The 112771-nt window shown below is 72.6% G+C and carries 105 protein-coding genes and 1 riboswitch (2 of these 106 running past the window's edge); of the genes, 57 read left to right on the forward strand and 48 right to left on the reverse strand.

Going from position 1 to position 112771, the window contains the following annotated elements; translation table 11 throughout:
• Nucleotides 1-162, reverse strand: partial view of a CHAP domain-containing protein gene (locus SHK17_RS04510; protein ID WP_322921200.1) — the 5' end (the start) only. It extends 1506 nt beyond the left edge of the window; 162 of the gene's 1668 nt are visible here — the first part of the coding sequence; the start codon lies at nt 160-162; the stop codon falls past the left edge of the window.
• A 182-nt stretch (nt 163-344) separates the two neighbouring features.
• Here SHK17_RS04510 and SHK17_RS04515 point away from each other — a divergent pair, with 182 nt between their 5' ends.
• The 4 genes from SHK17_RS04515 to guaA all read left to right on the forward strand — a co-directional run bounded on the left by SHK17_RS04515 (nt 345) and on the right by guaA (nt 6625).
• On the forward strand, nt 345-1454 hold the full coding sequence (locus tag SHK17_RS04515) for a GuaB3 family IMP dehydrogenase-related protein (RefSeq protein WP_322921201.1): 1110 nt from the start codon (nt 345-347) through the stop codon (nt 1452-1454).
• Nucleotides 1455-1486: 32 nt separating this feature from the next.
• The gene (locus SHK17_RS04520; protein ID WP_172270079.1) at nt 1487-3199 is read left to right on the forward strand and encodes a glycerol-3-phosphate dehydrogenase/oxidase; all 1713 of its coding nucleotides are present in this window, start codon (nt 1487-1489) and stop codon (nt 3197-3199) included.
• Nucleotides 3200-3213: 14 nt separating this feature from the next.
• Nucleotides 3214-4836 carry a succinic semialdehyde dehydrogenase gene (locus SHK17_RS04525; protein ID WP_322921202.1) on the forward strand — a complete coding sequence of 541 codons (1623 nt, stop codon included), beginning with the start codon at nt 3214-3216 and terminating at the stop codon, nt 4834-4836.
• A gap of 211 nt (nt 4837-5047) precedes the next feature.
• Entirely contained in the window at nt 5048-6625 is a 1578-nt protein-coding gene (gene guaA / locus SHK17_RS04530) for a glutamine-hydrolyzing GMP synthase (protein WP_322921203.1), read from the forward strand.
• 7 nt (nt 6626-6632) lie between these two features.
• On the opposite strand, the gene SHK17_RS04535 is transcribed toward guaA, so the two are convergent.
• Nucleotides 6633-7256 carry a GrpB family protein gene (locus tag SHK17_RS04535; protein ID WP_322921204.1) on the reverse strand — a complete coding sequence of 208 codons (624 nt, stop codon included), beginning with the start codon at nt 7254-7256 and terminating at the stop codon, nt 6633-6635.
• A 110-nt stretch (nt 7257-7366) separates the two neighbouring features.
• Here SHK17_RS04535 and SHK17_RS04540 point away from each other — a divergent pair, with 110 nt between their 5' ends.
• The 6 genes from SHK17_RS04540 to SHK17_RS04565 all read left to right on the forward strand — a co-directional run bounded on the left by SHK17_RS04540 (nt 7367) and on the right by SHK17_RS04565 (nt 14142).
• Nucleotides 7367-9079 (forward strand): sodium:solute symporter family protein, encoded by a 1713-nt coding sequence (locus tag SHK17_RS04540; protein ID WP_322921205.1) that lies wholly within the window; start codon nt 7367-7369, stop codon nt 9077-9079.
• Nucleotides 9080-9092: 13 nt separating this feature from the next.
• A complete protein-coding gene (locus SHK17_RS04545) occupies nt 9093-9413 on the forward strand; it encodes a hypothetical protein (protein ID WP_172270089.1) in 321 nt (106 codons plus the stop codon).
• 185 nt (nt 9414-9598) lie between these two features.
• Nucleotides 9599-10699: a sugar ABC transporter substrate-binding protein gene (locus tag SHK17_RS04550; protein ID WP_172270091.1), complete on the forward strand. Its 1101-nt coding sequence runs from the start codon at nt 9599-9601 to the stop codon at nt 10697-10699.
• Between the two features lie 96 nt (nt 10700-10795).
• Complete coding sequence (locus SHK17_RS04555) at nt 10796-11572, forward strand: ATP-binding cassette domain-containing protein (protein WP_172270093.1); 777 nt, start codon at nt 10796-10798, stop codon at nt 11570-11572.
• 20 nt (nt 11573-11592) lie between these two features.
• The gene (locus SHK17_RS04560) at nt 11593-12903 is read left to right on the forward strand and encodes a sugar ABC transporter permease (protein ID WP_322425775.1); all 1311 of its coding nucleotides are present in this window, start codon (nt 11593-11595) and stop codon (nt 12901-12903) included.
• Between the two features lie 9 nt (nt 12904-12912).
• Nucleotides 12913-14142 carry an ROK family transcriptional regulator gene (locus tag SHK17_RS04565; RefSeq protein WP_322921206.1) on the forward strand — a complete coding sequence of 410 codons (1230 nt, stop codon included), beginning with the start codon at nt 12913-12915 and terminating at the stop codon, nt 14140-14142.
• Nucleotides 14143-14201: 59 nt separating this feature from the next.
• On the opposite strand, the gene SHK17_RS04570 is transcribed toward SHK17_RS04565, so the two are convergent.
• Genes SHK17_RS04570 through xylB form a run of 3 tightly spaced genes read right to left on the reverse strand, consistent with a single transcriptional unit; the run spans nt 14202 to nt 17933 of the window.
• Nucleotides 14202-15311, reverse strand: coding sequence for an ROK family transcriptional regulator (locus tag SHK17_RS04570; RefSeq protein WP_322921207.1), 1110 nt, complete (start codon nt 15309-15311; stop codon nt 14202-14204).
• 59 nt (nt 15312-15370) lie between these two features.
• Nucleotides 15371-16537, reverse strand: coding sequence for a xylose isomerase (xylA, locus tag SHK17_RS04575; protein ID WP_322921208.1), 1167 nt, complete (start codon nt 16535-16537; stop codon nt 15371-15373).
• Between the two features lie 10 nt (nt 16538-16547).
• Entirely contained in the window at nt 16548-17933 is a 1386-nt protein-coding gene (gene xylB / locus SHK17_RS04580) for a xylulokinase (RefSeq protein ID WP_322921209.1), read from the reverse strand.
• 104 nt (nt 17934-18037) lie between these two features.
• Here xylB and SHK17_RS04585 point away from each other — a divergent pair, with 104 nt between their 5' ends.
• Nucleotides 18038-18733 carry a type 1 periplasmic-binding domain-containing protein gene (locus tag SHK17_RS04585; protein WP_322921210.1) on the forward strand — a complete coding sequence of 232 codons (696 nt, stop codon included), beginning with the start codon at nt 18038-18040 and terminating at the stop codon, nt 18731-18733.
• 38 nt (nt 18734-18771) lie between these two features.
• A complete protein-coding gene (gene map, locus SHK17_RS04590; protein WP_172270107.1) occupies nt 18772-19545 on the forward strand; it encodes a type I methionyl aminopeptidase in 774 nt (257 codons plus the stop codon).
• A gap of 19 nt (nt 19546-19564) precedes the next feature.
• Here map and SHK17_RS04595 read toward each other — a convergent pair whose 3' ends face one another.
• The 3 genes from SHK17_RS04595 to SHK17_RS04605 form a co-directional block, all read right to left on the reverse strand.
• Nucleotides 19565-21715, reverse strand: coding sequence for an MMPL family transporter (locus SHK17_RS04595; RefSeq protein ID WP_322921211.1), 2151 nt, complete (start codon nt 21713-21715; stop codon nt 19565-19567).
• A gap of 110 nt (nt 21716-21825) precedes the next feature.
• Nucleotides 21826-22863, reverse strand: a complete 1038-nt coding sequence (locus tag SHK17_RS04600; protein ID WP_322921212.1) for a hypothetical protein — start codon at nt 22861-22863, stop codon at nt 21826-21828.
• The gene (locus SHK17_RS04605) at nt 22860-24713 is read right to left on the reverse strand and encodes an AMP-dependent synthetase/ligase (RefSeq protein ID WP_322921213.1); all 1854 of its coding nucleotides are present in this window, start codon (nt 24711-24713) and stop codon (nt 22860-22862) included. The genes SHK17_RS04600 and SHK17_RS04605 overlap by 4 nt, the downstream gene beginning before the upstream one ends.
• A gap of 90 nt (nt 24714-24803) precedes the next feature.
• Here SHK17_RS04605 and SHK17_RS04610 point away from each other — a divergent pair, with 90 nt between their 5' ends.
• Nucleotides 24804-25004 (forward strand): hypothetical protein, encoded by a 201-nt coding sequence (locus SHK17_RS04610; protein WP_172270115.1) that lies wholly within the window; start codon nt 24804-24806, stop codon nt 25002-25004.
• Nucleotides 25005-25049: 45 nt separating this feature from the next.
• Entirely contained in the window at nt 25050-25577 is a 528-nt protein-coding gene (locus tag SHK17_RS04615; protein WP_322921214.1) for a DUF2243 domain-containing protein, read from the forward strand.
• Here the strand turns inward: SHK17_RS04615 and SHK17_RS04620 are convergent.
• Nucleotides 25546-26055 (reverse strand): metallophosphoesterase family protein, encoded by a 510-nt coding sequence (locus SHK17_RS04620; protein WP_322921215.1) that lies wholly within the window; start codon nt 26053-26055, stop codon nt 25546-25548. The two genes, SHK17_RS04615 and SHK17_RS04620, sit on opposite strands and share 32 nt — an antisense overlap.
• A 39-nt stretch (nt 26056-26094) precedes the next feature.
• Here SHK17_RS04620 and SHK17_RS04625 point away from each other — a divergent pair, with 39 nt between their 5' ends.
• Nucleotides 26095-26370 (forward strand): hypothetical protein, encoded by a 276-nt coding sequence (locus SHK17_RS04625; RefSeq protein WP_322425780.1) that lies wholly within the window; start codon nt 26095-26097, stop codon nt 26368-26370.
• Here SHK17_RS04625 and SHK17_RS04630 read toward each other — a convergent pair.
• The 3 genes from SHK17_RS04630 to SHK17_RS04640 are packed head-to-tail and all read right to left on the reverse strand — an operon-like array spanning nt 26330 to nt 27446.
• The gene (locus SHK17_RS04630) at nt 26330-26725 is read right to left on the reverse strand and encodes an HNH endonuclease (RefSeq protein WP_322921216.1); all 396 of its coding nucleotides are present in this window, start codon (nt 26723-26725) and stop codon (nt 26330-26332) included. The genes SHK17_RS04625 and SHK17_RS04630 overlap by 41 nt on opposite strands.
• A 30-nt stretch (nt 26726-26755) precedes the next feature.
• Nucleotides 26756-27046: a DUF1905 domain-containing protein gene (locus SHK17_RS04635; protein ID WP_322425782.1), complete on the reverse strand. Its 291-nt coding sequence runs from the start codon at nt 27044-27046 to the stop codon at nt 26756-26758.
• 28 nt (nt 27047-27074) lie between these two features.
• Entirely contained in the window at nt 27075-27446 is a 372-nt protein-coding gene (locus SHK17_RS04640) for a DUF1761 family protein (protein WP_172270127.1), read from the reverse strand.
• Between the two features lie 84 nt (nt 27447-27530).
• Here SHK17_RS04640 and SHK17_RS04645 point away from each other — a divergent pair, with 84 nt between their 5' ends.
• Both SHK17_RS04645 and SHK17_RS04650 read left to right on the forward strand, forming a co-directional pair.
• The gene (locus SHK17_RS04645; protein ID WP_322921218.1) at nt 27531-28184 is read left to right on the forward strand and encodes a TetR/AcrR family transcriptional regulator; all 654 of its coding nucleotides are present in this window, start codon (nt 27531-27533) and stop codon (nt 28182-28184) included.
• Nucleotides 28185-28241: 57 nt separating this feature from the next.
• Nucleotides 28242-28544 (forward strand): hypothetical protein, encoded by a 303-nt coding sequence (locus SHK17_RS04650; RefSeq protein WP_172270131.1) that lies wholly within the window; start codon nt 28242-28244, stop codon nt 28542-28544.
• Nucleotides 28545-28569: 25 nt separating this feature from the next.
• On the opposite strand, the gene SHK17_RS04655 is transcribed toward SHK17_RS04650, so the two are convergent.
• Nucleotides 28570-29031: a GyrI-like domain-containing protein gene (locus SHK17_RS04655; RefSeq protein WP_322921219.1), complete on the reverse strand. Its 462-nt coding sequence runs from the start codon at nt 29029-29031 to the stop codon at nt 28570-28572.
• Between the two features lie 140 nt (nt 29032-29171).
• Here SHK17_RS04655 and SHK17_RS04660 point away from each other — a divergent pair, with 140 nt between their 5' ends.
• Nucleotides 29172-30140, forward strand: coding sequence for an NAD(P)/FAD-dependent oxidoreductase (locus SHK17_RS04660; RefSeq protein ID WP_322921220.1), 969 nt, complete (start codon nt 29172-29174; stop codon nt 30138-30140).
• Here SHK17_RS04660 and SHK17_RS04665 read toward each other — a convergent pair.
• Together SHK17_RS04665 and SHK17_RS04670 are read right to left on the reverse strand one after the other, a co-directional pair.
• Nucleotides 30120-30500, reverse strand: coding sequence for a nuclear transport factor 2 family protein (locus tag SHK17_RS04665; RefSeq protein ID WP_172270135.1), 381 nt, complete (start codon nt 30498-30500; stop codon nt 30120-30122). The genes SHK17_RS04660 and SHK17_RS04665 overlap by 21 nt on opposite strands.
• 39 nt (nt 30501-30539) lie before the next feature.
• On the reverse strand, nt 30540-32174 hold the full coding sequence (locus SHK17_RS04670; RefSeq protein ID WP_322921221.1) for a RecQ family ATP-dependent DNA helicase: 1635 nt from the start codon (nt 32172-32174) through the stop codon (nt 30540-30542).
• A 129-nt stretch (nt 32175-32303) separates the two neighbouring features.
• Here SHK17_RS04670 and SHK17_RS04675 point away from each other — a divergent pair, with 129 nt between their 5' ends.
• Nucleotides 32304-33194, forward strand: a complete 891-nt coding sequence (locus SHK17_RS04675; protein ID WP_322921222.1) for an alpha/beta fold hydrolase — start codon at nt 32304-32306, stop codon at nt 33192-33194.
• Here the strand turns inward: SHK17_RS04675 and SHK17_RS04680 are convergent.
• Both SHK17_RS04680 and SHK17_RS04685 read right to left on the reverse strand, forming a co-directional pair.
• On the reverse strand, nt 33184-33399 hold the full coding sequence (locus SHK17_RS04680) for an amphi-Trp domain-containing protein (RefSeq protein ID WP_172270141.1): 216 nt from the start codon (nt 33397-33399) through the stop codon (nt 33184-33186). The genes SHK17_RS04675 and SHK17_RS04680 overlap by 11 nt on opposite strands.
• A 27-nt stretch (nt 33400-33426) precedes the next feature.
• Nucleotides 33427-34575, reverse strand: a complete 1149-nt coding sequence (locus SHK17_RS04685; protein WP_322921223.1) for an acyl-CoA dehydrogenase family protein — start codon at nt 34573-34575, stop codon at nt 33427-33429.
• A gap of 82 nt (nt 34576-34657) precedes the next feature.
• On the opposite strand from SHK17_RS04685, the gene SHK17_RS04690 reads away from it, so the two are divergent.
• A complete protein-coding gene (locus SHK17_RS04690; protein ID WP_322921224.1) occupies nt 34658-35170 on the forward strand; it encodes a hypothetical protein in 513 nt (170 codons plus the stop codon).
• Nucleotides 35171-35179: 9 nt separating this feature from the next.
• Here the strand turns inward: SHK17_RS04690 and SHK17_RS04695 are convergent, their stop codons facing one another.
• Nucleotides 35180-36220, reverse strand: coding sequence for an LLM class F420-dependent oxidoreductase (locus SHK17_RS04695; RefSeq protein ID WP_322921225.1), 1041 nt, complete (start codon nt 36218-36220; stop codon nt 35180-35182).
• 51 nt (nt 36221-36271) lie between these two features.
• Between SHK17_RS04695 and SHK17_RS04700 the strand changes: the two genes are divergently transcribed.
• Nucleotides 36272-36784: a Gmad2 immunoglobulin-like domain-containing protein gene (locus tag SHK17_RS04700; protein WP_322921226.1), complete on the forward strand. Its 513-nt coding sequence runs from the start codon at nt 36272-36274 to the stop codon at nt 36782-36784.
• A gap of 89 nt (nt 36785-36873) precedes the next feature.
• Here the strand turns inward: SHK17_RS04700 and SHK17_RS04705 are convergent, their stop codons facing one another.
• Both SHK17_RS04705 and SHK17_RS04710 read right to left on the reverse strand, forming a co-directional pair.
• Nucleotides 36874-37431 (reverse strand): hypothetical protein, encoded by a 558-nt coding sequence (locus SHK17_RS04705; RefSeq protein ID WP_322425790.1) that lies wholly within the window; start codon nt 37429-37431, stop codon nt 36874-36876.
• Nucleotides 37432-37535: 104 nt separating this feature from the next.
• Nucleotides 37536-38078, reverse strand: coding sequence for a YbaK/EbsC family protein (locus SHK17_RS04710; RefSeq protein WP_322921228.1), 543 nt, complete (start codon nt 38076-38078; stop codon nt 37536-37538).
• 66 nt (nt 38079-38144) lie between these two features.
• On the opposite strand from SHK17_RS04710, the gene SHK17_RS04715 reads away from it, so the two are divergent.
• Nucleotides 38145-39251 carry a glycerophosphodiester phosphodiesterase family protein gene (locus SHK17_RS04715; protein ID WP_322921230.1) on the forward strand — a complete coding sequence of 369 codons (1107 nt, stop codon included), beginning with the start codon at nt 38145-38147 and terminating at the stop codon, nt 39249-39251.
• A 3-nt stretch (nt 39252-39254) separates the two neighbouring features.
• Here the strand turns inward: SHK17_RS04715 and SHK17_RS04720 are convergent, their stop codons facing one another.
• Nucleotides 39255-39524, reverse strand: coding sequence for a hypothetical protein (locus SHK17_RS04720; RefSeq protein WP_172270157.1), 270 nt, complete (start codon nt 39522-39524; stop codon nt 39255-39257).
• Between the two features lie 20 nt (nt 39525-39544).
• Nucleotides 39545-40807 carry a PspC domain-containing protein gene (locus tag SHK17_RS04725; protein WP_322921231.1) on the reverse strand — a complete coding sequence of 421 codons (1263 nt, stop codon included), beginning with the start codon at nt 40805-40807 and terminating at the stop codon, nt 39545-39547.
• Nucleotides 40808-40974: 167 nt separating this feature from the next.
• Here SHK17_RS04725 and SHK17_RS04730 point away from each other — a divergent pair, with 167 nt between their 5' ends.
• From SHK17_RS04730 to pcrA, 6 genes are all read left to right on the forward strand, one after another.
• Nucleotides 40975-42309, forward strand: coding sequence for a PspC domain-containing protein (locus SHK17_RS04730; protein WP_322921233.1), 1335 nt, complete (start codon nt 40975-40977; stop codon nt 42307-42309).
• On the forward strand, nt 42306-42971 hold the full coding sequence (locus tag SHK17_RS04735) for a LuxR C-terminal-related transcriptional regulator (protein ID WP_172270163.1): 666 nt from the start codon (nt 42306-42308) through the stop codon (nt 42969-42971). Before SHK17_RS04730 ends, SHK17_RS04735 begins: the two co-directional genes overlap by 4 nt.
• Before the next feature lie 99 nt (nt 42972-43070).
• Nucleotides 43071-44495 carry an APC family permease gene (locus tag SHK17_RS04740; RefSeq protein ID WP_216652115.1) on the forward strand — a complete coding sequence of 475 codons (1425 nt, stop codon included), beginning with the start codon at nt 43071-43073 and terminating at the stop codon, nt 44493-44495.
• Between the two features lies 1 nt (nt 44496).
• Nucleotides 44497-44952 (forward strand): universal stress protein, encoded by a 456-nt coding sequence (locus SHK17_RS04745; RefSeq protein WP_172270167.1) that lies wholly within the window; start codon nt 44497-44499, stop codon nt 44950-44952.
• Nucleotides 44953-44970: 18 nt separating this feature from the next.
• Nucleotides 44971-45327, forward strand: coding sequence for a hypothetical protein (locus SHK17_RS04750; protein WP_322921234.1), 357 nt, complete (start codon nt 44971-44973; stop codon nt 45325-45327).
• A 47-nt stretch (nt 45328-45374) separates the two neighbouring features.
• Nucleotides 45375-47768: a DNA helicase PcrA gene (gene pcrA / locus SHK17_RS04755; protein WP_322921235.1), complete on the forward strand. Its 2394-nt coding sequence runs from the start codon at nt 45375-45377 to the stop codon at nt 47766-47768.
• A 160-nt stretch (nt 47769-47928) separates the two neighbouring features.
• On the opposite strand, the gene SHK17_RS04760 is transcribed toward pcrA, so the two are convergent.
• On the reverse strand, nt 47929-48624 hold the full coding sequence (locus SHK17_RS04760) for a M23 family metallopeptidase (protein WP_216652116.1): 696 nt from the start codon (nt 48622-48624) through the stop codon (nt 47929-47931).
• Between the two features lie 299 nt (nt 48625-48923).
• Complete coding sequence (locus SHK17_RS04765; RefSeq protein ID WP_322921236.1) at nt 48924-50246, reverse strand: cryptochrome/photolyase family protein; 1323 nt, start codon at nt 50244-50246, stop codon at nt 48924-48926.
• Between the two features lie 153 nt (nt 50247-50399).
• Here SHK17_RS04765 and sucC point away from each other — a divergent pair, with 153 nt between their 5' ends.
• Entirely contained in the window at nt 50400-51569 is a 1170-nt protein-coding gene (gene sucC, locus SHK17_RS04770) for an ADP-forming succinate--CoA ligase subunit beta (RefSeq protein WP_172270173.1), read from the forward strand.
• 17 nt (nt 51570-51586) lie between these two features.
• Nucleotides 51587-52468: a succinate--CoA ligase subunit alpha gene (sucD, locus tag SHK17_RS04775; RefSeq protein WP_322921237.1), complete on the forward strand. Its 882-nt coding sequence runs from the start codon at nt 51587-51589 to the stop codon at nt 52466-52468.
• 238 nt (nt 52469-52706) lie between these two features.
• Here sucD and SHK17_RS04780 read toward each other — a convergent pair whose 3' ends face one another.
• Both SHK17_RS04780 and SHK17_RS04785 read right to left on the reverse strand, forming a co-directional pair.
• Entirely contained in the window at nt 52707-54023 is a 1317-nt protein-coding gene (locus tag SHK17_RS04780) for a hypothetical protein (RefSeq protein ID WP_322921238.1), read from the reverse strand.
• A 75-nt stretch (nt 54024-54098) separates the two neighbouring features.
• Nucleotides 54099-55991, reverse strand: a complete 1893-nt coding sequence (locus SHK17_RS04785; protein WP_322921239.1) for a SigE family RNA polymerase sigma factor — start codon at nt 55989-55991, stop codon at nt 54099-54101.
• A 122-nt stretch (nt 55992-56113) separates the two neighbouring features.
• On the opposite strand from SHK17_RS04785, the gene SHK17_RS04790 reads away from it, so the two are divergent.
• From SHK17_RS04790 to SHK17_RS04815, 6 genes are all read left to right on the forward strand, one after another.
• The gene (locus SHK17_RS04790) at nt 56114-57433 is read left to right on the forward strand and encodes a cell division protein PerM (RefSeq protein ID WP_322921240.1); all 1320 of its coding nucleotides are present in this window, start codon (nt 56114-56116) and stop codon (nt 57431-57433) included.
• A gap of 1 nt (nt 57434) precedes the next feature.
• Nucleotides 57435-58631 (forward strand): YibE/F family protein, encoded by a 1197-nt coding sequence (locus SHK17_RS04795; RefSeq protein ID WP_172270177.1) that lies wholly within the window; start codon nt 57435-57437, stop codon nt 58629-58631.
• Between the two features lie 9 nt (nt 58632-58640).
• Entirely contained in the window at nt 58641-59258 is a 618-nt protein-coding gene (purN, locus tag SHK17_RS04800) for a phosphoribosylglycinamide formyltransferase (RefSeq protein WP_322921241.1), read from the forward strand.
• A 2-nt stretch (nt 59259-59260) separates the two neighbouring features.
• A riboswitch (ZMP/ZTP riboswitch) is annotated at nt 59261-59337 on the forward strand.
• 24 nt (nt 59338-59361) lie between these two features.
• A complete protein-coding gene (purH, locus tag SHK17_RS04805) occupies nt 59362-60954 on the forward strand; it encodes a bifunctional phosphoribosylaminoimidazolecarboxamide formyltransferase/IMP cyclohydrolase (protein WP_322921243.1) in 1593 nt (530 codons plus the stop codon).
• A 26-nt stretch (nt 60955-60980) separates the two neighbouring features.
• Nucleotides 60981-61829: a bifunctional methylenetetrahydrofolate dehydrogenase/methenyltetrahydrofolate cyclohydrolase gene (locus SHK17_RS04810; protein WP_172270183.1), complete on the forward strand. Its 849-nt coding sequence runs from the start codon at nt 60981-60983 to the stop codon at nt 61827-61829.
• A gap of 1 nt (nt 61830) precedes the next feature.
• Nucleotides 61831-62154, forward strand: coding sequence for a DUF3017 domain-containing protein (locus SHK17_RS04815; protein WP_322921244.1), 324 nt, complete (start codon nt 61831-61833; stop codon nt 62152-62154).
• Between the two features lie 64 nt (nt 62155-62218).
• On the opposite strand, the gene SHK17_RS04820 is transcribed toward SHK17_RS04815, so the two are convergent.
• On the reverse strand, nt 62219-63208 hold the full coding sequence (locus SHK17_RS04820) for a malate dehydrogenase (protein ID WP_322921245.1): 990 nt from the start codon (nt 63206-63208) through the stop codon (nt 62219-62221).
• 71 nt (nt 63209-63279) lie between these two features.
• Here SHK17_RS04820 and SHK17_RS04825 point away from each other — a divergent pair, with 71 nt between their 5' ends.
• Nucleotides 63280-63978: a hypothetical protein gene (locus SHK17_RS04825; RefSeq protein WP_322921246.1), complete on the forward strand. Its 699-nt coding sequence runs from the start codon at nt 63280-63282 to the stop codon at nt 63976-63978.
• On the opposite strand, the gene SHK17_RS04830 is transcribed toward SHK17_RS04825, so the two are convergent.
• Nucleotides 63975-65102, reverse strand: a complete 1128-nt coding sequence (locus tag SHK17_RS04830; protein ID WP_322921247.1) for an aquaporin — start codon at nt 65100-65102, stop codon at nt 63975-63977. The genes SHK17_RS04825 and SHK17_RS04830 overlap by 4 nt on opposite strands.
• 178 nt (nt 65103-65280) lie before the next feature.
• On the opposite strand from SHK17_RS04830, the gene SHK17_RS04835 reads away from it, so the two are divergent.
• The 3 genes from SHK17_RS04835 to SHK17_RS04845 all read left to right on the forward strand — a co-directional run bounded on the left by SHK17_RS04835 (nt 65281) and on the right by SHK17_RS04845 (nt 69077).
• The gene (locus SHK17_RS04835; RefSeq protein WP_322921248.1) at nt 65281-67488 is read left to right on the forward strand and encodes an NADP-dependent isocitrate dehydrogenase; all 2208 of its coding nucleotides are present in this window, start codon (nt 65281-65283) and stop codon (nt 67486-67488) included.
• A gap of 73 nt (nt 67489-67561) precedes the next feature.
• Nucleotides 67562-68812: an MFS transporter gene (locus SHK17_RS04840; protein ID WP_322425810.1), complete on the forward strand. Its 1251-nt coding sequence runs from the start codon at nt 67562-67564 to the stop codon at nt 68810-68812.
• Nucleotides 68813-68918: 106 nt separating this feature from the next.
• On the forward strand, nt 68919-69077 hold the full coding sequence (locus tag SHK17_RS04845) for a hypothetical protein (protein WP_172270193.1): 159 nt from the start codon (nt 68919-68921) through the stop codon (nt 69075-69077).
• Nucleotides 69078-69085: 8 nt separating this feature from the next.
• Here the strand turns inward: SHK17_RS04845 and SHK17_RS04850 are convergent, their stop codons facing one another.
• From SHK17_RS04850 to trpS, 3 genes are all read right to left on the reverse strand, one after another.
• The gene (locus SHK17_RS04850; RefSeq protein WP_322921249.1) at nt 69086-70288 is read right to left on the reverse strand and encodes a hypothetical protein; all 1203 of its coding nucleotides are present in this window, start codon (nt 70286-70288) and stop codon (nt 69086-69088) included.
• Nucleotides 70285-70794 carry a sigma-70 family RNA polymerase sigma factor gene (locus tag SHK17_RS04855; RefSeq protein ID WP_322921250.1) on the reverse strand — a complete coding sequence of 170 codons (510 nt, stop codon included), beginning with the start codon at nt 70792-70794 and terminating at the stop codon, nt 70285-70287. The genes SHK17_RS04850 and SHK17_RS04855 overlap by 4 nt, the downstream gene beginning before the upstream one ends.
• 103 nt (nt 70795-70897) lie before the next feature.
• Entirely contained in the window at nt 70898-71956 is a 1059-nt protein-coding gene (gene trpS / locus SHK17_RS04860; RefSeq protein ID WP_405030404.1) for a tryptophan--tRNA ligase, read from the reverse strand.
• A 51-nt stretch (nt 71957-72007) separates the two neighbouring features.
• Between trpS and SHK17_RS04865 the strand changes: the two genes are divergently transcribed.
• The 3 genes from SHK17_RS04865 (at nt 72008) to SHK17_RS04875 (ending at nt 74787) form a co-directional block, all read left to right on the forward strand.
• Complete coding sequence (locus SHK17_RS04865; protein WP_322921251.1) at nt 72008-72517, forward strand: 2'-5' RNA ligase family protein; 510 nt, start codon at nt 72008-72010, stop codon at nt 72515-72517.
• A 3-nt stretch (nt 72518-72520) separates the two neighbouring features.
• The gene (locus SHK17_RS04870) at nt 72521-73570 is read left to right on the forward strand and encodes a YihY/virulence factor BrkB family protein (protein ID WP_322921252.1); all 1050 of its coding nucleotides are present in this window, start codon (nt 72521-72523) and stop codon (nt 73568-73570) included.
• A gap of 269 nt (nt 73571-73839) precedes the next feature.
• Entirely contained in the window at nt 73840-74787 is a 948-nt protein-coding gene (locus SHK17_RS04875; RefSeq protein ID WP_322921253.1) for a hypothetical protein, read from the forward strand.
• Between the two features lie 188 nt (nt 74788-74975).
• On the opposite strand, the gene SHK17_RS04880 is transcribed toward SHK17_RS04875, so the two are convergent.
• The 3 genes from SHK17_RS04880 to SHK17_RS04890 form a co-directional block, all read right to left on the reverse strand.
• Nucleotides 74976-75719, reverse strand: coding sequence for a succinate dehydrogenase/fumarate reductase iron-sulfur subunit (locus tag SHK17_RS04880; RefSeq protein ID WP_172270199.1), 744 nt, complete (start codon nt 75717-75719; stop codon nt 74976-74978).
• Nucleotides 75716-77668 (reverse strand): fumarate reductase/succinate dehydrogenase flavoprotein subunit, encoded by a 1953-nt coding sequence (locus SHK17_RS04885; protein WP_216652404.1) that lies wholly within the window; start codon nt 77666-77668, stop codon nt 75716-75718. Before SHK17_RS04885 ends, SHK17_RS04880 begins: the two co-directional genes overlap by 4 nt.
• A gap of 100 nt (nt 77669-77768) precedes the next feature.
• Nucleotides 77769-78497 (reverse strand): succinate dehydrogenase cytochrome b subunit, encoded by a 729-nt coding sequence (locus tag SHK17_RS04890; protein WP_322921254.1) that lies wholly within the window; start codon nt 78495-78497, stop codon nt 77769-77771.
• Between the two features lie 145 nt (nt 78498-78642).
• Between SHK17_RS04890 and SHK17_RS04895 the strand changes: the two genes are divergently transcribed.
• The 3 genes from SHK17_RS04895 to SHK17_RS04905 are packed head-to-tail and all read left to right on the forward strand — an operon-like array spanning nt 78643 to nt 82133.
• Nucleotides 78643-79464 carry a hypothetical protein gene (locus SHK17_RS04895; protein ID WP_322921255.1) on the forward strand — a complete coding sequence of 274 codons (822 nt, stop codon included), beginning with the start codon at nt 78643-78645 and terminating at the stop codon, nt 79462-79464.
• Between the two features lies 1 nt (nt 79465).
• Nucleotides 79466-81346: a fumarate reductase/succinate dehydrogenase flavoprotein subunit gene (locus tag SHK17_RS04900; protein ID WP_322921256.1), complete on the forward strand. Its 1881-nt coding sequence runs from the start codon at nt 79466-79468 to the stop codon at nt 81344-81346.
• A 10-nt stretch (nt 81347-81356) separates the two neighbouring features.
• On the forward strand, nt 81357-82133 hold the full coding sequence (locus SHK17_RS04905; protein WP_172270203.1) for a succinate dehydrogenase/fumarate reductase iron-sulfur subunit: 777 nt from the start codon (nt 81357-81359) through the stop codon (nt 82131-82133).
• Between the two features lie 15 nt (nt 82134-82148).
• On the opposite strand, the gene SHK17_RS04910 is transcribed toward SHK17_RS04905, so the two are convergent.
• The 5 genes from SHK17_RS04910 to SHK17_RS04930 all read right to left on the reverse strand — a co-directional run bounded on the left by SHK17_RS04910 (nt 82149) and on the right by SHK17_RS04930 (nt 89669).
• Nucleotides 82149-82652, reverse strand: a complete 504-nt coding sequence (locus tag SHK17_RS04910) for an Hsp20/alpha crystallin family protein (protein ID WP_172270205.1) — start codon at nt 82650-82652, stop codon at nt 82149-82151.
• 45 nt (nt 82653-82697) lie between these two features.
• On the reverse strand, nt 82698-83639 hold the full coding sequence (locus SHK17_RS04915) for an ABC transporter substrate-binding protein (protein ID WP_322921257.1): 942 nt from the start codon (nt 83637-83639) through the stop codon (nt 82698-82700).
• Nucleotides 83636-85180: a BCCT family transporter gene (locus tag SHK17_RS04920; protein ID WP_322424831.1), complete on the reverse strand. Its 1545-nt coding sequence runs from the start codon at nt 85178-85180 to the stop codon at nt 83636-83638. Before SHK17_RS04920 ends, SHK17_RS04915 begins: the two co-directional genes overlap by 4 nt.
• A 114-nt stretch (nt 85181-85294) precedes the next feature.
• Nucleotides 85295-88435 (reverse strand): DUF3604 domain-containing protein, encoded by a 3141-nt coding sequence (locus SHK17_RS04925; protein WP_322921258.1) that lies wholly within the window; start codon nt 88433-88435, stop codon nt 85295-85297.
• 10 nt (nt 88436-88445) lie between these two features.
• Complete coding sequence (locus SHK17_RS04930; RefSeq protein WP_322921259.1) at nt 88446-89669, reverse strand: hypothetical protein; 1224 nt, start codon at nt 89667-89669, stop codon at nt 88446-88448.
• Between the two features lie 141 nt (nt 89670-89810).
• Between SHK17_RS04930 and SHK17_RS04935 the strand changes: the two genes are divergently transcribed.
• From SHK17_RS04935 to SHK17_RS04950, 4 genes are read left to right on the forward strand one after another with little or no spacing between them, the layout of a single operon-like run.
• Nucleotides 89811-91610, forward strand: coding sequence for a methylmalonyl-CoA mutase family protein (locus tag SHK17_RS04935; RefSeq protein ID WP_322921260.1), 1800 nt, complete (start codon nt 89811-89813; stop codon nt 91608-91610).
• Complete coding sequence (scpA, locus tag SHK17_RS04940) at nt 91607-93766, forward strand: methylmalonyl-CoA mutase (RefSeq protein WP_322921261.1); 2160 nt, start codon at nt 91607-91609, stop codon at nt 93764-93766. The genes SHK17_RS04935 and scpA overlap by 4 nt, the downstream gene beginning before the upstream one ends.
• A 7-nt stretch (nt 93767-93773) precedes the next feature.
• Entirely contained in the window at nt 93774-94808 is a 1035-nt protein-coding gene (gene meaB, locus SHK17_RS04945) for a methylmalonyl Co-A mutase-associated GTPase MeaB (protein ID WP_322922011.1), read from the forward strand.
• Between the two features lie 5 nt (nt 94809-94813).
• Nucleotides 94814-96007 carry an amidohydrolase gene (locus SHK17_RS04950; protein WP_322921262.1) on the forward strand — a complete coding sequence of 398 codons (1194 nt, stop codon included), beginning with the start codon at nt 94814-94816 and terminating at the stop codon, nt 96005-96007.
• Here SHK17_RS04950 and SHK17_RS04955 read toward each other — a convergent pair.
• Entirely contained in the window at nt 95993-97201 is a 1209-nt protein-coding gene (locus SHK17_RS04955; RefSeq protein WP_172270221.1) for a sensor histidine kinase, read from the reverse strand. The genes SHK17_RS04950 and SHK17_RS04955 overlap by 15 nt on opposite strands.
• A 127-nt stretch (nt 97202-97328) precedes the next feature.
• On the opposite strand from SHK17_RS04955, the gene SHK17_RS04960 reads away from it, so the two are divergent.
• On the forward strand, nt 97329-98126 hold the full coding sequence (locus SHK17_RS04960) for a class I SAM-dependent methyltransferase (protein ID WP_322921263.1): 798 nt from the start codon (nt 97329-97331) through the stop codon (nt 98124-98126).
• A gap of 5 nt (nt 98127-98131) precedes the next feature.
• Here the strand turns inward: SHK17_RS04960 and SHK17_RS04965 are convergent, their stop codons facing one another.
• From SHK17_RS04965 to SHK17_RS04980, 4 genes are all read right to left on the reverse strand, one after another.
• Nucleotides 98132-99436 carry an ABC transporter permease gene (locus SHK17_RS04965; protein ID WP_322921265.1) on the reverse strand — a complete coding sequence of 435 codons (1305 nt, stop codon included), beginning with the start codon at nt 99434-99436 and terminating at the stop codon, nt 98132-98134.
• Nucleotides 99433-100698: an ABC transporter permease gene (locus tag SHK17_RS04970; RefSeq protein WP_322921266.1), complete on the reverse strand. Its 1266-nt coding sequence runs from the start codon at nt 100696-100698 to the stop codon at nt 99433-99435. The genes SHK17_RS04965 and SHK17_RS04970 overlap by 4 nt, the downstream gene beginning before the upstream one ends.
• Nucleotides 100695-102218, reverse strand: coding sequence for an ABC transporter ATP-binding protein (locus SHK17_RS04975; protein ID WP_322921267.1), 1524 nt, complete (start codon nt 102216-102218; stop codon nt 100695-100697). Before SHK17_RS04975 ends, SHK17_RS04970 begins: the two co-directional genes overlap by 4 nt.
• Before the next feature lie 87 nt (nt 102219-102305).
• Nucleotides 102306-103424 carry a BMP family ABC transporter substrate-binding protein gene (locus tag SHK17_RS04980; RefSeq protein ID WP_172270227.1) on the reverse strand — a complete coding sequence of 373 codons (1119 nt, stop codon included), beginning with the start codon at nt 103422-103424 and terminating at the stop codon, nt 102306-102308.
• A 167-nt stretch (nt 103425-103591) separates the two neighbouring features.
• Between SHK17_RS04980 and SHK17_RS04985 the strand changes: the two genes are divergently transcribed.
• The 3 genes from SHK17_RS04985 (at nt 103592) to SHK17_RS04995 (ending at nt 107015) form a co-directional block, all read left to right on the forward strand.
• The gene (locus tag SHK17_RS04985; protein ID WP_405030397.1) at nt 103592-104029 is read left to right on the forward strand and encodes a cytidine deaminase; all 438 of its coding nucleotides are present in this window, start codon (nt 103592-103594) and stop codon (nt 104027-104029) included.
• On the forward strand, nt 104029-105324 hold the full coding sequence (locus SHK17_RS04990) for a thymidine phosphorylase (protein WP_322921269.1): 1296 nt from the start codon (nt 104029-104031) through the stop codon (nt 105322-105324). Before SHK17_RS04985 ends, SHK17_RS04990 begins: the two co-directional genes overlap by 1 nt.
• Nucleotides 105325-105422: 98 nt before the next feature.
• Entirely contained in the window at nt 105423-107015 is a 1593-nt protein-coding gene (locus tag SHK17_RS04995) for a VWA domain-containing protein (RefSeq protein WP_322921270.1), read from the forward strand.
• 18 nt (nt 107016-107033) lie between these two features.
• On the opposite strand, the gene SHK17_RS05000 is transcribed toward SHK17_RS04995, so the two are convergent.
• Nucleotides 107034-107600, reverse strand: coding sequence for a TetR family transcriptional regulator (locus SHK17_RS05000; RefSeq protein ID WP_322921271.1), 567 nt, complete (start codon nt 107598-107600; stop codon nt 107034-107036).
• Between the two features lie 69 nt (nt 107601-107669).
• Here SHK17_RS05000 and SHK17_RS05005 point away from each other — a divergent pair, with 69 nt between their 5' ends.
• Nucleotides 107670-108716 carry an NAD(P)-dependent alcohol dehydrogenase gene (locus SHK17_RS05005; RefSeq protein ID WP_322921272.1) on the forward strand — a complete coding sequence of 349 codons (1047 nt, stop codon included), beginning with the start codon at nt 107670-107672 and terminating at the stop codon, nt 108714-108716.
• A 21-nt stretch (nt 108717-108737) separates the two neighbouring features.
• Here the strand turns inward: SHK17_RS05005 and SHK17_RS05010 are convergent, their stop codons facing one another.
• Complete coding sequence (locus SHK17_RS05010) at nt 108738-109190, reverse strand: MaoC family dehydratase (RefSeq protein ID WP_322921273.1); 453 nt, start codon at nt 109188-109190, stop codon at nt 108738-108740.
• A 35-nt stretch (nt 109191-109225) separates the two neighbouring features.
• Between SHK17_RS05010 and SHK17_RS05015 the strand changes: the two genes are divergently transcribed.
• Complete coding sequence (locus SHK17_RS05015) at nt 109226-110305, forward strand: adenosine deaminase (protein ID WP_322921274.1); 1080 nt, start codon at nt 109226-109228, stop codon at nt 110303-110305.
• Here the strand turns inward: SHK17_RS05015 and SHK17_RS05020 are convergent, their stop codons facing one another.
• A complete protein-coding gene (locus tag SHK17_RS05020; protein ID WP_322921275.1) occupies nt 110306-110896 on the reverse strand; it encodes an ATP-binding protein in 591 nt (196 codons plus the stop codon).
• 95 nt (nt 110897-110991) lie between these two features.
• Between SHK17_RS05020 and SHK17_RS05025 the strand changes: the two genes are divergently transcribed.
• Complete coding sequence (locus tag SHK17_RS05025; RefSeq protein ID WP_172270246.1) at nt 110992-112659, forward strand: substrate-binding domain-containing protein; 1668 nt, start codon at nt 110992-110994, stop codon at nt 112657-112659.
• 42 nt (nt 112660-112701) lie between these two features.
• Here SHK17_RS05025 and SHK17_RS05030 read toward each other — a convergent pair whose 3' ends face one another.
• On the reverse strand, nt 112702-112771 hold the 3' portion of the coding sequence (locus tag SHK17_RS05030; protein ID WP_322921276.1) for a maleylpyruvate isomerase family mycothiol-dependent enzyme. Its footprint extends 593 nt past the window's final position; the window shows 70 of its 663 coding nt (coding positions 594-663); its start codon lies beyond the right edge, outside the window; it ends in the stop codon at nt 112702-112704.

Raw genomic sequence — 112771 nt, forward strand, 5'->3', positions numbered from 1 at the left:
GGGCTGGCCGGGCTGGCCGGGCGTCGGCGACGGGGTGGGCGCCGGGGTGGGCGCCGGGTCCTCGATGGGCTCCTGCGGCGCGATCGGGCACTGACCCTGCCAGGCCCACGGGTAGTCGTCGGCCGCCTCGGCGCTCGGGGCGACGCCCAGCAGCCCGCCCACCGCGCACGCTGTCGCGAGTGCGCGTGCCACTGTTCGCCGCGGCCCGCGAACGGGTCGCTCCCCCTTGTTCCCCACGTCGTCGACGCTAGGGACGCATGCCGGACACCGTCGGCGTTTGGCCGAGTTGTGCACGAGCCGTTGACGTGGCGGGCATGCCGCCGGGCCGCCGATAGGCTGCTGCCGTGACCGAGATCGAGATCGGCCGTGCCAAGCGCGGTCGCCGTGCCTACTCCTTCGACGACATCGCCATCGTGCCCTCGCGGCGCACGCGCGACCCCGAGGAGGTCAGCACGGCCTGGCAGATCGACGCCTACCGCTTCGACATCCCGGTCCTCGCCGCCCCGATGGACTCCGTGATGTCGCCGTCCACCGCCATCGCCCTCGGCCAGATGGGCGGGCTCGGCGTGCTCGACCTCGAGGGCCTGTGGACCCGCTACGACGACCCGACCGGCCTGCTCGAGGAGGTCGCCGGGCTCCAGGGCCCCGAGGCGACGCGGCGGATGCAGGAGATCTACACCGAGCCGATCAAGCCCGAGCTGATCACCGCCCGGCTGCGCGAGGTCCGCGCGGCCGGCGTCACCGTGGCGGGGTCCCTGTCGCCGCAGCGCACCAAGCAGCACGTCAAGGCGGTCGTCGACGCCGGCGTCGACATGTTCGTCATCCGCGGCACCACGGTGAGCGCCGAGCACGTCAGCAGCCGCGCGGAGCCGCTGAACCTCAAGGAGTTCATCTACGAGCTCGACGTCCCGGTGATCGTCGGCGGCTGCGCGACCTACCAGGCCGCCCTCCACCTGATGCGCACCGGCGCCGCGGGGGTCCTGGTCGGCTTCGGCGGCGGTGCCGCCCACACCACCCGCACCGTGCTGGGCGTCGCGGTGCCGATGGCCAGCGCGCTGGCCGACGTGGCCGCCGCCCGCCGCGACTACCTCGACGAGTCGGGCGGCCGCTACGTCCACGTCATCGCCGACGGCTCGATCGGCAGCTCCGGCGACATCGCCAAGGCGGTCGCGTGCGGCGCCGACGCGGTGATGATCGGCTCGCCGCTCGCCCGGGCGACCGAGGCACCTGGCCGGGGCTTCCACTGGGGCAGCGAGGCCACCCACGCCGACCTGCCGCGCGGCCAGCGGGTCGAGTTCGCCCCCGTCGGGTCGCTGGAGGAGATCATGTTCGGCCCCTCCCGCACCGCCGACGGGACGATGAACCTCATCGGCGCGCTACGCCGCGCGATGGCCACCACCGGCTACACCGAGCTCAAGGAGTTCCAGCGGATCGAGGTCGTCGTCCACCGCTGAGCCGGTCAGGCGGTGCCTGAGAGACTGGGGCCATGACCCTCGCGAAGGCCCTGGACGCCGACCAGCGGGCCGACGCCCTCGAGCAGCTCGGGTCGGGCGAGCTCGACGTGCTGGTCGTGGGCGGCGGGATCGTCGGGGTCGGGGCCGCGCTCGACGCGGTGACCCGCGGGCTCAAGGTCGGCCTCGTCGAGCAGCGCGACCTCGCCTCCGGCACGTCGTCGCGCTCGTCCAAGCTGGTCCACGGCGGCCTGCGCTACCTCGAGATGCTCGACTTCGCGCTGGTCAAGGAGGCCCTGGAGGAGCGCGGCCTGCTGCTCACCCGGCTCGCGCCCCACCTGGTGCGCCCCGTGCCGTTCCTCTACCCGCTCGAGCACGCCTGGGAGCGGCCCTACGTCGGCGCCGGCGTCGCGCTCTACGACGGCATGGCGATGGCCGGCAGGTACGACATGGGCGTGCCCAAGCACAAGCACGTGTTCCGCAAGCAGCTCGCGCGGATGGCCCCCGACATCAGGACCGACAACCTCCACGGCGCGATCCGCTACTACGACTGCCAGGTCGACGACGCCCGGCTGGTCATGACGATCGCCCGCACCGCGGCCAACAACGGCGCCCACGTGGCCACCCGCACCCAGGTCACCGGCTTCCTCCGCGAGGGCGAGGCGGTGGTCGGGGTCACCGCCCGCGACCTGGAGGGCCAGCGCGACCTCGAGATCCGGGCCCGGGTCGTCATCAACGCCGCGGGGGTGTGGACCGACGAGGTGCAGGACCTCGTCGGCGGCCGCGCACAGCTCGACGTCGACGCCAGCAAGGGCATCCACGTCGTCGTCCCCAAGGACCGGATCCGCTCGGAGTGCGGCTTCATCACCAAGACCGCCAAGTCGGTCCTGTTCGTGATCCCGTGGGACCAGTTCTGGATCATCGGCACCACCGACACCGCCTGGGACCTCGACCTCGCGCACCCCGCGGCCAGCAAGGCCGACATCGACTACGTCCTGGAGCAGGTCAACCGGCTGCTCAAGGACCCCCTCGACCAGCGCGACGTGGTCGGCGTCTACGCCGGGCTGCGCCCGCTGCTCAAGCCGATGCGCAAGGAGGGCGACATGGGGGAGACCACCAAGCTCTCCCGCGAGCACACCGTCGCCAACCCGGTGCCCGGGCTCGTGCTGGTCGCCGGCGGCAAGCTCACGACGTACCGCGTGATGGCCAAGGACGCCGTCGACCACGCGATCCGCGACTTCGACACCACGCCCGCCTCGATCACCGACCGGGTGCCGCTGATGGGAGCGTGGGGGCACGAGGCGCGCACCAACCAGCGGGTGGCGCTGAGCCGCTCCTCGGGCCTCGACATCGGGGTCGTCGACCACCTGCTCGGCCGCTACGGCGGCCTCGTCGACGAGCTGCTCGCGCTGATCCACCGGCGGCCCGAGCTGGCCGAGCCGCTGCCCGGCGCCGAGCACTACCTGCGCGCCGAGGTCCTCTACGCCGTCACCCACGAGGGGGCGCGGCACCTCGACGACGTGCTCGCGCGGCGCACGCGCGTGTCCATCGAGACCTTCGACCGGGGGATCGCCGCCGCTCGCCCGGCCGCCGAGCTGATGGCCGAGGCGCTGGGCTGGGACCGGACGCAGCTCGAGGACGAGGTCGACCACTACCTGCGCCGGGTCGAGGCGGAGCGGCAGAGCCAGCTCATGCCGACCGACCAGGAGGCCGACGAGGCGCGCGTCCGGGCTCCCGACATCGTCTGACCTACGCTGCACGGATGACCGAGCAGAGCCCCGCCCCGAGCCCCGACGACCTCAGCGCCGGCCCCGCGGACCCCGAGCACGACAGCACCGCCACCTACGGCCTCGACCGCTCGTACGTCGACCGCCTGACGCGGCGCGTGGTCAGCACCACCGGCTCGACCGACGCCGTCTTCTCGCCGATCGGCGGGACCCCGCTCGCGCACGTGCCCCAGTCGAGCGCCGCCGACGTCACCGAGGCGTTCGCCCGGGCCCGCCGGGCCCAGGCGTCGTGGGCGGACACCCCGCTCGACGATCGCGCCGCCGCGCTGCTCCGGCTCCACGACCTGGTGCTCGACCGCCAGGAGGAGCTGATCGACCTCGTCGTGTGGGAGTCGGGCAAGGCCCGCAAGGACGGCTACCTCGAGGTCGCCCACGTCGCGCTGACCGCGCGCTACTACGCCCGCACGGCGCACCAGCACCTCGACACCCGGCGCGTCGGCGGCATGTTCCCCGTCCTCACGCGCGCGGAGGTCCACCGCGTGCCCAAGGGCGTCGTCGGCATCATCTCCCCCTGGAACTACCCCCTCACCATGGCGCTCTGCGACGGGCTGCCGGCGCTGCTCGCCGGCAACGCGGTGGTCTCGAAGCCGGACGCGCAGACGATGCTCACCGCGCTCCTCGGCGCGGAGCTGCTCGAGGAGGCCGGCCTCCCGTCGGGGCTGTGGCAGGTCGTGGCCGGTCCCGGCCCCGAGGTCGGCGGTGCGGTCGTCGCGGCCGCCGACTACGTCTGCTTCACCGGCTCGACCGCGACCGGGCGGGTCATCGCGAGGCAGTGCGCCGAGCGGCTCGTCGGCTGCTCGCTGGAGCTCGGCGGCAAGAACCCGATGCTCGTGCTGCGCGACGCCGACGTCCACCGCGCGGCGGAGGGCGCCACCCGGGCGGTCTTCTCCAACGCGGGCCAGCTCTGCGTCTCGATGGAGCGGCTCTTCGTCGCCGACCAGGTCTACGACCGCTTCGTCGACGCGTTCGTGTCGCGCACGCAGGCGATGACGCTCGGCGCCAGCCAGGACTGGTCGGTCGACATGGGGTCGCTCATCTCGCAGGCGCAGCTCGACACGGTGACCCGCCACGTCGAGGACGCCGTCGCCAAGGGCGCGCGCGTGCTCACCGGCGGTCGTGCGCGGCCCGACCTCGGCCCCTTCGTCTTCGAGCCGACCGTCCTCGAGGGGGTGTCGGCCGACATGGAGTGCTTCGGCAAGGAGACCTTCGGGCCGGTCGTCTCGCTCTACCGCTTCCACGGCGAGGACGAGGCGGTCGATCGCGCCAACGACGGGCTCTACGGCCTCAACGCCTCGGTGTGGACGCGCGACGCCGCCCGCGGCCGGGCGCTCGCGCGCCGCATCAGGTGCGGCACGGTCAACGTCAACGAGGCCTACGGCGCGACGTTCGGCTCGCTCGGGGCGCCGATGGGCGGCATGCGGGAGTCCGGCCTCGGCCGGCGCCAGGGCGCGGAGGGCATCCACCGCTACACCGAGGCGCAGTCCGTCGCCACCCAGCGGCTGGTGCCGATCGCGCCGGTGCTGGGGATGTCGGAGGAGGTCAACGCGAGGGTGATGACGTCCGCGCTGCGGCTGCTCCGCAGGCTGGGCCGCGCCTGATCGTCGGCGTCGCCGAATTCCTCGCCCGGGCCGTAACCCCCTCCCGCAGGCGTCGTTGGGCGGGTAAGGGGTCCGGCAGTCATGCTCCCTCCCAAGGGTCGGGCCCCTGGTTCTCGGCGCTGCTGCAGCACTGGGAAGCCAAGTCCCAGGGTCCGGTCACCCTCCCTCCCCGATCGGGCCCTGGGACGAGCCGTCTCGATAGACTCCGTCCGTGACGCAGCCTGCAGAGCACGACCTGGTCCTCGTCGTCGACTTCGGGGCGCAGTACGCCCAGCTCATCGCGCGGCGCGTCCGCGAGGCGCGGGTCTACTCCGAGATCGTGCCGCACACGATGCCGGTCTCCGACATGCTCGCCCGCAAGCCCAAGGCGATCATCCTGTCCGGCGGCCCCTCGAGCGTCTACGCCGATGGAGCGCCGGGCATCGACGACACCGTCTTCACGGCCGGGGTGCCGGTCTTCGGGATGTGCTACGGCTTCCAGCTGATGGCCCAGGGCCTCGGCGGCGAGGTCGCGCACACCGGCGTGCGGGAGTACGGACGTACGCCCGTCTCGGTCAGCGAGCCGGGCACCCTGCTCGAGGGGATCCCGGTCGAGCACAAGGTGTGGATGTCCCACGGCGACTCGGTCGCCGCAGCCCCCGACGGGTTCACCGTGCTCGCCTCCACCGAGGGTACGCCGGTGGCGGCCTTCGAGGACGTGGGTCGCGGGCTCGCGGGGGTGCAGTGGCACCCGGAGGTCCTCCACTCCGAGCACGGCCAGAAGGTCCTCGAGCACTTCCTGCACCACATCGCCGGGGCGCGCCAGACCTGGACGATGCTCAACATCGCCGAGGAGCAGATCGAGCGGGTGCGCGAGCAGGTCGGCGACACCGGCCTCGCGATCTGCGGCCTCTCCGGTGGCGTCGACTCGGCCGTGGCCGCCGCCATCGTGCAGCGCGCCATCGGCGACCGGCTGCACTGCGTCTTCGTCGACCACGGCCTGCTCCGCGAGGGCGAGGCCGAGCAGGTCGAGCGCGACTTCGTGGCCGCGACCGGCGTCAACCTCCACGTCCACGACGCGCGCGAGGCGTTCCTCGCCGCGCTCGCCGGGGTGACCGACCCGGAGGAGAAGCGCAAGATCATCGGCCGCGAGTTCATCCGCGCCTTCGAGGCCGCCGAGGTCCAGGTGCTCGGCGAGGCCGCCGAGCAGGGCGAGAAGGTCGGCTTCCTGGTGCAGGGCACGCTCTACCCCGACGTCGTCGAGTCGGGCGGCGGTGCCGGCACCTCCAACATCAAGTCCCACCACAACGTCGGCGGGCTGCCCGAGGACCTCGAGTTCGCCCTCGTCGAGCCGCTGCGCACCCTCTTCAAGGACGAGGTCCGCCTCGTCGGCGAGCAGCTCGGCCTGCCCGCGGAGATGGTGTGGCGCCAGCCGTTCCCCGGTCCGGGCCTCGGCATCCGGATCATCGGCGAGGTGACCGCCGACCGGCTCGACATCCTGCGCCGCGCCGACGCGATCGCCCGCCAGGAGCTCACCCGCGCCGGCCTGGACCGCGACATCTGGCAGATGCCGGTCGTGCTCCTCGCCGACGTCCGCTCCGTCGGCGTGCAGGGTGACGGCCGCACCTACGGCCACCCCGTCGTCATCCGCCCGGTGACGTCCGAGGACGCCATGACCGCCGACTGGGCCCGGCTGCCCTACGAGGTGATGGAGCGGATCTCGACCCGCATCACCAACGAGGTGGCCGAGGTCAACCGGGTCACCCTCGACATCACCTCGAAGCCGCCGGGCACCATCGAGTGGGAGTAGGCGGGTCTCACAGGAGGCCGTGGGCGCGGAACATCCGGTCGTAGATCTCCCGCACCACGGGTTCCTTGACGGCGTTGTAGCGCATCCCGAAGCCGAGTGCTCCGTGGTCGGCGTCGGGTGCGTCCACCCGGGCGAGCGCGGCGCGCTTCGCTGCGGCGTAGCGCTCGCGGTCCTCGGGGTGGTCGGTCAGCCAGTCGCGAAACATCCGGTGCCGGACGATCTCAGGGCAGTCGGGCCCGAAGACGTGCACGTGGACCCGTGGCTCGCCCAGCAGCTTGAGCAGCCGATGCTGGTGCCAGGACGGCTCGGTGAGCCAGTGGACCAGCCCCAGCGACTCGAGCGGAGGGACGTACGCGGCCTCGTCGGCGGGGTCCGCCACGGCGACGTCGACGTCGATGATCGGCTTGGCCGGCAGCCCCGGCACCGACGTGGAGCCGATGTGCTGGATGGCGAGCAGCCGCTCGCCGAGCACCGTCGTGATCTGCTGCTCGATCTCGGCGTAGCGCTCGGGCCAGGTCGGGTCGGGCTCCTCGATCCGCACGACGTACGCCGTCGGGTGCGCCCCCACGTGGACGACCTCGCCCTCGTCGTGGTGGCGGGTGATCTGCTCCGGCGTCGGCACGTGCCCCATCAGACCACGATCCGGGGTGACGGAGACCGACACACGGAGGGGTGGTCGCACGGAGCACCGCCCGGGTCTAGGTTGCTGGGTGGCCCAACCTGATCCCGGGAGGTAACTCCGTGTCCGACACCCTGATCGACGCGAACTGGCTGGACTACCTGCTGGTCGCGATCTACTTCGCCTTCGTCCTGGGCATCGGGGTGATGGCGCGCCGCTCAGTCTCCGACTCGATCGACTTCTTCCTCTCGGGCCGCTCGCTGCCCGCCTGGGTCACCGGTCTCGCGTTCATCTCGGCCAACCTCGGTGCGGTCGAGATCATGGGCATGTCGGCGAACGGCGCCGAGCTGGGCCTGCCGACGTTCCACTACTTCTGGGTCGGCGCGGTCCCCGCGATGCTGTTCCTCGGTGTCGTGATGATGCCGTTCTACTACGGCTCCAAGGTGCGCTCCGTGCCGGAGTTCATGTTCCGCCGCTTCGGCACCGGGGCCCACCTGGTCAACGCGATCAGCTTCGCCGTGGCCCAGCTGCTCATCGCCGGCGTCAACCTCGCGCTGCTGGCCGGGATCGTCCGCGCCCTGCTGGGCTGGCCGATCTGGGTCTCGCTCATCGTGGCGGGCGCCGTCGTGCTGTCCTACATCACGCTGGGCGGCCTGAGCGCGGCGATCTACAACGAGGTCCTGCAGTTCTTCGTGATCGTCGCCTCCCTGCTCCCGCTGACCCTGATCGGCCTGCACCGGGTCGGCGGCTGGGACGGCATGACCGAGAAGATCACCGCGGCCGCCGACGGCGCGTCGTCCGCGTCGGACGCGCCACCGGCGTCGCAACAGCTCAATGCCTGGCCGGGGGAGGCGCTCTCCGGCTTCGACTCGCCACTCCTGTCCGTCATCGGGATCGTCTTCGGCCTCGGGTTCGTGCTGTCCTTCGGCTACTGGACGACCAACTTCGTCGAGGTGCAGCGCGCGATGGCGTCGGACTCCATCTCCGCCGCCCGGAAGACCCCGATCATCGGCGCCTTCCCCAAGATGTTCGTGCCGTTCATCGTGATCGTGCCCGGCATGGTCTCCGCCGTCCTCGTCGCGGAGATGATCGAGCTCAAGAACGGCGGCAGCCCCGAGGGCGGCGCGTCCGGGGAGGGCGTCGCCTACAACGACGCGCTGCTGCTCCTGATGCGCGACGTCCTGCCCAACGGGCTCCTGGGGCTGGCGATCGCCGGACTGCTGGCGGCCTTCATGGCGGGCATGGCGGCCAACATCTCCGCCTTCAACACGGTCTTCTCCTACGACCTGTGGCAGCGCTACATCCGCAAGAACCACTCCGACGACTACTACCTGCGGATCGGCCGGCTGGCCACCGTCGGCGCGACGGTCATCGCGATCTTCACCGCCCAGATCGCGCTCGGCTACGACAACGTCATGAACTACCTCCAGACGCTGTTCGGCTTCTTCAACGCGCCGCTGTTCGCGACGTTCATCCTCGGCATGTTCTGGAAGCGGATGACGCCCACGGCCGGCTGGGTGGGGCTGGTCGCCGGCACCCTGTCGGCGATCGCGGTCGACCGGACGGCGGCGGCCGGTGTCTTCGAGCTGTCCGGCCAAGGCGTGGCGTTCCTCGCCGCGTCGGTGGCCTTCGTGGTCGACATCGTGCTCAGCGTCGTGGTGTCGCTGGTGACCAAGCCCAAGCCGGCCAGCGAGCTGCGCGGCCTGGTCTACTCCGAGACCCCGCGCGAGGACCTCGTCGACCCGGCCGAGGCCGCCCGACCGTGGTACCAGCGCACGCTCCCGCTCGCCGGCATCGCGCTCGCGATGGTCATCGCCCTCAACTTCGCCTTCTGAGAGAGGTCCCACCATGTCCCACGCGACCGACTCCGACGAGTCGACCGGCACGCCGCACAAGGCCGGCCTCTTCGACATCCGCAACATCATCGGTGCCCTGCTGGGCATCTACGGCGTGATCCTGGCGCTCGCGGGACTCCTCGGCGAGCACGAGCCCGAGAAGACGGGCGGCGTCAACGCCAACCTGTGGACGGGGCTGGCCCTGCTGGCCGTCGGTGCCGGCTTTCTGCTGTGGGCGAAGGTGCGTCCCATCGTCGTGCCCGCCGACGTGCACGCTCCCGACGACGACCCCACCCGACCGGCTCCGCAGCGCAAGCGCCCGCCGGCACACTGACGCCGGCACCGCGGCCCACCCCTCGGATCCAGGTGGTCTGAACCGGTCGGTAACGAACCGGCAACGGCTGGGGGAACCGCCTTTACGTGACGGTCCTCACTCCATATGTTGTCCCGGACAACATATGTGCGGCGGCTGCAGAGGGTGCGCGCCGACGCGCTGGAGATCGCTAGGAGGCGGTTCGTGTGAAGCGGAAGCACAATTTGGTCGTCGTACCCCTGATCGGTGCCGCTATGGCCCTCACTGCCTGTGGCAGTGACGACGGTGGCAGCTCGGGCGAGGACACCGGCAGCAGCGGCGAGAGCCAGGCCGCGGAGGGCAAGATCGGCGTCATCCTCCCCGACACCGAGTCCTCGGTGCGCTGGGAGAGCGCGGACCGCCCGGCGCTCGAGAGCGCCTTCGAGGAGGCCGGCGTCGAGTACGACATCCAGAACGCCGAGGGCGACGCCGAGCGGATGACCCAGATCGCCGACACCATGATCGGTGACGGCGTGACCGTCCTCGCGATCGTCAACCTCGACTCCGAGTCGGGCGCGGCCATCCAGGAGAAGGCCAAGTCCCAGGGCGTCGCGACGATCGACTACGACCGGCTCACCCTCGGTGGCTCGGCGGAGTACTACGTGTCCTTCGACAACACCGTCGTGGGCGAGCTGCAGGGCCAGGGCCTCGCGGACTGCCTCGGCGACAAGGACGCCAACATCGTCTACCTCAACGGCTCTCCCACCGACAACAACGCGACGCTGTTCGCCGAGGGCGCCCACAGCGTGCTCGACGAGATGAGCAACTACACCGTCGTCGGTGAGCAGGCCGTCCCGGACTGGGACAACGAGGAGGCCGCCACGATCTTCCAGCAGCTCTACACCGCTGCCGACGGCAAGGTCGACGGCGTGCTCGCCGCGAACGACGGCCTGGGTGGCGCTGCGATCAGCATCCTCGAGGCCAACGGCCAGGACGGCAAGGTCCCGGTCACCGGCCAGGACGCCACCGTCGAGGGCCTGCAGAACGTCCTCGCCGGCACGCAGTGCATGACGGTCTACAAGTCCGCCACGCAGGAGGCCGGCGCGCTCGCCGACGTCGCCATCGCGCTCGCCACGGGCGGGGAGGCCGAGACCACCGGCACGACGGTCGACTCCTCGGACGACAGCGAGGTGCCCTCGATCCTGCTCGAGCCGCAGTCCATCACCAAGGACAACGTGGGCGACGTGATCGAGGACGGTGGCCAGAAGGCCGCGGACGTCTGCACCGCGGACTTCGCCGACCTGTGCGCCGAGGCCGGGATCTCCTGATCCCCTGAACCGCACGGAGTGACGCCCGGGCCACACCTGGCCCGGGCGTCACTCCGTTGGCTCGCACAACAAATTCTGCTGATCGGAGTGAGGAACATGGTCCAACCGCTGCTCGAGCTGCGCGGGGTCAACAAGAGCTTCGGCGTGGTGCACGTGCTGCATGACGTCGACTTCGCCGTCTACCCGGGGCAGGTCACCGCCCTGGTCGGCGACAACGGCGCCGGCAAGTCCACGCTCGTGAAGATCATCGCCGGCATCTACGGCCGCGACAGCGGCGACTTCCACTTCGACGGCCAGAAGGTCGACGTCCACGGTCCCCGTGACGTCGCCGCCCTCGGCGTCGAGGTCGTCTACCAGGACCTCGCGCTGTGCGACAACCTCGACATCGTCGAGAACATGTTCCTCGGCCGCGAGGAGACCACCCGCCTCGGCCTCGACGAGATCACGATGGAGTCGCGCGCGCGCGAGACCCTGGCGTCGCTCTCGGTGCGCACCGTGAAGTCGGTGCGCCAGAGCGTCGCCAGCCTCTCCGGCGGCCAGCGCCAGACCGTGGCCATCGCCAAGGCCGTGCTGTGGAACTCCAAGGTCGTCCTGCTCGACGAGCCCACCGCGGCGCTCGGTGTCGCGCAGACGCGCCAGGTGCTCGACCTCGTGCGCCGCCTCGCCGACCGCGGGCTCGGCGTGGTGCTGATCTCGCACAACATGGGCGACGTCTTCGAGGTCGCCGACCGGATCACCGCGCTCTACCTCGGCCGCGTGGCGGCCGACGTCCCCACCAAGGACGTCACGCACAGCCAGGTCGTCGAGCTCATCACCGCCGGACGATCCGGCAACCTCGGCATCGCCGAGAACCCCGCGACCGCGACCGTCTGAGAAGGACCGGAGACCTCACCATGACCGACGCCTCACCCGACGTCTCCTCGGACGTCTCGACGCACCCCACCTCGAGTGGTGCCTCGGCCGCCGACGGCGGCTTCGACAACGACAACGTCCAGGCCACCTCGATCGCCGACTCGGCCCGCGACTACGTCAACCGCCTGCGCGGCGGCGACATGGGATCCCTGCCCGCCATCCTCGGCCTGGTCTTCCTCGTCATCGTCTTCGCCTCGCTCAACGACCGCTTCCTGACGACCTACAACATGGCGAACCTCGTCGTGCAGGCCAGCTCGATCATCGTCCTGGCCATGGGCCTGGTGTTCGTGCTGCTCCTCGGCGAGATCGACCTGTCGGCCGGCGTCGCCGGCGGCGCCTCGGCGACGATCATCGCGCTGATGCTCATCGACTACGACTGGACCTGGTGGCTGGCCACGCTCGCCGGGCTCGCCACGGGAGCCGTCATCGGCCTCGCGATCGGCGCCCTGGTCTCGTTCCTCGGGATCCCGTCCTTCGTCGTGACGCTCGCCTTCTTCCTCGCCCTGCAGGCGGTCCCGCTCCGGCTCATCGGCTCCGGCGGCTCGCTGCGCTTCAACGACGAGGTCCTGCGCGGGCTCTCGATCAAGAACGTCCCGGTCACCGCCGGCTGGATCGCGGCGGTGCTTATCGTGGCCGTCTTCGCCGGGCTGTCGCTGTGGCGCTACCGCTCGCTGTCGTCCCGGGGCCTGGTCCACCAGCCGCTCGGGCTCGTGGTCCTCAAGATCGCCGTGCTGGCCGTGATCGTGCTCGGGCTCACCGCCCTGCTGAGCGCCAACCGCGCGCCCAACCCCAACCTGTTCGACATCAGCGGTGTCCCGTGGGTGGCGCCGGTCGTCATCGCGCTGCTGCTGTTCTGGACGTTCGTCCTCACCAAGACCCGCTTCGGGCGCCACCTCTACGCCGTCGGCGGCAACGCCGAGGCCGCCCGCCGTGCCGGCATCAACGTGCGCCGGATGCGGATCTCCGCCTTCGTGATCTGCTCCTCGATGGCCGCCATCAGCGGGCTGCTGTCGGCGTCCTACACCGGCAAGGTCTCGCCGGGGTCCGGTGGCGGCAACGTGCTGCTCTACGCCGTCGCGGCCGCCGTCATCGGCGGCACCAGCCTCTTCGGTGGGCGCGGTCGCGCGATCGACGCGGTCATCGGCGGCCTGGTCATCGCCACGATCCCCAACGGCCTCGGCCTGCTCAACCAGGCGGCCTACATCAACTTCGTGGTCACCGGTGGCGTCCTGCTGCTCGCGGCGAGCGTCGACGCGATCTCGCGGCGGCGCCGGTCCTCGGCCGGCGTGTAGGTCGAGCACGTGAGCCCGCAGCGGCGCTCGGGCCTCGGCACCAACCAGGAGGCCATCCGGCGCCACAACCTCGGCACGGTGCTGCGGCACGTCCACGGCGCCGGCCAGATCTCGCGGGCCGAGCTCACCAGCCGCACCGGTCTCAACCGCAGCACCATCGCGGGGCTGGTCGGCGAGCTGGAGTCGCTGGGGCTGTCCGAGCGGACCTCGCCCGTGGAGGGCGTACGCCAGGGCGCGGGTCGCCCCTCCGCGGGTGTCCGGATCGCCGCCGACGGGCCCTACGTCATCGCGGTGGACCTGGGCGTGGACCGGGCCGTCGTGGCCCGCACCGGGCTCGGCGGCCGGGTCCTGCAGCGGGCCCACGCCGCGGTCGACAGCGACGGCGAGGCGTGGCAGGTCGGCGCTGCGGTGGCGGCGCTGATCCGCACCGTCGTCGAGGACGCGCCGGCCTCGGCGCCGCTCGTCGGGATCGGCATCAGCGTGCCGGGCCTGGTGCGGCGCAGCGACGGGCTGATCCGGCTCGCCCCCAACCTGGAGTGGCACGACGTGTCCTTCGGGGGCATCGTGCTGGCCGCCCTGGGCCTCGACGTCCCGGTCTGCCTCGCCAACGACGCCGACCTGGGTGCCCTCGCCGAGCACACCCGCGGCGCCGGGGTCGGCACCGGCGAGCTGATCTACGTCTCCGGCAACGTCGGCGTCGGCGCCGGGATCATCACCGGCGGGCAACGCCTCGAGGGCGCGGGCGGCTACGCCGGCGAGGTCGGCCACCTGCGGTTCAACCCCGACGGCCGCCCCTGCCACTGCGGCAGCCGCGGGTGCTGGGAGACCGAGGTCGGCGCGCACGCCATCGCCGCGGCGATCCAGTGCCCGCCGGACAAGGTGGCCCAACTCGACGAGGTGCTCGACGGCTTCGACACGCCGTCGGCCGCGCTGCGCTCCACCGGCACCGCCCTCGGGCAGGGCCTGGCGAGCCTGGTCAACATGTTCAACCCGCAGATGGTCGTCCTGGGCGGCTACTTCCGCTCGCTCTACCGGCTGGTGGCGGCGGAGGTCGACGCCGGGCTCGCCGACCGCGCCCTGCCCGCACCGCTCGAGTCGGTGACGCTCTCGCTCCCGGGCCTCGGCTCCGACTCGCCCCTGCTCGGCGCGGCGGAGATCGCCCTCGAGCCGTTGTTCACCGACCCGGTCGCCGCGCTCGGCACCGCCCTCGTCGACGTGCAGGGCCGGCTCGCCGGCTGACCCGCCGGGCCGACCCCGCGGCTGACCCGCCGGGCCGACCCCGCGGCTGACCCCTTGGGTCAGCCGGGCAGCTCGGCGTCGCCCGCGAAGACGGCGTCGAAGGACTGCTCCGCAGCCCCGAGGGCCGCGGCCCGGATGCCGAGCGTGCTCGGTCGCAGGTCGGGGCGCACCTGCACCTCCGAGGCCAAGCGCTCGTCGAGCGTGCGCCGGGCGGGCTCGAGCACCAGGTCGCCCAGCGGGGCGAAGTAGCCGCCCATCACCACCACCTCGGGGTCGAGCACGCTGCTGAGCATGGCGATCCCCAGACCGACGTCGCGCCCCACCCGCTCCAGGACGGCGCGGACGCCGGCGTCGGTGCGTGCGCGCGCGGCCACCGACTCGGCCGTGCGCAGCGGGGTGTCGAGCTCCGGCATCCCGACGGCGGCCAGCATCGCGTGGAGGCCGATGGACGCCTCCCAGCAGCCGCGGCGCCCGCACCCGCAGGGCGCGGTCGAGTCGCCGACCGGCATGTGGCCGACCTCGCCGGCGAAGCCGGCACCGCCGCGCATCACCTCGCCGTCCTGCACGATGCCGGCGCCGATGCCGACGGTCCCGGTGAGGTAGAGCGCGTGGGCGGCGCCCCGGGCAGCGCCGTGGTGCGACTCGGCGTACGCCGCGCAGTTGGCGTCGTTGCTCACCTGCACGCGCAAGCCCGGGAGCAGGCGGCCGAGGGCGTCGGCCAACCCGGCGCCCTCGACCGCGAGGTTGGGCGCCCACGCCACCGTCCGGTCGTCGCCCCGCACCAGCGCGGGCACGGCCAGGGTCGCGCCGACGGTCGGCCGCTCCAGCCCGGTGTGCCGGCGGACCACGTCGCGGGCGAGGTCGAGCAGCGCGGCACCGGTCGGGGCCGGCCGGACCTCGCTGTGGAGCACGTCGCCGGCCAGGTCGACCACGACGGCCGAGACGTAGTCGACGTTGAGCTCGAGCCCGAGGGCCACGAAGCGGTCACCGCGCAGCCCCACCGGGCGGCCGGGGCGCCCACGCGCCCCGGACCGCGCGTCCTCCTCGGCCACCGCGCCCTTGGCCTCCAGGTCGGCGACGATGACGCCGACGGTCGCCTTGGCCAGCCCGGTGTGCTTGGCCAGCTCCGCGCGCGTCGCCGGACCGTGCCGGCGCAGCGCGCGGAGCACGGCTGCGGTGTTGTGCCGGCGCAGCCCCTCGGTGGCGCTGGCCTGACGGGTGGGCCCGCTCAGCGGACGCCGTAGAGGTGCTCGAGCGCGAGCTGGTCGAGCAGCTCGAAGCCGCCGCCACGCGTGGCGAGGGCCTCGGGGTCCGCGAGCTCGGCGTCGAGCAGGCCCTTCCAGCCCTCGGCGGCGTCGACGGTCGGCACGGCGAGCTCGGTGACCTTCGCGGCCTCCAGCGCGGCCTGCACCTCGGGGTCGGCGCGGAACGCCTTCACCTTCTCGCGCAGGATGAGGTAGTTGCGCATGTTGGCCTCGGCCGAGACCCACACGCCGTCCTCGTCCTCGGTGCGCGCCGGCTTGTAGTCGAAGTGCACCGGGCCGTCGTAGCCGCCCTCGAGGAGCGCGTCGACCACCCAGAAGGCGCCGCGCACGTTGCCCGCGCCGAAGCGGAGGTCCTGGTCGTACTTGGGACCGTTCTGGCCGTTGAGGTCGATGTGGAACAGCTTGCCGGCCCACATGGCCTGCGCGTAGCCGGCCGCGGCGTTCATGCCGGCCATCTCCTCGTGCCCGATCTCCGGGTTCACGCCGACGAGCTCGGGGCGCTCGAGGCGCTCGATGAACGCCAGCGCGTGGCCGATGGTCGGCAGCAGGATGTCGCCGCGCGGCTCGTTGGGCTTGGGCTCGATCGCGAAGCGGAGGTCGTAGCCCTGCTCGGTGACGTAGTCGCCCAGGAGGTCGAAGGCCTCCTTCATCCGGTCCAGCGCCACGCGGGTGTCCTGCGAGGCGCCGTACTCGGCACCCTCGCGACCGCCCCAAGCGACGTAGGTCTTGGCGCCCAGCTCTGCGGCGAGGTCGACGTTGCGCATCACCTTGCGCAGCGCGAAGCGGCGGATGTCGCGGTCGTTGTTGGTGAACCCGCCGGACTTGAAGACCGGGTGGCTGAAGAGGTTGGTCGTGGCCGTGGTGACGACCAGGCCGGTGTCCTCGAGGCCCTTCTTGAAGCGGGCGATGATGCTGTCGCGGGTGGCGTCGTCGCTGCCGAAGGGGATGACGTCGTCGTCGTGGAAGTTCACGCCGTAGGCCCCGAGGGCGGCGAGCTTCTCGAGCGCGTGGACGGTGTCCATCGGCGGGCGGGTGGCGCCGCCGAAGGGGTCGACGCCCTGCCAGCCCACGGTCCAGAGGCCGAAGGAGAACTTGTCCTCGGGGGTCGGGGTGGGGATCTGCGTGCTCATGGGATGCCTTTCAGTCGGTCCAGGGGGTGGTGCGGTCGCGCAGGTCGGCGTAGGCCTCGCGCACGTGCGGGGTGGGCTCGGCCTCGAGGACCGTGGTGCCGGGCGCCGGCCACTGCGGCGGCTCGGCGGTGCCGGCCAGCGCCCAGGCGGCCTGCCGCGCGGCGCCGAGGGCGACGTACTCGCCGGGGGGCGGGAGGGTGACGGCCGTGCCGAGGACGGCCGGCGCGAGCGCGCGGACGGCCTCGCTCCGGGTGGCGCCGCCGACCACGAGCAGGCGCCGCGGTGGCTGGCCGGTGGCCGCCACCAGCCGGTCGACTGCTTCGGCGAGCGAGCAGAGCAGGCCCTCGTACGCCGCCCGCGCGAGGTCGGCGCGGGTCGTGGCGGGGGTCAGCCCGGTCCACGTGCCGACGGCGTCGGGCCGGTTGGGGGTGCGCTCGCCGCCGTAGTAGGGGAGCAGGGTCACCCCGCCGGCGCCGGGTGCGGACTCCAGCGCCAGGGCGGCGAGGCCGTCGTGGTCGACGCCGAGCCACCGGGCCTGCAGGTCGAGGATGCCCGCGGCGTTCATCGTGGTGACCATCGGCAAGAAGCCGCCGCTCGCGTCGGCGAAGCCGGTCACCGTCCCGGTGCCGTCGGCCACGGCCGTCGCGCTCACCGTGGACGCCACTCCGGACGTCCCGATGGAGACGAGGACGTCGCCGGGGGCCAGCGCCATCCCGAGCGCGGCGCCCATGTTGTCGCCGGTGCCCCCGGCGACGAGCGCGCCACCGGACGTCTCGGCGGCGAACGTGCCCGGCGCGACGACGCGCGGGAGGACGGCGTCGTGGCCGAGCGCCTGCTCGAGGAGGTCGTGGCGCCAGGAGCCGGCGGTCGCGAAGTAGCCCGTGCCCGACGCGTCGCCGCGGTCGGTGAACGGCTCGGTCCCGGGGGCGCTGAGGTGGCGTGACACGAAGTCGTGGGGGAGCAGGACGCTGCGCACCCTGGCGGCCCGGTCCGGCTCGTGGTCGCACAGCCAGCGCAGCTTGGTGGAGGTGAAGGAGGCGACGAGCACGCTGCCGATCGCGTCGGCGCAGGCCTGCGGACCACCCATCTCGGCGATCAGGTCGCGCGCGGCGGAGGCCGAGCGGGTGTCGTTCCACAGCAGCGCGTCACGGACCGGGGCGCCGGTCTCGTCGAGGGCGACCATGCCGTGCTGCTGCCCGGCGACCGCGACGGCGGAGGCCTGCTCGAGCAGCCCCTCGGTCGCGGTGTCGACGGCGCGCAGCCAGGCGGCGGGGTCGACCTCGGTGCCGGGCGGGTGGGGCGCGGTCCGCTTGGCGACGACGGTGCCGTCGTCGGCGTCGACGAGCAGCGCCTTGGTCGACTGGGTCGAGGAGTCGATGCCGAGGACGAGGGTCACCCCGCTATTAAGTACGAGTCTCGAACTAAAGTCAACAGGTCCGGCACAGGTCGTGCGCGCCGCGGGTGCCACGGCGCGGTCCGTCATGTCATAACCTCGACCCGATGCTCCGCGCCCGCCTCCCACTCGCCGCCCTCGCGCTCCTCGCCGCACCGCTGCTGTCCGCGTGCGCAAGCGACGAGCCGACCGTCGCCCTGCTGGTCGCCGACGGCACCGACTCCTCGTCGCGCGCGGTCGACGTCGAGGCGTTCACCGACCGGGTCGAGGCGACCTGTGACGAGTGTCGGGTCGAGGTCTACGACGCCGAGGGAGACGCGGCCACCCAGAAGAGCCAGGTCCGCCAGGCCGCGGCGACCTCCGCCGACGTCGTCGTGGTGGTGCCGGTCGACCCCGACGACCTCGGCACCCTCACCGGGGGCGAGCTGCCCGTGGTCTCGCTCGGTGAGCTGGTGCCGGGCTCCGACCGCTTCGTCGGCCTCGAGGGCGGCGCCGTGCCCACCCAGTCCGGCACGGACCTCGAGGCCGCGCGCGACGTGCTGCTCGGCGAGGAGCGGTCGATGACCTACGTCCCGACCCGGGCGATGAGCGAGCAGGCGGCCGACATCGCAGTGTCCTACCTCGCGGGGGACCCCGCCACGGGCGGCGAGGACGTCGACGGGGTCGAGTCGTGGCTGCACCGCGACCAGGACGTGACCGTGGACAGCCTCACCTCGGTGCTCGTCGCCCAGGGCGTGCTCACCCTCGACGACCTGTGCAGCGGCGCCACCGAGAAGCGGTGCACGAGGCTGGGCCTGAGATGACGAGCCTGGGATGACGAGCCTGAGATGATGGTGCCGCGATGATCGAGATCCTCACCCCCGCCCAGGTCGACCGAGCGCGCAGGACCGGCGCCCTCGTCGCCGACATCCTCCAGTCGCTCAAGCAGCGCAGCACGGTCGGCACCAACCTCCTCGACCTCGACCGCTGGACCGCGGAGATGATCCGCGAGGCCGGCGCCGAGTCCTGCTACGTCGACTACGCGCCGTCCTTCGGTCGCGGACCGTTCGGCCACTACGTCTGCACGGCGGTCAACGACGCGGTCCTCCACGGCCGCCCGCGCGACCAGCGCCTGCGTGACGGCGACCTGCTGACCCTCGACCTCGCCGTGCGGCTCGACGGTGTCGCCGCCGACTCCGCGATCAGCTTCGTGGTGGGGGACAGCCGCCCCGCCGGGGCCTCGGACCTGATCGAGGTCACCCAGGTGGCGCTGGCCGCCGGCATCGCCGCGGCCGGGCCGGGCGCCCGCATCGGGGACCTGTCGCACGCCATCGGCTCGGTGCTCGGCGGCGCCGGCTATCCCATCAACATGCAGTTCGGCGGCCACGGCATCGGTACGACGATGCACCAGGACCCGCACGTGTCCAACGACGGACGACCCGGCCGGGGCTACCAGCTCCGACCGGGCCTGCTGCTCGCGCTCGAGCCGTGGGTGATGGCCGACACCGACGTCCTCGTCACCGACGAGGACGGCTGGACGCTGCGCAGCGAGACCGGCTGCCTCACCGCGCACAGCGAGCACACCATCGCGATCACCGACGACGGCGCCGAGATCCTCACGCTGCCCAGCAGCTGATCCCGGCGCCGACGGGCGGTCAGTGCACCGTCTCCAGGGGCCGTTCGGCCTCGGCCTGGGTGAGGGGCGCGTCCTCCGCGTCGAGCTTGCTGGGCCACCACATCTTGCCGCCCAGGTCGAGGTTGAGCGCGGTGACCAGCACCGACCGCACGACGAGGGTGTCGAGCATGACCCCCAACGCGACGGCCACGCCCAGCTCGGCCAGGAAGACCAGCGGCAGCGAGCCGAGGACGAGGAACGTCGCGGCCAGCACGATGCCCGCCGAGGTGATCACGCCTCCGGTGGAGGCGAGGGCGATGAGCGAGCCCCTGCGGGTGCCGTGGGTCGCCGTCTCCTCCCTGACCCGGGTCATCAGGAAGATGTTGTAGTCGATCCCCAGCGCCACCAGGAAAACGAAGGCGAAGAGCGGGAACCCCGGATCGGACCCGGCGAAGCCGAAGACGTACTCGAACAGCAGCGCGGAGATCCCCAGCGCGGCGCCGAAGGACAGCACCACGGTGGCCATCAGGATCACCGGCGCCACGATCGAGCGCAGCAGCCCGATGAGGATCAGCAGCACCACCAGCAGCACCAGGGGCATGATCACCCAGCTGTCCCGCTCGGAGGCGATCTTGGTGTCGAGGTAGAACGCCGAGCCGCCGCCGACCAGTGCGTCGGCTCCGTCGACGTCGTGGGCCGCGTCGCGCGAGTCCTCGACGATGCCGGCGGCCGTGCTGGAGGAGATGTCGGCGTTGATGGTGGCCTCGAACCAGGACCGGCCGTCGGCCAGCGGCTGGACCTCGCCGGGCTCGCCGAGCCCGTCGATGCCCTCCAGGGACGCGATCACGTCCGAGGCCGCGTCGGTGTTGGTCACGACCTGGAGGGTGTTGGAGTTGTCGGCCAGGCCGTGGTCGGTGAGCAGCCGCTGGCCCTTGATGGAGTCGAACTCCTGCGTGTAGGTGTCCTCGGTCGACAGGCCGGAGGCGTCGAGCCGGAACAGGCCCAGGCAGGCGAGCAGCAGCAGGCCGGTCGTGGTGACCCAGACCCGGCGCGGGCGGTGGCTGATGGCCCGGCCGACCCGCGCCCAGATGCCGCTGGAGGTGGGCTCGGGGCTGCCGAAGGCCGGCCGCTTGGGCCAGAACACCCAGCGCCCGCAGATGACCAGCAGGGCCGGCAGGAGGGTGACCATGACGAGGAACGTCACCGCGACGCCGATGGCGTTGACCGGTCCCAGGCCCGCCGTCGAGTTCAGCTCGGCGAAGGACAGGCACAGCATCCCGACCGCCACGGTGGCGGCGCTGGCGAAGATCGCGGGCGCGGCACGGTGCAGCGCGAAGGCCATCGCCTCGTGCCGGTCGGCGTGGCGGCGCAGCTCCTCGCGGTAGCGGGCGACCAGCAGCAGGGCGTAGTCGGTCCCGGCGCCGATCACCAGGATGCTCAGGATCGCCTGGCTCTGGCCGTTGACGGTCAGCCCGGCGTACTTGGCGAGCAGGTAGACGAGCCCGGTCGCGATCGTGTTGGCCACGACCGCGCAGATGATCGGGAGCAGCCACAGGACCGGGCTGCGGTAGGTGAAGAGCAGGATCACGATCACCACGGCCAGCGTGGCGAGGATGAGGTTGGTGTCGATGCCCTCGAAGGCCGCGGCGGAGTCGGCCGCCTGGCCGCCGTAGCCGGCCAGGTGCACGTCGCCGCCGTCGATCTCGGCGATGCCCCGGATCTCCTCCGCGGCGTCCGGGATCGCGTTCCAGCCGTCGTCACCGAAGTTGAGGACGAAGTAGAGGTAGGCGACCTCGCCGTCCTCGGCCACGAGCGTGGGCACCGGCGCGCCCTGGGCGGCCGCCTGCTCGGCGGCGGCGGGGGTCAGGACACCGGTGTCGGTCACGCCCTCGAGGCCGGCGATCTCCTCGCCGTGCGACTCCATGGCGGCGAGGTCGTCCTCGGTCAGGCCACCGTCGCGGTGGTAGACCACGAGCGTCGGGATGTCGTTGGGGTCGACGGACTCGGACAGCTCGTCGAGCACCTTGGTGGACTCCGCCGACGCCGGCAGCCACGAGGACGCCTCGTTGTTCTGCACCGAGGTGAGCTTGGTCGAGAACACCCCCATGATGGCCGTGATGGCCAGCACGGCGGCGAGGACGATCCACTTCGTGACGGGGCCGGTCAGTGACCCGGCGATCTGACGGTGCATGCGTCCAGTGGAGCAGCCCCGCCGGGTCGCCCGCATCGGTAAAAACCCTGAGGTCTAGACAGGGTCACTCGTCCGGCACGGACCCGGTCACTCGTCCGCCACGGACCGGGTCACCTCGTCTGGAGCTGGAACGGCGGGGCCAGGTCCGGCGCGCGGCGGGGTGCGACGGCGTACTCCATCGAGCCGTCCACGCCGAGGCGCACCACGGCCCACCTCCCGGCCTGGAACGTCACCACGAGCACGTGCGTGCGGTCCTCCCACACCTCGTCGAAGTAGACCGCCGAGCGTCCTCCGCGGTCCGCTGTGAAGGACCGGACGACCGAGCCGTCCCTCGTCGCGAGCAGGTCGAGGGTCGTCGGGCCGAACCCGTCGCCGTACGCCGGCAGGCCGAGGACGTGGCGGTTGTCCGGGCTCACGTCCGAGAACCGGTTGTCGCAGGTGCGCCAGCGCACCCTCCAGTCGCGCAGCATCGCGCTGCACGACCCGGTGTCGCTGACCGAGGTGATGCCGCCGAGCCACGGCCCGCGGCCGGTCGAGACGTGGCGCAGGTGCGGGGGACGGTCGACGATGCCGTGGGAGGAGGTGTAAAAGCCGCGGGCCACGCCGTTGACGTAGACCGTGCAGCCGGTGCTCGACCCGTCCTCCTTGCAGTCCTCGCCGCGCAGCGCCACCGCGCGGCCCTTGCCGGTGACCGGGACGGGGTTGAAGGAGAGCACCCGGTCGCCCTCCTCGTCGATCGACCAGACCCGTCCGCGGCTGCCCGAGAACGCGACGGCCCCGCCCCGCGCCGACACGGCGAGCCCGTCGCCGGTGCGCCACGCGCGTCGTCCCGGGGTGCCGTCCGCGGCGTACCAGCGGGTGGTCGTGGGGCGCTCGCCCGCCGTCTGCACGACGTGGCCCGAGCCCATCGGGGCGATCTCGGTGACCCCGTCGGGCACCGGTGTGGTCGTGCCGCCGGCACCGTGCACCACGGTCCTGCCGGCGCGGCGCTCGCTCCAGGCGATCGCCGGGGCGGCTCCCTGCTCGAGGTCGCGGACGTCGAGCACGGTGCGCGGGGCGTCCTGGGTCGAGCCCGCCGACCCGGGTGCGAGCCCCGCCGCCAGCGCGAGCGTCGTCGCGAGGGCGGCACCGCGGAGCACGGTCCTCATGAGTAGAGGCCCTCCACCACGTCGGCGTACTTCGTCTTCACGATGCGGCGCTTGAGCTTGAGCGTCGGGGTGAGCTCCTCGGACTCGGCGGTCCACTCGTCGGGCAGCAGCTCCCACGCCTTGACCTGCTCGGGGCGGGAGAGCCGCTCGTTGGCCTTGTCGACGGCCGCCTGCGCCATCGCGCGGATCTCCGGCTTGGTGGACAGGTCCGCCAGGTCGGTGAACTCGACGCCCATCTTGGCGGCCACCAGGGGAGCGATCTCACCGTCGAGGGTGAGGATCGCGACGACGTAGGACCGGTCGTCGCCCAGGGCCATCGCGTGACCGACGACGGGCGACTCCTTCAGGTAGTTCTCGATGTTGGAGGGCGCGATGTTCTTGCCCGCCGAGGTGATGATGAGCTCCTTCTTGCGGTCCACGACCGAGTAGAAGCCGTCCTCGTCGACGGTGCCGATGTCGCCGGTGTGGATCCAGCCGTCCTCGTCGACGAGGTTGCGGGTGGCCGCCTCCTGCAGGTGGTAGCCGGGGGTGTTCACCGGGCCGCGGCACAGGATCTCGCCGTCGTCGGCCAGCCGCACCTCGATGCCGGGGTTGGGCCGGCCGACCGTCCCGAGCTTGAAGGCACCGGGTCCGTTGGAGGTGAAGGCGCCCGTCGTCTCGGTCATGCCGTAGACGTCGTAGACGTGCAGGCCGAGGCCGCCCATGAACTTCGCCACCTCGAGCGGCATCGGCGCGGCGGCGCTGGCCGCCCACTGCACCTGGTCGAGCCCCAGGAGCAGGCGCAGGAAGGCGAGGATCGCCTCGTCGGCCTCCTTGTAGGCGGTCTCGACCTCGGGCGTGAGCTCGTTGCCGTACTCGTGGGCCTGGGTCCAGGCGAGCCCGGCGGCCATCGCGTCGGTGACCATCTTCTGGTTGGCCGGGTCGGGGTCCTCGGCGAGCTTGGCCGAGATGCCGGTCTTGATCTTCTCCCACACGCGCGGGACCCCGAAGAACGCGGTGGGGTGCACCTCGCCGAGCGCCCCGAGCAGCCCGGCCGGGTCGGGGATGGCGTGCACGTGGCTGCCGAGGAACGGGGGAGCGTACGTCGCCAGCACCCGCTCGGCGATGTGGGCGAGGGGGAGATAGCTGATCCCGCGCTGCGGACCGGCGAGCCCGGCGTGGTCCAGCGTCGAGACCGCCTCGTACATGACGTTGTGGTGCGTCAGCACGACGCCCTTGGGGTTGCCGGTGGTCCCGGAGGTGTAGAGGTAGGTCGCCGGGAGGTCGGGGGTGATGCGCTCCATCCGCTCCTCGACGCCGCTGGTGTCGTCGCCGTGCGCCAGGAAGTCGGCCCAGGTCATCACGCGCGGGTCGTCGACACGTTCGGCGTCCGACAGCATCACCACGTGGCGGACCGAGTCGACCTCGGCGAGCGCACGCTCCCAGCGCTGGTAGCGGTCGTGGTCCTCGAGGACGACCACCACGGGCCGCGACTCGCCGGCGATGAAGACGACCTGGTCCTGCGCCAAGGTGTTGTAGATCGACATCGGCACCGCCGCGGCCGTCATCGCGCCGTAGTCGGCGAGCGTGTGGGCGGTGCGGTTGGCCGCCATGATCGCCACGGGCTCGCCGGTCGCCACGCCCAGGCTGACGAGTGCCGCGGCGACCCGCTGGGTCTGCTCCCACGTCTCGGCCCAGCTGATGGTGGACCACGTCTCGCCCTCCGGCACGTCGAACCGGTCCGAGAAGGCCGGTTGGTCGCCGAACCGCTCGGCCGCCTGCCGGACGGTGGCCGGCACGTGGAGGCCGAGGATGCGGGCCTCGTACTCCGCCCGGGCCGCCGCGACGTCGGCGGGGATCTCGTGGGCCATGGGTCCTCCTCGAGGCACGGGGTCCGCGCCACGGGTGTGGCGGGGGTCACATCATGGTGCCCGGCCCGCCGGGCTGGCTAGGGTCGAGCCGTGTACTCCGACTACGACGCGTGCTCCGTCTGCGGCTCCGAGGTCCGCCTGCTCGCCCACCCCGGCACGGCCGGCGACGACGCCGGGCGACCGGCAGGTCCGGACGACGGCGTGGTGGGTGCCGGCGACGACCCGGTCGACGTACGGGAGTGCACCAACCCGGACTGCCCGTCGCACCGCGACGGCGGGCCCACGCCCTGACCGGTCCGGCCCGGTAGGCCCGGGCCCGCTGGGTACCGGGGCGCCATGACGACACACGTCGGGGAGCCCCCGTCGGCCGCGGCAGGCCTCATGTACGGCATCGGGCTGGGCGGGTTCGTGGACGGGATCGTGCTGCACCAGATCCTCCAGTGGCACCACATGGTGAGCGCGACCGCCGACCACCCGGTGACCACGGTCGCGGGCCTCGAGGTCAACACGCTGGCCGACGGCTTCTTCCACCTCTTCTCGTGGTTCGTGGTGCTGGGCGCCTCGATCGTCACGCTGGCCCAGTGGCGCCAGGGCCGGCTGCCGCCGAGCTGGCGGTTCCACCTCGGCGGCGTGCTGGCCGGCTGGGGCGCGTTCAACCTCGTCGAGGGCCTCGTCGACCACCAGCTGCTCGGCGTCCACCACGTGCGCGACGACCTCGGCGGGCCGCTGTCGTGGGACCTGGGGTTCCTGGCGTTCGGGGCCGCCCTGGTCGTGGCCGGCTGGCTCCTCGCGCGCTCCGGCGCGCGGTCGCTGGCCGACCGGTCGTGGGCGCCTACGCCCGTGTCGGGAGCCGGTGCAGCGTGACGTCGTGCAGCTCGCCGTCGCGTGCCGTCGCCGTCAGGTAGGTGCAGTGCGGCTGCCGGCGCCGGTCGGTGGGTGAGCCCGGGTTGAGCAGCCGCAGCCCCGTCGCGCTCGTGGTGTCCCACGGGATGTGGCTGTGGCCGAAGACGAGCACGTCCGTGTCGGCGTACTGCGCGCTCATCCGCTCCTCGCGCCCTGTCGCCTGCCCCGTCTCGTGGACGACCGCGAACCGGATCCCCTCGATCTCGACCCGCGCCACCTCCGGCAGCCGCTCGCGCAGCGCGCCGTGGTCGTTGTTGCCGTGCACCCCGACCAGGCGCCGGGACCGCTCCTCGAGCTCGTCCAGCAGGTGTACGTCGACCCAGTCGCCGGCGTGGACCACCACGTCCGCCTCCTCGACGGCGCGCCACACCTCGGCGGGAAGGTCGCGGGCACGCTTCGGCAGGTGGGTGTCGGCGATCAGGAGGAGTCGGGTGGACATGGGTCCAGTCAACTGCGAGCCGCCGCGTACGGTCGAGCCATGGCCGAGAACACCATCGACGACATGGTCGCCGAGTCCGCGCTCCAGCTGTGGTCGGCGGCGCAGACCGACTTCGACCCCTTCGAGGTCCCGTCCGAGGAGTGGCCGGCGACCACGGTGCCGGTCCGCGACGCCGACATCGCGGTCGACACCCGCCTCGACGAGGACGACGTCCGCGCCGCCCTCGAGCGGCTCGACGGGGTGAAGGTCGTGCTGGGCCGGGAGGCGGGGACGGTCAGCGTGCTGCGGGTGGTGCCGGAGGACACTCCGCTCTGACCTCGGCCCGCAGCTGGGCCTGCAGCTGGGCCTGCACCTCGGCGTGGCGCACCAGGAAGGCGCGCTCGTCGAGCCGCTTGCGGCGCAGCCAGCCCGTCACCTCGTCGTTGCACTTGCTGGCATTGCAGGAGCGGCACGCCGGGGCGATGTTGGGCAGCGTGTAGCGCCCGCCGCGGGACAGCGGCAGGACGCAGTCCTTCTGCAGGGGCTGCCCGGTCGCACCGCAGTAGGCGCAGCCAGCCCACGCCTCCAGCAGGGCGGACCACTCGGTCTCGGTCAGGTCGTGCTCGACCGCCGACATCCGCCGCTGCCGTCGACGCGCGGCCCGGGCCTGTCGGGATCGGTTCACCGCCACCGGGGCAGCGTAGGCGCTCGGGACAGCCGCTCAGGACAGGCGCTCGGTCAGGTGGACCGTGACCTCGTCGCCGTCGTCCTTCCCGATGCGGTCGCGGACCTTCCGGGCGACGGGGAGCTTGTGGGTGCCGTCGCCGAGGGCCATGAACGCGCCGCGGAACGGCTCGCCGTCGACCGTCCCGGCCACCTTGACCAGGCCGCGGGTGCCGAAGGCTTCGGCCGACCCCGGCAGCTGGACGCAGGTCCAGGTGTCGCCCGGGCGCACCTTCCCGAGGGTGGCGGTGAACGTGATGTCGATCGGTCCTGCGGTGCTCGCGGACATGCGGGGCTCCTGACAGTGGGTGGTGGTCTCAGCGGAAGGCGCCGACGATCGCGCCGAGGGCGACGAGCTTGAGGAGCCAGTCGGCGGCGTGGACGGTCGCCCTCCGGGTGCTGGCGCCTTCGTGGAACACGGACCCGGCCAGGAGGACGAGCGGCACCACGACCAGCAGCAGGCCGAGCAGCGCGCCGTCGCCGGCGCCGGCCAGGTCGCCGAACGCCATCACGCCGGCGAGCATGGCGGCCACGGCGGCGCTGCGGGCGAGCTCGACCACCGCGGTGAGCCCTCCCGTGCGGGCCGGCGCCGGGACCGGCTCGAGGTCCGGCATCGGGACGAGCGCGTAGACGACCCCGCCGATGACGAGTCCGGCGACGGCGGCGAGGGCGATGCCGAGTGCAGTCATGTCGTGCCTCCCGGGCGAGTACCATGCGGTACTGAAAACGTACGCCCAATGTCGGGTACCGTCAAGTACTGAAAGGGGGTGACGGTGGAGGCCAGCACGCGACGTCGAGGTCGCCCCTCGGGCAGCCAGGGCGACGACCTCCTGTCCGTCGCGCGCGCGGTGATGCTCGAGCGCGGCCTCGACGGCGCCACCGTGAGCGAGGTCGCCGCCCGGGCCAGGATCTCCAAGTCCTCGCTCTACCGCGAGCACGCGTCCAAGGACGAGCTCTACTCCGCGGTGGTGCGGGACTGGGCCGCCCGGGGCAGGGGAGCGATGCGACCGGCGCTCGACGCGCTGCTCGCCGCCGACGACGTGCGGGCCGGGCTGCTCGCGCTGGCGCGCACGGTGCAGGCCGGCGTCCTCGCCCCCGACGTCGTCCGCATGCGCCGCCTCGTCGCCGCGGAGTCGCTGCGGTTCCCCGAGGTGGCAGCGGGCTACGTCGCGGACAGCTGGGACGCCAACATCGCGGACCTCGCCGAGGCCCTGCGCGAGCTGGACCGGCGCGGTGCCCTCTCGATCGACGATCCCGCGACGGCCGCCCACCAGATCACCTGGCTGGCGGTGGGCGAGCACCTCAACGCCCGGACCCTGCAGGCTGGTGCCACGGAGGTGGATCCCGCCGACCTCGCCGCCGTCGCGGTGAGCGCCGTGGACACGTTCCTGGCGCGCTACGCACCCGGACCGGGAGCCGGCGCCTGACCTAGGGTTGCCGCGGACGGTCGCGGAGGGTCTCCGCGCCCAGGGCGGAGGAACGACATGGTGGCGAGCCGTTCGGCGCGCGAGCGCAAGGCCGCGCGGGAGGCCGGACCGCTCGCCCGGGTGAGGATCGACCTCGACGGCGAGCAGCAGTTCCTCTACCGGATCAGCTGCACGTCCTGCACGGCACGCGGCGACCGGGCGTGGTCGACGCACCGCGCCGGTGGCGACAACGGCTACCTCGCTGCCATGGACCGCTGGTCGTTCCACCTCGTCGAGAAGCACCCCGGCGAGGATGCGCCGTGCCTGGCCTACCTCGCGGAGGCGCAGCAGCGGCTGCACGAGAAGCGCGGCGGGGACTGACGCCCGCCGCGCGGCGGGTCGTGGCTCATGCCGGGGCGACCCGGAAGACCGGCCACCCGATCTCGGTGCGCCAGGCGGCCGGGTCGGCGGTGTCCCGCGGCCCGACGACGTACGTCTCGCGCACCGGGCCGGCGACCGCGAGCGCGTTGGCGACCACCCAGGCGCCGACCTCGCCGTAGGTCACCTCGAGGTCGTCGTGCGCCCCGACGTGGGTGGCCACGGCCAGCCCCACGGCAGGCAGCGTGACCGGGTGCACGCGACCGCGGCGCGGCGGCCGCTCCGGAGGGCGGTGGACGAGCGCGTGCCCGCGGTCGACCTCGAAGAGCGCGTTGTCGTACAGCCCTCCCGGCGGGCCCGTCGGCTCGTCGAGCACCGCGTCGAGCTCGGCCATCGCCCCGGCGTACCAGGTCAGGAGGTCGTCGCGACCCACCTCGCCCTCGATCGCCGCCACCGTGGTGGCCGGCACCGAGCGCAGCTCGACGTGCACCGGCGCGGGGTCCGGTCGCAGCAGCCGGCGCAGCGACGCGACCGCCGACCGGGTGCGCTCCAGCTCGGCCTCGAGGTGAGGAGGGCTCGCTCCGGCGCTCGTCCGACTGTCGGTGGGTCCTGCTTGGCTAGGGTCGGCCCATGTCAGCGGACGTGGTGGTGGTGGGTGCGGGCCTGGCCGGAGTGGCGTGCGCGTGCGAGCTGCGCAGGGCGGGTGTCGGCGTGAGCGTGGTGGACCGCGGCCACCGCCCCGGCGGTCGGATGGCCTCGCGCCGCCTGTGGGACCGGCCGGTCGATCTCGGCGCCTCCTACTTCACCGTCTCCGACGGCGGTTTCGAGGACGCGGTCGACGACTGGTCCCGGCGCGGCCTCGCCACACCGTGGACCGAGACGTTCTGCGTCCTCGAGGACGGTGAGGTGCGGGTCTCGAGCGGTCCCGCCCGGTTGGGCGCACCCCGCGGGCTGCGGTCGCTGGTCGAGGACCTCGCCGCCGGGCTCGAGGTCGAGAGTCGGCCGGTCGAGGACGTGGCCGATCTCGACGCGGCCGCGGTCGTCCTCGCCATGCCGGACCCGCAGGCCCGTCGCCTCGTGAGGGATCACCCCCTTGCGGCGAGCCTCGACCGCGACTGGGAGCCCGTCATCGCCGTGGCCGCTCGCTGGCCCGAGCGGACCTGGGACGACGTGAGCCCGAGCGGTCGCTTCGACGGCGCCTTCGTCAACGGCGACCCGGCGCTCGGCTGGGTGGCGGACGACGGTCGGCGCCGCGGCGACGACGCCCCCGTCCTGGTCCTCCACTCGACCTCCGACCTCGCCGGCCGACACCTCGAGGACCCCGCCTCGGCGGTCCCGGCCATGGTCGGGTCCGTGCGCCGCCTGCTGGGACTGCCGGAGCCGGCGGACACCTACGCGCACCGCTGGACCTTCGCCCGGCCGGTCGGCGAGCGGGAGGACCCGTACGCCCTCGTCGGCGGGCCCGCCGGACTGGTGGGGGTGTGCGGTGACGGGTGGGGCGCAAAGCCCCGGGTCGAGGCCGCCTGGCTCTCGGGTGTCGCGCTGGCGCGCGAGCTGGTGGACCGGCTGGAGCCCTCCTCAGCGCGGCCGGAAGCCTGAGCACATGATCCGCAGGTGCTCGATCCGCTCCGCGCCGCGGTAGTAGGCCTGCTGCTCCGCGACGTAGGCGCCCGACGGGTTGGTCAGGTCGAAGCGGTAGCCGACGCGTGAGGTGTCGGCGACCTCGTCGCCCTCGGTGACCTCGACGACACGGTCGACGTGGTCGGACTCCTCGAACCAGGAGCCGAAGACCGCCTCGACGACGGCGTCCGGTCCGGCGCCCTCCCACAGGCGGCCCGGTGTCAGGCCCTTGAAGTCGACGTCGTCGGCGAGGAGCGCCCGCAGCGCTGCTTCGTCCCGGTCGGCGACGGCCTGCGCGAAGCGGACGCCCAGGCTCTGCCCCACCCCGGTCTCGGTCACCGGGACAGTGTGGCCCGCGGAGCGCGGCCCGGGAAGGCCCTACGCCTCCTCGAGCAGGCCGCGGTCCTCGACCACCTCGAGGGCGAGCGTCCGGTAGCCCACCTCTTCGAAGAGCACCGTGAGCCGGTCCTCCTCGACGTCGGTCACGGTCCCGGGCCCGAACTCCACGTGCCGGACCGTGCTCTGCACGGCGTACGGCTGGTCGGCGTCCGGCTCCTCGTCGGGGGCGGTGCCCGCGACGCAGTTGTCGCAGGCGCCGCACCGGGTGCGGGTGTCGGCGCCGAAGTAGCCGAGCAGGAAGGCGCTGCGACAGCGGTCGGTCTCGGCGTAGGCCCGCATCATCTCCACGCGCGACGCCTCGAGCCTGCGCTGCGCCTCGGCCCGGGCCACCACGGCCTCGACGAGCCTGCCCACCGGGGCGTCATCGGGCAGGTCGCCGGACGCGCGCGCCAGGCCCACCAGGTTCACGAGCCGGCCCGTCTTGCGCGGCCCGAAGTCGACGTGCTGGCTCACCTCCCGCGGGTCGTCGCTGCCGGCGGCCTCCAGGGCGGCGACGACGGCGCGGACGTCGGCCGGCTTCGGCACGGGCGTGGCGAAGAACCGCCCCAGCGAGAGGTCCTCGGGGCGGTAGGCGAGGACCGCCCGCGCCGGCTCGCGGTCACGACCGGCGCGGCCCACCTCCTGGTAGTAGGTGTCCGGCGACTCGGGCACGTCGGCGTGGACGACGAAGCGGATGTCGGGCTTGTCGATGCCCATGCCGAAGGCGGACGTCGCGGCGACGAGGTCCAGTCCGCCGTCGGGACCGTCGTCCATGAACGCCTCGTGCACCTCGGCGCGGCGCCGCTGGGGGAGCCCCGCGTGGTACGCCGCCGCGCGGTGTCCGCGCTCGCGCAGCGCGTCGGCGTACATCTCGGCCCCCTTGCGGGTCCGGCAGTAGACGATGCCGCTCCCGCCGCCCGGACCGACCAGCTCCGCGGACAGCTCGTCGACGAGCTCGAGGACGCGGTCCCGCTGCTCGTGGCCGTCGGCGAACCGCTCCACGGTCAGCGCGATGTTGTCCCGCTCGAAGCCGGTGACCACGACGAAGTGCCGGCGCAGGCGGAGCTGCTCGACGATGTCCTCCTGCGTCGGGAGTGCCGCCGTCGCGGTCATCGCGACCACCCGCGGCGACCCGAGCCGCTCGACGAGCTCACCGAGACGCAGGTAGTCCGGTCGGAAGTCGTGGCCCCAGGAGGAGACGCAGTGGGCCTCGTCGACCGCGACGAGCGTCGGCTCGAGGGAGGCGACCTCGGCGAGGACGTCCGGGTTGGCCAGCTGCTCGGGTGAGAGCAGCAGGAACCGCACGTCACCCGCGCGGGCGGCGCGCAGCGCCTCCTCGCGGTCCCCCGCGGACTCCGCGGAGCTGAGCCGGGCGGCGCCGATGCCGGCCTCGGTCAGCCCGTCGACCTGGTCCTGCTGCAGCGCGAGGAGCGGGGAGACCACGACGGTGCACCCACCGAGCAGCAGCCCGGCGAGCTGGTAGGTCAGCGACTTCCCGGCACCCGTCGGCGCCACCAGCAGGACGTCGTGCCCGTCGAGCAGCGCGCTGACCGCCTCCTCCTGCCCCGGCAGCAGGGACTCGTGGCCGAAGTGGTGCGCTGCTGCCTCCCGCACGCGGGCCGACCGTGTCGCCAACGCCTGTTCCTCCCCACCCGGCCGCCGGCCGGTCCTGTCCGCGGAGGGTGGGGGTACCCCCGCTCGACCCGGCCCATGCGGGGCCGGGACGTGGTTGCGAGCCGTCGACGACCGCTCGATGATGGCCCCATGACCGCACCCTGGACGCCCGGCACGGTGGCCGTGCCCGGCGCCGTGCTCGCCTTCTCCGTGCTCGGCGACCTGGCCACGGCCACGCCCGACGCGCCGCCGCTCGTGCTGGCCGGGTCACCCATGGACAGCACCGGGTTCGGCAGCCTCGCCGCCGCGCTCGGCACCGATCGGGTGCTCGTGCTGACCGACCCGCGCAACACCGGCCGGAGCACGCGCGAGGACGACACCGCCGCCGTCACGCCCGAGGAGCACGCCGAGGACCTGCACGCCCTCGTCCGGACCCTCGGTGCTGGCCCCGTCGACGTCCTCGCCTCGTCCGGGGCGGCCGTCAACTTCCTGCACCTCGTCGCCGCCCACCCCGACGACGTACGCGTCCTGGTGGCGCACGAGCCGCCGATGACCGCGCTGCTGCCCGACGCGGACGCGATCGCGCGGGTGTGCGCCGACATGGTCGCCACCTACGACGCCTCCGGCCTCGGTCCGGCCATGGCCCGGTTCATCGGGCTGGTGGTGCATCGGGGCGAGGTGACCGGCGACGAGCCGGCCCCGGACCCCGCGATGTTCGGCCTGCCGACCGACGACGACGGCTCGCGCAACGACCCGTTGATGGCCAACATGCGCGGCGAGGGCGTCACCCGCGTGCCGGACCTCGAGGCGGTGCGCCGCGCACCGACGCGGGTCGTCGTGGCGGTGGGGGAGGAGTCGGGCGGACCCACCGACGGCGAGGTCGCCGGCCGGTCGGCGTACGCGCTGGCGGCAGCGCTCGGGCAGGAGCCGGTGGTGTTCCCCGGCGGCCACAACGGCTTCCTGGGCGGGGAGCTCGGTCAGACCGGCAAGCCGCAGGAGTTCGCGGCGCGGCTGACCGAGGTGCTCGCGGCTACCAGGTGAGCTCGATCTCCACCTCGTTGGACTCGCCGAGCTCCACCTCCACCTTGAGGTTCACCTGCTCGGGCACGGAGACCGTGATGCGACCACCGTCGCGCAGGAACTCCACCGAGTTGTGCTTGGCGAGGGAGTCGGCGAGGGCGCGCAGCCTGGTCGCGGCCTCCTCGCGGGTCATCGTCCGGGTCTCGTCCATCTCGAAGAGGTCCATGGGGCCCAACCTAGCCCTCGCTCGACGTCACAGCCCCAGCATGCGCCCGATGATCTCCTTCTGGATCTCCGTGGTGCCGCCGTAGATCGTCTGGATCCGCGAGTCGGTGTAGGACTTGGAGATCGGGTACTCGTCCATGTAGCCGTAGCCGCCGTGCAGCTGCACGCCCGCGTCCACGACCCGCTTCTGCAGCTCGGTGGTCCACCACTTCGCCATCGAGGCGAGGGAGGTGTCGACCTCGCCGGCGTTGAGGCGCAGCACGCAGTCGTTGATGAAGACCCGGGCGATGTGGGCCTCGGTGGCCATCTCGGCGAGCACGAACCGGTTGTGCTGGAACGACCCGATCGGCTTGCCGAAGGCCTCCCGCTCCCGGGCGTAGGCCAGGCACAGGTCGAGGACGTGCTCGATGGCGGCCACCGCGATGCACCCGATCGAGATGCGCTCCTGCGGCAGGTTCTCCATCAGCGCGACGAAGCCGGACCCCTCGGCGCCGAGCAGGTTCTCCTTCGGCACGCGTACGTCGGTGAACGACAGCTCGGCGGTGTCCTGGGCGTGCAGGCCCATCTTGGCGAGGTTGCGGCCGCGCTCGAAGCCGTCCATGCCCCGCTCGACGACGAGCAGCGAGATGCCCTGGTGCCCGGCGTCGGGGTCGGTGCGGCACACGACGACCACCAGGTCGGCCAGGATGCCGTTGGAGATGAACGTCTTCGAGCCGTTGAGGACGTAGTGGTCGCCGGCGTCGACGCCGGTCGTACGGATGCCCTGCAGGTCCGAGCCCGCACCCGGCTCGGTCATCGCGATGGCGGTCACGAGGTCGCCGGAGACGCAGCCGGGCAGCCACCGCCGCTTCTGCTCCTCGGTGCCCAGCGAGGAGAGGTAGGGGACGATGATGTCGGTGTGCACGGCGAAGCCGGGGCCGGAGGCGCCGGCGCGGGCGGACTCCTCGGCGAGCACCATGTTGTAGCGGAAGTCGCGTATCCCCGGTCCGCCGTGGGCCTCGTCCACGTCGAAGCACAGCAGCCCGCGCTCACCGGCGCGGCGCCACACCTCGCGGTCGACGATGCCGTCACGCTCCCACTGCGCGTGGAACGGCACCACCTCCTTGTCGAAGAAGGCGCGCGCGACGGCGCGGAAGTCCTCGTGCTCCTGCTCGAGGATGCTGGGGCGCTCAGGCATGGCGACGACTCCTGTCGGCGGGGTGGTCCCGCGGGGTGAGGTGGTGCGGCGGGGCCGCACCTACGGTGGCGGGATGGGTCTGGTGAGCACGTCGATACGCGCAACGCACCTCGTCACCAACGCCGCCTGGTTCGGTGGCTCGCTCTTCGGTGCGGTGGGCCTCAACCCGGCCGCGCGCGAGCCCGACACCCGGCGCGAGCAGGTCGAGGTCTCCGGCACCGGGTGGGAGCGCTGGGGACCGGTGCAGGGGGCGGCGATCGCGCTGCACCTGCTGAGCGGCATCGCGATCACCGCCGACAACCGCAACCGGGTCGCCGGACACGCGACGACGACCGTCACCACCGTCGCCAAGGCGCTGCTCACCGGCGCGGCGGTCGCCTCCACGGCTGCCTCGTACGTCCACGGCGAGCGCCTCGGACGCGCCGAGGGCGAGGACGGCCACCCGCGCGACCTGCGCGCCGCCGAGCACGCGCGGCGCAGACTGTCGTGGCTGCAGTGGGCCACGCCGGCGCTCACCGGCGCCCTGCTGGTGCTCGACGCCGAGCTCGGTGAGCAGCAGCGTGGGGCGGCGGGTCTGCTGGACCGGCGCTGGTGAGCGCACGGGTCAGGACACCCATTCCTTGACCCGGGCGACCGTGGCCGCGGGGTCGTCGGAGACCGGCGTGATGTTGAGGTCGGTGACGCCCGCCTCGCCGAACGCGGCGATGCGCTCCTTGACGTAGGACTCCGGGCCCACGAGGTTCGCCGCCTCGAGCCACTCGGCCGGGACCAGCGCCTCGGCCTCCTTCTTCTTGCCCGAGAGATAGAGGTCCTGGATCTCCTCGGCCTCCTGCTCGTAGCCGTAGGCGCGGGCGACGTCGTTGTAGAAGTTCTTGCCCTTGGCGCCCATGCCGCCGACGTAGAGGGCGAAGATCGGTCGCGCGAGGTCGAGCAGCGCCTTGGTGTCCGGGCCCTCGCCGATGGCGACCATCCCGCCCGCCATCACCCGCAGCGGGGCGAGGCCCTCCTGCCGCTCGGCGTTGCCTGCGGCGAGCGCGTCGCCCCAGACGAGGTGCGACTTCTCGGGGTGGAAGAGGTGGGGGATCCAGCCGTCGGCGATCTGCGCGGTCTGCTCGACGTTCCTGGGCCCGAGGGCGGCGATCCAGATGGGGATGGTGTCGCGCTCCGGCCGCGTCAGCAGCTTGAGCGGCTTGCCGAGCCCGGTGACGGCGCCGTCGTCCTTGGTCAGCGGCAGGTGGAACTCGCCGTCGGCGGTGAGCGGCTCACGCCGGAGGCCGCTGCGGATGATCTCGACGACCTCGGCCGTGCGGGCCATCGGCCGGCGGTAGGGCACCCCGTGGAAGCCCTCGATCACCTGCGGTCCGCTGACCCCGATGCCGAGGATCGCGCGCCCGCCGCTGACGTTGTCGAGCCCGGCCGCCGTCTGGAGCAGGGCGCCGGGCGTGCGCGAGTAGATGTTGAGGATCCCGGAGCCGATCTGCACCGTCTCGGTCTTCGCCGCGAGGTAGCCCATGAGCGTGGGGGAGTCGAAGCCGTAGGCCTCCGCGACCCACACGCTGTCGAGGCCGGCCTTCTCCAGCGCGACCACCCGGTCGGCCGCGGTGCGGGGGTTGCCGTCGTACATCAGCAGGGTCGCGAGGCGCATGCCGCAATCGTGACAGTGGAACTGTCACGATGGCAAGGTCGATACTCGGGCATGGGCCTCATCACTGACGTACGGGTGCGCCAGCCCGCCCGGCACGACCTCGTCGCACGCACGTTCCTCGTCGCCGGCGTCGGCAACGGGTTCGAGGGCACCATCGGCATCCGGGTGCTCGATCCCCGTGGCCGGGTGCTGGCCGAGGAGTCCGCACAGTCGGAGGGCGGGATGGCCGGCGTCGGCGCCTTCTCGGCACGGGTCACCGTGGCGAGTCCGCCGCGCGACGGCACCCGCCTGACGGTGCAGGTCTTCGGCGACAACCCGGGCCTGCCCGACGAGGGGCCCAGCCCGGGGTTCCACACCCGCGAGGTCGAGGTCGTGATGTTCGCCGACCTCCGCGGCTGGCTGCTCTACCGCGTGGAGACCGGCGACACGCTGACCTCGATCGTGCGGAAGCTGCGCGACTTCACGCGTACGACGGTCGCGCAGGTGGTCGCGGCCAACCCGGCGATCACCGACCCCGACGCGATCCGCGTCGGCCAGCGGCTGCGGATCCCCCAGAAGGACTGACGAGGCTTGTCACCGAACCGTGATCGCGGAAGATCCGAGCCACCAGGTGACTCGGATCTTCCACGATCAGGGTTCGGGTCGAGAAGACGTCAGCTGGGCAGGCCCGTGATCCTGGCGGCGATGCCCTCGAGGACGTTGGACGGGCGCTGCTCCTCGCCGGCCTGGGCGCTGACGACGACCAGGGCGCCGGTGAGGACGGGGACCGCCCACTGGAGCAGCTTGAGCTGACGCTGCGCGGCGGCGACGTCGGCGGGGGTGGTGCTGGCCGGCTCCGTGCCCGACTCGGCGGGCACGGCGGTCTCGGCCGAGACCCGCTTGCCGAGGACGCGGCTGTAGGCGGTGACGCCGAGGGCGGCCGCGGTGAGGCCGGTCTTGATCAGCACGGTGCGGGTGGCGCCCTTCTGGGCCTTCGCGCGACCGGCGTCGCTGCCGAGCATGCCGATGCTGCCGATGACGTGGGCAGCGATGGCCGCGGCGTTGACCGGGGTCCACCGGTCCCAGCCGACGTTGGCCACGGCCCCGACGCGGCCGGGAGAGCCCGCCTCGGCGGCAGCGGGGTTGAGGGCCGTCGCGTTGGCGAGCGTGCCGCCGAACCAGGCGGCCAGGCCGACGTCGTGGAGCGAGCGGGACAGGGTGTTCGTGGACATGGGTCCTCCGGGGGTGGACGGGTCGGTGCGGAACTCGGTTCGTACCCGCCACCCCTCGATCCATGCCCGGCGCACCACCCGGAGGGGGGCCACCCCCGTGGGGCTCACCGACCGAGGTCGGGCACCACCTCGGCGCCCGGCAGGTCGACGAGCAGCCGACCCGGCAGCAGCAGCTTGGAGCGTCGCACGCCGCTGCCGAGGACGACGACGGGCTCGTCGAGGAGCGCCTCGTGCACCAGCACCCGCCAGCCCTCCGGCAGCCCCACCGGCGTGATCCCGCCGTGCTCCATGCCGGTCTCGGCGACCGCCCGGTCCATCGGCAGGAACGACGCCTTGCGCACGTCGAGCAGCTTGCGCACCAGCGTGTTGACGTCCGCGCGGGTGTCGGCGCGGACCACGCAGGCGGCGACCCGCTCCTCGCCCGCTCGCGCCCCGGCGACGACCACGCAGTTGCCGCTGGCGGTCATCGCGACGTCGTACGCCTCGCTCATCGCGGCCGTGTCGGCGAGGTCCGGGTCGATCTCCACGACGGCGACCTCCGCCGCCCCCGGCCACGCCGCCAGCGCCGCCGCGACGGGTGCCGCCAGCAGGTCGGGCCGGTCGGTGGCGGGCAGGCTGGTGAGGGCGGCCAGGGAGGGGAGCGTCACGCGGTCATCATGCGCCATTCACCTCGGGGTCATCGCTCGGCAGCACGGGGCCCCCACGCTGGGCCCATGACGGTGACCCGCGAGGCGCCCCTCGACCGGCCGGTCGAGGTGGCCCCGTCGTCGGCCGCGTCGCTCGTGCTCACGCCGGCCGTGGTCGCCCACCGGGGCGCGAGCGGGCACCGGCCCGAGCACACCCTCGAGGCCTACCGCACCGCCATCCGCATGGGGGTCGACGACATCGAGCTCGACCTGGTCGCCACCCGCGACGGCGTCCTCGTCGCCCGCCACGACCTCGAGCTCAGCGCCACCACCGACGTCGCCGACCGTCCCGAGCTGGCCCACCTGCGCCGCACCCTCTCCGTCGACGGCGAGGTGCAGCACGGCTGGTTCGTGCAGGACCTGACCCTGGCGCAGCTCAAGACGCTGGCCGCCCGCGAGCGGATGCCGCTCACCCGGCCGGGCAACACGGCCTACGACGGCGCGGAGGGCGTGCCCACGCTCAACGAGGTGCTGGCGATGGTCGGCGCGGAGTCGGCCCGCCGCGGCCGCACGGTCGGGGTGCTGCTCGAGCTCAAGCACGCCACCCACCACGACCTCGCCGGGCTGCCGCTGGACACCCCGCTGCTGCGCGACCTGGCCCGCCACGGCCTCGACCACCCGTGGGCGCGGGTGGGCATCATGTCGTTCGAGACGACGGTCCTGCGCCGGCTGGCCGGGCGCACGCGGCTGCCGATCATCCAGCTGGTGGAGCCGTCGTCGTGCCGTCCCGCCGACCTGCTGGCGGCGGGGGACCCGCGCACCTACGGCGACCTGCTCACCCCCGAGGGCCTGGCGTGGATCGACGACTACGCCGACGGCATCGGGCCGCACAAGTCGATGGTGCTGCCGTGCGACGCCGGTGGTGCGATCGGCGCCCCGTCGTCCCTGGTCCGCGACGCGCACCGCCACGGGCTCACCGTGCACGTGTGGACCGTGCGCGCCGAGAACCGGTTCCTGCCGAGCAACCTGCGCCGGGGCACGGCTCCCGACGCTCCGGGCGACATGGGCGCCGAGGTCCGGGCGCTGCTCGCCGCGGGTGTCGACGGCGTGATCACCGACCACCCGGAGGCCGCTCTCGCGGCGCTCCGCGAGAGCGTCGCGCCGCGCTCGCACCGGCGTACGCTCGGCGCCTGACGCTCACCTGCGTGAGGGCCACACGGTCGCGGCGAGGCCTGCGGCCCCGGCGGCGATCCACGGGATCGGCATCAGCCAGCGCATCTCGCCGGTGTCGACCACGTCGCCCTGGACCAGCGCCCAGACCAGCACCATCCCGGCGAAGGCGACGCCCATGACGAGGTGGGCGATGTTGACCGGGTGCCGGCCGGACGGCTTCTCGGGAGCGTCGAGGGGACCCACCATCGGCTCGTCGTAGCCGTAGATGTCGGCGTCGTAGCTGTTCTCGCTCATGACTGCTTCGTTCCTCTGCGTCAGGCCGCTTCGCGGACGATGATCTCGCCGCCGAGCAGGTCGATGGTGATGGACATGTCGGGCACCTGGTCGCCGCCGTCGAGGAAGGCGTCGAGGGTGATGTCGAAGCCGTCCTGGCGCTGGTCGAAGACCCGGACGTCGCCGCCCACGACCTGAGCCCGCACGTCGACGTCCACGCCCTCGGGCACGATCACCTCGACGCGGCCGCCGACGCCGTCGACGGTGATGTCGCGTCCGTCGAGCTCGTCGACGTCGGACACGTCGGACAGGTCCAGGACGAGCTCGCCGCCGCCGAACTCGTAGCTGTCCTGCACCGCGGCGGCGCTGACGGGGGTGTAGAGGCGGTCCTCGTCCTCGACGGTGCTGCCGATGGTCGCCGCGGCCGTGGCCAGGGCGGCCACCAGGCCGAGGGCGATGAGGCCGCCCGCGCGGCCCCAGAAGGAGCCGACCAGCAGCATCGCGGCGATGATGCCGAGGGCGAGCGCCGGGTAGGCGCTGTCGGTGACGTCTGCCCCGGCCAGGTCGACCACGCCGAGGACCCCCTCGGCGAGTGCGACCAGGGCGAGGGTGAAGAAGAAGAGGATGGGTCCGCGCCGGCGCGGGTTGCGGAACTGTCGGGGCCCGCGCGGGCGGGCGTACCGCTCCCACTGCGGCTCGGTGCCGGGCCCCGCTGAGTACGGGTCGGCGTACGGGTCGGCGTACGGGTCGGCGTACGGATCGACGTACGGATCGGCGGAGGTGCCGTCGGTGGCACCGGGGGGAGTGGCGTAGGTCGGTGCCGCGTAGCCGTACCCGCTGCGCGAGCCGCCCTTGTCCTTGCGGTGCAGGAACCACACGACCAGCGCCGCGATGATCGCCAGCGGCCAGGGGAACCAGAACGCGCCGGCCCAGTCGCCCACGGCGCACAGCACGGCGAGCACGCCGATGCCGCCGAGCGCGAGCGTGCGGCTGCGCGGGTCGAGGCCGAGCGGCTCGTCGTCGGTGCCCTCCTCGGGCACCAGGATCCAGGCGCCGACGTAGGCCAGCAGGCCCGCGCCGCCGAAGAAGACCGCCACGACGAGGGCGACCCGCACGATGACGGCGTCGACGTCGAGGTGCCGGGCGAGGCCGCCGGCGACACCGGCGATGTGCCGGTCGGTGACGCTGCGGCGCAGCCGGCCCAGGTCCTTCATCTCCTCGCGGCTGACGCGGGGACCGGAGGGCCGGCCCGGCCCGCCGGGAGGCGGGGTGGGGTGCTCGGTGGTGGGGCTTGCTTCGTCCATGGCTCAACTCTCGTCGGCGGGGGCGGGTCGCACCATCGGGGACAGCCCTGATTCGCGGCCCCGATCCCGCGCGCCACCCCCGGGGACGACTCAGGGTCGGCTCGGGGTCGGTCCTCGGGTCGATCCTCATGGTCGCGCACGCGCGTGCCTGCGACGATGGAGCCACGATGACCCACACCTACCCCGTCCGGCCCGGCGCTCCCCGCCGTGCCTACCGCGACATGACCGCGCCGCTCGCCGGCGGTGTCGCGTCCGGCCTGGCCGAGCACCTGGCCCTGCCCGTGCTGTGGGTGCGGGGGTTCTTCGTGGCCACCGCCTTCCTCGGCGGGTTCGGCCTGATGCTCTACGCCGGCCTGTGGGTGTTCCTGCCCGCCGACCAGCGCTTCGAGCACAGTGCGCCGGGGCTGGAGAGCGCCACCCGCACCGGCAAGCGCCCGGGTCGCCGCTCGCGCCTGCGCGACGCCGGTCCGGCCATCGCGCTGGGTGCGCTGTTCTTCGGGGTGGTCCTCGGCGTCGAGCAGATCTTCGGCCAGGGCGTGCTGTTCTGGCCGGTCGTGCTCGGCATCGCCGGCATCGGCCTGCTGTGGCGGCAGGCCGACGAGGCCCAGCGCGAGCGATGGATGGACTCCTCCGGTCGCATCGACCCGTTCCGGGCGATCTTCGGCAGCGGCGGCTGGGCCGCCTACGGCCGCATCGGTGCGGGGCTCGGGCTGATCGTGACCGCCCTCATCGTCTTCGCCGTCGCCGCCGGCCAGGCGACCTTCGCCGTGCCGGTGCTGGTGGCCGGGCTGCTGGGCCTGCTGGGGCTCGCGATCGTCGTCGGTCCCTGGGCGATGCGGCTCATCGACGACCTCAGCGCCGAGCGGGCCGAGCGCGTGCGGACCCAGGAGCGGGCCGACATGGCCGCGCACCTGCACGACTCGGTCCTCCAGACGCTCGCGCTGATCCAGAAGAACTCGCACGACTCGACGGCGGTCGCCCGGCTGGCGCGCTCGCAGGAGCGCGACCTGCGCCAGTGGCTGTTCGAGGCGGAGACCGCCGACGCCACCACCCTCGCCGGCGCGCTCAAGGAGATGGCCGCCGAGGTGGAGACGCAGCACAACGTCGTCGTGGACGTCGTGACCGTCGGCGACTGCCCCCTCGGCGACGAGCTCCGGCCGGTGGTCCACGCCGCCCGAGAGGCCGTGGTCAACGTCGCCAAGCACGCCGGCACCCAGCGCGCCGACGTCTACGCCGAGACCTCGCCGTCCGCGGTGGACGTCTTCGTCCGCGACCGCGGCACCGGCTTCGACGTCGACGGCGTCGCCGGCGACCGGCACGGGGTCCGCAGCAGCATCGTCGACCGGATGTCGCGCCACGGCGGGCGGGCGGACGTACGCTCGGCCCCCGGCGAGGGCACCGAGGTGCGGCTGCACATGCCGCGCGACCGCGCGCACGCCCAGACCGATACCCACCCCCAGAACCACCCCCAGACCCACCCCCAAGACGAGGAGAACCGATGAACCAGGCCAGCCCAGGTGGAGCCGTGCGCGTCGTCCTCGTCGACGACCACGCGATGTTCCGCGCCGGCGTCCGCGCCGAGCTGGCCGCGACGGGCGCGGGGGTCGTCGAGGTCGTCGGCGAGGCCGCCGACGCCGACGCCGCGGTCGCCGTCGTGCGCGACCTCCGCCCGCAGGTCGTGCTTCTCGACGTGCACCTGCCCGGCGGCGGCGGGGTCGAGGTGATGCGGCGCCAGCCCTCGCCCGACACCTGCTACCTCGCGCTGTCGGTCTCGGACGCGGCCGAGGACGTCATCGGCACCATCCGCGGCGGCGCCCGCGGCTACGTCACCAAGACGATCACCGGTCCGGAGCTCGTCGACGCGATCACCCGGGTGGCGGGCGGCGACGCGGTGTTCTCACCCCGGCTGGCCGGCTTCGTGCTCGACGCCTTCGCCGGCTCGATCGACGTCGCGGCCGTCGACGAGGACCTCGACCGGCTCACCGAGCGCGAGCGCGAAGTGATGCGCCTCATCGCCCGCGGCTACGCCTACAAGGAGGTGGCCAAGGAGCTCTACATCTCGGTGAAGACGGTGGAGACCCACATGTCCTCGGTGCTCCGCAAGCTGCAGCTCTCCAGCCGCCACGAGCTGACCAAGTGGGCCTCGGACCGCCGCCTGCTCTGATCGCCGCACGACGCCCGTCGGGGTGGTGACGATTGACAGAACGGCGCCGACGCGGTGGGGTCGGAGGATTCCCCTTCCCACTCGGAAATCGAGGCGCCCGTGGCCGACTCCGCCACCATCCCCCGTCCCGACGAGGACGACAGTGAGCTCAAGCGCTCCATCACCGGCCGCCTCCTCTTCTTCTACACGCTCGGCGACGTGCTCGGCTCGGGCATCTACGTCCTCATCGGACTGGTCGCCGCAGCCGTCGGCGGCGCGTTCTGGATCGCCTTCGCCCTCGGCGTGACCATCGCGGCGATCACCGGGTCGGCCTACGCCGAGCTGGTGACGAAGTACCCCCAGGCCGCCGGCGCCTCCCTCTACGTCAACAAGGCCTTCGGCAACCGGCCGCTCACCTTCCTGATCACCGTGTCGTTCCTCGCCGCGAGCATGGCGGCGTCGGGCTCGCTCGCCGTCGGCTTCGCGTCCTACTTCGAGACCCTGTGGTCCGGTCCGCCCGCCCTGCTCATCTCGCTGGTCTTCGTGGCGCTGCTGGTGGTCGTGAACTTCATCGGCATCACCGAGTCGGTGTGGATGAACATGCTGATGACCTTCGTCGAGGTCGCCGGCCTGCTCATCGTGCTGGTCATCGCGGTCGTCCACATCGCCGAGGGCAACGCCGACTTCGGCGTGCTCACCGAGATCGACACCTCGGGCGACTACGGCAGCCCGGCCCTGGCCGTGCTTGCCGGCATCTCGTTCTCCTTCTTCGCCATGACCGGCTTCGAGAACACGGCCAACGTCGCCGAGGAGACCATCGACCCCTACAAGGCCTTCCCGCGCTCGCTGGTCGGCGGCATGGTCGTGGCCGGCCTGGTCTACGTCCTGGTGTCGATGGCTGCCGCCCTGACGGTGCCGACCGAGACGCTGGCCACCTCGGACGCCGCGCTGCTCGAGGTCGTCAAGGCAGGCATCCTGCCGATCTCGACCGACTTCATGACCACGCTGTTCTCCATCATCGCCCTCGTCGCGATCACCAACACCACGCTGGTCACGATCGTCACCCAGCCGCGCGTCCTCTACGGCATGGCCCGCGAGGACGTGGTGCCCGCCGTCTTCGCCAAGATCCACCCGGTCCGCCGCAGTCCCTGGGTCGGCCTGATCTTCTCCGGTGCCGTGGTGGCGTCGCTGCTCGTCATCGGCACCCTCGTCACCGAGGCCGGTGGCGGCATCGACCTCGTCGGGCGCCTCGCCACCGTCACCGTCGTGCTCCTCCTGGCCATCTACGCGATCGTCATCGTGGCGTGCCTCAAGCTGCGTGGGCGCGACGAGGACCACCCGTTCTTCCGGGCCAACACGCCGCTGCTCTTCGTCGGCCTGGTCGGCAACCTCGCGATCCTCTACTTCACGATCTACGACGACCCGCACTCGCTGATCTGGTGCGCGGGCCTGCTCGGCGTCGGGTTCGTGCTCTTCCTCGCCGAGTACTTCTTCGGCAGCAAGGGCACCGGCTCGTCGACTCCGCCACTCGACCAGGAGGTCTGACATGCACGTCATCGTCGCCACGGACGGATCGCGGCAGTCGCTCGCCGCGGCCAAGCACCTCAAGTCCTTCGCGGACCCGGGGAAGGTCACCGACATCTCCGTGGTGGCGGTGATCCGCCCGCTGGCCTCGGTCGCGTTCGCCGACGACCTCTCCGAGGAGAACAAGTGGCCGGCCGGCTCGTTCCGCGACGCCGCCGAGAGCGCGGTCGCGACGATCGCGAAGGTCTTCGACGGCTGGGGACCCAAGGTGCACAAGCGCATCCGGAGCGGCTCCGCGGCCAACGAGATCATCAAGGCCGCCAAGCAGTACGACGCCGGCCTGGTCGTGGTCGCCGCCGGTGGCCGCGGGCTGAGCGACGCGGTCCTGCTGGGCAGCACCGCGCAGCGCGTGCAGCACTACGCACCCTGCCCGGTGCTCGTCGTGCGCCCCGCTCCCCGCAAGCCGCGCAAGCGCTGAGCCGCCTAGGGTGTCCGCATGGAGACCCTGCGGCTGGTGCTGCTCCTCATCCACGTCCTCGGCTTCGCCGCGCTGCTCGGCGGCCTCCTGGTGCAGGTGCGCGAGCCGCACAAGGTCGTCAACCCGCCGATGCGCGACGGAGCCGGTACGGCGTTCCTGGCCGGGCTGCTGCTCGTCGGCGTGCTCGAGGCGGGCGACACGGACGTGGACCACGCCAAGATCGGCGTGAAGTTCGGCATCGGCCTGGTCATCCTGGTCCTGGTGATGGTCAACATGCGCAAGCCGCGCATCCCGCAGGGGCTCTACCTCGGTCTGCTCGTGCTGACGGTCGCCAACATCGCGGTCGCCATCTTCTGGTCGCCCGTGCACACCTGAGGTCGGCGACCGGGGCTGTCCCACCCGCCGCCTAGGCTGGGGACGACATGAGCCCCACCGACACCTCCCTCGATCAGGCCGCGACGGACCACCCCCTCCTCGAGGGCCTCAACGAGCCCCAGCGTGCGGCCGTGACGCACGCCGGCGCGCCCCTGCTCGTCGTCGCCGGCGCCGGCTCGGGCAAGACCCGGGTGCTGACGCGTCGGATCGCCTGGCTCATCGACGAGCGCAAGGCCCACCCGGGCTCGATCCTGGCGATCACCTTCACCAACAAGGCCGCGGCCGAGATGAAGGAGCGGGTCGAGGATCTCGTCGGCCGGCGCGCCCGGATCATGTGGGTCTCGACGTTCCACTCCTCGTGCGTGCGCATCCTGCGCAAGGAGATCGACCGGGTCGGGTTCAAGTCCAACTTCTCGATCTACGACGCCGCGGACTCCAAGCGGCTGATGACGCTCGTGCTGCGCGACCTCGAGCTCGACCCCAAGCGCTACCAGCCCAACGCCGTGCTGCACTGGGTCTCGGACCAGAAGAACGAGCTGCGCGACGCCGAGGACGCCGCCAAGGAGGCCCGCAACTCGTTCGAGGAGGCCTACGCCTCGGCCTACACCCACTACCAGCGCCGCCTGCGCGAGGCCAACGCCCTCGACTTCGACGACCTCATCATGACGACGGTGCACCTGCTCCAGGCGTTCCCCGACGTGCGCGAGAACTACCGCCGCCGGTTCCGCCACGTCCTCGTCGACGAGTACCAGGACACCAACCACGCGCAGTACAGCCTCATCCAGCAGCTGTGCGGGCAGTCCTTCGAGGAGACCGGGACGGCCGACGCCGAGGAAGCAGGGGAGCGGGTCGGCCCGAGCGAGCTGATGGTCGTCGGCGACGCCGACCAGTCGATCTACGCCTTCCGCGGGGCCGACATCCGCAACATCCTCGACTTCGAGCAGGACTTCCCCGACGCGTCGACCATTCTCCTCGAGCAGAACTACCGCTCCACGCAGACGATCCTGACCGCCGCGAACTCGGTCATCGGCAACAACCGCGGGCGCAAGCCCAAGCGGCTGTGGACCGACGCGGGCGACGGCGAGCGGATCGTCGGCTACGTCTCCGACGACGAGCACGACGAGGCGCGCTTCGTCAGCGAGGAGATCGACAAGCTCGTCGACGACGCGGGGGTCCGGCCCGCCGACGTCGCGGTGTTCTACCGCACCAACGCCCAGTCCCGGGTGTTCGAGGAGGTGTTCATCCGCACCGGCCAGCCCTACAAGGTCGTGGGCGGGGTGCGCTTCTACGAGCGCCGCGAGGTCCGCGACGCGCTGGCCTACCTGCGCATGCTGGTCAACACCGCCGACGAGATCTCGCTCCGACGGGTGCTCAACACCCCCAAGCGCGGCATCGGCGACCGGGCTGAGGCCTGCATCGCCGCCCTCGCCGAGCGGGACCGGACCACCTTCTGGGAGGCGCTCACCCGCGCCGCCGAGGCGCCGGGCCTGGCGACCCGCAGCCTCAAGAACATCGAGGCGTTCGTCGCGATGGTGCAGGAGATCCAGTCGATGGTCGAGGCCGACGAGCGCCCCGACGTCATCCTCGAGTCCGTCCTGGAGCGCTCGGGCTACCTCAGCGAGCTCGAGGCGAGCGACGACCCCCAGGACGCCACCCGGGTGGAGAACCTCGCCGAGCTCGTCGCGGTCGCCCGCGAGTTCGCCGAGGACCCGCAGCCGGGTCCGAGCGCCGACCCTGCCGACATCGAGGCCGGGACCGTGGCGGTCGGCCTCGGTGACTTCCTCGAGCGGGTGGCCCTCGTGGCCGACGCCGACCAGATCCCCGACTCGCCCGACGGCGACGACTCCGGGGTCGTGACGCTGATGACGCTGCACACCGCGAAGGGGCTCGAGTTCCCCGTCGTCTTCCTCACCGGGCTGGAGGACGGCGTCTTCCCCCACCAGCGCTCGCTCGGTGACCAGCCCGAGCTGGAGGAGGAGCGCCGCCTCGCCTACGTCGGCCTCACCCGGGCCCAGCAGCGGCTCTACGTCTCCCGGGCGCTGGTCAGGTCGGCCTGGGGAGCGCCCAGCCACAACCCGGCCAGCCGCTTCCTCGACGAGCTGCCTGTCGACCTCGTCGACTGGCGCCGCACGGCCGTCGAGCAGACGCGCTGGGGGCGACCCGACCTCACCGGCGGCTCGACGCGCCTCGGCACGCCGACCGACGCCGGCCGGCGCAACTTCTCCTCAGCGGCGATGCGCGCCGACGTCGCCGCCAAGTCCAAGCCGGCCCGGCCGATCCCGAGCCTCGAGCCGGGCGACCGGGTCGTGCACGACTCGTTCGGCATGGGCACGGTCGTGGCGGTCGACGGCGTCGCGGAGAAGTCGGTCGCCTCGATCGACTTCGGCTCCGAGGGCGTCAAGCGCCTGCTGCTGCGCTACGCGCCGGTGGAGAAGCTCTAGCGGCGGGCTCCCGCCGGTCGGGACCGATGCTCGGCGTACGTCATGGGTGCTGGTCGCCGGGGCGACCGTCGGCGATGACGCTGCTGCCGTACGTCATGGGTGCTGGTCGCCGGGGCGACCGCCGGCCATGACGCTGTCGTACGTCATGGCCCGGCCTCGGTCACGGAACGATGCCGTGCTCGACGAAGGCCTGGAACGGGTCGACGGGGTCGCCGCCGCCGGGCCGCACCTCGAGGTGGAGGTGGGAGCCGGTCACGTTGCCGGTGGTGCCGACGGTGCCGATGACCTCGCCGCCGTTGACGCGGTCGCCGACCGAGACGTAGGTCGACGTCTGGTGGCAGAACCAGATCTCGGTGCCGTCGTCGAGGGTGATGACCGTCTTGTTGCCGTAGGCCCCGTCGTAGCCGGTCTCGGTGACCGTGCCGTTGGCGACCGCGATGATCGGGTCACCGCTGTTGGCGTTGAAGTCCAGGCCGGTGTGGTAGCTGGCCCAGAGGCCGTACTGCCCGAACGTCGCGGTGATGCCGTAGCTCTCGAGGGGGAGAACCCACTTGTTCTCCTTGATCTTCGCCGCCTGCTGCTCGGCGGCCCGGCGCATCTCCTCGAGCTTGGCCGCACGCTCGGCCATCTGCTTCTCGGCCAGGGCGAGGAGCTCGGGATCGGTCTCCTCGCCGGCCTCGCGGGTGGCGCTGCGGCTCGCGATGGCACCGCGGCGCGCGAGCGCCTGGCCGCTGATCGAGCCGACGGCGCCGCTGGCCTCGAGGGAGGAGCCCGTGGGGGTCAGGTTCGAGACGCCGGCACCGGACGCGGTGACGGCTCCACCGGCGGAGATGGCCAGGACGGCGACACCTGCCACGAGGGGCAGGGAAGGCAGGCTGCGGACCGCCGAGCGGCGGGGCGGCGTCGATGCGCGCCGCTTGCCGGTCACGGGTGCAGCCGGTGCCGAGGTGCGACGCTTGGGAGCGCGCTCCGCTCGGTGGTTGCCCATAGGGGTATTTACCAATCTGCCGGGTCAGGGGGGTCGGGTCGGCAAGACCGCGCACGACTGTAACGGAAAGATCACGGGAAAGTGCAACCCTCGACCAAATCGGTGGAGGTACCCGCCTCACCGGCCGCTATGCGGACGCCCGAGCAGCCGCCGGCTCGGCCGCCCGATCAGACGCGGGCCGCCTGGTAGCGCTCCAGCGCCTCCGCGCGCTCCGCGGCGTGGTCGACGATCCGGGGCGGGTAGCCATGCTCGTAGCCGACGTCGGACTTCCACGGCTCGTGCGCGGCCTTGCCGGGCAGGTGCGCGAGCTCGGGGACCCAGCGGCGTACGTAGTCGCCCTGCGGGTCGAACTTGAGGCCCTGCGTCACGGGGTTGAAGACCCGGAAGTAGGGCGAGGCGTCCGTGCCGGTGCCGGCCACCCACTGCCAGCCGTGGTTGTTGGACGCCACGTCGCCGTCGATCAGCAGGTCGAGGAAGTGGCGCGCCCCGACCCCCCACCACACGTGGAGGTCCTTGGTGAGGAACGAGGCGGTGATCATCCGCAGCCGGTTGTGCATCCAGCCCACCTGCATCATCTGGCGCATCCCCGCGTCCACGATGGGATAGCCGGTCGTGCCGCTCTTCCACGCCTCGATCGCGTCAACCGGGTCGTCGTAGCGCATCCCGCGCAGTGCCGGCTTGAGGTCGGCCCAGGCGGAGGCGGGGTGGTGCCACAGCACGTCGGCGTAGAACTCGCGCCAGGCGATCTCGTTGGCGTACGTCGAGCGGGTGTCCATCTCGGCCAGCAGGGACCGCGGGTGCAGGACCCCGAGGTGGAGGTAGGGCGACAGGCGCGACGTGCCGTCGTGGTCGGGCCGGTTGCGCTCGGTCTTGTAGTGGCGCAGGCCGTCGTCGCGGAAGGCGCGCCACCGGCGCCATGCGGCGTCCTCGCCGGCCCCGGGCAGGTCGAGCGGTGCGTCGGCCACGGCCTGCTCGAGGAGGCGGACCGCCTTCGGGTCCGAGTCGGCCGGCACGAGGTCGGGGGACCGGGGCGCGGCCGCGGGCTCGGGCCACCCGCGCTCGCGCCAGGCCCGCGCGTAGGCGCTGAAGACCTGGTAGGGCCCGCCGCTGCCGTTGCGCACCAGGCCGGGCCCGACGGCGTACGGCGAGCCGGTGGGCACGAGCTCGACGCGTCCGCCGACCGCGTCGTCGCGGCGGCGGCCGTAGGGCGTGGTCTCGGCCGAGACGTGCACGCGGCGTCCGTCCGCGAGCCGCGGCACGACCTCGCGCGGGTCGCCGTGGTGGATGGCGAGCGGGATGCGCTCGGCGAGCGAGAGGACGTTGGCGGCGAGCCAGGCGCGGCGCGCGGCCCCGGCGCCGTCCCACACGGCCGGGTCGACGACGAACAGCGCCGCCGCCGGCCCCTCGTCGAGCGCCGCGAGGAGCGCGGGGTTGTCGCGCAGCCGCAGGTCGCGCCGGAACCACATCACCGAGGTGCTCGAGGTGGACATGTCCTCCAACGTAGCCCGACCGTGTAGCCCGACGGTGTGCTCCGACGGTGACGACCACCACGCGCACCCGACCTCGTGCGACCCACCGGACAGGACTAGGGTGCCGAGAGGAAATCCCGCGCACTGTTGCAGACGAAAAGGACTGGGTACGCCGTGGATCTGATGGAGTTTCAGGCGAAGGAGCTCTTCGCCAAGCATGGAGTGGTGACCACCCTGGGTGTCGTCGCCGAGACCCCGGAGGCCGCCCGAGCAGCCGCCGAGGAGATGGGCGGGGTCACGGTCGTCAAGGCGCAGGTCAAGGCCGGCGGCCGCGGCAAGGCCGGTGGCGTGAAGATCGCCAAGACCGCCGACGAGGCCGAGTCCTACGCCCGCGACATCATCGGGATGGAGATCAAGGGCCTGCGCGTCAACCGCGTCCTGGTCACCCCGGCGACGCCGCCGGTGGAGGAGTACTACTTCTCCTTCCTGCTCGACCGCTCCAACCGCTCGCACCTGTGCATCGCATCGGTCGAGGGCGGCGTGGAGATCGAGGAGGTCGCCAAGACCAACCCCGACGCCGTGAAGCAGATCCGGATCGACGCCCTCGAGGGCGTCACGCCGGAGAAGGCCGCCGCGATCGTCGACGAGGCGAAGTTCCCCGCCGAGCTGCGCGACCAGGCCATCGAGATGGTCCAGAAGCTGTGGCAGGTCTACGTCGAGGAGGACGCCACCCTCGTCGAGGTCAACCCGCTCGCCCGCCTCGAAGGCGACAAGCTCGAGGCGCTGGACGGCAAGGTGTCCCTCGACGACAACGCCTCGGAGGTCCGCCACCCCGACCACGAGCAGTTCGAGATCCGCGAGGAGGCCGACCCCCTCGAGGCGAAGGCCAAGGACAAGGGCCTCAACTACGTCAAGCTCGACGGCCAGGTCGGCATCATCGGCAACGGCGCGGGGCTCGTGATGAGCACCCTCGACGTCGTCGCGTACGCCGGTGAGGCCCACGGCGGCGTGAAGCCCGCCAACTTCCTCGACATCGGCGGCGGCGCCAACGCCCAGGTGATGGCCGACGGCCTCGACGTGATCCTCAACGACGAGCAGGTCAAGAGCGTCTTCGTCAACGTCTTCGGCGGCATCACGGCGTGCGACGAGGTCGCCAACGGCATCAAGGGTGCCCTGGAGATCCTCGGCGACAGCGCCACCAAGCCGCTCGTCGTGCGCCTCGACGGCAACAACGTCGACAAGGGCCGCGCGATCCTCGACGAGCTCAACCACCCGCTGGTCACCCAGGTCGACACGATGGACGGCGCGGCCGACAAGGCCGCCGAGCTCGCCCACCAGGCCTGAGAGAGAGAACTGAACCGATGAGCATCTACCTCAACAAGGACAGCAAGATCATCGTCCAGGGCATGACGGGCGGCATGGGTGCCAAGCACACCACGCTGATGGTCGAGTCCGGCGCCAACATCGTCGGCGGCGTCAACGCACGCAAGGCCGGCACCACCGTCGAGCTCGGCGGCAAGGAGCTCCCCGTCTACGGCTCGGTCGCCGAGGCGATGAAGGAGACCGGCGCCGACGTGTCCGTCGCCTTCGTCCCGCCGGCGTTCACCAAGGACGCCTGCATCGAGGCCATCGACGCCGAGATCCCGCTCCTGGTCGTCATCACCGAGGGCGTGCCGGTGCTCGACACCGCCGAGGTCGTGCAGTACCTCGAGGGCAGGTCCACCCGCATGATCGGCCCGAACTGCCCGGGCATCATCACGCCGGAGGAGTCGCTGGCCGGCATCACCCCGCACACGATCGCGGGCAAGGGCCCCGTCGGCCTGGTCTCCAAGTCGGGCACGCTGACCTACCAGATGATGTTCGAGCTCAAGGACTTCGGCTTCACGACCGCCATCGGCATCGGCGGCGACCCGATCATCGGCACCACCCACATCGACGCGCTCGAGGCCTTCGAGAACGACCCGGAGACCAAGGCGATCGTGATGATCGGCGAGATCGGCGGCGACGCCGAGGAGCGCGCGGCGGCCTACATCAAGGAGCACGTCACCAAGCCGGTCGTCGGCTACGTGGCCGGGTTCACCGCCCCCGAGGGCAAGACCATGGGCCACGCCGGCGCCATCGTGTCCGGCTCCTCGGGCACCGCGCAGGCCAAGAAGGAGGCCCTCGAGGCCGCCGGAGTCAAGGTCGGCAAGACGCCGTCCGAGACCGCGGCCCTGATGCGCGAGGTCCTTCAGAACCTCTGATCGGCACCCGCGCCCGGGCGATCCGGACGGCTCCCCTCCAGACGGCTCCGCAGGTCATCCTGCGGGGCCGTCCGGCCGTCGTGGCGGATCTCGTGCCGGGTCGGCCGCCTCGCCTCCCAGAGCACGCGCCAGACGACGTGGGCGCCGAGCAGACGGACCGGCGCCACCGGAGAGACGCGCCGTGGCGACGGGAGGGTTGGGCAGGCCGAGCTGGCCAGCGTCGAAGGAATGGACATGTCTAGCACCCCGTTTTCGTGAACACACACATCGCTGGGACGATCCTTCCGGTGGTCTCGGTGACCTCGTCGGCCTGGCTGCCCAGCGATGCAAGCGACCCCTCACCGTACGTGGTGACCATCACTCGTGCCGAGCCCACACGCGTGACCTGGAAGACCGAGCTGCCCAGGCCGTCGCTGTAGGTCAGGCCCACCGTGACCGTGTCGTGCCCCGTGTCCCGGTCGAGCACCGTCCACACCTGGTTGCGGACCGTGCGGCAGTCGGAGGCGGCCGCGCGCAGCACGTCCATCGCGCCGACGGCCAGCTCGGCGTCCGCGTGGACGACCAGCTCGCGGCCCTCGAAGTACTCGGGGCCTGATGCTCCGGTGACCAGGCGGCGGACGCCACCGGGGGTGGCCGGCTGGGGCCACACGACGCGACCGCACATCTCCACCTCGCCCATCCCGTCCCCGTCGGGCGAGGGGGCGGACACGGTGGTGTCGCCGCCGTCCGCGGGGAGCCCGACGTCGAGGGGGAAGTCCTCGGGGACGGCAGAGGGCCCCTGGGTCGGCTCCGTCGGCTCCGTCGGCTGCGTCGGCTCCGTCGGCTGCTGGGTCGGCTGCTGGGTCGGCTGCTGGGCCGTCGTGTCGTCGTCGAACATGCGCAGCGCGGCGGTGGCCTCCCGGAGGGGCGCGACGGTCGAGGCGACGCCCTCCTCGAGCTCGTCCGCCGTCCACTGGCCGTAGGTCGAGGTGACGAGCAGCGCCGCCCCGGCCGGCAGGACGTGGACGACGGTGGCGCCGTCCCCCGGCTCGCCACCGATGGTCCAGGTCTGCACGAGGGTGGAGGCGGGTGCCGGGCCGAACGGCGACGCGCGCACCTCGGTGAGCGTCTCGGTGTCGCCCGCCCGGTCGGGCGTCTCGCACGCCGACGCCAGGTCGCTGATCGTCGTGGCCAGCCGGCCGGCCTCGTCGGCGCTGCCGAGGAGCACCAGCTCCCGGGTGTCGGCCGACTCGCCGCCGCTGTTGTCGGCGACCATCCGGTCCCGGAGTCCCAGGCCGCGGAGCGGCGTGCTGTGGCACAGCGTCAGGTCGCGGAGGCCGGTGCCGCTGCGCGACGTCGCGATGCGGTCGCCCGGTCCACCCATCCCGCTGGCCAGCGGGAAGTCGTCCGGGATCTCGGTGCGGGCGGGCTGCCCCGACGAGTCCGCGGCGCTGCCGCCCGAGGAGGCGGAGGCGTCCGGCGACCGGCCACCGCAGGAGGACAGTGCCAGCGCGCCGGCCAGCGCCCACGCCAGGGCCGGCACGGCTCCCGTCCGGGGGTGCAGGCGTCGCGTCATGCCCGGTATGACCACGGCGGCGGCCGAAAGGTTGCGCCAGGATCGCCCCGGATCCCACACCGGGTCACGCAGGGCTCAGGAGCTGAGCGTGGCCAGGCGCTCGAGGACCCGCCGCGACAGCGCGACGAAGTCGGTCCGCGACATCGTCATGTCGCGGTCGGGGGCGAAGCCGAGCTGCGACACCGCGGTGCCGTCGCGCACGATCGCCATCAGGAACGGGAACGACTGCCGGTCGTTGAGCTCGATCGTCAACGACCAGACGCTGAGGTCGGTGGCCCGGGACGAGGTGGACGCCAGCGGGGTGACGGTGGTGCCGAGGTTGGCCCGGCCGCAGTCGCGGATGCGGCTGCGCACCTGCTCGACGAAGTCGCGGGCCCGGGCCGCCTCCATGGCCCCGACCGTCTGGGTGAGGCCGAGCTGCGAGGCGTTGGGGGTCTCGGGGAAGAGGAAGGTCCGGGTCAGCGCCTTGCGGATGCCCTTGCCCTGGAAGCTCGTCCGGTCGCACCGCGTGGCGGCGTAGTTGGTCCGGGCCCGCTCGGGGTCGGTGCCCACCCACGGGCCGCGCACGGCCGAGACCGGCGGGAGGTCGACGACGGACAGCACGCCGGGCGGCGTACCGACGTCGAGCGGGCCGATGGCCCGGGCACGGGCGCGACCGGCGCAGGTGGCGGCGCCCTCGGAGCCGCACAGCCCGTTGACGGCGGCGGCCAGGCCGGTGGTCGCGGTCCGGTCGCTGACGGGCTTGCCCTGGCTGCGCACCACGTGGGTGACGACCATGCTGCCGGTGCGGGCCACGCCGACGGAGATGGTGGCCGGCTGCCTGCCCCACGTGCGGAGCCGGAACGTGCGGGCCTCGTCGCCGACGCGCTTGACCGTCCGGGTGGAGAGCAGCTGCGTGCGGGGATCGATGCAGCCGGCGTACCACATGGACGCCGTCTCGAAGCCCTGCTCGGCTCGCCGCTCGCCGCGCGACAGCTCGACCAGCTCGACGGCGGTCGACTCGATGCGGCTGACCTGCTCCTTGCGGGTGCGCTGCCGCTGGCCCCGGCCGACCTGCTTCTCCACGGTCCGGGTGGCCGAGCCGCGCCACGTGCGGGCGAGGGCGGTCACGGCGGCGGGGTCGGCGTAGCGCTCGCGCTGGCAGGGGGCGAGCAGCCCGTCGCCGCCGAGGTTGTCGGTGGTCGCGGTCTCGCGCCAGTCCAGTCCGGCGCCGTAGCGCTGCATCTGGTCGGGAGAGAGCAGTGCGTCCGCGCTGATGAGCTCCTCGCCCCCGGAGCTGGCGGACGGCGCGTGGACGGTGACGCCGGTGGTGGCCTTCTCCTCGCTCAGGCTGGTCGCCTCGGCACCCGCGCCCGTCGCGACGAGGGAGCCGGAGACCACGAGGGCGGCCGTCGCCACGGCGGCGCCGATCGCCGTGTGCGTACGACGCCGCGCGGCCCCGGCGCGCCGGATCACCGTGGCCCGGGGCCAGCGCGTCGACTCGAGGGGCGCCGCCAGGTCGTGGAGCAGCCGCGCGACCTCCGTCGTGGGGACGTCGCGGTGCAGGGAGAACTGGGCGGTCGCCGTCTGCAGCTCGCGCTCGGCGTCGGAGCGGGGCAGGCCCACCTCGCGGGAGATGTCGGAGAGGGAGAGCGTCGAGAGGCCGTTGAGCACGAGCAGCTCGCGCTGGCGTGCGGTGAGCTTGGAGAGCGCGTCGAGGGTGGCGCGCGCCTCGGCGTCGAGCGCCTTGTCGCGGTGCCAGATGCGGGCGGTGTGCCGGCGCCGGGCACGGCCCAGCGCGATCGGGCGGACGTAGCCGTCGCGGTCCTCGAGGGCCCCGACCTTGCGCCAGTGGTGCCACGCGACGACGAACGCGTCCCGCACGGCCGCGCGGGCCGCCGGCGCGTCGCCGGTCATCGCGTAGGCCTCGTGCAGGAGTCGGGTGCGTGTCTCGACGTAGTAGGCGTCGAACGTCTCGGGGCTCCTCATGACCGCTCCACGGTACGGGAGGGGCCCACGACGCGCACAACCCGACCGCAGCGGCGGCGAGGCCGCGCTGGGCGGCGTGGGAGCGTGATCCGTCCGGCCGGCCGGGTGATGATGGCCCGGTCATGACGTCGCTCCTCACCCGACCCGACAGCGCCCGGGCTGCCGCTGCGCGCCCGCGCCCCCTGGTCCTGATCGCGACGCTCGGCGGGGCGCTGGCCGCCCTGGGGCCGCTCGTCGTGCTGCTGGCGGCCGGTGTGATCGGCTGGTTCGTCACCGACGCGGGCGTGCACGGCGCACCCCGCGACGGGATGCGGATGGGCGCGCTCGCCTGGCTCGCCGGCCACGGCTCCGGCCTGACGGTCATGGGGGCGCGGATCACCCTCGTGCCGCTCGGCATCACGGCCGTCGCGGCGTGGTCGATGTGGCGCCTCGGCCACCGCGTCGGCGACTCGGTGTCCGGCCACGGTCCCGACGCCGACCGGATCTCCGACGGTGAGCGCGACCTCACCGTCCCGATCGCCATCGGCACGTTCTTCGCCGGCTACGCCGTGGTCGCCGTGGTGGTCGCCACCCTGGCCGCCGGTTCCGCTGTCGACCCCTCCGTGCCCCGCGTGCTGGGCTGGACGCTGCTGCTCACCGCCGCTGTCGCCGCCCCCGCCATCGCCGTCGGCTCGGGCCGCGCCGCGATCTGGGCGGCGCTCGTGCCGGCCGCCGTGCGTGCGGGAGCCGTCGTGGCGGGCGCCGTGCTGCGGAGCCTGCTGCTGGTCTCGGGCCTGCTCTTCGTCGTCGCGCTCGGACTGTCCTTCGGTGACGCGGCCACGATGACCTCCAGCCTGCACCCCAGCCCGTCGGAGGCCGGCCTCTACGCCCTGGTCAACGCCGCCTTCCTGCCCAACGCCGTGCTGTGCGCCGGCTCCTGGCTCCTCGGGCCCGGCTTCGCGGTCGGCGGCGCCACGCTGGTCTCGCCCGGCGCGGTCGTGCTCGGCCCGCTCCCGGTGGTGCCGCTCCTGGCCGCCCTCCCCGCAGCCGGTACGCCGCCGGGCTGGGTCGGTGCCCTGATGCTCCTGCCGCCCGTGGTGGCCGCGGTCGCCGCCCACCGTGCCCTGCGCACCCGGCCGCTGACCTGGGACCGGATCGCGCTCGCCGGCTGCGGTGGCGGTCTCGCGGCCGGCGTGGGGTTCGCCGTCCTCGCCTCGCTCGCCGGGGGCGCGGCCGGACCCGGCCGGATGCGGTTCGTGGGCCCGTTCGTGCCCGACGTGCTGGTGCACGCGATGACCGCGTGCGGCGTCGGCGCCCTCCTCGGTGCGTCGGTCCTCGCCCTCCCGGCGTGGCGCGCGGCGCGGGCACGGAGCGACGAGCCCGCGCCCGCACCGACGACCGCACCGACGACCGCACCGACGGCCGCACCGACCACCGCACCGACCACCGCTCCCGAGGACTGACGTGGGGGCCGGACACGGCCACGGCCACTCGTCGCTGGGGCCGCTGCCGCGACACCTGCGGATGGTGGTGGCCCTCGTGGTCGGACCGCTCGTCCTCGCGACCGTGGTGGGCCTCGCCCTGCTCTGGCCCGACGGCGACCTCGAGCTCGCCGGCCCGGGGACCGACGTGGAGCGGGGCACCGCCGAGGTGCGCTCCGTCGTCACCTGCGACCTCGGCGAGGGCTGCCAGCAGGCCGAGGTCGAGCTGCTGAGCGGGCCCGGTGCCCCGGGCGAGGCGCTGGCGCTGCTGCCCTTCGGCGAGAACGCACCCGACGTGCAGGCCGGCGACCGGATCGTCGTCTCGTTCACCGAGCAGGCCCCGGCGGGGGAGCAGTACGTCTTCCAGGACTTCGACCGCGGCCCGCCGCTGCTCACGCTGCTGGTCCTGTTCGCGGTGGGCGTCCTGGCGCTGTCGCGCTGGCGCGGCATCGGCGCGCTCGCCAGCCTGGCGTACTCCCTCGTGCTCATCGCGGTCTTCACGCTGCCCGCCATCATGGAGGGCTCCCCGCCGCTCGCGGTCGCGGTGGTGACCGCCGCCGCGATCATGCTCGTCACGCTCTACCTCTCCCACGGCTTCGACGTCCGCTCGACGGTGGCGATGCTCGGCACCCTCGTGTCGCTCCTCGTGATCGGCGGCGTCGGCTGGGTGTTCACCGAGGTCGGGCACTTCACGGGGCTCGTCGACGAGGGCAGCCAGTACATCTCCGGCATCGCGGCGCAGGTCGACCTCCGCGGACTGCTGCTGGCCGGGCTGGTGATCGGCGCCCTCGGCGTCCTGGACGACGTGACCGTCACCCAGACCTGGGCCGTGTGGGAGCTCGCCGACGTGGACCCGGAGGCGAGCGCCAGGTCGCTGTTCGCCCGGGCGATGCGGATCGGTCGCTCGCACGCCGCGTCGACCGTCAACACGCTCGTGCTCGCCTACGTCGGCGCGACGCTGCCGCTGATGCTGGTGTTCTCCGCGCTCGAGCTGCCGTTCGGGATCGCGGTGAGCCAGGAGGTCGTGGCCCAGGAGGTGGTGCGCGGACTCGTCGGCGGCCTCGGCATCCTCGCCGCCGTCCCGGTCACGACGGCGATCGCCGCACTGGTCGCCGGCCGCCTGGTCCGCGAGAGGTCCGCGGGCGCCGGGCCGTCCCGCCGCGCCTCGCACCGCGCATAGGATCCACGCGTGCAGCAGCCCACGCGCCTCGTCGTCCTCGTCTCCGGGTCCGGCACCAACCTGCAGGCCCTGCTCGACGCCTGCACCGACCCGGCGTACGGCGCCCGCGTCGTGGCGGTCGGTGCCGACCGCGACGGCATCGAGGGACTGGCGCGCGCCGAGCGCGCCGGCGTCCCGACGTTCGTCCGCTCGCTGTCGGACTTCGAGACCCGCGACGGGTGGGACGCCGCCCTCGCGACCGTCGTCGAGCGCTTCGAGCCGAACCTGGTGGTCTCGGCCGGCTTCATGAAGCTGCTCTCGACCGACTTCCTCGCGAAGTTCCTCACCCTCAACACCCACCCCGCGCTGTGCCCGGCGTTCCCCGGCATGCACGGCCCGCGCGACGCCCTCGACCACGGCGTCAAGGTCACCGGCGCCACGCTCTTCGTCGTCGACGCGGGCGTCGACACCGGTCCGATCGTGGCGCAGGTGCCGGTCACGGTGGAGGAGGGCGACGACGTCGCGTCGCTGCACGAGCGGATCAAGACCGCGGAGCGCGCCATGCTGGTCGAGGCGGTCGGGCGGATCGCGCGGGAGGGGATCACGGTCGAGGGCCGCCGGGTTCGCATCGGCGCCGGTGCTCGGTAGGGTTCGACCACACGACTGGCGCAGGTGGGCCACCACCAGGGAGTGACGCGCGAGGGCATCGAACGCCTGGGTGCCCCCGACTCGAAACCGACCGAGGAGTCCCGTGTCCCCTGAAGCCGCTGAGGCCCGCACCCCGATCAAGCGAGCACTCGTCTCCGTCTACGACAAGACCGGTCTCGACGACCTCGTCCGCGCCCTGCACGACGCCGGCGTGGAGCTGGTCTCGACCGGTGGCTCCGCCGCGCTCATCGACTCGCTCGGCCTGCCCGTCACCCGCGTCGAGGACCTCACCGGGTTCCCCGAGTGCCTCGACGGCCGCGTCAAGACGCTGCACCCGCGCGTGCACGCCGGGATCCTCGCCGACCGGCGCCTCGAGTCCCACGTCGCGCAGCTCGAGGAGCTCGACATCGAGCCGTTCGACCTCGTCGTGAGCAACCTCTACCCGTTCACCGACACCGTCGCGTCCGGCGCCTCCCCGGACGAGTGCGTCGAGCAGATCGACATTGGCGGTCCCTCGATGGTCCGCGCGGCGGCCAAGAACCACCCGAGCGTCGCCATCGTCACCTCGCCCGCGGCGTACGACGACGTGCTGGCCGCCGTGGCCGCCGGCGGGTTCACGCTCGCCGAGCGCCGGCGCCTGGCCGCGGAGGCGTTCGTCCACACCACGACCTACGACGTGCACGTGGCCTCCTGGATGGGCAACGTGCTCGCCGACACCAGCGACGGCTCGGGCTTCCCGGCGTGGATGGGCGCCACGTGGAGCAAGGAGGCGGTGCTGCGCTACGGCGAGAACCCCCACCAGCGCGCCGCGCTCTACAGCAACGGATTCCTCCCCGAGGGTCCGGGACTCGCCCAGGCGACCCAGCACCACGGCAAGGAGATGTCCTACAACAACTACGTCGACGCCGACGCGGCCCGCCGGGCGGCGTACGACTTCGACGAGCCGGCCGTCGCGATCATCAAGCACGCCAACCCGTGCGGCATCGCCGTCGGCGAGGACGTCGCCGCGGCGCACCGCAAGGCCCACGAGTGCGACCCGGTCAGCGCCTTCGGCGGCGTCATCGCCACCAACGTGCCCGTCTCCGTCGCGATGGCCGAGCAGGTCGCCGAGATCTTCACCGAGGTCGTCGTCGCCCCGGGCTACGAGGACGGCGCGATCGAGGCGCTGCGGGCCAAGAAGAACATCCGGGTGCTCGAGTGCCCCCCGCTCGTCCGCGGTGGCGCCGAGATGCGCGCGATCTCGGGCGGCCTCCTGCTGCAGGAGCGCGACGTCCTCTCGGCCGAGGTCGAGGGCGGCGGCGACGACCCCGCCACGTGGACGCTGGCCACCGGCGAGGCCGCCTCCGAGGACGTGCTGGCCGACCTCGCCTTCGCGTGGCGCGCCTGCCGCGCGGTGAAGTCCAACGCGATCCTGCTCGCCGCCGACGGCGCCTCCGTCGGCGTCGGCATGGGCCAGGTCAACCGGGTGGACTCCTGCCGGCTCGCCGTCGAGCGGGCGGGGGAGCGGGTGACGTCCGCGGTGGCGGCCTCGGACGCCTTCTTCCCCTTCGCCGACGGTCCGCAGATCCTCATCGACGCCGGGGTCCGCGCGATCGTCCAGCCCGGCGGCTCGGTGCGCGACGCCGAGGTGGTGGCCGCCTGCGAGGCGGCCGGCGTGACGATGTACCTCACCGGCACGCGCCACTTCTTCCACTGATGGCCGACGTCCCTAGACTGACCGCCGTGACGGCACAGACCCTGGACGGCGCGGCGACGCTGCGCACCATCAAGGCGGAGCTCGCCCAGCGCGTCGCCGCCCTCGCCGAGCAGGGGGTCACCCCGGGACTCGGCACGGTGCTCGTCGGCGACGACCCCGGCTCGCACTGGTACGTCGGTGCGAAGCACAAGGACTGTGCCGAGATCGGCATCACCTCGATCCGCCGCGACCTGCCGGCCACGGCCACCCAGGCCGAGGTGGAGGCCGTCATCGACGAGCTCAACGCCGACGACCAGTGCACCGGCTTCATCGTCCAGCAGCCCACCGGGCTCGACGAGTTCGCCCTGCTGTCGCGCGTCGACCCCGACAAGGACGTCGACGGCCTGCACCCCACCAACCTCGGCAAGCTCGTCCTCGGCGAGGCCGGCCCGCTGCCGTGCACCCCGGTCGGCTCCATCGAGCTCCTCCGCCGGCACGACGTGCAGATCGCCGGCGCGGAGGTGGTCGTCGTGGGCCGCGGCATCACGGTGGGTCGCCCGCTCGGGCTGCTGCTGACCCGGCGCTCCGAGAACGCGACCGTCACGCTGTGCCACACCGGCACCGTCGACCTCGCCGCCCACGTGCGCAACGCCGACATCGTCGTCGCTGCCGCGGGCGTGCCCGGCATCATCACCGCCGACATGGTCAAGCCCGGCGCGGCCGTCCTCGACGTGGGCGTCTCGCGCGTCGAGGGCAAGGTGACCGGCGACGTGCACCCCGACGTGTGGGAGGTCGCGGGCTGGGTCTCGCCCAACCCCAGGGGCGTCGGTCCGATGACCCGCGCGATGCTGCTCACCAACATCGTGGAGATCGCCGAGAAGTCCCTGCGGTCCTGACATGACGGAGTCCGAGCACGGCGACGGCCGGGAGGACGACGGGCGACGCTACCCGTCCACCATCGGCGGCGCGTTCTACCTGCTCGTCCTCGTGACCGTCGGTGTCGCGATGGTGCTGGTCGTGCTCGAGGAGTGGCGCACGGGCATCCGGCTGATGGGCGGAGCGCTCGTCTTCGCCGCCCTGGTCCGGCTCCTGCTCCGCAACCGCGACGCCGGCATGCTCGCCGTACGCCACAAGGTGCTCGACGCGGCGATCCTGTCCTTGCTCGGCGGGTCGCTCGTCTTCCTCGCCGGCTCGATCCCCAACCAGCCGGGCGGCTTCTGAGACGACGACGACCGGGCACCCGCGTGGGGGCCCGGCCGTCGTCGGTCGCTCAGGTCAGGCCGCCTCAGACAAGCCCCAGCTCGGTGACCGCGGAGCGCTCGTCGGCGAGCTCGGCGGTCGAGGCGTCGATGCGGGCGCGGGAGAAGTCGTCGATCTCCAGGCCCTCGACGATCGACCAGTCGCCGCCGGAGGTGGTGACGGGGAACGACGAGACGAGGCCCTCGGGGACGTCGTACTCGCCGCTGGACACGACCGCCATCGAGACCCAGTCGTCCTGCGCCGAGCCGAACAGCCAGTCCCGGGCGGCGTCGATGGTCGCGGACGCGGCCGAGGCGGCCGAGGACGAGCCGCGGGCGTCGATGATGGCGGCGCCGCGCTTGGCGACGGTCGGGATGAAGTCGTTCTCCAGCCAGCCCTGGTCGCCCACGAGCTCGGCGGCGTTCTGGCCGTTGACCTCGGCGTGGAAGAGGTCGGGGTACTGGGTGGCCGAGTGGTTGCCCCAGATCGTCATCTTCTTGATGTCGGTGACGCTGGCACCGGTCTTCGCCGCGAGCTGGGAGATCGCCCGGTTGTGGTCGAGGCGGGTCAGCGCGGAGAAGCGCTCGCGCGGGATGTCGGGGGCGTTGCTCATCGCGATGAGCGCGTTGGTGTTGGCCGGGTTGCCGGTGACACCGATGCGCACGTCGTCGGCCGCGACCGCGTTGAGGGCCTTGCCCTGGGCGGTGAAGATCGCACCGTTGGCCGAGAGCAGGTCGCCGCGCTCCATGCCGGGACCGCGCGGGCGGGCACCGACGAGCAGGGCGAGGTTGACGCCGTCGAAGATCTTCTCGGCGTCCGCACCGATCTCGACGCCGGCGAGGTGCGGGAACGCGCAGTCGTCGAGCTCCATGACGACGCCCTCGAGCGCCTTGAGGGCGGGCTCGATCTCGAGCAGTCGCAGCTCGATCGGGCGGTCCCCGGCGAGTGCCCCGCTGGCGAGGCGGAAGAGCAGGCTGTAGCCGATCTGGCCGGCGGCGCCGGTGACGGCGACCTTGAGGGGTTCAGCGGAGGTCACGGTGGTTACTCCTCGCGAGGTGAGGTCGATGAGGTCTGTCCCGCTGACGCTAGCAGCGGGGGGCGGCTGGCATGCTGGCGCCCATGTGGGGAGCCGTACGACGCCTGGCGGGCCTCGCCGCGGCCGGGGTCCTGGCCGCCGGGCTCGCCGGCTGCGCGGGCATCGGCCAGCCCGCGCCGTACGACTCGCAGGGGATCAACGGGCTCGTCATCCCGACGCCGTCGCCGGACCCCGACGACTTCGTCGACGCCGTCGACAACCCCTGGCTCGCCCTGGAGCCGGGCGCGGCGTGGCGCTACACGGTCACCGAGGACGGGCGGACCGTGGGCACCATCGACGCCGAGGTGCTCGACACCACCACCGAGGTGGCCGGGCTGACCGCCACCGCCGTGCGGACCACCACTGACCTCGACGGAGCCGACCGGGACGACCGGGACGTGGAGGAGACGCGGTTCTACGCCCAGGACGACGACGGCAACGTCTGGCTGGTGGGCGCCGACTCGTTCCCCGGGGCCAGCTGGCGCGCCGGGGAGGGCAACGCCGAGGCGGGGCTGGCGATGCCGGCCGACCCGCGACTGGGCGACGGGTGGCTGGCCTTCCGTCTTGCCGACGGTCGGGAGAACGTCGTGAGGATCGAGGACCAGTCGCGCCAGATGCTGCAGACGCGCGACGAGGCCGGCACCGCGACGCGCAGGGTCTACGAGTCGGGAGTCGGCCTCGTCAGCGTCGAGGACCTCGACGCCGGCTGGCTGGCCGTGCGCGAGCGCTAGTCGGGGCGGCGCACCTGGGTGCGGCCGTCGTCGTCGCCGTCGGGGTTGCCCCAGTGGCCGGGCGCGCTCTGCCCGGGCTGTCCCGGCTGGCCGGGCTGCTGGGCCGGAGGAGCACCCCACTGCCCGGGCTGGGCCGGCGGCTGCTGCGGGGCCGGCTGGCCCCACTGGCCGGGTGCCACCGGGGGTGCGCCCTGGGGTGCGCCCTGTGGTGCGCCCTGGGGTGCGCCGTAGGCGGGGTCGGGCTGCTGCGGCGGCACGGGCTGGCCCCACTGCTGCTGCGGGGGAGCGCCCCACGCGGCACCGGGCTGGCCCCAGCCGCCCTGCTGGCCCTGGTTCCACTGGGCCTCGTAGTTGCCGGGGACGAACTGGTCCTTGCGACCGCCGCCGAAGCTGAGGCCGGAGCCCGCGACGGGGGTGGCGCCCTGGCCGAAGAGCACGGGGTAGGTGAGCCCGGCGATCGCCGCACCGAGGAGCGGCGCGAGCACGAAGAGCCACAGCTGGACGATCGCGTCGGTGCCGGCGAAGACGCCGACCCCGATGGAGCGGGCGGGGTTGACCGAGGTGCCGGTCGCCGCCATCGAGGCGAAGTGGATCATCGCGAGCGACAGGCCGATGGCCAGCGGACCGAGCGCCACGTTGACCTCGTTGCGCTCGTCGGTGACCGCGAGGATCACCCAGAGGAAGACGGCCGTCATGAGCGTCTCGAGCAGCAGCGCGGCCCACCACGCGAAGTCGAGGGCGCTCTGGTCGCCGAAGAAGTTCTGCGCCATGTTGCCCTCGGCGGAGAAGTCGGGGAAGCCCTGCATGATGCCGAGGAGCGCGGCGCCGGCGAGCAGTCCGCCGAGGAGCTGGGCGGCCATGTAGATGCCGACCTGGTTCCACGGCAGCCGGCCACCCAGCACCGCGCCGAGGGTGACGGCCGGGTTGAAGTGGCCACCGGAGACGCGGCCGACGGCGTAGGCCATCACCACCACGGTGAGGCCGAAGGTCAGGCCGGTCGCGACGTAGTCGCCCCCGCTGATGAGCGCGGCACCGCAGCCGAAGAACACGAGCACGAAGGTGCCCAGCGTCTCCGCGGTGAACTTCTGTCCGGTGGTCGGTGAGTCTGCGACGGTGTCGCTCATGGCGAGCCCCCTCCAGGGTCATGGTGGCCGCACCCCGCGGCGGCCACGGGAACTCTAGCCGCGGCCGGGCAGGGGTGCGAGGGTAGGCGAGTCGCCACGAAGACGCGCGTCAGGTATCTTGACGTCAAGAGTTATGCCGCCCGATCACTCGGAACGATCACCAGGAGCTGTCCTACCCATGGCCAAGATCATCTACACCCACACCGACGAGGCGCCGCTGCTCGCGACGTACTCGTTCCTGCCGATCATCGCCGCCTACGCGAAGACCGCCGGTGTGGACGTCGAGACCCGTGACATCTCCCTCGCCGGTCGCGTGATCGCCCAGTTCCCCGACCGCCTCACCGACGAGCAGCGCCTCGACGACGCCCTCGCCGAGCTCGGCGAGCTGGCCACGCAGCCCGAGGCCAACATCATCAAGCTGCCCAACATCTCGGCCTCGATCCCGCAGCTGAAGGCGACCATCGCCGAGCTGCAGTCGCAGGGCTACGACCTGCCGGCCTACCCGGAGAACCCGCAGACCGACGAGGAGCGCGAGGTCCGCGCCCGCTACGACCGGGTCAAGGGCTCTGCTGTCAACCCGGTGCTGCGCGAGGGCAACTCCGACCGCCGCGCCCCCGCGTCGGTGAAGAACTACGCCAAGTCGCACCCGCACTCGATGGGCGCGTGGAGCAGCGACTCCCGGACGTCGGTCGCCACGATGGGCCACGACGACTTCCGCAGCAACGAGCAGTCGGTCGTGATCGACGGCGACGACACCCTCTCCATCGTCCACGTCGGCACCGACGGTGAGACGGTCCTCAAGGAGGGCCTGGCCGTCCTCGCCGGCGAGGTCGTCGACGCCACCTTCATGAGCGCCGCCCACCTCGACGAGTTCCTCGAGGCGCAGGTCGCCCGGGCCAAGGAGGACGGCGTGCTGTTCTCGGCCCACCTCAAGGCCACGATGATGAAGGTCTCGGACCCGATCATCTTCGGCCACGTCGTGCGCGCCTACTTCGCCGACGTCTTCGCCCAGTACGGCGAGCAGCTCGCCGCCGCGGGCCTGTCCGCCAACGACGGCCTGGGCGGCATCCTCTCCGGCCTCGACCAGGTCGAGGGCGGCGCCGAGATCAAGGCCGCCTTCGAGGCCGGCCTCTCCTCGGGCCCGGCCCTGGCGATGGTCGACTCCGACAAGGGCATCACCAACCTGCACGTCCCCTCCGACGTCATCATCGACGCCTCGATGCCCGCGATGATCCGCACCTCGGGTCACATGTGGAACGCCGACGGCCAGGAGCAGGACACCCTCGCGGTGATCCCGGACTCGTCCTACGCCGGCGTCTACCAGGCCGTCATCGACGACTGCAAGGCCCACGGCGCGCTCGACCCCTCGACGATGGGATCGGTGCCTAACGTCGGCCTGATGGCCAAGGCCGCCGAGGAGTACGGCTCGCACGACAAGACGTTCGAGATCCCGGCCGCCGGCAAGGTCGAGGTCCGCAACGCCGCCGGTGAGGTGCTGATGTCCCACGACGTCGAGGCGGGCGACATCTGGCGCGCCTGCCAGACCAAGGACGCCTCGATCCGCGACTGGGTCAAGCTGGCCGTCACCCGGGCCCGCGCCAGCGCGACGCCGGCCGTGTTCTGGCTCGACGAGAGCCGCGCCCACGACGCCAACCTCATCGCCAAGGTGAACGACTACCTGGCCGAGCACGACACCGACGGCCTCGAGATCGAGGTCATGGCGCCGGCCGCCGCGACGACGTACTCGCTCGAGCGGATCCGCCGCGGCGAGGACACCATCTCGGTGACCGGCAACGTGCTGCGCGACTACAACACCGACCTCTTCCCCATCCTCGAGCTGGGCACCAGCGCCAAGATGCTCTCGATCGTCCCGCTGATGAACGGCGGCGGCCTCTTCGAGACGGGCGCCGGCGGCTCGGCGCCCAAGCACGTGCAGCAGCTGGTCAAGGAGAACTACCTGCGCTGGGACAGCCTCGGTGAGTTCTTCGCGATCGCGGCGTCGCTGGAGCACCTCGCCGGCTACGACGACAACGCGCGCGCCAAGATCCTGGGCGACACCCTCGATCGGGCGACCGAGACCTTCCTCAACGAGGACCGCTCGCCGGGGCGCAAGCTCGGCACGATCGACAACCGCGGCTCGCACTTCTACCTCGCGCTCTACTGGGCCGAGGAGCTGGCGAAGCAGACCGACGACAGCGCGCTGGCCGAGGCGTTCGCGGCGCTCGCCGGCACGCTGCGCGAGGACGAGCAGACCATCGTCGACGAGCTGCTCGCCGTGCAGGGACAGCCGGCCGACATCGGTGGCTACTTCCGCCCCGACCCGGAGAAGGCGGCCGCGGTGATGCGGCCGTCGGCGACGTTCAACGAGGCGCTCGCGACGCTCTGACGCGCACGCGACCCGCGTCACAGGCAGGACCCCCGGGGAATACTCCTCGGGGGTCCTGCTCTTGCGGCCAGTGATGACCACGACTGCGACCGACCAGGCCCCCGGGGCCGCCGAGCCCACCCCGGAGGACCTCGACGTCGCGTCGGTGACCGCGCGGCACTTCGGCCTCGCCGTGCTGGCGCTGGCGATGGGCGGGTTCGCGATCGGCACGACCGAGTTCGTGACGATGGGGCTGCTCCCGCAGATCGCCGACGGCGTGGCCGTCTCCATCCCCACCGGCGGCCACCTCATCTCGGCCTATGCCGTCGGCGTCGTCGTCGGCGCGCCGGTGCTCGCCTTCATGGGCGCCCGGCTGCCGCGCCGGGCGCTGCTGGTGGCGCTGATGGCCGCCTTCGCGGTCGGCAACGCCGTGAGCGCGCTCGCGACGTCCTACGAGCAGCTGATGCTGGCCCGCTTCGCCGCGGGCCTGCCCCACGGGGCCTACTTCGGCGTGGCGTCCCTGGTCGCGGCCAGCATGGCGCGGCCCTCGCGCAAGGGTCGCGCGGTCGCGCAGGTGATGCTGGGCCTCTCCGTGGCCAACGTCCTCGGCGTGCCCGCCGCGACGCTGCTGGGCCAGGAGCTGGGCTGGCGGGCGGCGTTCTGGGCCGCCGCGGGCCTCGCCCTGGTCACGCTCGCGCTCGTCGTGTGGTTCGTCCCGTCGTGCCCCGGCGACGCCGAGGCGAGTGGTCGGCGTGAGCTCGCGGCCTTCCGGGTCCCGCAGGTGTGGCTGACCCTCTTGGCCGGCGCCGTCGGCTTCGGCGGCATGTTCGCCGTCTACTCCTACATCGCCCCCGTCGTCACCGACGTCGGCGGGCTGGGGGAGCGGTCGGTGCCGATCTTCCTGCTGGCGTTCGGGCTCGGCATGGTCGCCGGCACCGGCCTCGCCGGGATCATGGCCGACTGGTCGATCTTCCGCTCGCTGATCATCGGCGGCTCCGGGATGGCCGCCACGATGCTCGCCTTCTGGGTCGCGGCCCCCCACGGGTGGGCCGCCCTGCCCGTCGTCTTCCTCATCACCACGCTCGGCTCCGTGCTGGTGGTCAACCTCCAGCTGCGGCTGATGGACGTGGCCGGCGACGCCCAGACCCTGGGCGCGGCCCTCAACCACGCCTCGCTCAACATCGCCAACGCGCTCGGCGCGTGGCTCGGCGGGATCGTCATCGCCGCGGGCTGGGGACTGCGGGCCCCGGCGCTCGTCGGCCTCGGGCTCTCCCTCGCCGGCGTGGCCATCCTGCTGGTCTCGGCGCGCCTGCACGTGCGCGGCAATGCCGTTACGTCCGCCTGATTTTTCCTGCCGTTAACAATGCCGGAATCCTTGCGTAGCCTGGCTTTGTAACGATCCAATCAACGGGGGTGGATCGGCCACCCGCAACATTTCCCGGAGGTGGGTCATGGACGAGGAGAAGATCGAGATCCAGATGGGTCGGCGCCGCGAGCTCGCCGACCGCAACGTGCACGACGTCATCAGCCTGTTCGAGCGACGCCAGGACATCCGCGGGATCTACCCGATGGCCGACCTCGTCGCCGACAACGTCGGCTGGGTCGTCTGAGCCGTCCCTCACCGGAAGCCGGGGAGGGCCTGCGAGCTCCAGGACGCTCCGTCGTCCACCGAGCACCGGAGCACGTCGACCTCCCCGGCCTCGGCCACGAGGCACACCCGGTCCGAGGCCAGGAACACCGAGTGGTCCTGGGGCGACTGCTGCACCGCCGACACCTCGCCCGCGGCACCCACCCGCAGCGCGCCGTGCGAGCCCGTCGTGAGGTAGGTCGATCCGACGTCGGAGACCGCGAGCCCTGACAGGTCCCGCAGGTCCCCGGAGCTGCGGGCCCGCTGCCAGGTGCGGCCCGCGTCCGGCGAGGAGGCGACCTCGAGGACGGGCACCGAGCCGTCGGGTGCGTCGCCGAGCAGCACGACGGCCACGCCGTCCTGGTGCCCGGCCATCGCGGCGCCCGAGACCGCCCCGGCCCCCGGGCGCGCCACGCGGCCCTGGAACCAGATCGGGCCGCCGTCGTTCCACCGGAGCTCGACGGCACCGGTGCCGAACGGGACGGCGACGACGAGGTCGCCCGCCGGGGTCGCGTACGCCGCCAGCACCTCGCCGCCGTCGGGCGAGGGAAGCGGCAGCAGCTTCGTCCCGCGCAGCAGGCGCAGGCCGCCGGGGGTGGGCACCACGGCGTCGCCGGGCTCGACCGGCACGGCACTGCCCCCGGGGTCGACGACGGGGTCGCGGACGCCGTCCGCGGAGACGCGGAACAGGCCCGAGTCGTCACCGACCAGCCAACCGCCCGGGACCTCCGCCAGCGTCGGCGAGTCGCCCTCCAGCACGCTGCCGCGGACGTCGTCACCGAGCCGGGTCACCAGCGCGGAGCGGCACTGCCGGTCGGCCGCGGCGTCGTCGGGGCACCCCCGCCACAGCGCCGCGACCCCACCGCTCTCCGACCCGGCGACGGCCCAGGGGTGGACCCGGTCCTCCCCGAGCACCTCGCGCACGTCCTCGGGCAGGCGCGCGTCGACCTCGGGCGCACCGTCCCACGTCTCGGTCGGGACCGGCGGCGCCGGATCGGGGGACTGCCGGTCGGGGTCCAGCCAGCCACCCGCGCCGAGCGCGACCCCGCCGACCACGACCGCGGCGGCGAGCGCCGACGCGACCGTCGTACGTCGTCGGCGCCGCGCACGGCCGGCGCGGGCGAGCACCGCGTCGAAGCCGGGGGGCTCGGCGCGCTCGGCGACGTGCTGGGCGAGGTCGGTGGGCAGGCTCATCGGTGGCTCCGCTCGGGCTGCTGGTCGTCGGAGAGCAGCACCGCGAGCGCCGCGCGCCCGCGTGCCAGGCGGGCCTTGACGGTCCCCACCGGCGCTCCGACCGCCTCGGCCACCTCGTGCACCGGCAGGTCGGCCAGGTGGTGCAGCGCGATCGCCTCGCGCTGCGCCACGGGGAGACGGCGCATGGCGGCGAGGAGGACCAGCCGGTCCTCCGGCAGGTCGGCGTAGGCCTCCTCGGCGACGAGGCGGTGGCTGACGTCGCGGAAGAAGCGGCTGCGCCGCCAGCGGGTGCGGGTCACGTTGACCGCGACGGTGCGCAGCCACGCCTCCGGGTTGTCGGCGGCGAGGAACGAGCGGGAGGAGTTCACGGCCCGCGCGAACGCCTCCATCACCGCGTCCTCGGCCTCGACCGGGTCACCGGTCACGCCGGTGAGCTGGCCGACCAGGCGGCGGTAGGAGGTGGCGTACACCTCCTGCACACGGTCCACCGCGCCGGTCCGGGGCATGGCCCACCCTCCCACTCGTCGTCTGCTCTCATGACGACGACTCGTGGGGAGGCGTTCCGGTTGCACCGGGCCAGAGGCCGGCAGGCGCGACGCGGTCACCCTGTCAGGCGTAGACCATGCCCATCGCCTCGCGGACCTCGTCGAGCGTGGCCTCCGCGACCTCGTTGGCCCGCGCGTTGCCGCGCCGGAGCACGTCCTCGAGGTAGCCGGGCTCCGCCTCGAGCTCCGCGCGGCGGGCGCGGAGCGGGGCCAGCTCGGTGTTGATCGCGTCGGTCAGCCGGCCCTTGAGGGCACCGCCACCGCCGTCGCCGATCTCCTCGGCGACCGCCGCCGGGTCGACACCTTCGCAGAGGCCGATGAGGGTGAGGAGGTTGGCGACCTCGGGACGGTGGTCCGGGTCGTAGGTGATGACGCGGTCGCTGTCGGTCTTGGCGCCCTTGAGCTTCTTGGCCGTCTCGTCGGCGGTCATCCGCAGCTCGACGACGTTGCCCTTGGACTTGCTCATCTTGGTGCCGTCGGTGCCGAGGATCAGCGGCGCCTCGGAGAGGAGCGCGCCCGGCTCGGGGAAGACGGGGGCGTAGCGGTCGTTGAACCGGCGCGCGACCACCCGGGTCTGCTCGAGGTGGGGGAGCTGGTCGCGACCGACGGGCACGACGTTGGCCTTGCAGAACAGGATGTCGGCCGCCTGGTGCACGGGATAGGTGAGCAGCAGCCCGCCGATCGAGGTGATGCCGGCCGACTTCGCCTCGTCCTTGACGGTGGGGTTGCGCTGCAGCTCCGCGACGCTGACCAGGCTGAGGAACGGCAGCATCAGCTGGTTGAGCGCCGGGACCGAGGAGTGGGTGAAGATCGTGGCCCGCTCGGGGTCGAGACCCGCGGCGATGTTGTCGAGCAGCAGGTTGCGCACGTTGCCGGCGATGTCGCCGCCGACCTCGCGGTCGGTGATCACCTGGTAGTCGGCGATGAGCTGCCAGATCTCCGCGCCGCTGTCCTGCAGGCGGAGGCGGTTGCGGATCGAGCCGAAGTAGTGGCCGATGTGCAGCGCGCCGGTGGGGCGGTCACCGGTGAGCATCCGCAGCGAGGCCGGATCGGTGGCCATCTGCTCCTCGATGGCGTCGCTGCGAGCCTGGGCGGCGCGGAAGGTGTCACTCACGCGGCCGATCCTTTCACGCGGCCGATCGGCGCCGCGAACGGGTTCTGTAGGGTTCCGGAGGTGCCCACCATCGGAGTAGCCATCGCGATCCCCGAGCCCTGGGCGACCGAGCTGCAGGACTACCGGACGTCCATCGGCGACGCGACCGCGACGCACATCCCGACCCACATCACGCTCATCCCGCCGACCGAGGTCGCGGACTCCGACCTCGACGCCGTGACCGGGCACCTGGCCGAGGCGTCCGCCGGCGTGGACCCCTTCGACATCCACCTCCGCGGCACCGGGACCTTCCGTCCCGTGTCGCCGGTGGTGTTCGTGATGCTGGCCGAGGGCATCTCGGCGTGCGAGCTGCTTGCCGACGCCGTACGCCGCGGGCCGCTCGCGATGGACCTCCACTTCCCCTACCACCCGCACGTGACGATCGCCCACCACCTCGACGACGCGACCCTCGACCGGGCCTTCGACGAGCTCGCGACCTTCGAGTGCCGGTTCCCGGTCGGGGCGTTCAGCCTCTACGTCCACGACGAGCGAGCCGGCTGGCAGCCCACCCACCACTACGAGCTGGGCTGAGCGATGTCCTTCGTGTCGAACGTCAAGCAACGCATCGAGGACGTGCGCGAGCACCGTCCCCTCGTCGACCACGCCGTGCGGATGGTGGAGCACTACGGCTCCGTCAACGGCAGCGCGCTGTCGGCCGCGGTGACCTACTTCGCCTTCCTGTCCTTCTTCCCGATCCTCGCGCTGTCCTTCGCCGTCTTCGGCCAGGTCGCGAAGGTGTGGTCGGGCGCCGAGGACACCCTCGTCGACGCTGCCAACTCCGTGCTCCCCGGCCTCGTGGGCGGCGAGAACGGCGTGAGCCTCGAGACGCTGCAGGAGGCCGCGCCCGGCATCTTCAGCGTCGGGGTGCTGCTCACGCTCTACTCCGGGCTCGGCTGGCTCTCGGGCATGCGCACCGCGCTGATCGCCGTCTTCGAGGAGCCGGAGCGCGAGCAGCCGAACTTCGTCGTGGGCAAGGTGCGCGACGTGCTGGCGCTCCTCGCGCTGGGCTCGATCCTCGTCACGAGCGTCGCCGTGTCGGGCATCGCGACCAAGGTGCTCACCCCGATCGTGGAGTGGCTCGGGCTCGGCGTGGTCGCCGAGGTCTTCTTCTGGGCACTCGCCCTCGTGCTCGGCATGGCCGCCAACACCCTGCTCTACTTCGCCTTCTTCCGGCTGCTGGCCCACCCCAACGTGCCGACCCGCTCGCTCTGGTCGGGCGCGCTGCTCGGGGCCATCGGCTTCGAGGTCCTCAAGCAGCTCTCGACGTTCCTGCTCAAGAGCACGGCGAGCTCGCCGGCCTTCCAGGCCTTCGGCATCGCGCTGATCCTCCTGGTGTGGATCAACTACTTCTCCCGCATCGTCGTCCTCGCCGCTGCCTGGGCCTTCACCTCGCCCGCCGCCCGCGCCGAGCGGGAGGCCCGCACGTCTGACGCCCGCGCGGTCGAGGGCCCGCAGATGGACCTGACCGCGGCCGCGGCCGTCGTACGCCCCGCCCCCGCCGGTGCCTCCACCACGGGTGCGTTCGCCGCCGGCGCCGCCTCGATGCTCGGGCTGGTCGCCCTCGTCCGCCGTCGGCGGTCCTAGGGGTCCGTGGGCTGCCCCGCGCCGCCTGGAGCGGTGAGTGAGACAACTTCTCGATGCCCAGAACCTGCGTCACTCACCGCTGGGCTGACGACTCCGACCTGAGCGGTGAGTGAGACAACTTCTCGGCGTTCAGAACCTGCGTCACTCACCGCTCGACGAGGGGGTTCCGCGCGCCACCAGCTGTCCACAGGTGCGCACCTCGGGAGGTCGTCCCCAAGGCGGTGTCGGAGCGGCTGGTCCTCGGCGGGACGGGCTGGCTCCATGGCGGGATGTATGCCGTCCCCGATGAGTTCCGCAACCGCCCCTTCCGGCGCTCCGAGGCGCTCGAGTCCGGCATCACGCGCGGCGTGCTGTCGGGACCGCAGTTCCGCCGACTGTATGACGCTGTCTACTGCCACCGCAGCCTCGAGCCGTCGTTCGGCGACCGACTTGCAGCTGCGCGGCTCGCCCTGCCCGACGAGGCGCTGACGACAGGCATCACCCGGATCCAGGAGCTCGGCATCGACTACGGTCCGCGCACCCCGCTCCACTTCGTCGTGCAGGGAGACCATCACCTGGCTCTGCCCGACGTCTTCCTGCACCGGACGGTCAAGCTGCCTCCGAACGACGACGGCGCGGCCACCGCCGAGGCGGCCTATGTGGCCTACTGCGCGGCCGCTCGGTTGATCGACGCGATCAAGGTCGGTTGCGAGATGCGCCGCCTGGGCCTGCTGGACCTCGGCCTGCTCGACCGGATCATCGAGGAGGAGCCGTGGCGCCGGGGCGTGGCGGAGACGTCGTACGTCCTGCCGCACCTCAGCGACCGGTGCCGGTCGCTGCCCGAGGCGGAGCTGCTGGCGTACGTCGTCCTCGCCGGTCTGCCCGTTCCACAGGTCAACCGCACGATCGAGCTCGCGCCCGGGATCGAGGTCACGCCGGACCAGTGGTTCGACACGTGCGAGGTGGCGATCGAGTACGAGGGCAGGCAGCACCAGGAGGAGCGAGGGCAGTACAACGCGGACATCGACCGCTACCGCGCCTACCGACGTCACGGCGTCGCCTACGAGCTGATCACCCAGGAGCGGCTGCGGACCCCGAGGACCGCCGTGCGCACCGTCCACGCTGCTCTCGTGCAACGCGGGTACGACGGCCCGGCGCCCGACTTCGGCGGGACGTGGGAGGCCCTCTTCCAGCCGATCAGCCGGCTGGTCCGCCCGCGCATCCCTCGGCAGCGGTGAGTGAGACAGGTTCTTGCCGCAGAAAAGCTGCGTCACTCACCGCTCAGCCGCGAAACAGCGCACGAGCGGTGAGTGAGACAGGTTCTTGCCGCAGAAAAGCTGCGTCACTCACCGCCCACAGCGTCGCAGCACCACACACGCCACGAGGGCCGGGGGAGACACCCCCGGCCCTCGTCGACGCTGGTGGGTCAGTGGCCGTGCTTGATGGCCGTGCGCAGGTCCTTGTTGAGCTGGGAGATCACGTCGAGCGGGATCTCCTTGGGGCAGGCCGCGGTGCAGGCACCGATGTTGGTGCAGCCGCCGAAGCCCTCGTGGTCGTGCTGGGCGACCATGTTGACCACGCGCTCGTCGCGCTCGGGCTGGCCCTGGGGCAGCAGGCCGAGGTGGGTGACCTTCGCGCCGAGGAAGAGCGAGGCGGAGCCGTTGGGGCAGGCCGCCACGCAGGCGCCGCAGCCGATGCAGGTCGCGACGTTGAAGGCGCGGTCGGCATCGTCCTTGGGCACGGGCACCGAGTGGGCCTCGGGGGCCGAGCCGGTGTTGACCGAGATGTAGCCGCCAGCCTGGATCATGCGGTCGAGGGCGCCGCGGTCGACCACGAGGTCCTTGAGGACGGGGAAGGCGTCGGCGCGCCACGGCTCGACGGTGATCGTGTCGCCGTCGGTGAAGGACCGCATGTGCAGCTGGCAGGTTGTGGTCACCTCCGGGCCGTGGGCCTCGCCGTTGATCATCAGCCCGCAGTTGCCGCAGATGCCCTCTCGGCAGTCGGACTCGAAGGCGACCGGCTCCTCGCCCCGGTCGTTGAGCTGCTCGTTGAGCACGTCGAGCATCTCGAGGAACGACATGTCGGGCGAGACGTCGGCCACCTCGTAGGTGTGGATGGCGCCCTCGGACGCCGCGTCCGGCTGACGCCAGATCTTCAGGGTCACGTTCACTTGTAGCTCCGCTGCTTCATCTCGATGGCCGTGTAGACCAGGTCTTCCTTGTGGAGGATCGGCTTCTCGTCGAGGCCGGCCCACTCCCAGGCGGCGACGTAGGCGAACTCCTCGTCGTGCCGCAGCGCCTCGCCGTCCTCGGTCTGCGACTCCGACCGGAAGTGCCCGCCGCAGGACTCGCGCCGGTTGAGCGCGTCGACGCACATGAGCTCGCCCAGCTCGAAGAAGTCGGCCACGCGGTGCGCCTTCTCCAGCGACTGGTTGAGCGACTCCGAGGCGCCGAGCACCTTGACGTTGCGGTAGTAGTCGTCGCGCAGGCCGCGGATCAGGTCGATCGCCTTCTTCAACCCGGTCTCGTTGCGCTCCATGCCGCAGTACTCCCACATGATGTTGCCGAGCTCGCGGTGGTACGAGTCGACGCTGCGGGTGCCGTTGACGGACAGGAAGTGCTCGGTGCGGGCGCGCACCGACTCCCGCGCCTCCACCACGGCCGGGTGGTCCTCGCCGATGGGCTCGAACGGGCCGTCGGCGAGGTAGTCGCGGATCGTGTGGGGCAGGACGAAGTAGCCGTCGGCGAGGCCCTGCATCAGCGCGGAGGCGCCGAGGCGGTTGGCGCCGTGGTCGGAGAAGTTGGCCTCCCCGGTCACGAACAGCCCGGGGATCGTCGACTGGAGGTCGTAGTCGACCCACAGCCCGCCCATGACGTAGTGCACGGCGGGGTAGATCCGCATCGGCACCGCGTAGGGGTCCTCGCCCGTGATGCGGGCGTACATGTCGAAGAGGTTGCCGTACTTGTTGGCGACCGCGTCGCGCCCGAGCCGGTCGATCGCGTCGGCGAAGTCGAGGTAGACACCACGGCGGGTGCCGTCGACCTCGGGGCCGACGCCGCGGCCCTCGTCGCAGACGTTCTTGGCGGCGCGGGAGGCGATGTCGCGGGGGACCAGGTTGCCGAACGAGGGGTAGATCCGCTCCAGGTAGTAGTCGCGGTCCTCCTCGGGGATGTCGCGCGGGTCCTTGTCGCAGTCGGCCTGGTTCTTCGGCACCCAGATCCGGCCGTCGTTGCGCAGCGACTCCGACATCAGCGTCAGCTTGGACTGGTGCGAGCCGGAGACGGGGATGCACGTCGGGTGGATCTGCGTGTAGCAGGGGTTGGCCATGTAGGCGCCCTTGCGGTGCGCGCGCCACGCGGCGGTGACGTTGGAGCCCATCGCGTTGGTGGACAGGTAGAACACGTTGCCGTAGCCGCCGGAGGCGATGACGACGACGTCGGCGAGGTGGGTCTGGATCTCGCCGGTGACCATGTCGCGGGCGATGATGCCGCGGGCCTTGCCGTCGGCGACGATCAGCTCGAGCATCTCGTGGCGGGTGAACATCGAGACGGTGCCGGTGGAGATCTGCCGCTCGAGCGCCTGGTAGGCGCCGATCAACAGCTGCTGGCCGGTCTGCCCGCGGGCGTAGAAGGTGCGCGAGACCTGCACGCCGCCGAAGGAGCGGTTGTCGAGCAGGCCGCCGTACTCGCGGGCGAAGGGGACGCCCTGCGCGACGCACTGGTCGATGATGTTGGTGCTAACCTCGGCCAGGCGGTAGACGTTGGACTCGCGCGAGCGGTAGTCGCCGCCCTTGACGGTGTCGTAGAACAGCCGGTGGACGGAGTCGCCGTCCTCCTTGTAGTTCTTCGCGGCGTTGATGCCGCCCTGCGCGGCGATGGAGTGCGCCCGGCGCGGGGAGTCCTGGTAGCAGAACGTCTTGACGTTGTAGCCGGCCTCGCCGAGCGTGGCGGCGGCCGAGGCGCCGGCCAGGCCGGTGCCGACGATGATGATGGAGAGCTTGCGGCGGTTGGCCGGGTTGACCAGGCGCGCCTCGAACTTGCGGTTCTGCCAGCGCTCGGCGACGGGACCGTCGGGCGCCTTGCCGTCGACCAGCGGCTCGCCCGGCGTGTAGTAGCCCATCGCGTCGTCGTAGTCGCCGTCCGGCGCGACGGTGGCCGAGGCCTCGGTCGCGGTGACGGTGTCGGGCATGTCCATGTCGTGGCTCACGTGCGATGACCCCTTACTTGGTGATGATGCCGGCGAGGACGGCGAGCGGGACGAGGGAGTAGCCGCCCGAGATGACGAGTGCGGTGACGAAGCCGACCTGCTTGGCCCGGCGGCGCTTGGCGGCGGTGCCGGTCCAGCCGAGGGTCTGGGCGGCGCTCCAGATGCCGTGGTGCAGGTGGGCGCCCAGCGCCAGCATCGCGACGAGGTAGATCACGGTCATCCACCACACGTCGAAGGTGTCGACCATGAGGTTGTAGGGGTCGTTGGTCGCCCCGCCCTGCGGGTTGACCTTGCCGATCGTGAAGTTCAGCAGGTGCCAGACCAGGAACACCAGGATGGTGACGCCGCCCCAGCGCATCATCAGGCTCGCGCGGGTGACGCCGGAGTTCTTCTTCACGGCGTACTTCGTCGTGCGGGCCCGGGCGGCGCGACGCCAGAGCAGCACGCCGGTGACGACGTGCACGACGAGCGAGATGATGAGGCCGAGCCGGAGGATCCACAGCGCGCCCTCGTGCGGCAGCAACGGCTCGCCGAGCTCGCGCAGGTGGTGGGCGTACTCGTTGAACGTGTCGTGACCGCCGAAGGCCTTCAGGTTGCCGTACATGTGCGCGAGCACGAAGCCCACGAACAGGAAGCCGCTGACGGCCATGGCGAGCTTCAGCGCGACGGTGGTGCGCGATGCCCGCGCGCCCTTCACCAGGGTGGGACCGGACGGGCGGGAGGCGTTGATTTGGGTTGCCACCTCTTCACCGTATATCTCCGCTCACGCGGAGGCCGCGCCGAGGCAGTGTGAGGTTCGTCCGGGCGCGCCCACTTCCGCTGGAGTGTGACTCACGCCATAGTCGGAGCCATCGCCCGGACCCACGCCCGGACCGTCTGGAGGACGCATGGCAACGACCGACCACGGCGTGACGAGTCCGACCCGCGCGCACGTCGAGGCGCGGACCCTGCGCCAGGACCGGTGGTGGCTCCAGCCGCTCGCGACGTTCGTGGTCTTCTCGGCCTTCGTCGTCTACGCCAGCGTCCGCGCGTTCATGGGACGCGACTACTACGCCTCGCCCTACCTGTCGCCGTTCTACTCGCCGTGCCTCGGCGACTGCGTCGAGGGGGCGTCCGACTTCGGGCAGCCGTTCGCCTGGTGGCCGCTGTCGGCGGCGCTGATCATCCTCGTCTTCCCGCTCGGCTTCCGGATGACCTGCTACTACTACCGCAAGGCCTACTACCGCGCGTTCTGGATGAGCCCGCCCGCGTGCGGCGTCGCGGAGCCGCACGCGTCGTACTCCGGCGAGACCCGCTTCCCGCTGGTCCTGCAGAACGTCCACCGCTGGTTCTGGTACGCCGCCGTGGTCGTCGGCCTGGTCCTCACCTTCGACGCGGTCCTGGCCTTCCGCCCGATGCCGGCGCAGTACGCCGTGGGCGACGGCGAGACCAGCGGGGTCCACATGGGGCTCGGCACGCTGCTGATGATCGTCAACGTGGCGCTCATCTGGCTCTACACGCTCTCGTGCCACTCGTGCCGCCACATCGTCGGCGGCCGGCTGCGCCACTTCTCCAAGCACCCCGTCCGCTACCGGCTGTGGACCTGGGTCTCGCGGCTCAACGAGAGCCACGGCCGGTGGGCGTGGTACTCGCTGTTCTCCGTCGCCCTCGTCGACCTCTACATCTTCCTGCTCGCCACCGGCACGATCCAGGACATCAGGTTCTTCTGAGATGACCCGACACGAGATGACCGGCAACGAGATGTCGCCCGAGGCCCGCGGCGGCATGGAGCGCCACACGTACGACGTCGTGGTGATCGGTGCGGGCGGCGCCGGGCTCCGGGCCGCGATCGCCGCGCAGGAGGCCGGCGCCCGGACGGCGGTGGTCTGCAAGTCGCTGCTCGGCAAGGCCCACACCGTGATGGCCGAGGGCGGCGCGGCCGCGGCGCTCGGCAACCGGTGGCCCGAGGACAGCTGGAAGGTCCACTTCCGCGACACGATGCGCGGCGGCAAGATGCTCAACAACTGGCGGATGGCCCAGCTCCACGCCCAGGAGGCGCCGGAGCGGGTGCTCGAGCTCGAGGACTGGGGCGCGCTGTTCGACCGCACCGAGGACGGGCTGATCTCCCAGCGCGACTTCGGCGGCCACCGCTACGCCCGGCTGGCCCACGTCGGCGACCGCACCGGGCTCGAGCTGATCCGCACCCTGCAGCAGCGCACCGTGCAGCTCGGCATCGACGTCTTCATGGAGTGCACGGTCACCGATGTCCTCAAGGAGGCCGGCGACCGGCAGGGCCGCGTGGCGGGCGCCTTCGCCTACTGGCGCGAGACCGGCCGCTTCATCACCTTCGAGGCGCCCAGCGTCATCCTGGCGACCGGCGGCATCGGCAAGTCCTACAAGGTGACGTCCAACTCCTGGGAGTACACCGGCGACGGCCACGCCCTCGCGCTGCGGGCAGGGGCGAGCCTGATCAACATGGAGTTCGTGCAGTTCCACCCGACCGGCATGGTGTGGCCGCCGTCGGTGAAGGGCCTGCTCGTCACCGAGTCGGTGCGCGGCGACGGCGGCATCCTGCGCAACTCCGAGGGCGAGCGCTTCATGTTCGACTACATCCCCGACTACTTCCGGGCGGAGACCGCCGACACCGAGGAGGAGGCGGACCGGTGGTACGACGACAAGAAGAACAACCGTCGGCCGCCGGAGCTCCTGCCCCGTGACGAGGTGGCGCGGGCCATCAACTCCGAGATCAAGGCCGGGCGCGGCTCACCGCACGGCGGCATCTTCCTCGACATCGCCAGCCGCCGCGACGCCGACTACATCCGCAAGCGGCTGCCCTCGATGTACCACCAGTTCAAGGAGCTGGCCGACGTCGACATCACCGCCGAGCCGATGGAGATCGGCCCGACCTGCCACTACGTCATGGGCGGCGTCGAGGTCGACCCCGACACCCAGGAGTCGGCCGTGACCGGGCTCTACGCCGCGGGCGAGGTGTCCGGCGGGATGCACGGCTCCAACCGGCTGGGCGGCAACTCCCTCTCCGACCTGCTCGTCTTCGGCAAGCGGGCCGGCGAGGCCGCAGCGGCGTACGCCGTCACCTCCGGGCAGCAGGGCGCGCGTCCGGTGATCGACGAGGTGGACGTCAAGGAGGCGCAGGCGAGCGCGCTGGCGCCGTTCGACGTCGCAGCCGACGCGTCGGGGGGCTCCGAGAACCCCTACACGATCCAGCAGGACCTCCAGCAGTCGATGAACGACCTCGTCGGGATCATCCGCACCGCGCCGGAGCTCGAGCGCTCGCTCGAGGCGCTGGAGCAGCTCAAGGAGCGGGCGACCCGGATGGTGGTCGAGGGCCACCGGCAGTACAACCCCGGGTGGCACCTCGCGCTCGACCTGCGCAGCATGCTCCTCGTCAGCGAGTGCATCGCCCGGGCCGCGCTGGCCCGCCAGGAGTCGCGGGGCGGGCACACCCGCGACGACTTCCCGGGGCCCGACCCCGGGTGGGGCGCCAAGAACCTGGTGCTCACGCTCGACGCGTCCGGCGACGGCGTGGACATCACGGAGCAGGCGCTGCCGGTGATGCCCGCCGACCTCGAGCAGCTCTTCCAGGACACGTGAGGGGACGGACATGGCCTACGACCTCAAGATGCGCGTGTGGCGCGGCGACGCGGAGGGCGGCGAGCTCACCGACTACACCGTCGAGGTGTCGGACGGCGAGGTGGTGCTGGACGCGCTGCACCGCCTGCAGGCCACCCAGACCGGCGACCTGGCGATCCGCTGGAACTGCAAGGCCGGCAAGTGCGGCTCGTGCAGCGCCGAGGTCAACGGCCGCCCACGGCTGCTGTGCATGACGCGCCTCTCGGACTTCGACCAGGCCGAGACGATCACGGTCACGCCGATGCGCACCTTCCCCGTCATCCGCGACCTCGTCACGGACGTGTCGTTCAACTACGAGAAGGCCAAGCAGCTGCCGTACGCCGAGCTCGGCCCGCGCGACGCCGACGGCAAGCGCCGGATGATGCAGGTCGACGTCGAGCGGGGCCAGGAGTTCCGCAAGTGCATCGAGTGCTACCTGTGCCAGGACGTGTGCCACGTGGTGCGCGACCACGAGGACAACAAGCAGCACTTCGCCGGGCCGCGCTTCTTCATCCGCTACGCCGAGCTCGACATGCACCCCCTCGACACCCACGATCGTCGCAGGCTCGCGCAGGACGCGGCCGGGCTGGGGATGTGCAACATCACCAAGTGCTGCACCGAGGTGTGCCCCGAGGGGATCCACATCACCGACAACGGGATCATCCCGATGAAGGAGCGCGTGGTCGACCGGAAGTACGACCCGCTGGTGTGGCTCGGCAACAAGATCGGCCTGCGCAACCGCGACGACGACGGCCGCACCGAGGTCTAGCCGGTCAGCAGCGGCTCAGGAGGGCTGGACCCGGCGGGACTTCCTCGCGCCGCCGCGGTGGGCGATCTCGATCCGGCTGCCGTCGCGGTCGGTGGCGGCGCCCTGCACGACGATGGTGACCAGGCCGTCCTCGAACGTCGCCTCGATCTGCTCCGGGGTGACGTCGTCCGGCAGCGTGATCGCGCGCCGGAACTCGCCGTGGTAGCGCTCGCGGACCAGGAACGTCGCGTCCTCGGCGTGCTCGGCCTCTCCCGCCTGGCGCGCGCCGGAGACGGTCAGCACGCCGTGGTTGAACCGCAGGTCGACGTCGGCGGGGTCCACGCCCGCGAGCTCGATGCGGATCACCAGGTCGTCGCCCGTGGCGAGGATGTCGGTGCTGGGCACCCAGGCCGAGGCGTGGGTGCGCTCGGGGTTGTCGCCGGAGGACTCCAGCGCCCCGTGCACGCCCAGTGAGCGCAGCCGGGAGAGCTCGCTGACGAAGTCGGTCACGCCCTCGAACGGGTTGCGGCGGTCGGGCATCGGTGGCTCCTGGGTGTGGTGGCGGGGGATCGTGGGGGACGGGTGTCAGCCGCGCAGCGGGGTCATCAGGCCGACACGGCGCAGGAACGAGCGGGCCACGTCCGCCTCGCCGCGGCCGTCGGTCACCTCGGCGTTCATGTCCACCATCGCGTCCTCGGTGAGCTGGGCGTTGACGGTGTCGATGACGTCCATGAAGGCGTCGGAGTCGATGGAGTCGAGCTTGCCCTCGTCGACGACCATCACGACGTTCTGCGAGCCGAAGAGCAGCTCGGGGTCCTCCAGCAGCGTGAAGCCGCCACCGCGCAGCTGCGGGTCGGTGGTGAAGGCGTCGACCGCGTCGACCTCGCCGTCGTCGAGCAGGGCGTACTGCTCGCCGAGCTCCACCGGCGTGAACTCCACGTCGTCGAGCCCGTAGACCTCACGCAGTCCCTCGAGGCCGAGGTAGAGGTCCTCGAACTCGGGCCGCGCCCCGAGCCTCACCCCGTCGCCGGCGGCCAGGTCGGCGAGGTCGGCGATCGAGGTCAGCCCGTTGTCCTCGGCGAAGGCGTCGGCGACGGCGATGGCGTCCTTGTTCTCGAACGGCGTCGGCTCGCTGACCTCCATGTCCTGGTCGTCGTAGTAGTCCTCCACGGCGTCGTAGGTCTGCTCGGGGTCGAGGCCGGAGACCTCCTGTCCGGCGACGATGGAGAGGACGGTGCCGGTGTAGGCGACGTAGCCGTCGATGTCGCCGTCGCGCAGCGCCTGGTCGAGGTCCTCCGCCGGGCCGACGGCCTTGCGGAGGTCGACGGTGTAGCCGTTGACGGCGAGCGCCTGCCGCCACAGCTCGCCGAGGACCAGGGCCTCGGGGAAGGCCTGGGTCCCGATCGTCACGCGCAGGCTCGCGCCCTGCGGCTGCTGGGACGCGTCGCGCTCGGTGTTGGGCTCGCCGCACGCAGCGACGAGCGCCAGCGCGGCCAGGACGAGGGCGGACCTCGACGCGCGGCTCATGCGGCGCCGCCCGTGCCCGCGCGCTCCTTCACGACCACGGCGGGCGACGCGCCGCCGGCGGTCTCCTCGCGGAGTGCCTTGATCCAGCACCACGCGACGCCGACGAGGACGAAGGTGAACGGCACCGAGCCGAGCACGGCCGCCTGTTGCAGCGCGGTCAGCCCGCCGACCAGCAGCATGGCGCAGGCGATGCCGCCCATGAGCAGGCCGAGCACGATCACCACGAACTTGGAGGGCCGCAGCGAGCCGCGCGAGGCCATCGTGGCCATCACGACCGAGGCGGCGTCGGCGCCGCTGATGAAGAACAGCGCGATGAGCACGACGCAGAGCGCGCTGCTGAGGACCGGCAGCGGGAGCACGTCGAGCGCGGTGAACAGCACCAGCTCGGGTGTGGAGAGCGAGCCGACGATGTCGGCCCGGCCGCTGCGCTGCAGCTCGATGCCGGTGCCGCCGACGACCGCGAACCACAGGAAGCCGAAGCCGGTGGGCGCGGCGACCACGCCGACGATGAACTCGCGGATGGTGCGACCCCGCGAGATGCGGGCGACGAACATCCCGACGAAGGGTGCCCACGAGACCCACCAGGCCCAGTAGAAGATCGTCCAGCCCGCCATCCACTGCTCGTCCCCGACGCCGGTCTGCAGCGACATCGGCAGCACCTGCAGGACGTAGTTGCCGATCGACTCGATGCCCTGGGAGATGACCAGGACCGTCGAGCCGCCGACGACGAGGAAGAACACGAACAGGCCGATGGTGGCGAAGGCGCCGAGGTTGGCCAGGAAGTTGATGCCCTTCTCGACGCCGGAGGTCGCCGAGACCACGAAGAGGAGGGTCACCACGACGATGATCGTGACCGCGACGGCGTCGGACTTGGGCACGTCGAGCAGGTAGTTGAGGCCGCTGTTGAGCTGGAGCCCGTTGAGCCCCAGCGCGGTGGCGGTGCCGAAGAGGGTGGCGACGATGGCCAGGGCGTCGACGAGCCGTCCGAGCGGCTTGGTGGAGGCGTCCGGCCCGAGGACCGGGGTGAAGGTCGAGCTGACCAGCACGGGCAGCCCCTTGCGGAAGCTGAAGTAGGCCATCGCCCCGCCCATGACGGCGTACATCGCCCAGCCGTTGAAGCCCCAGTGGAAGTAGGTGTAGCGCAGCGCGACGAGTGCGGCGGCCTCCGACTCCGGCTCGGCGAGGCCGTGCGGCGGGGACGACCAGTGCGACACGGGCTCGGCGATGCCGTAGAAGAGCAGCCCGGCACCGAGGCCGGCGGCGAACATCATCGACACCCACGAGAACGTGCCGAAGTCGGGCCGCGAGTCGTCCGGGCCGAGCCGCAGCCGACCCCACGGGTGGATGACGAGGAAGATGCACAGCGCCAGCACGGAGAACGCGATCAGCACGAACACCCAGCCGAAGTTGCCGATCACCCAGCCCAACGAGCTGCCCATGACGGTCGCGAGACTGGTCGGACCGAGGAGCCCCCAGGCGACGAAGGCGGCGATCAGGGCCGCCGACCCCCAGAAGACGATCGGGTCGACGTCCTTGAGCATCCGCTTCACATGGTCTCCCGAGGACGCACGGGCGACGACGTCACCCGGAGGATCGGTCCACCATGATGGTGAGCGGTGTGCCTGTCAATGCCGTTGTGCCGCTTCTGGATCGACTTACTGAGTTTGCGGGACGGGATCCACCCACACGGGGGAGGACCACGCCATCTCCCCGTCGACCTGGAAGACGCGGACGTAGTAGAACCGCGAGCCGCCGCCTGGTGGCTCGGGATCGGTCCAGGCGAGGTCGAGCGACGTGGTGCCGATCCCGGACAGCCCACCGATCCCGGGCTGCAGGCGCAGGTGACCGTTGCCGTCGCCGCCGGGGACCTCGTGGACCGGGTGGTCGAGCAGCTCGCCGAGGGTCACCTCGGTGGTCCGCTCGCCGACGCGGACGCCCACCGTGGCATCCCGCGGACCGACCACGGTCAGCTCGATCCCGCCGCGCTGCGAGCCGTAGGGCTCGCCGAAGCTGGCCGTCGTGCACGCCCAGCGGACCGACGCCTCGTCGACCTCCACCACCTCGGGGCTCCAGAACGGTGTCTGCACGACGCGGGCGCCGCTGACGCTCAGCGTCCCGTCCCACGCGGTGGTCCGGTCGCTCCCGCCCCACTCGACGCGCACCGGGACGCTCACCTCGCCGTCCGGCACGTCGGGGCCGGACGCGGTGGCGTGGACCACGACGCCGTCGCGCAGGATGTCGACGCGGGCGAGCTCGGCGTAGCCCTCGGCGTGGACGGCGACGGTCACCGGCCCGTCGAGCACCACGGCCTCGCCCATCAGCGCCTCGCCGACACGTACGTCGAGCAGCAGGTCGCGGGTCGTCGCCGCGAAGGTGCGGCGCGCGTGCAACGACTCGAACACCGAGGCCCGGTCCAGCGAGGACGCGAACGCGCCGACATAGCTGGCGCCGTGGCCGTGGTCGGAGGAGGCGATGAACCCGAAGCGGTGCCCGCGCTGGAGACCGTCGAGGACGAACGTGCCCTCCTGGGTCGCGTCGCTGTACTGCCGGAACGCCCCCAGCGCCTCGTAGTTGCCGCGGCACGCCTGGAAGATCTCGACGAGCCGGCTGTAGTCGGGGTGGTGGTAGTCCCAGTCGTTGTAGACCATCGCAGAGCCCGGGTGGTGGGGGATGGTGATCGCGGGGAAGTCCGGGTGCTGGGCCATCTGCTCCCACAGCCCCGCCGGGTCGGTGGTGCCCTCGGCGAACGCCGAGAAGATCGGCGCGCCGCGGGGGACGTCGCCGAAGATGACGTTCTGGTGGCCGCTGTCGGCCGAGGTCCACTCGAAGCCGTAGAGCGGGACGAAGCGGTCGTCGACCTTGAAGAGGTCGGCGATCTTCTGGATCGACCACCACTGGTGGTCCGAGGAGTTCTCGGAGTGGTCGGTCACGGCCCAGAAGTCGTACTCGCACACGTCCCACGCGTAGCGGTAGAAGTCCTCGAGCGACGGCTCGTCGCCGGCGGTGCACCGGCTGACGAGCGAGTGCCGGTGCAGGTCGCCCCAGTAGAGCTGGTAGGTGCGCTCGCCGCTCGTGACGGTGTAGCGCTCGCGGCGCCCGTCGCGCGCAGCGGGCTCCGCCCAGCGCCGGGCGTCCGGACGGTCGCCGGCGTGGACGCGGCTCGTCCGTGCGCCGGCCGTGGGCGGTGCCATCGCGACACCGGCCGACGCGGTCCGCGCGAGGACGACGGTGCCGATGCCGTGCACTCCGTGCCACACGACGGCGCCGTGGTGGTCGTGGAGGTAGGGGCACTCGCGTCCGCCGAACCCCTCCGTCCAGTCGAGGGCCACCTGCAGCCGGGAGTCGGTCTGGGCGGCGACGACCACCTGCGAGTCCGGGCCCGCCGCCACGGCGACCTCCTCGAGCGTCCCGTCGGTGCCGCTGAAGGTCGTCGGCGGGAGCCACCCACCGGGCCCGAGCGCCTGGGCGGCGACCTCCCAGTAGTAGGTCATCAGGGGCAGCCGCCGGTGGACCCGGTAGGCCACGACCAGCCCGCCGTCCTCGGTCGCGACCAGCTTGGGCAGCCCGGCCGGCACCACGTCGAGGGTCGGGGCGAGGTCGCCGGGGGCGTCGAGGAACCCGTGGTCGGTGACGGCCACGACCCGGATCGATGCCGAGACGTCGGGGAGCAGCTCGGGCGGGACGTTCTCGCTGCCGGGTCGCACGCCGTCCACGACCGCGGGGTCGGCGCCGACGTCCGCGACCGCGCGGAGCTTGGTGGGTCCGCTCCCGCCGTGGCCGACGACGGTGATGAGGTCGAAGGCGCACCACAGCTGCTGGTCGCGGGTGACCGCGAGGTGGGGGTGGAGCGCGTAGTCGGACCCGGACGTCAGGTCCTGCGGCTCGCCCAGCTCGCCGTCGGGCGTGCGCCGCCGCACCACGACGCGGTAGGCGCCGTCGGCGTACTCAGACCAGGCGTAGGCCGTCGCGCCGTCGGCGAAGGCGGTGACGCTCGGGTCCCAGACGTTGGCCTCGACCCCGCTGCTGACCCGGACGGTGTCGCCCCAGCCGCCGAGCGGCGTCCAGCGACGCGTGAAGATCGCGAAGCGGTCCTCGTGGCGGGCCTGCCAGCAGACCTCGAGCCCGCCGTCGGGGAGCGCCACGGCCTCCTGGTTGAACGCCGGGTGCCCGCCGTCGCTGACCGGCTCGGCGTCCGACCAGCCCGTGCCGGTCCAGCGGGTGCCCCAGACCGCGACGTCGCCGTCGTCGCTGCGCCCGAAGAGCACCCACGCGACGCCGCCGGTCGTGATCGCGGCGGTCGGCCGGTGGACGTCGGCGACCTCGCCCGAGACGACGACCGACTCGCCGGCGTCGACCTGGTCGCCGAGCGCGGCCCGGACGAGCTCGCCGCGCCCGGGGACCCACTCGGTCCAGGCGACGAGCCTCGTGCCGTCGGGGCCGACGGCCACGGTCGGGCGAGCGGCGTTGCTCGCGCCGGCGACCGGGTCCGCGCCGGCGCGGGCGTGCCCGTCGTGGCGCGGCGCCTGGTCCAGCACGGCGTGGGCGTGCGCCATCATCTCGGCCACCCGGCCCTTGCCCTCGTCCACCCACATGAACCGCAGCGGGTCGGGGTCGAGCACCTCCTCGACCGCGCGGACGTCGAGACGCGAGTTGATCGCCTCCGACATGCGGCGGTTGAAGGCCAGCACCAGGTCGAGGTCGGCGCGCTGCTGCGGCGTGTAGTCGCCCCGGTGGTGGTCGGGACCGCCGCAGACGTGCGCATGCGAGTGACCGTGCCCGTGCGCGTGGTCGTGCATGCCGCACAACCTAGCCCTGTCCGGCCCCCCTGTGGCCGGACGTGCGCCCGACGTAGGCGCGCGAGGCGCGCGCGACGAGCGGGTGGTGGTCGGCCCGGTGCAGGACCCACTTGCGGACGTTGAAGCCGCCGGCCCGCGCCCCGCTGCCCAGCACCTCGGCGACCCCGGGCAGGCGTCCCTCCGTCTCGAGGAACGCCCGGCGGTAGCGGCGGAAGAGCCGCCCGTGGTCGAGGGCGAGCGACACGAGCGCCGCCTGCGTGGCGGCCAGCAGCTCGTCGTCGGCCACCTGGTCGAGGGCGGGCCCGGTCCCGCCCTCGAGCGCCGGCACGAGGTCGGCGAGGTCCCCGTGGACCGTGAGGCCGCGGCGCGCCAGGTCGGCCACCACGCCCTCGCCGTACGCCCGCGCCCACGCCCGGTGCTCGGCCGGCAGCTCCAGCGGGCGACCGGCCGCCCCGGCCAGCCGCGCACGGATGCCCGCCTCCACCACGAACCGGTGCTGGCTGGTGGTGAGCGCTCCCGCGACCGACTCGTTGAGCCGCCGCACCGCCTCGAGCTCGGCCGCGCCGAGGGAGACGTTGCGCGAAGCAGGGAGGGTGCCGGCCCAGCCGTCGGGCAGGCCGGTGGCCCGGCCGAAGCGGTCGAGCAGGGTCGTCGGCCCGGCTCCCGGCGGCGGCACCGTCACCAGACGGATGCGCTCGGCCGGCACCGCCGTGGCCCACGCGTCCACCACCCGGCGCACGTCGTGCCGGTACCAGAAGGACAGGCCCTCGCTCGGTGGCGCGCCCGGCTCGCCACGCACGCTCGAGACGAAGTCGTGCCACGTGACGCACCCGCCGTTGACGACCGTCTGCTGCCATGACGACACCACGGTGCGCGCGACGTCGCGCACCCCCACCACGACGAAGACCCGGTGGTCGCCGAGAGCGCGCACCAGCCGCCGCGCCTGCCGCGGGCGGGCCAGCGACAGCTCCTCCTCCGACACGACCACGCGCGCGCCGTCGTACGCCGTCACCTCGGCGAGCAGGCGGCGCAGCGCCCCCGGGACCTGGCCGCGCTCCTCGCCGTGCACCCGCTGGCCGAGCAGGTCGTAGGCCGCCAGCCGCTGCGCGCGGTGGCTGCCACCGGGGAAGAGCACCCCCTCTGCGGCCAGCCTCCCGGCGCCGGCCTCGAGCGCCGCCTGGATGGTCGTCGTGCCGGTCTTGGCCAGCCCTACGTGGAGGTGGACGTCGGTCATGGCGGTGACGCTAGGAACGGCGCGGCACCTGGGGCATGGGTCTGCAGTCCCGGCCCGCCCGGGAGCCTGCGGAGGCCCGTGAGACCCATTCCACAGGCCGGCCGGTGTCCGCGGCGTGAGGCTCGTCCTATCCTGCGGACCATGACCGACCTCGAGGGTGGACTGGACGAGCCCGAGGAGCTGCAGCCCGCGGAGGGCACGCTCCGGCTCGTGGGGGACGACGACACCTACGACGTCGCGGCCTGGGAGGCGGCCACCGCCGCGGTGCTGCGCAAGGCCCGGCGCCTGGGCGACGACGCGCCCGACTCCGACGTGTGGGCCGCCCTCGCGCACACCACCCTCGACGGCATCGAGGTCGCCCCGATCGGCCGGCCCGCCGACCTCGAGCGCCTCACCACGAGCGGTCGTCCGCAGCGGACCGGCGCCTGGGACGTGCGGACGTCGCTGGTCGGCGACGACGCCGCGGCGATCAACGAGGCGGCCCTCGTCGACCTCGACAACGGTGCGACCTCGCTCCACCTCGATCTGTCCCGGACGGTCGACCTGCCCACCGCGCTGCGGGGCGTGCTGCTCGACCTGGCGCCGGTCACCCTGGACCGCCCGGACGCCGAGCAGTCCGAGGCGCTGGCCCGGCTCCTCGACCAGGTCGCGGGCGACCCGCACCCGGCCAACAACCTGTCGGCCGACCCGGCCACCGCGCTGGCGTTCGGCGAGCGGGTCGGGGACGACGGCTCGACCGTCGCCGAGACCTTCGTCGCCACCGTCCGCCGAGCGCAGGGCCTCGGGGTCCTCGGTGCCGTGGTCGACGGCACCGCCCTCCACGACCGCGGCGCCAGCGACGCCCAGGAGCTCGGCTGGACGACGGCCGTGGGGGTCCACTACCTGCGCCTGCTCACCGACGGCGGCCTCACCGTCGACGAGGCCGCGGGGCTGATCGAGTTCCGCTATGCCGCCACCGACGAGCAGCTCCCCACGATCGCCAAGCTCCGCGCCGCGCGCCGGCTGTGGGCGCGGGTGCTCGAGGCGAGCGGCGGGTCCGACGTCCCGCAGCGCCAGCACGCCGTCACCAGCCGGGCGATGATGAGCCGGTTCGACCCCTGGGTCAACATGCTCCGCGCCACGGTGGCCGCCTTCGCGGCCGGCGTGGGCGGCGCCGACGCCGTCACCGTCGTCCCGTTCAACGAGCGCCTCGGCCTGCCCGACGCGTTCGGTCGCCGCATCGCCCGCAACACCTCCTCGCTGCTCATCGAGGAGTCGCACGTCGCCGCCGTCGCCGACCCCGCCGGGGGCTCGTACGCCGTGGAGAGGCTCACCGACGACCTCGCCGTCGCGGGCTGGGCCGAGCTGGGCCGCATCGAGGCCGACGGCGGCTTCGGCGAGCAGGCCGCCGCCGGGGTGAAGGAGCGCGTGCGTGCCGTCCGCGACGCCCGCGACGCGGGCATCGCCGACCGCTCGCGGCCGCTGACCGGCATCTCGGAGTTCCCCCACCTCGGAGAGGTGCTGCCCGAGCGGGCGCCCTTCGGCCGGGCCGGCATCCGCTACGCCTCGGCCTACGAGGACATGCGCGCCGCTCCCGCCGACCGTCCCGTCTTCCTCGCCACCATGGGCCCGGTTGCGGCCCACACCGCCCGCGCCACCTTCGCGACCAACCTGCTCGCCGCCGGCGGCGTCGCCGTCGAGGCGGCCGGTGCCACGTCCGACGCCGCGTCGGTGCTCGCCGCCCACGCCGGCCAGCGGGTCGTCTGCCTGGCCGGCACCGACGCGGCCTATGCCGAGTGGGGCGCCGACCTCGTCGCCGCCCTGCGCGCGGCAGGGGCGTCGTACGTCGTGCTGGCGGGCCGGCCAGGGGAGCGGACGGTGACCGACGTCGACGACTCGTGCGCCGTGGGGGTCGATGCGCTGGCGTTCCTGGCCCGCGTGAGAGAGGAGCTCGCCCGATGAGCATTCCCGACAACTTCGCCGAGGTGCCCCTCGCGGGCCGTGCGTCGACCGGCGGGGCACCAGGCGACCAGCAGCCCTGGACGAGCCCCGAGGGGATCGACATCCTGCCGGTCTACGGGCCCGAGCACCTCGAGGGCCTCGACGGGCTGGACACGTGGCCCGGGCTGGCGCCCTTCCTGCGCGGTCCCTATCCGACGATGTACACGACGCAGCCGTGGACGATCCGGCAGTACGCCGGGTTCTCCACCGCCGACGAGTCCAACGCGTTCTACCGGCGCAACCTCGCGGCGGGTCAGAAGGGCCTGAGCGTCGCCTTCGACCTCGCCACGCACCGCGGCTACGACTCCGACCACCCGCGGGTGCGCGGCGACGTCGGGATGGCCGGCGTGGCCATCGACTCGATCTACGACACCCGCACCCTCTTCGACGGCATCCCCCTCGACGAGATGTCGGTGTCGATGACGATGAACGGCGCGGTGCTGCCGGTGCTGGCCCTCTACATCGCCGCGGCGGAGGAGCAGGGGGTCGCGCCGGAGCAGCTGGCCGGGACCATCCAGAACGACATCCTCAAGGAGTTCATGGTCCGCAACACCTACATCTACCCGCCGGCGCCGAGCATGCGGATCATCAGCGACATCTTCGCCTACACCTCGCAGCGGATGCCGCGCTTCAACTCCATCTCGATCTCCGGCTACCACATCCAGGAGGCCGGGGCGACGGCCGACCTGGAGCTGGCCTACACCCTCGCCGACGGCGTGGAGTACATCCGCGCCGGCCTCGGGACCGGCATGACGATCGACCAGTTCGCGCCGCGGCTGTCGTTCTTCTGGGCGATCGGGATGAACTTCTTCATGGAGGTCGCCAAGATGCGCGCGGCCCGGGCCCTGTGGGCGCGGCTCGTCGACGACTTCGAGCCGCAGAACCCGAAGTCGCGCTCGCTGCGCACCCACAGCCAGACGTCGGGCTGGTCGCTGACCGCGCAGGACGTCTTCAACAACGTCGGGCGCACCTGCATCGAGGCGATGGCCGCCACGCAGGGCCACACGCAGTCGCTGCACACCAACGCCCTCGACGAGGCGATCGCGCTGCCGACCGACTTCTCCGCGCGCATCGCCCGCAACACCCAGCTCCTGCTGCAGCAGGAGTCGGGCACCACGCAGGTCATCGACCCGTGGGCCGGCTCCTACTACGTCGAGAAGCTCACCCACGACCTCGCCGAGCGGGCGTGGGCCCACATCCTCGAGGCCGAGCGCGCCGGTGGCATGGCGGCCGCGATCGAGCAGGGCATCCCCAAGATGCGCATCGAGGAGGCGGCCGCGCGCACCCAGGCGCGCATCGACTCCGGCGCCCAGAAGGTCATCGGCGTCAACACCTTCCGGCTCCCGGTCGAGGACCGGCTCGACGTCCTGCGCGTCGACAACGACGACGTCTACCGCCAGCAGCTGGCCAAGCTGGAGCGGCTGCGGGCCGAGCGCGACGACGACGACGTACGCCGGGCGCTGGACGCGCTGACCGCGTCGGCCGAGCGCGGACCGGTCGGCGGCGGCTCCCTCGAGGGCAACCTCCTCGCGCTCGCCGTCGACGCGGCGCGCGCGAAGGCCACGGTGGGGGAGATCTCCGACGCGCTCGAGAAGGTCTACGGCCGCCACCAGGCCGTGATCCGTACGATCAGCGGCGTGTACCGCGACGAGGCAGGCACCGCAGCCGGCTCCCGGGTCGCCGAGGTGCTCGCCGCGACCGAGGAGTTCGAGGTCGAGGAGGGGCGGCGCCCGCGCATCCTCGTCGCGAAGATGGGCCAGGACGGCCACGACCGCGGCCAGAAGGTGGTCGTCACCGCCTTCGCCGACCTCGGCTTCGACGTCGACGTCGGGCCGCTGTTCTCCACGCCGGAGGAGGTCGCGCAGCAGGCGGTGGACGCCGACGTGCACATCGTCGGGGTGTCCTCGCTGGCGGCCGGCCACCTCACGCTGCTGCCGGCGCTCAGGCAGGCGCTCGCGGACCAGGGTCGCCCGGACGTCATGATCGTCATCGGCGGCGTGATCCCGCCCGACGACGTCGAGACCCTGAAGGAGATGGGCGCCGCCGCGGTCTTCCTGCCCGGGACCGTGATCGCCGAGTCCGCGCTCGACCTGCTGGCCCGGCTGCGCTCCGCGTGAGGCCGTGATGGCGCGGGCCGCTCGTCCCGTGGACGTCGCCGCGCTGGTGGACGGCGTGCGCGCCGGCCGGCGCGCGGACGTCGCTCGTGCGATCACGCTGGTGGAGTCCTCGCGCGGCGAGCACCGGGTCGCGGCCCGCGACCTGCTGACCGCGCTCGCGCAGGTCGAGCGGCCGCCCGCGACGCGGGTCGGCATCTCCGGCGTGCCGGGCGTCGGCAAGTCCACCTTCATCGAGACCCTCGGCACCCGGCTCACCGCGGCCGGGCACCGGGTGGGCGTCCTCGCCGTGGACCCGTCGTCGGTGCGCACCGGCGGCTCGGTCCTGGGCGACAAGACCCGGATGGCGACGCTGTCGGTCGACCCCCGCGCGTTCATCAGGCCCTCCCCGTCGGCCGGCACCCTCGGCGGCGTCGCCCGGGCCACCGTCCAGGCGATGCTGGTGCTCGAGGCGGCGGGCCACGACGTCGTGCTGGTCGAGACGGTGGGCGTCGGGCAGTCGGAGGTGACGGTCGCCGGGATGGTCGACACGTTCCTCTTCCTCACCATCGCGCGCACCGGCGACCAGCTCCAGGGCATCAAGAAGGGCATCCTCGAGATCGCCGACGTCGTCGCGGTCAACAAGGCCGACGCGGCGGGCGGCGACGACCACGAGGGGGAGGCCCGGGTCGCCGCGCGCGAGCTCGCCGGCGCCCTGCGCCTGGTGCGCGGCCACGCCGAGTGGGCGCCGCCGGTCGTGACCTGCTCGGGGCTGACCGGCGCCGGTGTCGACGACGTGTGGGAGCGCGTAGGAGCCCACCGCGACCACCTCGGCGAGGACGGGCTGGCCCGCAAGCGCGCGGGGCAGCAGCTCGACTTCACCTGGGCGCTCGTGCGCGACGAGCTCGACCAGCGGCTGCGGTCCTCGCCGGAGGTCGCCGCGGTGCGCGACGACGTACGCCGTGCCGTGCTGTCGGGGGAGCTCCCGGCACCCCTGGCCGCCGACCGGATCCTGGCCGCTTATGACCATCGCCCGCACGGGTGGGACGGACCAACTAACCTGTGAGGGTCATGCCAACCGATGTCCCCGCCACATCCGTCATCGCCGAGGTCGTCGACAAGCACGCCGACGACCTCGTCGCCTTCCGTCGCGACCTCCACGCGCACCCCGAGCTCAGCTGGGCCGAGAGCCGCACCTCGGACCTCGTCGTGTCCGCTCTCGAGGACGCCGGCTGGACCACGAGCCGCCCCGAGGGCGGGGGTGTGCTCGCCGAGGTCGGGCACGGGGGACCGCTGGTGGCGCTGCGGGCCGACCTGGACGCCCTGCCGGTCGACGACCTCATCTCCGACCCGTGGCGGAGCACCAACCCGGGGGTCGCGCACGCCTGCGGGCACGACGTCCACACCGCCGGCCTGGTGGGCGCGGGGCTCGCGCTCGCGGAGGTCGCGACGCGCGGCCTGCTGCCCGGGCGCGTACGACTGCTCTTCCAGCCCGCCGAGGAGGTCATGCCCGGTGGGGCGCTGCACCTCATCTCGGCCGGCGCGCTCGAGGGCGTCAGCCACGTCTTCGGCCTGCACTGCGACCCCAGCCTCGACGTGGGACGGATCGGCCTGCGGGAGGGGCCGCTCACCGGCGCCGCCGACGCGCTGACCGTCCGGCTCATCGGCAAGGGGGGCCACACCTCGCGGCCGCACCTCACCGAGGACCTCACCTTCGCGCTCGGCAAGGTGATCACCGAGCTGCCCGCCATCCTCAGCCGTCGCCTCGACCCCCGCGCCGGGGTCAGCGTCGTGTGGGGCATGGTGCGCGCCGGCTCGGCCCACAACGTCATCCCGCACGGCGGCACGGTCGCCGGCACCGTGCGGATGCTCGACGCGGTCGCCTGGGCAGACGCCGAGCACCTCATCCGCCAGCTGATCAGCGCGATCGTCGCCCCCTACAGCGTGACCGCCGAGGTGACCTACCAGCGCGGCGTCCCGCCGGTGGTCAACCACGAGGTCTCCACCGCCCTGCTCGGCGAGGCCCTCGAGCGCGTGCTGGGCCCGCACGGTCACGTCTCCACCGCGCAGAGCCTCGGCGGCGAGGACTTCGGCTGGTACCTCGACTCCGTCCCGGGCGCGATGGCCCGCCTCGGCACCCGCTCGCCCGGAGGGCCGACCTACGACCTCCACCAGGGCAACCTGCGCATCGACGAGGGCGCCACGTGCATCGCCTCGCGGGTGCTGGCCGAGGCCGCGGTGACGGCGCTCTCAGCCGGTCGCTGACGGCACGTCGCCGTCCTCGGTGCCGTCCTCGGTGACCCTCGCCAGCGGGACGCCGAAGGTGAACGTGCTCCCGACGCCCGGCGTGGACCTCACGTCGAGCCGACCGCCCAGCAGGTCGGCGAGGGCCCGGCAGATGGCCAGGCCCAGACCCACCCCCCGGTGCTCGCGGGCAGCGTGGGGGTCGACCTGGGTGAAGGGCTCGAACAACGCCTGCAGGTGGTCCTCGGCGATGCCGATGCCGGTGTCGGCGACCTCGAAGCGCACCCATGTGTCGGCGGTGCACTCCTCCTCGTCCGGGCACGGTGCGCCGCTGCGGGCCTCGACCCGCACCTCGACGCCGCCCCGGTCGGTGAACTTGAGCGCGTTCTGCACCAGGTTGGTCACCACCTGCACCACGCGGCGCCCGTCGCCGAACGCCGTCACGGGGACCGACTCGTCGACGGTGAGCGAGAACGTGAGGCCGCGGGCCTCGGCCAGGGGGACCGCCCACCCGGCGACGTCGTCGACGGCGGCGCGCAGCCCGAACACGCGGGGGTGCAGCACGTCCTGGTGCGCCTCGAGGCCGGAGTAGTCCAGCAGGTCGTTGACCAGGTGCATCAGCCGCTGGCCGGACCGGTGCACCATCTGCACGTAGTGCTCCTGCTCCGCCCCCGGGTCGGCGTGCACCAGCAGCTCGGTGGCCCCGACGAGCGCCGCCAGCGGGGTGCGGACCTCGTGGCTGACGGTGGCGAGGAACAGGCTCTTGGCGGCGTTGGCCTCCTCGAGCTGGCGCACCAGCTCCTTCGCTGCCGTGACGTCCTCGGCGATGCCGTGCACGCCCACGACCTCGCCGCCGACCACGACGGGGATCATGGTGCACCGGATGTCGATGACCTCGCCGTCCGGCCGGAGCACGCGGGCCTCGGTGAGCTGGGGGATGCCGGTGAGCGTGTTGGCGAAGCTCTCGTCGATGAGGTGGACGTCGTCGGGGTGGATCACGTCGGAGTAGTGCGAGCGCCGCATCTGCTCCAGCGTCAGCCCGGTCATCGCGAGCGCGTGGCCATTCGCGTCGGTGTAGTGGCCGCTGCGGTCCACCGAGTAGGCAGCGTGGGGGTGGTGGGTGAACATCGACGCGTAGCGCTCCGAGCCCTCGTCGGGTGCGCCCTCGGGCGACGTGCGCCCAGGGGCTGCGGGGCGGGGCCGGTCGTCGTGCATCGGGTTCCTCCCGGGTGCTGGTCGCGGTGAACGCCTCGGCCGGGCTCCGGCCGCCTTTTCAGTAGAGCACGAGAGCCGCCCGGGCGGTGACCGGACCCGGACATCCGCCGGCTGCGATGATCGCTCGATGGGCGAGCCACGGGACCTGCGGACGACCTTCGACTCCGCTGCCGCCACCTACCAGGAGGCGCGGCCCGACTATCCCACCGAGCTGTACGACGCGCTCGTCGCCGCCGCCGGCCTGCACGAAGGCGACCGGCTGCTGGAGATCGGCTGCGCCACCGGCAAGGCGACGCTGCCCCTCGCGCGGCGTGGGTTCGCGATGACCTGCCTCGAACCGGGTCCGGCGCTCGCCGCCGCGGCGCGGCGCAACCTGGCCGAGCTCGGCGAGGTCGACGTCGTCGAGACGACCTTCGAGACCTACCGACCGGCGACGCCGCAGCGCTTCGACCTCGTCCTCGCCGCGACCGCCTGGCACTGGCTGGACCCGACGGTGCGCTACCGGCGGGCCTGGGAGCTGCTCGTGCCGGGCGGGCACCTGGCCTTCTGGAGCGCCACCCACGTCTTCCCCGACGGGGGTGACCCGTTCTTCGCCGAGATCCAACCGGTCTACGACGAGATCGGGGAGGCGCTGCCCGGCGACGCGGTCCGTCCCCGGCCCGGCGGGCTGCCCGACCAGCGCGACGAGATCGACGGGACCGGACTCTTCGAGGTCGTCACCGTCCGCGAGGTCGACTGGGAGGTCACCTACGACGCCGAGGGGTACCTGCGCCTGCTCGACACCTTCTCCGGCCACATCGCGATGGCGCCCGCGAAGCGGGAGCACCTGTACGCCGAGGTCCGCCGCCGGCTCGCGAGCCGTCCCGACGGGCGCCTCGTGCGCGGCTGGGGCGCGGTGCTGCACGTGGCCCGGCGCCGCGGCTGACCCGCTCACTGTTGTCGGTAGGGCACTCCGTCCGCCGCGGGCGGCCGGGACCGGCCCACGAGGCCCGCCACCGCGAAGATGGTGACGAGGTAGGGGAGCATCAGCATGAACTGGCTGGGGACCGGGGAGCCGATCGCCGACAGCACGCCCTGGAGGTTGGACGCGAAGCCGAAGAGCAGCGCGGCCAGGGTGGCCCGGATCGGGTCCCACTTGCCGAAGATGACCGCCGCCAGCGCGATGTAGCCCGCCCCGCCGGTCATCTCGCGGTTGAACTGGGAGACCGAGACCAGGCTGTAGTAGGCGCCGCCCATGCCGGCGATCAGGCCCGCGAGCAGGATCGTGCGGTAGCGGGTGCGGTTGACCTTGATGCCGACCGTGTCGGCCGCCTTCGGGTGCTCGCCGACGGCACGGACCCGCAGGCCCCAGCGGGTGCGGTAGAGGGCGTACGCCACCAGTGCGACGACGACGTAGAGCACGTAGACGAGCGGGGTCTGGCGGAACAGGATCGGGCCGATCAGCGGGATGTCGCCGAGGATCGGGATGGGCAGCCGCTGGAAGCGGTCGGGGGAGTTCAGCGTCTCGGCGTTGGGCGTGAGCACCTGGCGGAACATAAAGTTGGTCAGGCCGAGCACGAGCACGTTGAGCACCACGCCGACGATGACCTGGTCGACGAAGTAGGTGATCGCGAACAGGCCGAGGACGAGCGCGACCAGGGCGCCGGCCACCGCGGCGGCGACGAGGCCGGCCCACGGCGAGCCGGTCGTCGAGGCGGCGATCGCGGCGGCGAACGCGCCGAGGAGCAGCTGGCCCTCGATGGCGATGTTGACCACGCCGGCCCGCTCGCCGAGCACGCCACCGAGGGCGCCGAAGACCAGCGGGATCGCCAGCGCCACGGCGCCGCCCAGCAGGCTCACCACGAGGATGGTGCCGTCGGCGGCGGCCCAGCTGAGGAAGCCGACCATCCACGCGACCGCGAAGGCGATCGGGATCCACAGCGGCTGCCGCGAGCGCGCCAGCATCCGGCGGAGGGCCTCGGCGGTGAGCGCGAGGCAGACCACCACCATCACCCACGCGGTCGGCCCGGACGGCACGACGATGTCGGGCAGCTGGACGAAGTCGCTGTCGACGGCGAGCTGGAACGTCGTGCTGCCGGAGTGGCTCGAGCGCAGCAGCACGACGGCGAGGAGCACCGTCAGCACGCCGAGGATGATCGGCAGCTTGCGGGCGCCGGCACCCCGGGTGGGGGTCACGGCCGTGTCGGGAGCCAGCCCACCGCTCTCGGGCACGGGCTGCTGGGTCACGGTGCTCACTTGGCCTCCTGGGCGGGGAGCCGGAAGATCGCGCGCACCAGCGGGGGTGCGGCGAGGAAGAGGACGATCAACGACTGCACGACGAGCACCAGGTCGACCGAGATGTTCTCGGACGTCTGCATGGTGAAGCCGCCGGCCTTGAAGGCGCCGAACAGGATCCCCGCGGCGAGGATGCCCAGCGGACGGGAGCGGCCGAGCAGCGCCACGGTGATGGCGTCGAAGCCGATCGCCGCGTCGAGGTCGAGGGACACGCCGCTCGTGACGGTGCCGAGCACCTGGTTGATGCCCGCCAGGCCCAGCAGCGAGCCGGCGACCATCATCACGACCGTGTAGGTCCGCCCGACGTTGATGCCGGACGCACGCGCGGCGTGCGGGTTCTCGCCGACGGCGCGCACCCGGTAGCCGAAGGTGGAGCGGTTGAGCACCCACCACACCACGGCGACCGCGACGAGCGCGATCACGAACCCGAGGTGCAGGTTGAACTGCTCGCCCAGCACGTCCGGCAGGACCGCCGACTGCTTCATCGGCGGCGACTTCGGGTTCACCGAGCCCGGCGTCTTGAGCAGCCACTCCTTAATGAGGGCGTAGAAGAGCAGGTAGTAGGCGACGTAGTTGAGCATGATCGTGACGATCACCTCGTGGGCACCCGTGCGGGCCTTGAGGAGGCCCGCGATGCCGCCCCACAGTGCGCCGGCGGCCATGCCGACCAGGATCGCGAGCGGCAGGTGGATCGCCGTGGGGAGGTCGAGCTGGAAGCCGACCCAGCCGGCGGCGCCGCCGGCGACCAGCATCTGGCCGCGGCCGCCGATGTTGAACAGGCCGGCGCGGAACGCCAGCCCCACGCCGAGGCCGCCGAGGACCAGCGGGCCGGCGAACTTCATGGTCTCGGTGAGCGGGCGCCACTGCTGGGCGGGCTCGGTGAGGTTGTAGTTGAACACGGCGCCGCGGAACATCGCGCTGTAGGCGCCGGAGATGGCGTCCCAGAGGGCGGTGAAGAAGTCGGAGGGTCGGGCGGTGACGTAGCTCGCGGTCTCCCGCACGGTCTCGTCGGTCGCGGCGATCATCACCGAGCCGACGAAGACGGCGAGGAACACCGCGAGCACCCCGGCCAGTGCGTCGCCGGAGGCGATCTCGCGCAGCAGGGAGCGCGACCGGTCGCCGGAGGTGGCGGCGGCGTCCTCGGCGGGGTCGACGGGCGCGTCGACGCGGGTGCTGCCGCCGGTGGGCTTCTCGTCGGGCTGAGGCTTCTCGGTGTCGCTCACGCCACCACGTCCTTCACGTCCTGGGGGCGTTCGCCGGTCATCATCAGCCCGAGGGTGGTGCGCGGGGTGTCGGCCGGCACGATGCCGACGACGCGACCGCGGTAGAGCACCATGATGCGGTCGGCCAGGGCCACCACCTCGTCGAGCTCGGTCGAGACCACCATGACCGGGATGCCGCTGTCGCGGGTCGCGACGATCTGCTTGTGGATGAACTCGATGGAGCCGACGTCGACGCCGCGGGTGGGCTGGGCGGCGACGAGCAGGCGCAGGTCGCGCGACAGCTCGCGGGCCACGACGACCTTCTGCTGGTTGCCGCCGGAGAGGTTGGCGGCCAGCGAGTCGATGTCGCGCGCGCGGACGTCGTACTCCTTGAGCTTCTTCTCGGCGAAGGCGCGGAGCGCGCCGAGGCGCAGGGAGCCGTTCTTGACGAACGGCGACCTGAAGCTGCGGTTGAGCATGAGGTTCTCGGCGATGGTGAAGCCGGGCACGAGGCCGTCGACCTGTCGGTCCTCGGGGATGAAGCCCACCCCGGCGTCGAGGATCCGGCGGGTGGAGCGGCCGACGAGCTGCTCGCCGTCGAGCACGACCGAGCCGCTGACGTCGTCCTGCAGCCCGAGGAGGGCCTCGGTGAGCTCGGTCTGGCCGTTGCCCTGCACGCCGGCCACGGCGAGGACCTCGCCGGCGCGGATGGTGAAGGAGATGCCGTCGACCTGGACGTGACCGGCGGCGTCGACGACCCGCAGGTCCTCCACGACGAGCGCCTCGGCGCCGAGCGTCGGCTCGTCCTTGTGGACCACCAGCTCGACGGGCCGGCCGACCATCATCGAGGCGAGCTCGGCGTTGCTGGCCTTGGGGTCGGCCTCGCCGACCACCTTGCCGTGGCGGATCACGGTGATCCGGTCGGCGACCTCGCGCACCTCGCGCAGCTTGTGGGTGATGAAGACGATGGCCTTCCCGGCCTCCCTGAGCTGGCGCATGATGTCCATCAGCTCGTCGGTCTCCTGCGGCGTGAGCACCGCGGTGGGCTCGTCGAAGACGAGCAGCTCGGCGTCGCGGGAGAGCGCCTTGATGATCTCGACCCGCTGCTGCACGCCGACCGGGAGGTCCTCGACGAGCGCGTCGGCCTTCACGTGGAAGCCGAAGCGCTCGGAGATCTCGGTGACGCGGTCACGGGCCGCGTCGACGTCGAGGGTGCCGGCGAAGCCGGTGGACTCGTTGCCGAGCATCACGTTCTCGGCGACGGTGAAGACCGGGATGAGCATGAAGTGCTGGTGCACCATGCCGATGCCCGCGGCCATCGCGTCGCCGGGGCCGGTGAAGTGCTGCACCTCGCCGTCGAGCTCGATCTCGCCCTCGTCGGCCCGGTAGAGGCCGTAGAGCACGTTCATCAACGTCGACTTGCCCGCGCCGTTCTCGCCGAGCAGGCAGTGGATCTCACCGGGCTCGACCGTGAGGGAGATCGAGTCGTTGGCCACCACGCTGCCGAAGCGCTTGGTGATGCCTCGCAGGACGAGTCTCATGGCATCGCATCCTAGGGGTCGGATCTTGGCAAAAGAGAGGGAGGCCGACGGGTCCGTCGGCCTCCCTCCGATGTGGAGCGCGGGTGATCAGCCCAGGTAGGAGTTCACCTTGATCGAGCCGTCGATGATGCCGGCCTTGACGGTCTCGAGCTCGTCGGCCAGCTCGGGGTTGACCTTGTCCTCGAAGTTGTGGAACGGGGCGATGCCGACGCCGTCGTTCTCGAGGGTGCCCACGTAGGGCTCGAAGTCGAACTCGTCGTTGCCCGCGGCCAGGACGGCCTCGTAGGTCGAGACCTTCATGCCCTTGAGGATCGAGGTCATGACGTAGTCCTGCGTGTCGGGGTCGGTCTCGAACAGGTCGGCGTCCACGCCGATCATGGCGACGTCGTTGCCGGAGTCCTCGATCGCGGTGATCGCGCCCTGGTAGATCGGGCCACCGACGGGGAGGACCACGTCGACGTCCTGGTCGAGGATCTGCTTGGCGGTGCTGGTCGCGGCCTCGTTGGCCTCGAAGCCCCCGGTGAAGGAGCCGTCCTTGCCGTCCCAGCCGACGACCTCGACGTCCTTGCCCTTCTCCTCGGCGTAGTACTCCGCGCCCTGCTTGAAGCCGTCCATGAAGATGGTGACGGTCGGGAAGGGCAGGCCGCCGAAGGTGCCGACCTTGCCGGTCTTGGTGTAGTCGGCAGCGGCGTAGCCGGCGAGGAACGCGGCCTCGGCCGTGTTGTAGAGCAGCGGCTTGATGTTGGGCTCGTCGGCCTTGCCGTCGAACGTCTCGCCGTCGTCGCCGCCGTCGGCGGAGTCGTCGATCAGGACGTACTCGATGTCGGGGTTGGCCGCGGCCGACTCCTTGGTCGCGGCGGCCAGGGCGAAGCCGACGGTCACGATGACGTCGCAGCCCTCGCCGACCAGGCTCTCCAGGTTGGGGGCGTAGTCGTTCTCGCTGTTGGACTCGACCGGCTTCAGCTCCACGCCGAGCTCGTCGGCGGCCTGCTTGGCGCCCTCGTAGCCGAGCTGGTTGAACGACTTGTCGTCGAACCCGCCGGCGTCGGACACGATGCAGGGCAGGAAGTCGCTGGCGGCGGGCTCGCTCCCGCTCCCGCTCCCGCCGTTCGTCTCCTCCGCGGGTGCGTCGCCGCACGCAGCCAGGGTCGCGGCCGCGAGCAGGGCCACGAGGCCGCTCGAGACGACCTTCCTCGTCTTCAACACAAATGCCTCCAAAATCGTGCACCCCGGGGTTGGGGCCAGCGTTCGGCGTCATGATGCCTGCCACGGCTCGCTGCGTCACGGGGTTGCGGTGTTCCGAAATGCGTTTGAGACCTAAAACCCGCCGGAGAACTTTCGGCGGAACATGCCGAAGACCGGCGGTTCGCCGTATGCGCCATAGTGGCCGCGTGGAACAGAGGGAGTGGGACGAGCTCAAGCAGGCCGCCGTCGAGGTGATGGGCCGCGCCTACGCGCCCTACTCGCGCTACCCCGTCGGGGCCGCGGCGCGGGTCGACGACGGGCGCACGGTGGTGGGGTGCAACGTCGAGAACGCGGCGTACGGCGTCGTGCTGTGCGCCGAGTGCGGGCTGGTGTCCCAGCTGCACGCCAGCGGGGGCGGGCGGCTCACCCACTTCGTGTGCGTCAACGGCGACGGCGAGGTGATCATGCCGTGCGGGCGCTGCCGCCAGCTGCTCTTCGAGCACGGCGGGCGCGACCTGCTGCTGTGGACCGTCTCCGGGGTCAAGCCGATGAGCGAGGTGCTGCCCGACGCCTTCGGGCCCGACGACCTGGCCCGGGTGGCCACCGACGAGGCAGGACCGTCCTGATGCCCGCACACGACGCCGTCGAGGTGATCCTCGCCAAGCGCGACAAGCACGAGCTCACCGACAGCCAGATCGACTGGGTGATCGACGCCTACACCCGCGGCGAGGTGGCCGACGAGCAGATGTCGGCGCTCGCCATGGCGATCCTGCTCAACGGCATGAATCGCACCGAGATCTCCCGCTGGACCGCGGCGATGATCGCGTCGGGGGAGCGGATGGACTTCTCCACGCTGTCGCGGCCCACCGCCGACAAGCACTCCACCGGCGGCGTCGGCGACAAGATCACCCTCCCGCTGGCCCCGCTCGTCGCGGCGTGCGGCGTGGCCGTGCCGCAGCTGTCGGGCCGCGGCCTCGGCCACACCGGCGGCACCCTCGACAAGCTCGAGTCGATCCCGGGCTGGCGCGCGGACCTCGGCAACGAGGAGATGGTCGCGATCCTCGAGGAGGTCGGCGCGGTCATCTGCGCGGCGGGCGAGGGCCTCGCCCCCGCCGACAAGAAGCTCTACGCCCTGCGCGACGTGACCGGCACGGTGGAGGCGATCCCGCTCATCGCCAGCTCGATCATGAGCAAGAAGATCGCGGAGGGCACCGGCGCGCTCGTGCTCGACGTCAAGGTCGGCAGCGGCGCCTTCATGAAGGACGTCGACAGCGCGCGCGAGCTCGCCGAGACCATGGTCGGCCTCGGCACGGACGCCGGCGTGCACACGGTCGCGCTCCTCACCGACATGGCGACCCCCCTCGGCCTGACCGCCGGCAACGCGATCGAGGTCGCCGAGTCGGTCGAGGTGCTCGCCGGCGGCGGCCCCGCCGACGTGGTGGAGCTGACGCTGGCGCTGGCCCGCGAGATGCTCGCGGGCGCCGGGCGCGGTGACGTGGACCCCGCGGACAAGCTGGCCGACGGGTCGGCGATGGACGCCTGGAAGGCGATGATCCGGGCGCAGGGCGGCGACCCCGACGCGGCCCTGCCCGAGGCGCGGGAGTCGCACGTCGTCACCGCCCCGAGCAGCGGCACGCTCACCCGGCTCGACGCGATGGCGGTCGGGATGGCCGCGTGGCGCCTCGGTGCGGGCCGGGCCCGCAAGGAGGACCCGGTGCAGGCCGGCGCCGGCGTCGTGTGGCACGCCCGGCCGGGTGACGAGGTCACGGAGGGCGAGCCGCTGTTCACGCTGCTCAGCGACGAGCCGGCGCGCTTCGAGCGTGCCCTCGCCTCGCTCGAGGGCGGCTACGACATCGGCTCGGGCGGCGACGGGGCGGACCGGGCGACCCCCGGCGACATCGTGCTGGAGCGCATCGGCTGAGGCCGTCCCCAACTCTGACGATGACCCGTCGGTAGCACCCGTTCGCCGCGGTTCTGTTCCTAGCGTTCCTTTACTTTAGGGATCCGGGGAGAGAGCCCATGCAGAACAACGACGAGCGCGGGTCGGGCCGCGCCAGGATGATGTCCACCGCGGTGCTGGCGACGGTGGTGATGGTGACGGGGCTGGTCGTCGGTGCGGGCGCGACCTGGCTCGCGATGGCCCGGCCGGGCAGCGAGGCCGCGGCGCCGGGCTGCGACCGGTTCCGCACCGTCGACGTGGCCGTGGCGCCCGCCATCTACGGCGTCGTCGTCACGGCCCTCGAGGAGGCCACGCCGGCCTGCACGTCCGTCGAGCCCGCCATGCGCTCGGGCATCGACGTCGCCCAGGGCGTGTCCATGGGAGGGGCGCTCCCGGACATCTGGATCCCGGAGGCCCGCTACCTCACCACCGCGGCCCACCTCGGTCCCGCCGCCCGGCCCGAGCTGCGGCTCGGGGCGAGCCTCGCCACGACGCCGGTCCTGCTGGTCGGCGGCACCCAGGCGCGCCGGTTCGGCTCCTGGGGCGACGCCGAGGCCTCCAAGCTGGTGTCCGTCCCCGACCCGGCCTCGTCCGTGTCCGGCGCGCTCGCCGTCACGGCCCCCGAGGCCGAGGCCCGCGCGGTGGGCCGCAGCCGCGTCGACGCCCGCGAGATGCTGGTCCCCTTCGCACAGGCCTACGGCGCCCGCCGGGTGCGCGGTGCCGACGACACCGTCCGGCCCGCGATGTTCGCCCGCCGGTCGCCCCGGCTCGTCGTCACCACCGAGCAGGAGCTCCTTGGCGTTCCCGACCGCGACGACCTGCGCGACCTGACCCCGGGCGTCGGCTCGCCCGCGCTCGACTTCCCGCTCACGGTGCGACGCGACGCCGCACCCGGCGCCCGGGCGCTCGCCCGTGCGCTCCGCGCCCACCTCGCCACCGAGGAGGGACGCCGCCTGGTGGCAGCCGAGGGGCTGCGCGCGCCGGGCGCGGCGGGCAAGGTCCTGCCGACGCCGTCGGGGGAGGCCATCTCCCGGGCGGTGCGGTCGTGGGGCCTGTTCAGTGTGCCCTCCTCCATGCTGGCCGTCGTCGACGCCTCCGGCTCGATGGACGCCGACGCCGGCACCGGGTCGCGCATGGACCTGCTGGCCGACGCCTCCCGGATCGGGCTCTCGTTCCTCCCCGACCACGCCCGGGTCGGGCTCTGGGTGTTCTCCATCGACCAGGGCGGGCCCGGGCAGGACTGGCGCGAGCTCGAGCCGATGCGCCGGCTCGACGACCTGCGCTTCGGCCGCACCCAGCGCTACGCCCTGCGCGAGCGCGCCGACCAGATGTCGGCCCTGACCGACGGCGGCACGGGGCTCTACGACACCGCGCTGGCCGCCTACCGGGAGGCGGTGCGCCGCTACCGCCCGCACTACTCCAACGCGGTGGTCCTCATGACCGACGGCCGCAACGAGGACCCGGGCTCCATCGAGCTCGAGCCGCTGCTGCAGCGGCTCGAGGAGCTGCGCGACCCCGAGCGGCCGGTGCGGATGGTCGGCATCGCGATCAGCGGCGACGCCGACCTCGCGGCCCTGCGCCGGATGGCGCAGGTGACCGGTGGCGAGGCCTACCTCGCCGCCGAGCCCGAGGACGTGCTGGAGGTGTTCGCCCAGGCGGTGCTGTCGCGGTGAGCCCGCGGCCCGGCCGCCTCAGCGCACGAACGCCCGCGCCACCGTGGCGGCGAGCGCCTCCCGGCGACGGCGGTGCAGGGACCCGGGGTCGCCGCGGTCGGCGGTGCGGGTGAGGGAGGCCTGCGCCCAGGTGCCGGCCAGCGCGATGAGCATCGACCAGAGGTCCTCGACGTCGACGTCGGCCACCAGCACGCCGGCGACCTGGGCCTCGTGCAGGCGGGCCAGCGCGGGACCGTCGTGGTGCGGGGTGGTGAACAGGTCACCGCTCGGCCGGCGCTCGAGCCGCGACCAGATCAGCAGCCGGACCAGCGAGGGATCGGCCAGGTAGGCGTCGTAGAGGCGGGTGGCGTAGCCGGGCAGGTCCTCGACGGTCAGGGGGACCCGGCCCACCGTGGCGGCGACGTGCAGAGCGACGGCGGCGTCGAACAGCGCGTCCTTGTTGCCGACGTGGGCGTAGAGCTGGGACTTGTTGATCCGGGCGGTCGCGGCGATGCGGTCGACGCGCGCCCCGGCCAGGCCGTGCGCCACGAACTCGGCCGTCGCCGCCTCGAGGATCCGCTGACGGGTCTGCTCGGCCTTTCCCACCGGGGTAGTCTACCGGGAACCAACCAACCGGTTGGTTCTGCACTGCTCGTCACCCCACCAGGAGTCACCATGTCCAAGGTCACCGGCTACCGAGCGACCGACCGCCCCGGCGAGGTGGAGCTCGTCGGCCTCACCCGCCGCGACCTCAGGCCCGACGACGTCGAGGTCCGGATCTCGCACTGCGGGGTGTGCCACACCGACCTGCTCGCGCTCAGCGGGTCCGCCGCGGGCCGCGGCGGCACCCCGCTCGTCCCGGGCCACGAGTTCGTCGGCGAGGTCGTCGCGACCGGCCCCGCGGTCACGTCCTTCGCGGTGGGCGACCCCGTCGCCGTCGGCAACATCGTGGACTCGTGCGGGACCTGCGCGATGTGCGTCGCGGGCCAGGAGAACATGTGCGTCGAGTTCCCCACGCTGACCTATGGCGGCACCGACCGGGTCGACGGCTCCACCACGCTCGGCGGCTGGTCGTCGTCGTACGTCGTGCGCGAGGACTTCGTCTACCACCGCCCGCCCGCCCTGGACCCCGCCGCGGTCGCTCCGCTGATGTGCGCGGGCGTCACGGTGTGGGAGCCGCTGCGCGTGTGGGGTGCCGGACCCGGCACCCGCGTGGGCGTGGTCGGGCTGGGCGGCCTCGGCCACCTCGCGGTGAAGCTGGCGGTCGCGCTCGGCGCCGAGGTCACGGTGTTCACCCGCACCGCCGACAAGGCCGCCGACGCCCGCGCGCTGGGGGCGCACCGGGTGGTGCTCTCCACGGACGAGCAGGACATGGCGGCGGCGGGGGAGAGCCTCGACCTGGTCATCGACTGCGTCCCCGGCGCCCACGAGGTCGGCCCCTACCTGCGCACGCTCGCCCTCGACGGGACGCTGGTGGTGGTGGGCCACCTCGGCGAGGTGCGGGTCGACGCGATGGACCTGCTGCGCGCGCGCCGTCGGCTGGCCTCGTCGGGCAGCGCCGGACGGGCCAGGACGCAGGAGCTGCTCGACTTCTGCGGCGAGCACGGCGTCACCGCCGACGTCGAGACGGTCCCGTCCGCCCAGGTCGCGACCGCGCTGGAGCGGCTGGGACGCAACGACGTCCGCTACCGGTTCACCCTCGACCTGCGCGACCTCGGCTGACCGGGGAGCCGTACGACGGCGTCAGGCGAGCAGCAGCACGACGTGCTGGGCCACGCAGGCGGGCTTGTCGCGACCCTCGATCTCGACGGTGTGCTCGACGATGAGCTGCTTGCCCTGGGGCAGGTCGCGGACCTCGCCGAAGCGCACGTGGGAGCGCAACCGGCTGTCGACCGGCACCGGGTGGGGGAAGCGCACCTTCTCCAGGCCGTAGTTGAGCCGCGCGCCCGGCGTCTCGAGGCGGAAGACCTGCGAGGCGAAGTGGGGGAGCAGGCTCAGGGTGAGGAAGCCGTGGGCGATCGTCGTGCCGAAGGGCCCGGCGCCCGCCTGCGCGACGTCCACGTGGATCCACTGGTGGTCCAGCGTGGCGTCGGCGAAGGAGTCGATCCTGGCCTGGTCGACCGCGAGCCACTCGCTGGTGCCGATCTCGGACCCGGCGGCTCCGGCGACGTCGTCGAGGGTGGTGAAGGTGCGCATGGGGGCGAACATAGTCCGCCTGCTTGGATGTGCCGGTGACCACTCCCACCCGTGACCAGGTGCACCGGGCCCCCAAGGTGCTGCTCCACGACCACCTCGACGGCGGGCTCCGTCCGCAGACGATCGTCGAGCTCGCCGCCGAGATCGGTCACGAGCTGCCTGCCGACGACGCCGCGTCGCTCGGGCAGTGGTTCGCCGACTCCGCCGACTCCGGCTCGCTGGTGCGCTACCTCGAGACGTTCGACCACACGGTGGCGGTCATGCAGAACGGCCCGGCGATCGCCCGCGTCGCGCGCGAGTGCGTCGAGGACCTGGCCGCCGACGGCGTCGTCTACGCCGAGGTGCGCTACGCCCCCGAGCAGCACGTGAGCGGCGGGATGACGCTCGACGAGGTGGTCGCCGCCGTGCAGGAGGGCTTCGACGCGGGGGCGGCCGCGAGCGGCGGCAGGATCGTCGTACGCCAGCTGCTCACCGCGATGCGGCACCAGGCCCGGTCGATGGAGATCGCTGAGCTCGCGATCGCCTGGCGCGACCGCGGGGTGGCAGGCTTCGACATCGCTGGCGCCGAGGCCGGCTTCCCGCCCACCCGGCACCTCGACGCGTTCGAGTACCTCCAGCGCGAGAACGCGCACTTCACCATCCACGCCGGCGAGGCGTTCGGCCTGCCCTCGATCTGGGAGGCCCTTCAGTGGTGCGGCGCCGACCGGCTCGGCCACGGCGTGCGGATCATCGACGACATCACGGTCGCCGAGGACGGCTCGGTCGAGCTCGGCCGGCTCGCGGCCTACGTCCGCGACAAGCGCATCCCCCTGGAGATGTGCCCGAGCTCCAACATCCAGACGGGTGCGGCGGAGTCCTTCGCCGAGCACCCCATCGGCCTGCTGACCGACCTGCGGTTCCGGGTCACCGTCAACACCGACAACCGGCTGATGAGCGGCACGTCGATGACGCAGGAGATGTTCGGGCTGGTCGAGGCGTTCGGCCACACGCTCGAGGACCTGCGCTGGTTCACCATCAACGCCATGAAGTCGGCGTTCCTGCCCTTCGACGAGCGGCTCGCGATCATCGACCGCGTCGTCAAGCCGGGCTACGCCGACCTCATGGCCGAGGCCTGATCAGCTGCTGAGCTCGGCGTACGCCCGGTCACCGGTCGCCCGGCGACACCCCTGCTCGACCGCGTGCGCGACCACGCGCTGCTGGTCGCGCATCAGCGCGAGCCCGCGGCGCAGGAGGACCAGCGGCGGCTTGCGGTGCTCGCGCAGGTCGCGGGTGAGCCGGCGCCAGAACGTCATGAGCGGGTGCTGGGTGATGCAGTAGGCCGCGGCGAGCATGCCCTCCTCGCGGCAGGCGGCCACGACGTCCGGCGCGAAGATCCCCTCCGCCACGAAGCGGGTGCTGCCCCCGAGCTCCACGGTGCGGGACCCGCACCGCCCGTTCTGCGCGATCTCGTAGACGGGCACCTCGCTGCGCCCGGTGCCGCACAGCTCGCGCAGCGCCGCCATCGCGTCCTCGCGGTGCCAGGAGTCGGGGTGGTCCCAGTCGACGAGGCCCTCGTTGGCGCCGTGGGTGATGCGCGGGAGGGTCGGGTCGTCGCCGTCCTTGTAGAAGTCGTCGAGGCGCAGGACGGGGAGTCCGAGCCGCTCGGCGAGCCGCGACTTGCCGGCTCCGCTCGGGCCGGCCAGGACGACCACCTGGGCTGTGTGCATGGTTACAGACTCATTTCCTCGTTCGGCCACGGACGTCCGGACTGGAGATTAGTCTCGCCCAGACCCCCGATTGACACCTCTGTGGGAGGACCTCCATGAGTCTCGACGACTCGACCGCGACCGATACCGCGGACATCTCCGGCGGCGCTGCCCGGCGCCCCCGCAACACCTGGGTGCTGGCTGGGCTGGCGCTGCTCCTCGTCGTCGCCCTCGTCGGCTTCTTCGCCACCCGCGGTGACAGCAGCGAGCCCGGCGCGGCCGACTGCGTCTCCGAGGTGGTCACCCTCACCACGGCCCCCGTGATGGAGGACCTGGTCAGGAAGGCGGTCAAGGACGTCAACGCCGACGAGCCCTGCATCGACATCCAGGTCACGGCCGGGTCCGTGAAGGACGTCGTCGCGGTCCTCAGCGACCCGGAGGCCCAGCTGCCCGAGATCTGGATCCCCGACAGCCCCACCTGGAAGGGCCAGCTCACCGCGGCCGGCTGGACCGGCACCCCGGTCGCCGACGTCCTCGCCCAGACGCCCGTCGGGCTCATCGGTGGTCCGTCCTCCGAGGCCCCCGCCTCGTGGTCGCAGGTCCTCGACGGTGGCAGCCTTTCGATGGCCGACCCGAGCGCCGAGGGCGCCTCCGCGCTCGCGCTCCTGGCGCCCTACGCCGAGATGAAGAAGACCGGCCAGACGCCCGCCTCGATCGAGGCCAAGACCGTGCCCGTCGCCCAGACCTACGGCGAGCGCGCCGTCGCCGGCAGCGCCAACGAGACCGACCTGTCCACCATCTCGGCCTCGAGCACCCAGCTCGTGCCGGCCACCGAGCAGGCCTACCTGTCGGCCCGCCGCAGCAACGACCAGCTCACGCTGGTGGCTCCGCGCACCGGTGTGCCGATGCTGCAGTACCCGCTGATCGACGTGAACCGCGGCACCAAGGACATCCTCGCCTCGGGCGGCGACCTCTCCGCCCGCGTCGGCCGCGCGCTGACCCGCTGGTTCACCTCGAGCGCCGGCGTCGAGGCGATCGCCGCCGCCGAGCTCCGCGGCCCCGACGGCACCCCGCTGCCCAACGAGATCGGCCTCGGCAACGCCCAGGTCCTCGACACGGTGCCGCAGAAGACCACCGACGACGCGCTGCGCCAGTGGCGCGTGCTCTCGGTCCCCTCGAGCATCCTCGCCGTGGTCGACCTGTCCGGCTCCATGAAGATGGCGATCGGCGACACGACGCGCATCCAGCTCGCGGTCCAGGCCTCGCAGGTGGCGCTCGACGCGTTCCCGGCTCAGGCGCGGATCGGCATCTGGGGCTTCTCCAAGAACCGCGGCGAGGACGGTGCGTCCTTCGCCGAGTACGCCGCCCTGGACCGGCTCGACGCCGACGCCGGCGAGGCCGGCACCCACGGCGAGCTGGTCCGCAAGGAGGCGGACGCCCTGGTCGCCCGGGTGAAGGGCGCCACCGGCCTGATGGACACCACCCTCGCGGCCTACAAGCACGCGCAGGAGAAGTGGGACCCGGCGTGGTTCAACTCCGTGGTGATCTTCACCGACGGCGCGAGCGACGACTCCAGCTCGCTGTCGCTCGACTCGCTGGTCAACCAGCTCAAGTCGATCCGCGACCCCGCGAAGCCGGTAAAGGTGATCATCATCGGCATCTCGCAGGACGCCGACACCGGCGAGCTCGACCAGATCGCCGCGGCGACGGGCGGCCAGAACTACCTGGTCAACAACCCCAACGAGATCCTCGGCGTGCTGGCCCAGGCCCTGCTCAACCGCTGATCCGACCCGCACGCTGGTCCACCGGGCGCACCGCCCGGAGGATCAGCGTGCGAGGCGTTCGCGCAGGACCCCGACGCCCGGTCCGCGCAGGTCGTCCAGCGCCGCCGGGCGG

It is taken from the genome of Nocardioides renjunii, from assembly GCF_034661175.1.
Lineage (GTDB): Bacteria > Actinomycetota > Actinomycetes > Propionibacteriales > Nocardioidaceae > Nocardioides > Nocardioides renjunii.

Bases quoted from the DNA above. Each gene is read 5' to 3' on its own strand.
- SHK17_RS04520 (WP_172270079.1), top strand. From the start codon at position 1,487: ATGACCCTCGCGAAGGCCCTGGACGCCGACCAGCGGGCCGACGCCCTC.
- SHK17_RS04525 (WP_322921202.1), top strand. From the start codon at position 3,214: ATGACCGAGCAGAGCCCCGCCCCGAGCCCCGACGACCTCAGCGCCGGC.
- SHK17_RS04535 (WP_322921204.1), bottom strand. From the start codon at position 7,256: ATGGGGCACGTGCCGACGCCGGAGCAGATCACCCGCCACCACGACGAG.
- SHK17_RS04545 (WP_172270089.1), top strand. From the start codon at position 9,093: ATGTCCCACGCGACCGACTCCGACGAGTCGACCGGCACGCCGCACAAG.
- SHK17_RS04555 (WP_172270093.1), top strand. From the start codon at position 10,796: ATGGTCCAACCGCTGCTCGAGCTGCGCGGGGTCAACAAGAGCTTCGGC.
- SHK17_RS04560 (WP_322425775.1), top strand. From the start codon at position 11,593: ATGACCGACGCCTCACCCGACGTCTCCTCGGACGTCTCGACGCACCCC.
- xylA (WP_322921208.1), bottom strand. From the start codon at position 16,537: ATGAGCACGCAGATCCCCACCCCGACCCCCGAGGACAAGTTCTCCTTC.
- SHK17_RS04585 (WP_322921210.1), top strand. From the start codon at position 18,038: ATGCTCCGCGCCCGCCTCCCACTCGCCGCCCTCGCGCTCCTCGCCGCA.
- map (WP_172270107.1), top strand. From the start codon at position 18,772: ATGATCGAGATCCTCACCCCCGCCCAGGTCGACCGAGCGCGCAGGACC.
- SHK17_RS04595 (WP_322921211.1), bottom strand. From the start codon at position 21,715: ATGCACCGTCAGATCGCCGGGTCACTGACCGGCCCCGTCACGAAGTGG.
- SHK17_RS04600 (WP_322921212.1), bottom strand. From the start codon at position 22,863: ATGAGGACCGTGCTCCGCGGTGCCGCCCTCGCGACGACGCTCGCGCTG.
- SHK17_RS04605 (WP_322921213.1), bottom strand. From the start codon at position 24,713: ATGGCCCACGAGATCCCCGCCGACGTCGCGGCGGCCCGGGCGGAGTAC.
- SHK17_RS04615 (WP_322921214.1), top strand. From the start codon at position 25,050: ATGACGACACACGTCGGGGAGCCCCCGTCGGCCGCGGCAGGCCTCATG.
- SHK17_RS04620 (WP_322921215.1), bottom strand. From the start codon at position 26,055: ATGTCCACCCGACTCCTCCTGATCGCCGACACCCACCTGCCGAAGCGT.
- SHK17_RS04625 (WP_322425780.1), top strand. From the start codon at position 26,095: ATGGCCGAGAACACCATCGACGACATGGTCGCCGAGTCCGCGCTCCAG.
- SHK17_RS04635 (WP_322425782.1), bottom strand. From the start codon at position 27,046: ATGTCCGCGAGCACCGCAGGACCGATCGACATCACGTTCACCGCCACC.
- SHK17_RS04640 (WP_172270127.1), bottom strand. From the start codon at position 27,446: ATGACTGCACTCGGCATCGCCCTCGCCGCCGTCGCCGGACTCGTCATC.
- SHK17_RS04650 (WP_172270131.1), top strand. From the start codon at position 28,242: ATGGTGGCGAGCCGTTCGGCGCGCGAGCGCAAGGCCGCGCGGGAGGCC.
- SHK17_RS04660 (WP_322921220.1), top strand. From the start codon at position 29,172: ATGTCAGCGGACGTGGTGGTGGTGGGTGCGGGCCTGGCCGGAGTGGCG.
- SHK17_RS04675 (WP_322921222.1), top strand. From the start codon at position 32,304: ATGACCGCACCCTGGACGCCCGGCACGGTGGCCGTGCCCGGCGCCGTG.
- SHK17_RS04680 (WP_172270141.1), bottom strand. From the start codon at position 33,399: ATGGACCTCTTCGAGATGGACGAGACCCGGACGATGACCCGCGAGGAG.
- SHK17_RS04685 (WP_322921223.1), bottom strand. From the start codon at position 34,575: ATGCCTGAGCGCCCCAGCATCCTCGAGCAGGAGCACGAGGACTTCCGC.
- SHK17_RS04695 (WP_322921225.1), bottom strand. From the start codon at position 36,220: ATGCGCCTCGCGACCCTGCTGATGTACGACGGCAACCCCCGCACCGCG.
- SHK17_RS04700 (WP_322921226.1), top strand. From the start codon at position 36,272: ATGGGCCTCATCACTGACGTACGGGTGCGCCAGCCCGCCCGGCACGAC.
- SHK17_RS04705 (WP_322425790.1), bottom strand. From the start codon at position 37,431: ATGTCCACGAACACCCTGTCCCGCTCGCTCCACGACGTCGGCCTGGCC.
- SHK17_RS04715 (WP_322921230.1), top strand. From the start codon at position 38,145: ATGACGGTGACCCGCGAGGCGCCCCTCGACCGGCCGGTCGAGGTGGCC.
- SHK17_RS04720 (WP_172270157.1), bottom strand. From the start codon at position 39,524: ATGAGCGAGAACAGCTACGACGCCGACATCTACGGCTACGACGAGCCG.
- SHK17_RS04725 (WP_322921231.1), bottom strand. From the start codon at position 40,807: ATGGACGAAGCAAGCCCCACCACCGAGCACCCCACCCCGCCTCCCGGC.
- SHK17_RS04730 (WP_322921233.1), top strand. From the start codon at position 40,975: ATGACCCACACCTACCCCGTCCGGCCCGGCGCTCCCCGCCGTGCCTAC.
- SHK17_RS04735 (WP_172270163.1), top strand. From the start codon at position 42,306: ATGAACCAGGCCAGCCCAGGTGGAGCCGTGCGCGTCGTCCTCGTCGAC.
- SHK17_RS04745 (WP_172270167.1), top strand. From the start codon at position 44,497: ATGCACGTCATCGTCGCCACGGACGGATCGCGGCAGTCGCTCGCCGCG.
- SHK17_RS04750 (WP_322921234.1), top strand. From the start codon at position 44,971: ATGGAGACCCTGCGGCTGGTGCTGCTCCTCATCCACGTCCTCGGCTTC.
- pcrA (WP_322921235.1), top strand. From the start codon at position 45,375: ATGAGCCCCACCGACACCTCCCTCGATCAGGCCGCGACGGACCACCCC.
- SHK17_RS04765 (WP_322921236.1), bottom strand. From the start codon at position 50,246: ATGTCCACCTCGAGCACCTCGGTGATGTGGTTCCGGCGCGACCTGCGG.
- sucD (WP_322921237.1), top strand. From the start codon at position 51,587: ATGAGCATCTACCTCAACAAGGACAGCAAGATCATCGTCCAGGGCATG.
- SHK17_RS04780 (WP_322921238.1), bottom strand. From the start codon at position 54,023: ATGACGCGACGCCTGCACCCCCGGACGGGAGCCGTGCCGGCCCTGGCG.
- SHK17_RS04785 (WP_322921239.1), bottom strand. From the start codon at position 55,991: ATGAGGAGCCCCGAGACGTTCGACGCCTACTACGTCGAGACACGCACC.
- SHK17_RS04790 (WP_322921240.1), top strand. From the start codon at position 56,114: ATGACGTCGCTCCTCACCCGACCCGACAGCGCCCGGGCTGCCGCTGCG.
- SHK17_RS04815 (WP_322921244.1), top strand. From the start codon at position 61,831: ATGACGGAGTCCGAGCACGGCGACGGCCGGGAGGACGACGGGCGACGC.
- SHK17_RS04825 (WP_322921246.1), top strand. From the start codon at position 63,280: ATGCTGGCGCCCATGTGGGGAGCCGTACGACGCCTGGCGGGCCTCGCC.
- SHK17_RS04830 (WP_322921247.1), bottom strand. From the start codon at position 65,102: ATGAGCGACACCGTCGCAGACTCACCGACCACCGGACAGAAGTTCACC.
- SHK17_RS04835 (WP_322921248.1), top strand. From the start codon at position 65,281: ATGGCCAAGATCATCTACACCCACACCGACGAGGCGCCGCTGCTCGCG.
- SHK17_RS04840 (WP_322425810.1), top strand. From the start codon at position 67,562: ATGACCACGACTGCGACCGACCAGGCCCCCGGGGCCGCCGAGCCCACC.
- SHK17_RS04845 (WP_172270193.1), top strand. From the start codon at position 68,919: ATGGACGAGGAGAAGATCGAGATCCAGATGGGTCGGCGCCGCGAGCTC.
- SHK17_RS04850 (WP_322921249.1), bottom strand. From the start codon at position 70,288: ATGAGCCTGCCCACCGACCTCGCCCAGCACGTCGCCGAGCGCGCCGAG.
- SHK17_RS04855 (WP_322921250.1), bottom strand. From the start codon at position 70,794: ATGCCCCGGACCGGCGCGGTGGACCGTGTGCAGGAGGTGTACGCCACC.
- SHK17_RS04870 (WP_322921252.1), top strand. From the start codon at position 72,521: ATGTCCTTCGTGTCGAACGTCAAGCAACGCATCGAGGACGTGCGCGAG.
- SHK17_RS04875 (WP_322921253.1), top strand. From the start codon at position 73,840: ATGTATGCCGTCCCCGATGAGTTCCGCAACCGCCCCTTCCGGCGCTCC.
- SHK17_RS04885 (WP_216652404.1), bottom strand. From the start codon at position 77,668: ATGGGCTACTACACGCCGGGCGAGCCGCTGGTCGACGGCAAGGCGCCC.
- SHK17_RS04895 (WP_322921255.1), top strand. From the start codon at position 78,643: ATGGCAACGACCGACCACGGCGTGACGAGTCCGACCCGCGCGCACGTC.
- SHK17_RS04900 (WP_322921256.1), top strand. From the start codon at position 79,466: ATGACCCGACACGAGATGACCGGCAACGAGATGTCGCCCGAGGCCCGC.
- SHK17_RS04905 (WP_172270203.1), top strand. From the start codon at position 81,357: ATGGCCTACGACCTCAAGATGCGCGTGTGGCGCGGCGACGCGGAGGGC.
- SHK17_RS04910 (WP_172270205.1), bottom strand. From the start codon at position 82,652: ATGCCCGACCGCCGCAACCCGTTCGAGGGCGTGACCGACTTCGTCAGC.
- SHK17_RS04915 (WP_322921257.1), bottom strand. From the start codon at position 83,639: ATGAGCCGCGCGTCGAGGTCCGCCCTCGTCCTGGCCGCGCTGGCGCTC.
- SHK17_RS04920 (WP_322424831.1), bottom strand. From the start codon at position 85,180: ATGCTCAAGGACGTCGACCCGATCGTCTTCTGGGGGTCGGCGGCCCTG.
- SHK17_RS04925 (WP_322921258.1), bottom strand. From the start codon at position 88,435: ATGCACGACCACGCGCACGGGCACGGTCACTCGCATGCGCACGTCTGC.
- SHK17_RS04930 (WP_322921259.1), bottom strand. From the start codon at position 89,669: ATGACCGACGTCCACCTCCACGTAGGGCTGGCCAAGACCGGCACGACG.
- SHK17_RS04935 (WP_322921260.1), top strand. From the start codon at position 89,811: ATGACCGACCTCGAGGGTGGACTGGACGAGCCCGAGGAGCTGCAGCCC.
- scpA (WP_322921261.1), top strand. From the start codon at position 91,607: ATGAGCATTCCCGACAACTTCGCCGAGGTGCCCCTCGCGGGCCGTGCG.
- meaB (WP_322922011.1), top strand. From the start codon at position 93,774: ATGGCGCGGGCCGCTCGTCCCGTGGACGTCGCCGCGCTGGTGGACGGC.
- SHK17_RS04950 (WP_322921262.1), top strand. From the start codon at position 94,814: ATGCCAACCGATGTCCCCGCCACATCCGTCATCGCCGAGGTCGTCGAC.
- SHK17_RS04955 (WP_172270221.1), bottom strand. From the start codon at position 97,201: ATGCACGACGACCGGCCCCGCCCCGCAGCCCCTGGGCGCACGTCGCCC.
- SHK17_RS04960 (WP_322921263.1), top strand. From the start codon at position 97,329: ATGGGCGAGCCACGGGACCTGCGGACGACCTTCGACTCCGCTGCCGCC.
- SHK17_RS04975 (WP_322921267.1), bottom strand. From the start codon at position 102,218: ATGAGACTCGTCCTGCGAGGCATCACCAAGCGCTTCGGCAGCGTGGTG.
- SHK17_RS04985 (WP_405030397.1), top strand. From the start codon at position 103,592: ATGCGCCATAGTGGCCGCGTGGAACAGAGGGAGTGGGACGAGCTCAAG.
- SHK17_RS04990 (WP_322921269.1), top strand. From the start codon at position 104,029: ATGCCCGCACACGACGCCGTCGAGGTGATCCTCGCCAAGCGCGACAAG.
- SHK17_RS04995 (WP_322921270.1), top strand. From the start codon at position 105,423: ATGCAGAACAACGACGAGCGCGGGTCGGGCCGCGCCAGGATGATGTCC.
- SHK17_RS05005 (WP_322921272.1), top strand. From the start codon at position 107,670: ATGTCCAAGGTCACCGGCTACCGAGCGACCGACCGCCCCGGCGAGGTG.
- SHK17_RS05010 (WP_322921273.1), bottom strand. From the start codon at position 109,190: ATGCGCACCTTCACCACCCTCGACGACGTCGCCGGAGCCGCCGGGTCC.
- SHK17_RS05020 (WP_322921275.1), bottom strand. From the start codon at position 110,896: ATGCACACAGCCCAGGTGGTCGTCCTGGCCGGCCCGAGCGGAGCCGGC.
- SHK17_RS05025 (WP_172270246.1), top strand. From the start codon at position 110,992: ATGAGTCTCGACGACTCGACCGCGACCGATACCGCGGACATCTCCGGC.